The sequence below is a fragment of the Bordetella ansorpii genome (assembly GCF_900078705.1).
GTDB classification, from domain to species: domain Bacteria; phylum Pseudomonadota; class Gammaproteobacteria; order Burkholderiales; family Burkholderiaceae_B; genus Bordetella; species Bordetella ansorpii_A.
In genome coordinates this window covers 110092-222383 of sequence record NZ_FKIF01000009.1, presented here as the reverse complement: position 1 = coordinate 222383, position 112292 = coordinate 110092, and the positions used below count along the sequence as shown (strand labels likewise).

Annotated in this window: 106 protein-coding genes and 1 pseudogene (2 of these 107 only partly in view); 71 read left to right on the top strand and 36 right to left on the bottom strand. The window is 67.5% G+C overall.

From position 1 onward, the window contains the following. A protein-coding gene (locus A6745_RS23760) for a TetR/AcrR family transcriptional regulator (protein WP_066132784.1) crosses the window boundary here: on the bottom strand, positions 1-128 show its beginning. It extends 481 nt beyond the left edge of the window; 128 of the gene's 609 nt are visible here — the first part of the coding sequence; its start codon is at positions 126-128; the stop codon falls past the left edge of the window. Between the two features lie 334 nt (positions 129-462). On the opposite strand from A6745_RS23760, the gene A6745_RS23755 reads away from it, so the two are divergent. The 24 genes from A6745_RS23755 (at position 463) to adhP (ending at position 25936) form a co-directional block, all read left to right on the top strand. Continuing rightward, positions 463-1569: a porin gene (locus tag A6745_RS23755; RefSeq protein WP_066132781.1), complete on the top strand. Its 1107-nt coding sequence runs from the start codon at positions 463-465 to the stop codon at positions 1567-1569. 189 nt (positions 1570-1758) lie between these two features. Beyond that, positions 1759-2118: an NADH-quinone oxidoreductase subunit A gene (locus A6745_RS23750; RefSeq protein ID WP_066132778.1), complete on the top strand. Its 360-nt coding sequence runs from the start codon at positions 1759-1761 to the stop codon at positions 2116-2118. Positions 2119-2166: 48 nt separating this feature from the next. Continuing rightward, on the top strand, positions 2167-2643 hold the full coding sequence (locus A6745_RS23745; RefSeq protein WP_066132774.1) for a NuoB/complex I 20 kDa subunit family protein: 477 nt from the start codon (positions 2167-2169) through the stop codon (positions 2641-2643). A gap of 83 nt (positions 2644-2726) precedes the next feature. Beyond that, positions 2727-3356 carry an NADH-quinone oxidoreductase subunit C gene (locus A6745_RS23740; protein ID WP_156513519.1) on the top strand — a complete coding sequence of 210 codons (630 nt, stop codon included), beginning with the start codon at positions 2727-2729 and terminating at the stop codon, positions 3354-3356. 2 nt (positions 3357-3358) lie between these two features. Continuing rightward, positions 3359-4615, top strand: coding sequence for an NADH-quinone oxidoreductase subunit D (locus A6745_RS23735; protein ID WP_066132768.1), 1257 nt, complete (start codon positions 3359-3361; stop codon positions 4613-4615). A 48-nt stretch (positions 4616-4663) separates the two neighbouring features. Continuing rightward, complete coding sequence (gene nuoE / locus A6745_RS23730) at positions 4664-5152, top strand: NADH-quinone oxidoreductase subunit NuoE (protein WP_066132764.1); 489 nt, start codon at positions 4664-4666, stop codon at positions 5150-5152. Then, a complete protein-coding gene (nuoF, locus tag A6745_RS23725; RefSeq protein ID WP_066132761.1) occupies positions 5149-6516 on the top strand; it encodes an NADH-quinone oxidoreductase subunit NuoF in 1368 nt (455 codons plus the stop codon). Before nuoE ends, nuoF begins: the two co-directional genes overlap by 4 nt. Positions 6517-6531: 15 nt before the next feature. Then, positions 6532-8859: an NADH-quinone oxidoreductase subunit NuoG gene (nuoG, locus tag A6745_RS23720; protein ID WP_066132758.1), complete on the top strand. Its 2328-nt coding sequence runs from the start codon at positions 6532-6534 to the stop codon at positions 8857-8859. Further along, on the top strand, positions 8859-9932 hold the full coding sequence (nuoH, locus tag A6745_RS23715; RefSeq protein ID WP_066132755.1) for an NADH-quinone oxidoreductase subunit NuoH: 1074 nt from the start codon (positions 8859-8861) through the stop codon (positions 9930-9932). The genes nuoG and nuoH overlap by 1 nt, the downstream gene beginning before the upstream one ends. A gap of 22 nt (positions 9933-9954) precedes the next feature. Next, on the top strand, positions 9955-10443 hold the full coding sequence (gene nuoI, locus A6745_RS23710; RefSeq protein WP_066132752.1) for an NADH-quinone oxidoreductase subunit NuoI: 489 nt from the start codon (positions 9955-9957) through the stop codon (positions 10441-10443). Between the two features lie 18 nt (positions 10444-10461). Further along, entirely contained in the window at positions 10462-11121 is a 660-nt protein-coding gene (locus tag A6745_RS23705) for an NADH-quinone oxidoreductase subunit J (RefSeq protein ID WP_066132749.1), read from the top strand. Then, positions 11118-11426, top strand: a complete 309-nt coding sequence (gene nuoK, locus A6745_RS23700; protein WP_066132746.1) for an NADH-quinone oxidoreductase subunit NuoK — start codon at positions 11118-11120, stop codon at positions 11424-11426. Before A6745_RS23705 ends, nuoK begins: the two co-directional genes overlap by 4 nt. A gap of 17 nt (positions 11427-11443) precedes the next feature. After that, positions 11444-13519, top strand: coding sequence for an NADH-quinone oxidoreductase subunit L (gene nuoL, locus A6745_RS23695; RefSeq protein ID WP_066132742.1), 2076 nt, complete (start codon positions 11444-11446; stop codon positions 13517-13519). Continuing rightward, positions 13516-15018, top strand: coding sequence for an NADH-quinone oxidoreductase subunit M (locus tag A6745_RS23690; RefSeq protein WP_066132737.1), 1503 nt, complete (start codon positions 13516-13518; stop codon positions 15016-15018). Before nuoL ends, A6745_RS23690 begins: the two co-directional genes overlap by 4 nt. A gap of 10 nt (positions 15019-15028) precedes the next feature. Beyond that, positions 15029-16513 (top strand): NADH-quinone oxidoreductase subunit NuoN, encoded by a 1485-nt coding sequence (gene nuoN, locus A6745_RS23685; RefSeq protein WP_066132734.1) that lies wholly within the window; start codon positions 15029-15031, stop codon positions 16511-16513. Positions 16514-16526: 13 nt separating this feature from the next. After that, entirely contained in the window at positions 16527-16856 is a 330-nt protein-coding gene (locus tag A6745_RS23680; RefSeq protein ID WP_066132731.1) for a DUF2818 family protein, read from the top strand. 214 nt (positions 16857-17070) lie between these two features. Beyond that, positions 17071-17700, top strand: a complete 630-nt coding sequence (locus A6745_RS23675) for a GntR family transcriptional regulator (RefSeq protein ID WP_082853255.1) — start codon at positions 17071-17073, stop codon at positions 17698-17700. A gap of 55 nt (positions 17701-17755) precedes the next feature. After that, complete coding sequence (locus A6745_RS23670) at positions 17756-18736, top strand: tripartite tricarboxylate transporter substrate binding protein (RefSeq protein ID WP_231886081.1); 981 nt, start codon at positions 17756-17758, stop codon at positions 18734-18736. A 26-nt stretch (positions 18737-18762) separates the two neighbouring features. Next, positions 18763-19773, top strand: a complete 1011-nt coding sequence (locus A6745_RS23665; RefSeq protein WP_066132725.1) for a Bug family tripartite tricarboxylate transporter substrate binding protein — start codon at positions 18763-18765, stop codon at positions 19771-19773. A gap of 40 nt (positions 19774-19813) precedes the next feature. Next, the gene (locus A6745_RS23660; protein WP_066132723.1) at positions 19814-20875 is read left to right on the top strand and encodes an isocitrate/isopropylmalate dehydrogenase family protein; all 1062 of its coding nucleotides are present in this window, start codon (positions 19814-19816) and stop codon (positions 20873-20875) included. Further along, positions 20875-21831 (top strand): amidohydrolase family protein, encoded by a 957-nt coding sequence (locus A6745_RS23655; RefSeq protein WP_231886080.1) that lies wholly within the window; start codon positions 20875-20877, stop codon positions 21829-21831. Before A6745_RS23660 ends, A6745_RS23655 begins: the two co-directional genes overlap by 1 nt. A gap of 144 nt (positions 21832-21975) precedes the next feature. Further along, entirely contained in the window at positions 21976-24552 is a 2577-nt protein-coding gene (locus A6745_RS23650) for a penicillin acylase family protein (protein WP_082853254.1), read from the top strand. A 165-nt stretch (positions 24553-24717) separates the two neighbouring features. Next, on the top strand, positions 24718-24942 hold the full coding sequence (locus tag A6745_RS29125) for a hypothetical protein (protein WP_197488222.1): 225 nt from the start codon (positions 24718-24720) through the stop codon (positions 24940-24942). After that, the gene (gene adhP, locus A6745_RS23645; RefSeq protein WP_066133186.1) at positions 24908-25936 is read left to right on the top strand and encodes an alcohol dehydrogenase AdhP; all 1029 of its coding nucleotides are present in this window, start codon (positions 24908-24910) and stop codon (positions 25934-25936) included. The genes A6745_RS29125 and adhP overlap by 35 nt, the downstream gene beginning before the upstream one ends. Positions 25937-25996: 60 nt before the next feature. Here adhP and serB read toward each other — a convergent pair whose 3' ends face one another. Both serB and mfd read right to left on the bottom strand, forming a co-directional pair. Then, positions 25997-26857 carry a phosphoserine phosphatase SerB gene (gene serB, locus A6745_RS23640; RefSeq protein ID WP_066132713.1) on the bottom strand — a complete coding sequence of 287 codons (861 nt, stop codon included), beginning with the start codon at positions 26855-26857 and terminating at the stop codon, positions 25997-25999. A gap of 393 nt (positions 26858-27250) precedes the next feature. After that, the gene (mfd, locus tag A6745_RS23635) at positions 27251-30712 is read right to left on the bottom strand and encodes a transcription-repair coupling factor (protein WP_066132710.1); all 3462 of its coding nucleotides are present in this window, start codon (positions 30710-30712) and stop codon (positions 27251-27253) included. A 29-nt stretch (positions 30713-30741) separates the two neighbouring features. Here mfd and ispD point away from each other — a divergent pair, with 29 nt between their 5' ends. Together ispD and ispF are read left to right on the top strand one after the other, a co-directional pair. Further along, positions 30742-31440 (top strand): 2-C-methyl-D-erythritol 4-phosphate cytidylyltransferase, encoded by a 699-nt coding sequence (ispD, locus tag A6745_RS23630; protein ID WP_066132707.1) that lies wholly within the window; start codon positions 30742-30744, stop codon positions 31438-31440. 154 nt (positions 31441-31594) lie between these two features. Then, positions 31595-32089: a 2-C-methyl-D-erythritol 2,4-cyclodiphosphate synthase gene (ispF, locus tag A6745_RS23625; RefSeq protein WP_066132698.1), complete on the top strand. Its 495-nt coding sequence runs from the start codon at positions 31595-31597 to the stop codon at positions 32087-32089. A 152-nt stretch (positions 32090-32241) separates the two neighbouring features. Here ispF and murI read toward each other — a convergent pair whose 3' ends face one another. Further along, the gene (murI, locus tag A6745_RS23620; protein WP_066132690.1) at positions 32242-33063 is read right to left on the bottom strand and encodes a glutamate racemase; all 822 of its coding nucleotides are present in this window, start codon (positions 33061-33063) and stop codon (positions 32242-32244) included. A gap of 106 nt (positions 33064-33169) precedes the next feature. Between murI and A6745_RS23615 the strand changes: the two genes are divergently transcribed. From A6745_RS23615 to A6745_RS28825, 3 genes are all read left to right on the top strand, one after another. Next, positions 33170-33523, top strand: coding sequence for a VOC family protein (locus A6745_RS23615; protein ID WP_066132684.1), 354 nt, complete (start codon positions 33170-33172; stop codon positions 33521-33523). A gap of 192 nt (positions 33524-33715) precedes the next feature. Then, a complete protein-coding gene (locus A6745_RS23610) occupies positions 33716-34945 on the top strand; it encodes an MFS transporter (protein ID WP_066132681.1) in 1230 nt (409 codons plus the stop codon). Then, positions 34942-35085: a hypothetical protein gene (locus tag A6745_RS28825; RefSeq protein WP_156513517.1), complete on the top strand. Its 144-nt coding sequence runs from the start codon at positions 34942-34944 to the stop codon at positions 35083-35085. The genes A6745_RS23610 and A6745_RS28825 overlap by 4 nt, the downstream gene beginning before the upstream one ends. 220 nt (positions 35086-35305) lie before the next feature. Here A6745_RS28825 and A6745_RS23605 read toward each other — a convergent pair whose 3' ends face one another. The 4 genes from A6745_RS23605 to risA all read right to left on the bottom strand — a co-directional run bounded on the left by A6745_RS23605 (position 35306) and on the right by risA (position 38662). Further along, positions 35306-35824 (bottom strand): carboxymuconolactone decarboxylase family protein, encoded by a 519-nt coding sequence (locus A6745_RS23605; RefSeq protein WP_066132680.1) that lies wholly within the window; start codon positions 35822-35824, stop codon positions 35306-35308. A gap of 58 nt (positions 35825-35882) precedes the next feature. After that, a complete protein-coding gene (locus A6745_RS23600) occupies positions 35883-36431 on the bottom strand; it encodes a peroxiredoxin (protein ID WP_066132678.1) in 549 nt (182 codons plus the stop codon). 64 nt (positions 36432-36495) lie between these two features. Further along, the gene (gene risS, locus A6745_RS23595; RefSeq protein WP_066132675.1) at positions 36496-37890 is read right to left on the bottom strand and encodes a sensor histidine kinase RisS; all 1395 of its coding nucleotides are present in this window, start codon (positions 37888-37890) and stop codon (positions 36496-36498) included. A gap of 37 nt (positions 37891-37927) precedes the next feature. Beyond that, positions 37928-38662 carry a response regulator transcription factor RisA gene (gene risA, locus A6745_RS23590; RefSeq protein ID WP_066132672.1) on the bottom strand — a complete coding sequence of 245 codons (735 nt, stop codon included), beginning with the start codon at positions 38660-38662 and terminating at the stop codon, positions 37928-37930. A gap of 131 nt (positions 38663-38793) precedes the next feature. Between risA and tsaB the strand changes: the two genes are divergently transcribed. Together tsaB and A6745_RS23580 are read left to right on the top strand one after the other, a co-directional pair. Further along, a complete protein-coding gene (tsaB, locus tag A6745_RS23585) occupies positions 38794-40068 on the top strand; it encodes a tRNA (adenosine(37)-N6)-threonylcarbamoyltransferase complex dimerization subunit type 1 TsaB (RefSeq protein ID WP_066132667.1) in 1275 nt (424 codons plus the stop codon). Continuing rightward, positions 40065-41030: a uracil-DNA glycosylase gene (locus A6745_RS23580; RefSeq protein WP_066132666.1), complete on the top strand. Its 966-nt coding sequence runs from the start codon at positions 40065-40067 to the stop codon at positions 41028-41030. The genes tsaB and A6745_RS23580 overlap by 4 nt, the downstream gene beginning before the upstream one ends. 66 nt (positions 41031-41096) lie before the next feature. Here the strand turns inward: A6745_RS23580 and lplT are convergent, their stop codons facing one another. After that, the gene (lplT, locus tag A6745_RS23575) at positions 41097-42410 is read right to left on the bottom strand and encodes a lysophospholipid transporter LplT (RefSeq protein ID WP_066132665.1); all 1314 of its coding nucleotides are present in this window, start codon (positions 42408-42410) and stop codon (positions 41097-41099) included. A gap of 288 nt (positions 42411-42698) precedes the next feature. On the opposite strand from lplT, the gene smc reads away from it, so the two are divergent. The 3 genes from smc to ligA are packed head-to-tail and all read left to right on the top strand — an operon-like array spanning position 42699 to position 49492. Beyond that, positions 42699-46223, top strand: a complete 3525-nt coding sequence (gene smc, locus A6745_RS23570) for a chromosome segregation protein SMC (protein WP_066132662.1) — start codon at positions 42699-42701, stop codon at positions 46221-46223. Between the two features lie 45 nt (positions 46224-46268). Continuing rightward, on the top strand, positions 46269-47327 hold the full coding sequence (locus A6745_RS23565) for a cell division protein ZipA C-terminal FtsZ-binding domain-containing protein (protein WP_066132659.1): 1059 nt from the start codon (positions 46269-46271) through the stop codon (positions 47325-47327). Positions 47328-47386: 59 nt separating this feature from the next. Further along, a complete protein-coding gene (ligA, locus tag A6745_RS23560) occupies positions 47387-49492 on the top strand; it encodes an NAD-dependent DNA ligase LigA (protein ID WP_066132657.1) in 2106 nt (701 codons plus the stop codon). Between the two features lie 89 nt (positions 49493-49581). On the opposite strand, the gene A6745_RS23555 is transcribed toward ligA, so the two are convergent. From A6745_RS23555 to msrB, 4 genes are read right to left on the bottom strand one after another with little or no spacing between them, the layout of a single operon-like run. After that, entirely contained in the window at positions 49582-50358 is a 777-nt protein-coding gene (locus A6745_RS23555) for a peptidylprolyl isomerase (RefSeq protein WP_066132655.1), read from the bottom strand. An 18-nt stretch (positions 50359-50376) separates the two neighbouring features. Next, on the bottom strand, positions 50377-50652 hold the full coding sequence (locus A6745_RS23550) for a BolA family protein (RefSeq protein ID WP_066132652.1): 276 nt from the start codon (positions 50650-50652) through the stop codon (positions 50377-50379). Positions 50653-50665: 13 nt separating this feature from the next. After that, entirely contained in the window at positions 50666-51235 is a 570-nt protein-coding gene (locus A6745_RS23545) for a septation protein A (RefSeq protein WP_066132649.1), read from the bottom strand. Positions 51236-51250: 15 nt separating this feature from the next. Further along, positions 51251-51649, bottom strand: a complete 399-nt coding sequence (msrB, locus tag A6745_RS23540; RefSeq protein WP_066132646.1) for a peptide-methionine (R)-S-oxide reductase MsrB — start codon at positions 51647-51649, stop codon at positions 51251-51253. Between the two features lie 328 nt (positions 51650-51977). On the opposite strand from msrB, the gene A6745_RS23535 reads away from it, so the two are divergent. The 4 genes from A6745_RS23535 (at position 51978) to A6745_RS23520 (ending at position 56987) form a co-directional block, all read left to right on the top strand. Next, complete coding sequence (locus A6745_RS23535) at positions 51978-53141, top strand: ABC transporter substrate-binding protein (protein ID WP_066132643.1); 1164 nt, start codon at positions 51978-51980, stop codon at positions 53139-53141. A 221-nt stretch (positions 53142-53362) separates the two neighbouring features. Beyond that, complete coding sequence (locus tag A6745_RS23530) at positions 53363-54400, top strand: branched-chain amino acid ABC transporter permease (protein WP_066132636.1); 1038 nt, start codon at positions 53363-53365, stop codon at positions 54398-54400. Between the two features lie 5 nt (positions 54401-54405). Next, positions 54406-56238: a branched-chain amino acid ABC transporter ATP-binding protein/permease gene (locus A6745_RS23525; protein WP_066132632.1), complete on the top strand. Its 1833-nt coding sequence runs from the start codon at positions 54406-54408 to the stop codon at positions 56236-56238. Next, positions 56235-56987 carry an ABC transporter ATP-binding protein gene (locus A6745_RS23520; RefSeq protein ID WP_066132629.1) on the top strand — a complete coding sequence of 251 codons (753 nt, stop codon included), beginning with the start codon at positions 56235-56237 and terminating at the stop codon, positions 56985-56987. Before A6745_RS23525 ends, A6745_RS23520 begins: the two co-directional genes overlap by 4 nt. Positions 56988-57073: 86 nt before the next feature. Here A6745_RS23520 and A6745_RS23515 read toward each other — a convergent pair whose 3' ends face one another. The 12 genes from A6745_RS23515 to fdxA form a co-directional block, all read right to left on the bottom strand. Continuing rightward, positions 57074-58114 (bottom strand): sensor histidine kinase, encoded by a 1041-nt coding sequence (locus tag A6745_RS23515; protein ID WP_066132627.1) that lies wholly within the window; start codon positions 58112-58114, stop codon positions 57074-57076. Positions 58115-58273: 159 nt separating this feature from the next. Next, positions 58274-59287: an ABC transporter substrate-binding protein gene (locus A6745_RS23510; protein ID WP_066132624.1), complete on the bottom strand. Its 1014-nt coding sequence runs from the start codon at positions 59285-59287 to the stop codon at positions 58274-58276. 210 nt (positions 59288-59497) lie between these two features. Continuing rightward, positions 59498-60493 (bottom strand): branched-chain amino acid ABC transporter permease, encoded by a 996-nt coding sequence (locus A6745_RS23505; RefSeq protein WP_066132621.1) that lies wholly within the window; start codon positions 60491-60493, stop codon positions 59498-59500. Then, entirely contained in the window at positions 60490-61377 is an 888-nt protein-coding gene (locus tag A6745_RS23500) for a branched-chain amino acid ABC transporter permease (RefSeq protein WP_066132619.1), read from the bottom strand. Before A6745_RS23500 ends, A6745_RS23505 begins: the two co-directional genes overlap by 4 nt. A 98-nt stretch (positions 61378-61475) precedes the next feature. Next, the gene (locus tag A6745_RS23495; RefSeq protein ID WP_066132616.1) at positions 61476-62690 is read right to left on the bottom strand and encodes an ABC transporter substrate-binding protein; all 1215 of its coding nucleotides are present in this window, start codon (positions 62688-62690) and stop codon (positions 61476-61478) included. Positions 62691-62771: 81 nt separating this feature from the next. Then, positions 62772-63530, bottom strand: coding sequence for an ABC transporter ATP-binding protein (locus tag A6745_RS23490; RefSeq protein ID WP_156513530.1), 759 nt, complete (start codon positions 63528-63530; stop codon positions 62772-62774). Between the two features lie 166 nt (positions 63531-63696). Further along, positions 63697-64470: an ABC transporter ATP-binding protein gene (locus A6745_RS23485; protein ID WP_066132610.1), complete on the bottom strand. Its 774-nt coding sequence runs from the start codon at positions 64468-64470 to the stop codon at positions 63697-63699. A 205-nt stretch (positions 64471-64675) separates the two neighbouring features. Further along, the gene (gene nth / locus A6745_RS23480) at positions 64676-65311 is read right to left on the bottom strand and encodes an endonuclease III (protein WP_066132607.1); all 636 of its coding nucleotides are present in this window, start codon (positions 65309-65311) and stop codon (positions 64676-64678) included. Between the two features lie 2 nt (positions 65312-65313). Continuing rightward, positions 65314-66006, bottom strand: a complete 693-nt coding sequence (rsxB, locus tag A6745_RS23475; protein WP_066132604.1) for an electron transport complex subunit RsxB — start codon at positions 66004-66006, stop codon at positions 65314-65316. Positions 66007-66094: 88 nt separating this feature from the next. Continuing rightward, a complete protein-coding gene (locus A6745_RS23470) occupies positions 66095-67330 on the bottom strand; it encodes a polyhydroxyalkanoate depolymerase (protein ID WP_066132601.1) in 1236 nt (411 codons plus the stop codon). Positions 67331-67514: 184 nt separating this feature from the next. Further along, the gene (locus A6745_RS23465; RefSeq protein WP_066132597.1) at positions 67515-68288 is read right to left on the bottom strand and encodes a ferredoxin--NADP reductase; all 774 of its coding nucleotides are present in this window, start codon (positions 68286-68288) and stop codon (positions 67515-67517) included. A 44-nt stretch (positions 68289-68332) separates the two neighbouring features. Next, complete coding sequence (fdxA, locus tag A6745_RS23460; RefSeq protein ID WP_066132594.1) at positions 68333-68656, bottom strand: ferredoxin FdxA; 324 nt, start codon at positions 68654-68656, stop codon at positions 68333-68335. Positions 68657-69245: 589 nt separating this feature from the next. On the opposite strand from fdxA, the gene pncB reads away from it, so the two are divergent. Both pncB and A6745_RS23450 read left to right on the top strand, forming a co-directional pair. Continuing rightward, complete coding sequence (gene pncB / locus A6745_RS23455) at positions 69246-70424, top strand: nicotinate phosphoribosyltransferase (protein ID WP_066133183.1); 1179 nt, start codon at positions 69246-69248, stop codon at positions 70422-70424. A 52-nt stretch (positions 70425-70476) separates the two neighbouring features. Beyond that, positions 70477-70830: a RidA family protein gene (locus A6745_RS23450; protein WP_066132588.1), complete on the top strand. Its 354-nt coding sequence runs from the start codon at positions 70477-70479 to the stop codon at positions 70828-70830. Positions 70831-70967: 137 nt separating this feature from the next. On the opposite strand, the gene A6745_RS23445 is transcribed toward A6745_RS23450, so the two are convergent. Both A6745_RS23445 and A6745_RS23440 read right to left on the bottom strand, forming a co-directional pair. Next, positions 70968-71477: an NAD(P)H-dependent oxidoreductase gene (locus A6745_RS23445; protein WP_066132585.1), complete on the bottom strand. Its 510-nt coding sequence runs from the start codon at positions 71475-71477 to the stop codon at positions 70968-70970. Then, on the bottom strand, positions 71474-72307 hold the full coding sequence (locus A6745_RS23440) for a M90 family metallopeptidase (RefSeq protein ID WP_066132582.1): 834 nt from the start codon (positions 72305-72307) through the stop codon (positions 71474-71476). The genes A6745_RS23445 and A6745_RS23440 overlap by 4 nt, the downstream gene beginning before the upstream one ends. Positions 72308-72385: 78 nt before the next feature. Between A6745_RS23440 and A6745_RS23435 the strand changes: the two genes are divergently transcribed. From A6745_RS23435 to A6745_RS23410, 6 genes are all read left to right on the top strand, one after another. After that, positions 72386-74623, top strand: coding sequence for a RelA/SpoT family protein (locus tag A6745_RS23435; RefSeq protein ID WP_066132579.1), 2238 nt, complete (start codon positions 72386-72388; stop codon positions 74621-74623). Positions 74624-75166: 543 nt separating this feature from the next. Further along, a complete protein-coding gene (gene argE / locus A6745_RS23430; RefSeq protein WP_066132576.1) occupies positions 75167-76318 on the top strand; it encodes an acetylornithine deacetylase in 1152 nt (383 codons plus the stop codon). Between the two features lie 227 nt (positions 76319-76545). After that, complete coding sequence (gene trpB, locus A6745_RS23425; RefSeq protein ID WP_066132572.1) at positions 76546-77745, top strand: tryptophan synthase subunit beta; 1200 nt, start codon at positions 76546-76548, stop codon at positions 77743-77745. Between the two features lie 6 nt (positions 77746-77751). Then, a complete protein-coding gene (gene trpA, locus A6745_RS23420; RefSeq protein WP_066132569.1) occupies positions 77752-78609 on the top strand; it encodes a tryptophan synthase subunit alpha in 858 nt (285 codons plus the stop codon). 42 nt (positions 78610-78651) lie between these two features. Continuing rightward, the gene (gene accD / locus A6745_RS23415; RefSeq protein ID WP_066132566.1) at positions 78652-79530 is read left to right on the top strand and encodes an acetyl-CoA carboxylase, carboxyltransferase subunit beta; all 879 of its coding nucleotides are present in this window, start codon (positions 78652-78654) and stop codon (positions 79528-79530) included. A 184-nt stretch (positions 79531-79714) separates the two neighbouring features. Then, complete coding sequence (locus A6745_RS23410; protein WP_066132563.1) at positions 79715-80269, top strand: acyloxyacyl hydrolase; 555 nt, start codon at positions 79715-79717, stop codon at positions 80267-80269. Between the two features lie 85 nt (positions 80270-80354). Here A6745_RS23410 and A6745_RS23405 read toward each other — a convergent pair whose 3' ends face one another. Both A6745_RS23405 and A6745_RS29725 read right to left on the bottom strand, forming a co-directional pair. Next, positions 80355-81527, bottom strand: coding sequence for an MFS transporter (locus A6745_RS23405; protein WP_066132560.1), 1173 nt, complete (start codon positions 81525-81527; stop codon positions 80355-80357). Continuing rightward, positions 81524-81919 (bottom strand): annotated as a pseudogene (locus tag A6745_RS29725) (hypothetical protein); the annotation flags it as partial. The pseudogene A6745_RS29725 and the gene A6745_RS23405, both read right to left, overlap by 4 nt. Positions 81920-82139: 220 nt before the next feature. On the opposite strand from A6745_RS29725, the gene A6745_RS23395 reads away from it, so the two are divergent. Further along, positions 82140-83087: a LysR family transcriptional regulator gene (locus A6745_RS23395; RefSeq protein WP_066132550.1), complete on the top strand. Its 948-nt coding sequence runs from the start codon at positions 82140-82142 to the stop codon at positions 83085-83087. Here A6745_RS23395 and A6745_RS23390 read toward each other — a convergent pair. Then, positions 83078-83989: an EamA family transporter gene (locus A6745_RS23390; protein ID WP_082853253.1), complete on the bottom strand. Its 912-nt coding sequence runs from the start codon at positions 83987-83989 to the stop codon at positions 83078-83080. The genes A6745_RS23395 and A6745_RS23390 overlap by 10 nt on opposite strands. Further along, positions 83973-84464, bottom strand: coding sequence for a PaaI family thioesterase (locus A6745_RS23385; protein WP_066132544.1), 492 nt, complete (start codon positions 84462-84464; stop codon positions 83973-83975). The genes A6745_RS23390 and A6745_RS23385 overlap by 17 nt, the downstream gene beginning before the upstream one ends. 95 nt (positions 84465-84559) lie before the next feature. Between A6745_RS23385 and A6745_RS23380 the strand changes: the two genes are divergently transcribed. Beyond that, positions 84560-85900 (top strand): aminotransferase-like domain-containing protein, encoded by a 1341-nt coding sequence (locus A6745_RS23380; protein WP_066132541.1) that lies wholly within the window; start codon positions 84560-84562, stop codon positions 85898-85900. A 33-nt stretch (positions 85901-85933) separates the two neighbouring features. Here the strand turns inward: A6745_RS23380 and A6745_RS29465 are convergent, their stop codons facing one another. Next, the gene (locus A6745_RS29465; protein WP_066132540.1) at positions 85934-86149 is read right to left on the bottom strand and encodes a hypothetical protein; all 216 of its coding nucleotides are present in this window, start codon (positions 86147-86149) and stop codon (positions 85934-85936) included. Between A6745_RS29465 and A6745_RS23370 the strand changes: the two genes are divergently transcribed. After that, positions 86148-86483 carry a hypothetical protein gene (locus A6745_RS23370; RefSeq protein WP_066132538.1) on the top strand — a complete coding sequence of 112 codons (336 nt, stop codon included), beginning with the start codon at positions 86148-86150 and terminating at the stop codon, positions 86481-86483. The genes A6745_RS29465 and A6745_RS23370 overlap by 2 nt on opposite strands. A 70-nt stretch (positions 86484-86553) precedes the next feature. Here the strand turns inward: A6745_RS23370 and A6745_RS23365 are convergent, their stop codons facing one another. Continuing rightward, positions 86554-89811: an Rne/Rng family ribonuclease gene (locus A6745_RS23365; RefSeq protein WP_066132535.1), complete on the bottom strand. Its 3258-nt coding sequence runs from the start codon at positions 89809-89811 to the stop codon at positions 86554-86556. Between the two features lie 648 nt (positions 89812-90459). On the opposite strand from A6745_RS23365, the gene A6745_RS23360 reads away from it, so the two are divergent. From A6745_RS23360 to msrQ, 4 genes are all read left to right on the top strand, one after another. After that, positions 90460-91431, top strand: coding sequence for an RluA family pseudouridine synthase (locus A6745_RS23360; RefSeq protein WP_156513515.1), 972 nt, complete (start codon positions 90460-90462; stop codon positions 91429-91431). Between the two features lie 56 nt (positions 91432-91487). After that, entirely contained in the window at positions 91488-92156 is a 669-nt protein-coding gene (locus A6745_RS23355; protein ID WP_066133182.1) for an HAD-IA family hydrolase, read from the top strand. Positions 92157-92352: 196 nt separating this feature from the next. Further along, positions 92353-93330 carry a protein-methionine-sulfoxide reductase catalytic subunit MsrP gene (msrP, locus tag A6745_RS23350; RefSeq protein WP_066132531.1) on the top strand — a complete coding sequence of 326 codons (978 nt, stop codon included), beginning with the start codon at positions 92353-92355 and terminating at the stop codon, positions 93328-93330. 8 nt (positions 93331-93338) lie between these two features. Then, the gene (msrQ, locus tag A6745_RS23345; RefSeq protein WP_066133181.1) at positions 93339-93983 is read left to right on the top strand and encodes a protein-methionine-sulfoxide reductase heme-binding subunit MsrQ; all 645 of its coding nucleotides are present in this window, start codon (positions 93339-93341) and stop codon (positions 93981-93983) included. Between the two features lie 99 nt (positions 93984-94082). On the opposite strand, the gene A6745_RS23340 is transcribed toward msrQ, so the two are convergent. From A6745_RS23340 to A6745_RS23330, 3 genes are read right to left on the bottom strand one after another with little or no spacing between them, the layout of a single operon-like run. Beyond that, on the bottom strand, positions 94083-94892 hold the full coding sequence (locus tag A6745_RS23340) for an N-acetylmuramoyl-L-alanine amidase (protein WP_066132530.1): 810 nt from the start codon (positions 94890-94892) through the stop codon (positions 94083-94085). A 3-nt stretch (positions 94893-94895) separates the two neighbouring features. Continuing rightward, entirely contained in the window at positions 94896-95669 is a 774-nt protein-coding gene (locus A6745_RS23335; protein ID WP_082853252.1) for an SAM-dependent methyltransferase, read from the bottom strand. After that, positions 95666-96262 carry a Maf family nucleotide pyrophosphatase gene (locus A6745_RS23330; RefSeq protein WP_066132529.1) on the bottom strand — a complete coding sequence of 199 codons (597 nt, stop codon included), beginning with the start codon at positions 96260-96262 and terminating at the stop codon, positions 95666-95668. The genes A6745_RS23335 and A6745_RS23330 overlap by 4 nt, the downstream gene beginning before the upstream one ends. A 236-nt stretch (positions 96263-96498) precedes the next feature. Here A6745_RS23330 and A6745_RS23325 point away from each other — a divergent pair, with 236 nt between their 5' ends. From A6745_RS23325 to recO, 18 genes are all read left to right on the top strand, one after another. Beyond that, positions 96499-97080, top strand: coding sequence for a YceD family protein (locus tag A6745_RS23325; protein WP_066132528.1), 582 nt, complete (start codon positions 96499-96501; stop codon positions 97078-97080). A 57-nt stretch (positions 97081-97137) separates the two neighbouring features. After that, on the top strand, positions 97138-97320 hold the full coding sequence (gene rpmF / locus A6745_RS23320; RefSeq protein WP_025517921.1) for a 50S ribosomal protein L32: 183 nt from the start codon (positions 97138-97140) through the stop codon (positions 97318-97320). 52 nt (positions 97321-97372) lie between these two features. Continuing rightward, positions 97373-98428 (top strand): phosphate acyltransferase PlsX, encoded by a 1056-nt coding sequence (plsX, locus tag A6745_RS23315; RefSeq protein WP_066132525.1) that lies wholly within the window; start codon positions 97373-97375, stop codon positions 98426-98428. Then, positions 98428-99414, top strand: coding sequence for a beta-ketoacyl-ACP synthase III (locus A6745_RS23310; RefSeq protein ID WP_066132524.1), 987 nt, complete (start codon positions 98428-98430; stop codon positions 99412-99414). Before plsX ends, A6745_RS23310 begins: the two co-directional genes overlap by 1 nt. 77 nt (positions 99415-99491) lie before the next feature. Next, on the top strand, positions 99492-100427 hold the full coding sequence (fabD, locus tag A6745_RS23305) for an ACP S-malonyltransferase (RefSeq protein ID WP_066132521.1): 936 nt from the start codon (positions 99492-99494) through the stop codon (positions 100425-100427). Between the two features lies 1 nt (position 100428). Next, positions 100429-101181: a 3-oxoacyl-ACP reductase FabG gene (gene fabG / locus A6745_RS23300; protein WP_066132518.1), complete on the top strand. Its 753-nt coding sequence runs from the start codon at positions 100429-100431 to the stop codon at positions 101179-101181. A 176-nt stretch (positions 101182-101357) separates the two neighbouring features. Beyond that, positions 101358-101597 carry an acyl carrier protein gene (gene acpP / locus A6745_RS23295; protein WP_003813816.1) on the top strand — a complete coding sequence of 80 codons (240 nt, stop codon included), beginning with the start codon at positions 101358-101360 and terminating at the stop codon, positions 101595-101597. A gap of 213 nt (positions 101598-101810) precedes the next feature. Further along, positions 101811-103040, top strand: coding sequence for a beta-ketoacyl-ACP synthase II (gene fabF, locus A6745_RS23290; protein ID WP_066132515.1), 1230 nt, complete (start codon positions 101811-101813; stop codon positions 103038-103040). Positions 103041-103110: 70 nt separating this feature from the next. Next, on the top strand, positions 103111-103521 hold the full coding sequence (locus A6745_RS23285; RefSeq protein ID WP_156513513.1) for a hypothetical protein: 411 nt from the start codon (positions 103111-103113) through the stop codon (positions 103519-103521). Beyond that, positions 103518-104117 (top strand): RNA polymerase sigma factor RpoE, encoded by a 600-nt coding sequence (gene rpoE, locus A6745_RS23280; protein WP_066132508.1) that lies wholly within the window; start codon positions 103518-103520, stop codon positions 104115-104117. The genes A6745_RS23285 and rpoE overlap by 4 nt, the downstream gene beginning before the upstream one ends. Before the next feature lie 12 nt (positions 104118-104129). Next, positions 104130-104654, top strand: coding sequence for a sigma-E factor negative regulatory protein (locus A6745_RS23275; protein WP_066132507.1), 525 nt, complete (start codon positions 104130-104132; stop codon positions 104652-104654). Then, entirely contained in the window at positions 104654-105724 is a 1071-nt protein-coding gene (locus A6745_RS23270; RefSeq protein WP_082853251.1) for a MucB/RseB C-terminal domain-containing protein, read from the top strand. Before A6745_RS23275 ends, A6745_RS23270 begins: the two co-directional genes overlap by 1 nt. A 36-nt stretch (positions 105725-105760) precedes the next feature. After that, positions 105761-107281: a DegQ family serine endoprotease gene (locus A6745_RS23265; protein ID WP_066132501.1), complete on the top strand. Its 1521-nt coding sequence runs from the start codon at positions 105761-105763 to the stop codon at positions 107279-107281. Between the two features lie 358 nt (positions 107282-107639). Continuing rightward, positions 107640-109433, top strand: coding sequence for a translation elongation factor 4 (lepA, locus tag A6745_RS23260; RefSeq protein WP_066132498.1), 1794 nt, complete (start codon positions 107640-107642; stop codon positions 109431-109433). 21 nt (positions 109434-109454) lie between these two features. Continuing rightward, entirely contained in the window at positions 109455-110339 is an 885-nt protein-coding gene (gene lepB / locus A6745_RS23255) for a signal peptidase I (protein WP_066132495.1), read from the top strand. 12 nt (positions 110340-110351) lie between these two features. Beyond that, entirely contained in the window at positions 110352-111113 is a 762-nt protein-coding gene (gene rnc, locus A6745_RS23250; protein WP_066133175.1) for a ribonuclease III, read from the top strand. Next, entirely contained in the window at positions 111110-112066 is a 957-nt protein-coding gene (gene era / locus A6745_RS23245; RefSeq protein ID WP_407922751.1) for a GTPase Era, read from the top strand. Before rnc ends, era begins: the two co-directional genes overlap by 4 nt. Continuing rightward, a protein-coding gene (gene recO / locus A6745_RS23240; RefSeq protein WP_066132492.1) for a DNA repair protein RecO crosses the window boundary here: on the top strand, positions 112059-112292 show its beginning. 354 nt of this gene lie beyond the right edge of the window; 234 of the gene's 588 nt are visible here — the first part of the coding sequence; it begins with the start codon at positions 112059-112061; its stop codon lies beyond the right edge, outside the window. The genes era and recO overlap by 8 nt, the downstream gene beginning before the upstream one ends.

The window sequence follows — 112292 nt, the reverse complement described above, 5'->3', positions numbered from 1 at the left end:
GCGATGGCCCGCATGGTGGCCGCGGGCAGTCCGTCGCGGGCGAACACCCGTTGGGCGGCGTCCAGAATGGCCTGCCGGCGTGGGGGGATCAGGGGGGCGGTTGAAGGGGCGGGGGGCAAATCCGGCATGGACGAGGGGCGAATGTGCGGGCGACTTGATGTGAATAACAATGTTATCTGATCGGGAAGCTTGCAGCAGCCTGTTTGCCGCGCCATGAGCTGATGCGGGTTTTCCCTAGAAAAACAGGCACATGGCGCGGCTTCCTCGGGCAGTATCTGCTCACCTTGGGCGCGTGTGTTGCACGTTTCCAACAGGAGTGCCGGAAAGCACGGTTTTTCGGGCTTGCAACGTAGCCAGTCCTGCCGATTTTTGATGCAATAGCGTCAACTTCCCTTCGCGGAGTTAGGGGGGCGGCAAGTTAGATCGCTGCTCTTGTCACTCAAATCAACGGAGATTTCTTCAATGAAAAAGACTCTGCTCGCAGCCGCCCTGCTCGCCGGCTTCGCTGGCATTGCCCAGGCTGAAACCTCGGTGACGCTGTACGGCATCATCGACACCGGTATCGGCTACAACAAGATCGATACCCCGGCCTACGATCACAGCCGCATCGGCATGATCAACGGCGTGCAAAACGGCTCGCGCTGGGGTCTGCGTGGTACCGAGGATCTGGGTGGCGGCCTGCGTGCTGTCTTCCAACTGGAATCGGGTTTCGACTCCAGCACCGGTAACTCGGCTCAAGGTGGTCGTCTGTTCGGTCGCCAAGCCACGGTCGGCCTGGCCAGCGACAGCTGGGGCCAACTGGACTTCGGTCGCCAGACCAACATCGCGTCGAAGTTCTTCGGCTCGATCGACCCGTTCGGCGCCGGCTTCGCCCAAGCCAACATCGGCCACGCCTTCAGCGCTGCCAACACCAACCGCTACGACAACATGGTCCTGTATCAGACCCCGTCGTTCGGTGGCTTCCAGATCGGCGCCGGCTACTCGTTCAACGTGAACGGTTCGGGCAACTTCGCCACGGCCGAGAACACCCGTGCGATCACCGCTGGCGCTCGTTACGCCAACGGCCCGCTGCAAATCGCTCTGGCCTTCGACCAACTGAATGCCTCGGCCGCTGCCAGCCAAGCCACCCAGGATGCCACGCCGCGTCAGTACACGATCGGCGCTTCGTACGACTTTGAAGTCGTGAAGCTGGCCCTGGCCTACGCTCGCACCGAAGACGGCTGGTTCGCTGGTCAAGGTCCTGGCGCCCCGACCGGTGGCGTTCCCGGCACGACCTCGTACCCGACCTACAGCTTTGCTGATGGCTTCCGCGCCAACTCGTACATGGTCGGCCTGACCGCTCCCCTGGGCGCGGCGACCAGCCTGTTCGGTTCGTGGCAGCGTATCGATCCCAAGAACGACGCCCTGACCGGCGGCGAAGAAACCTCCAACGTCTGGAGCTTGGGCGCCACGTACAACCTGTCGAAGCGCACCAACCTGTACGTGTACGGTTCGTACGCCAAGGACGCGCTGTTCATCGACGACGCCAAGAGCACCGCTGCTGGCGTGGGCATCCGCCACCGCTTCTAATCGAATGCAGGGCGCAAGCCCTGCCTCGATTGGCACGGCATGAGCGGGCTTCGGTCCGTTCGTTGAAAAAGCCACCCTTTGGGTGGCTTTTTCCATGTATGGAATAGTGCCTTGTCGTTACCGGGTTCAGGGCTGAGTAACCAGTTGAATGCTACAATCTGAAGGTTTGAGCATTTGACGGACGCTTCAATGAACCTGCAACAGTACTTCCCCGTCCTGCTGTTTATCGTAGTGGCAACCCTGATCGGGTTTGCCCTGTTGACGGCGGGTTCTCTGCTAGGGCCGCGGCGTCCGTACGCCGAAAAGCTCTCGCCCTATGAGTGCGGCTTCGAGGCTTTCGAAGACGCCCGCATGAAGTTCGATGTGCGCTATTACCTGGTCGCCATCCTCTTCATCCTGTTCGACCTGGAAATCGCGTTCTTGTTCCCATGGGCCATCGCCCAGGGCACGGTCGGCCTCGTCGGATTCTGGACGGTCATGGTCTTCCTGACCGTGCTGACGGTGGGCTTCATCTACGAATGGAAAAAGGGCGCGCTCGACTGGGAATGACCGGGGCCATCCCCGCACTTACCCACCAGCTCGCCATCAGGGACCAAAATGGCTATAGACGGCATTCTCAAGCAAGGTTTCATCACCACCAGCGCCGACAAGTTCATCAACTGGGCAAAAACCGGTTCGATGTGGCCCATGACCTTCGGTCTGGCCTGTTGCGCGGTCGAGATGATGCACGCCGGCGCGGCGCGCTATGACCTTGACCAATTCGGCATCATTTTCCGCCCCAGTCCCCGCCAATCCGATCTGATGATCGTGGCCGGCACGCTGTGCAACAAGATGGCTCCCGCCCTGCGCAAGGTCTACGACCAGATGCCTGAACCGCGCTGGGTCGTTTCCATGGGCTCCTGTGCCAATGGCGGCGGCTACTACCACTACTCGTATTCGGTGGTGCGTGGCTGTGATCGCATCGTGCCGGTCGATGTCTACGTTCCGGGTTGCCCTCCCACGGCCGAGGCGCTGGTCTATGGTCTGCTGCAGATGCAGAACAAGATCCGCCTGACCAACACCATCGCGCGCTAGCCGCGCCCCGTAGTTGCCAGGCGGTTGCCGCCGTTCGCAAGAACCGGCGGCGGCGAACTGTGTATCGGTTTATCTATGCGTACATGATGATGACCAGGCTCGAAACCCTGAAAACCCATTTGCAGGCCGCATTCGGCCAGGAAGCCGCGCTGACTGAGGCGCTGGGCGAACTGACCCTCGAAGTGCCGGCCGAGCAGTGGTTCTCCGCTTGCACCAAGCTGCGCACCGATCCCGGCCTGCGCTTCGAAAGCTGTATCGACCTCTCCGGCGTCGACTATCTCACCTGGGGCAACGGCACCCGTACCCAGCGCGACGCGCAGGCCGGCACGCCGCCGCGCGGCCGCTACGCCGTCGTGATCCACCTGCTGTCCATCGAGCACAACTGGCGTCTGCGCGTGCGCACCTTCGCCACCGACGACGAGTTCCCCGTCGTGGCCTCGCTGGTCGAGTGCTGGCCGGGCGTCAACTGGTACGAGCGCGAGACGTTCGACCTGTACGGCATCATTTTCGAAGGCCACCCCGACCTGCGCCGCATCCTGACGGACTATGGCTTCATCGGCCATCCGTTCCGCAAGGACTTCCCGCTGTCTGGCACGGTCGAGATGCGCTACGACCCCGAGCAGAAGCGCGTCATCTACCAGCCGGTCACGATCGATCCGCGCGAGATCACCCCGCGCGTCGTGCGTGAAGACTCCTACGGCATGGGGCGTTAATCATGGCAGAAATCAAGAACTACACGCTCAACTTCGGTCCGCAGCACCCGGCCGCGCACGGTGTGCTGCGCCTAGTGCTCGAACTGGACGGCGAAGTCATCCAGCGCGCCGACCCGCACATCGGCCTGCTGCACCGTGCCACCGAAAAGCTGGCCGAGCACAAGACCTTCATCCAGGCGCTGCCCTACATGGACCGCCTGGACTACGTCTCGATGATGTGCAACGAGCACGCCTACGTCATGGCCATCGAGAAGCTGCTGGGTGTCGAGCCGCCGCTGCGCGCGCAATACATCCGCGTGATGTTCGATGAAGTCACGCGCATCCTGAACCACCTGATGTCCCTGGGTTCGCACGCGCTGGACGTGGGCGCCATGGCGGTCTTCCTGTATGCCTTCCGCGAGCGCGAAGACCTGATGGACGCCTACGAGGCCGTCTCGGGCGCCCGCATGCACGCGGCCTACTACCGTCCGGGCGGTGTCTACCGCGACCTGCCCGACGCCATGCCGCAGTTCCAGAACACCAACAAGTACCGCAGCGAGAAGGACGTCCGCGCGATCAACGACGCGCGCTCCGGTTCGCTGCTGGACTTCCTGGAAGACTTCACCAACCGCTTCCCCGCCTGCGTCGACGAGTACGAAACCCTGCTCACCGACAACCGCATCTGGAAGCAGCGCCTGGTCGGCATCGGCGTGGTCGATCCCGATCGCGCCAAGGCGCTGGGCTTCACCGGCCCGATGCTGCGTGGTTCGGGCGTGGCCTGGGACCTGCGCAAGACGCAACCCTACGAAGTCTATGACCTGGTCGACTTCGACGTGCCGGTCGGCGTCAATGGCGACTGCTACGATCGCTATCTGGTCCGCGTGGCCGAGCTGCGCGAAAGCAACCGCATCATCCGCCAGTGCATCGAGTGGCTGCGCAACAATCCCGGCCCGGTCATGGTCGAGAACCACAAGGTCGCGCCGCCCAGCCGCACGGCCATGAAGACCAACATGGAAGAGCTGATCCACCACTTCAAGCTCTTCACCGAAGGCTTCCACGTGCCCCCGGGCGAGGCCTATGCCTCGGTCGAGCACCCGAAGGGCGAGTTCGGCATCTATCTGGTGTCCGACGGCGCCAACAAACCGTACCGCCTGAAGATCCGCGCGCCCGGTTTCGCCCACCTGCAATCCCTCGATGAAATGTCGCGCGGCCACATGATCGCCGACGCCGTCACCATCATCGGTACGCAGGACATCGTTTTCGGCGAGATCGACCGCTGACGGCCCGCCGCCAGTACAGAGCGCCCGCATAAGAACCGGATTCCCATCATGCTGCTTTCCGAACAGGCCTACCAGAAGATCGATCGAGAACTCGCGAAGTTCCCGGCCGACCAGCGGCAGTCGGCCATCATGGCCTCGCTTGCCATCGCGCAAGAAGAAAAGGGCTGGCTGCCCACCGAAGTGATCGAAGACGTCGCGAACTACATCGGCGTGCCGCCGATCGCCGTGCAGGAAGTCGCCACGTTCTACAACATGTTCGACGTCGCCCCCGTGGGCCGCCACAAGATCGCCGTCTGCACCAACTTGCCCTGTGCCTTGCGCGACGGCGAGCGTGCTGGCGACTACCTCAAGCGCAAGCTGGGCGTCGAATACCGTGAAACCACGGCCGACGGCAAGTTCACGCTGATCGAGGGCGAGTGCATGGGCGCTTGCGGCGATTCGCCGGTCGTGATCGTCAACAACAAGCATATGTGCGTGCGTATGGACGAGCAGAAGCTTGACGCGCTGATCGATACCCTGAAGGGAGAATCGGCATGAACGCGCCTGATCTCTACAAGAACCTGGCCCAGGGCCTGGTGGCCGATCCGGCCAACGATCCGGCCACCTCGATGTGCTTCCATGGCCGCCACATCCAGCCGCAGATCCTCGACGGCGTCGACGGCGCCAACTGGCGCCTCGAAGAGTACGTCAAGCGCGGCGGCTACGAGGCCCTGCGCAAGATCCTGACCACCGGCATGAAGCCGGAAGACGTGATCGCCGAAGTCAAGGCGTCGGGCCTGCGTGGCCGTGGCGGCGCGGGCTTCCCTACCGGCCTGAAGTGGAGCTTCATGCCGCGCGCCTTCCCGGGCCAGAAGTACCTGGTCTGCAACTCGGACGAAGGCGAACCGGGCACGTTCAAGGATCGCGACATCCTGCGCTTCAACCCGCACATCGTCATCGAAGGCATGGCCATCGCCGCCTTCGCGATGGGCATCAGCGTGGGCTACAACTACATCCACGGCGAAATCTTCGAAGTCTACGAACGCTTCGAGGAAGCCCTGGAAGAGGCGCGCGCCGCGGGCTTCCTGGGCGACAAGCTGTTCGGCTCCGATTTCAGCTTCCAGCTGCACGCGTTCCACGGTTATGGCGCGTACATCTGCGGCGAGGAAACCGCGCTGCTGGAATCGCTGGAAGGCAAGAAGGGCCAGCCGCGCTTCAAGCCGCCGTTCCCGGCCAGCTTCGGCCTGTACGGCAAGCCCACCACGATCAACAACACCGAGACCTTCGCGGCGGTGCCCTGGATCATCCGCAACAGCGGCCAGGCCTACCTCGAAGTCGGCAAGCCGAACAACGGCGGCACCAAGATCTTCTCGATCACGGGTGACGTCGAGCGTCCCGGCAATTACGAAATCCCGATGGGCACGCCGTTCTCCACGCTGCTGGAGCTGGCGGGGGGCATGCGCGGCGGCAGGAAGCTGAAGGCCGTCATTCCCGGCGGCTCCAGCGCCCCGGTGCTGCCGGCCGACCTCATGATGGCCTGCACCATGGACTATGACTCCATCGCCAAGGCCGGCTCGATGCTGGGCTCGGGCGCCGTCATCGTCATGGACGAAACGCGCTGCATGGTGAAGTCGCTGCTGCGCCTGTCGTACTTCTATTTCGAAGAAAGCTGCGGCCAGTGCACGCCGTGCCGTGAAGGCACCGGTTGGCTCTACCGCATGGTGCACCGTATCGAGAACGGCCAGGGTCGCCCCGAAGACCTCGACCTGCTCGACAACGTTGCGCAGAACATCATGGGCCGCACGATTTGCGCCCTGGGCGATGCCGCCGCCATGCCGGTGCGCGGTTTCATCAAGCATTTTCGCGACGAATTCGCGCACCACATCGAGCAGAAGTCGTGTGTGGTCCCGAAATATCTGTAAGCGTCAGGAACAGCAATGGTTGAACTAACCGTCGACGGCAACAAGGTCGAAGTCCCCGAGGGCAGCATGGTGATGCATGCGGCCCAGAAGATCGGGCTCTACGTGCCGCATTTCTGCTACCACAAGAAGCTTTCCATCGCGGCCAACTGCCGCATGTGCCTGGTCGAAGTCGAGAAGGCGCCCAAGACCCTGCCGGCTTGCGCCACGCCCGTGACCAACGGCATGGTGGTGCACACCTGCTCCGAGAAGGCCCGTGCCGCGCAAAAGTCGGTCATGGAATTCCTGCTGATCAATCACCCGCTGGATTGCCCGATCTGTGATCAGGGCGGCGAGTGCCAGCTGCAGGATCTCGCCGTCGGCTACGGTGGCTCCTCTTCCCGCTACCAGGAAGAGAAGCGCGTGGTGTTCCACAAGGACCTGGGCCCGCTGGTGTCTGCCGAGGAGATGTCGCGCTGCATCCACTGCACCCGCTGTGTGCGCTTCGGCCAGGAAATCGCCGGCGTCATGGAACTGGGCATGCTGGGCCGCGGCGAGCACTCCGAGATCACCACCTTCGTGGGCCGCACGATCGAGTCCGAGCTGTCGGGCAACATGATCGACATCTGCCCGGTCGGCGCGCTGACCTCCAAGCCGTTCCGCTACAGCGCCCGTACCTGGGAGCTGGCGCGCCGCCGCTCGGTCAGCCCGCACGACAGCGTGGGCGCCAACCTGGTCGTCCAGGTCAAGGGCGACCGCGTGCTGCGCGTGGTGCCGTTCGAGAACGAAGCCGTCAACGAGTGCTGGATCAGCGACCGCGACCGCTTCTCGTACGAGGGCCTGAACAGCGAAGACCGCCTGGCCGCCCCGATGATCAAGGGCGCCGATGGCAAATGGCAGGAAGCATCCTGGTCGGACGCCCTGCAGGCCGTGGCCCAGGGCCTGTCGCGCGTGCGTGACAGCTTCGGCGCCGGCCAGATCGGCGCGCTGGCGTCCGAGTACGCCACCACCGAAGAATATGCGTTGCTGGGCCGCCTAGTGCGCGCCCTGGGTTCCGAGAACATCGACTTCCGCCTGCGCCAGACCGACCCGGCCTTCGACGCCGCCCTGTCGGGCGCGCCGTGGCTGGGCATGCCGATCGCCGAGATCGACAACCTGGACCGCGTGCTGGTCGTCGGCTCGTTCCTGCGCAAGGATCATCCCCTGATCGCCCAGCGCCTGCGCCAGGCCGCCAAGCGCGGCACGCAGATCTCGCTGATCGACGGTTCCGCCGACAACCAGCTGCTGCCCGTCACCGCCCGCGTCACCGTGGCGCCGTCCGAGATGGCCGCCGCGCTGGCCGAAGTGATCGTCGCCCTGGCGCAGGCCAAGGACCAGCCGGTCGCCGCCGAGTTCGCCTCGGTCGTGCCGGGCGAGAACGCCAAGCTCATCGCCGCCAGCCTCGCGTCCGGCGCCAACACCGCCGTGCTGCTGGGCAACCTGGCCGTTTCGTCGCCCGTGGCCGCCACGCTGGCCGCCAACGGCAACGCGCTGGCCGCGCTGGCCGGCGGCAAGTTCGGCTTCCTGACCGCCGGCGGCAACACGGTCGGCGGCTACCTCGCCGGCGCCGTGCCGGGGCAGGGCGGCAAGACCGCCACCGCCATGCTGGCCGAGCCGCTGAAGGCCTACGTCGTGCTGCACGCCGAACCCCTGCTGGATGCCGACAACGGTCCGCAGGCGCTGGCCGCGCTGCGCGGCGCGCAATTCGCCGTGGCGCTCACGCCTTACCGTTCCTCGGCGCAGGACTGGGCCGACGTCATGCTGCCCGTCTCGCCCTTCACCGAAACCTCGGGCACCTACGTCAACGCACAGGGCGCCGCCCAAAGCTTCAAGGGCACGGTCGCGCCGTTCGGCCAGACCCGTCCGGGCTGGAAGGTGCTGCGCGTGTTGGGCAACGTGCTGCAACTGCCGGGCTTCGACGACGAAACCTCCGAATCGGTGCGCGACACCGTGCTGGCCGGTGGCTTCGAGAACCGCCTGTCCAACGCCGTCAAGGCCGCACCCGGCCTGGGCAGGCGCCTGGCCGGCCTCGAGCGCCTGGCCGACGTGCCGATCTATCGTTCCGACGCCATCGTGCGCCGTTCCGAACCGCTGCAGGCCGCGCCGGCCTCGCGCGCGCCGGGCGCCCGCATGAACGGCCAGACCCTGGCGCAACTGGGCCTGACGGCCGGCGTCAAGGTGCGCGTGTCCACCCCGGCCGGCGCGGTCGAGCTGGAAACGGTGCAGGACGATGCCGTGGCCGACCGCGCGGTGCGCATCGCCGCGGCCTGGGAACAGACCGCCGCCCTGGGCGGCGCCTTCGGTGAAATCAGCGTGGAGCGTGCCTGATGAATTGGCTCAACGTAATCGAAAGCCAGGGCGTGGCGCTGCTGGGCGCGACGCCGTGGCTGGTGATCTGGACCATCATCAAGATCGTCGTGATCGCGGTGCCCATCATCCTGTGCGTGGCGTACCTCACGTACTGGGAACGCAAGATGATCGGCTGGATGCACGTGCGCCTGGGACCGACCCGCGTCGGTTTCAAGGGCCTGCTTCAGCCGTTCGCCGACGTGTTCAAGCTGCTCACCAAGGAAGTGGTGGTTCCGTCCGAGGCCAACAAGGTGCTGTTCGTCGTGGCGCCCGTCGTCACGCTGATGCCGGCCCTGGCCGCCTGGGCGGTGGTGCCGTTCGGCCCCGAAGTGGTGCTGGCCAACGTCAATGCCGGCCTGCTGTACGTCATGGCCATCACGTCGATCGGCGTGTACGGCGTGATCGTGGCCGGTTGGGCGTCGAACTCCAAGTACGCCTTCCTGGGCGCGCTGCGCGCCTCGGCGCAGATGGTGTCGTACGAACTGGCCATCGGCTTCGTGCTGGTCACGGTGCTGCTGGTGTCGGGCAGCCTCAACATGAGCGAGATCGTGCAGGGGCAGGGCCGCGGATGGTTCGCCGACCACGGCATCACCTTCATGTCCTGGAACTGGCTGCCGCTGTTGCCGCTGTTCGTGATCTACGTGATCTCGGCCGTCGCCGAAACCAACCGCCACCCGTTCGACGTGGTGGAAGGCGAATCGGAAATCGTGGCCGGCCACATGGTCGAGTACTCGGGCATGGCCTTCGCGCTGTTCTTCCTGGGCGAATACGCCAACATGATCCTGCTGTCCTGCATGGCGTCGATCATGTTCCTGGGCGGCTGGATGTCCCCGATCGACATCGCGCCGCTGACGTGGATCCCGGGTTGGATCTGGCTGGGCATCAAGACCTTCTTCGTGGTGTCTCTGTTCGTGTGGTTCCGCGCGTCGTTCCCGCGCTACCGCTACGACCAGATCATGCGGCTGGGTTGGAAGATCTTCATCCCGCTGACCGGCGTGTGGCTGGTCGTCGTGGCGGTCTGGATGCAGACGCCCTGGAACATTTGGCGCTGAGGCGCCGGGTCGAGGCTGGATTATGGAAGCGATCAAAGACTTTTTCGGCAGCCTGCTGCTGTCCGAGCTCCTGAAGGGCATGCGCCTGACGGGCAAGTATTTCTTCAAGCGCAAGATCACCTTGCGCTATCCGATGGAAAAGACGCCGACCTCGCCGCGGTTCCGTGGCCTGCACGCCCTGCGCCGCTACCCCAACGGGGAAGAGCGTTGCATCGCCTGCAAGCTGTGCGAAGCGGTGTGCCCGGCGCTGGCCATCACCATCGAGTCGGACGTGCGCGATGACGGCACCCGCCGCACCACGCGCTACGACATCGATCTGACCAAGTGCATTTTCTGCGGCTTCTGCGAGGAAAGCTGTCCCGTGGACTCGATCGTGGAAACCCATATCCACGAGTACCACGGTGAAAAGCGCGGCGACCTGTACTTCACCAAGGACATGCTGCTGGCCGTCGGTGACCGCTACGAATCCGAAATCGCCCAGCGCCGCGCCGAAGACGCGCCTTACCGTTGATCGCCAGGGCCTGATTCCATGACTTTCACTTCTGTCCTGTTCTACATCCTGGCCGCAGTCCTGGTGATCGCCGCGTTCCGCGTCATCACCGCCCGCAGCCCGGTCACCGCCGTGATGCACCTGATCCTGGCCTTCGCCAATGCCGCGATGATCTGGATGCTGCTGGGCGCCGAGTTCCTGGCGCTGCTGCTGGTGCTGGTCTACGTAGGCGCCGTGATGGTGCTGTTCCTGTTCGTGGTGATGATGCTCGACATCCGTGTCGACCACCTGCGCCGGGGCCTGAAGACGTATCTGCCCATGGGCCTGATCGTCGGCGGCATCATGGTGCTGGAAATGGCCTTCGTGCTGGGCACCACCTGGCACGGCGCCGGTCCGCAGGCCGCCACCGCCCCGGATTACAACAACGCCCGCGCGCTGGGCGAGATCATGTACACGCAATATGTGTACGCGGTCGAGGTCGGCGCCGCGTTGCTGCTGGTGGGCATGATCGCCGCGATCGCGCTGACCCTGCGCGGCCGCCGCGACGTCAAGTACAACGATCCCGCCGCCGCGGTCCGAGTGCGCGCCAAGGACCGCTTCCGCATGGTGAAGATGCAGCCCCAGCGCGAACGCGCTGCCGAGGCCACTGCCGCAGCCGACGCTGCTGCCGCCGGCGCTGCACAAGGAGATAAGCAATGACGTTGACGCTGGCCCACTTCCTGATCCTGGGGGCGATCCTGTTCGCCATCGGCATCTTCGGCATCTTCCTGAACCGCCGCAACCTGATCATCCTGCTGATGTCCGTCGAGCTGATGCTGCTGGCCGTCAACATGAACTTCGTGGCGTTCTCCACGTGGTCCGGCGACGCCGCCGGCCAGGTGTTCGTGTTCTTCATCCTGACCGTGGCGGCCGCCGAGGCCGCCATCGGCCTGGCGATCCTGGTGCTGCTGTTCCGCAACCTGAGCACGATCAACGTCGAAGACCTCGATCGCCTGAAGGGCTGATGGGATAACGGAAGAAAATGTCTACCACTGCCTCCCCCAATCTCTACCTGCTGATCGCGCTGGCCCCCCTGGCCGGCGCCATCCTCGCGGGCCTGTTCGGCACCGGCTTCCTGGGTCGGGTTGGCCAACCCCTTATCGGCCGCCGCGGCGCACACATCATCACCATCCTGGGCGTGCTCATCTCGGCCATCGGTTCGGTGGTCGTGCTGGGCGACGTGCTCAACGGCCTGCGCTTCGACGGCAACGTCTACACCTGGAGCCTGATCGGCAAGACGTCGCTGTCCATCGGCTTCCTGATCGATCCGCTGTCGGCCATGATGATGGTCGTGGTCACGTCCGTGTCGCTGATGGTGCACATCTACACCATTGGCTACATGGCCGACGATCCCGGCTACCAGCGTTTCTTCGCGTACATCTCGCTGTTCACGTTCTCGATGCTGATGCTGGTCATGTCCAACAACATGGTCCAGCTGTTCTTCGGCTGGGAAGCGGTCGGCCTGGTGTCCTACCTGCTGATCGGCTTCTGGTACACGCGTCCGACGGCGATCTTCGCCAACATGAAGGCGTTCCTGATCAACCGCGTGGGCGACTTCGGCTTCGTGCTGGGCATCGGCCTGCTGTTCGCGGCGGTCGGCTCCATGCACTACGGCGATGTGTTCGGCCAGGCCACGCGCCTGGCGGGCGAAACGATGCCGGGCACCGACTGGAACCTGGTCACCGTCGCCTGCATCTGCCTGTTCATCGGCGCCATGGGCAAGTCGGCCCAGGTTCCGCTGCACGCCTGGCTGCCCGACTCGATGGAAGGCCCCACGCCGATCTCGGCGCTGATCCACGCCGCCACCATGGTGACGGCCGGCATCTTCATGGTGGCCCGCTTCTCGCCGCTGTTCGAACTGTCGGACACCGCGCTGTCGTTCGTCATCGTGATCGGCGCCATCGGCGCGCTGTTCCTGGGCATCCTGGGCATCATCCAGAACGACATCAAGCGCGTGGTCGCGTACTCCACGCTGTCGCAGCTGGGCTACATGACCGTCGCGCTGGGCGCCTCGGCCTATTCGGTGGCGATCTTCCACCTGATGACCCACGCCTTCTTCAAGGCGCTGCTGTTCCTGGGCGCGGGTTCGGTCATCATGGGCATGCACCACGACCAGGACATCCGCAACATGGGCGGCCTGCGCAAGTACATGCCCATCACCTGGATCACCTTCCTGCTGGGCACGCTGGCGCTGGTCGGCACCCCGTTCTTCTCGGGCTTCTACTCGAAGGAACACATCATCGAAGCGGCGGGCGCGGCCGACGTGTGGGGCGCGGGCTTCGCCTACTACGCCACGCTGATCGGCGTGTTCGTCACCTCGCTGTATTCGTTCCGCCTGTATTTCCTGGTCTTCCACGGCAAGGAGCGCTTCCCGACCGACGGCCACGGCCACGGCCATGACGCGCACGGCCACGACGACCATGCCCACGGCCACGACGCGCACGGCCATGACGACCACGGCCATGGCCATCACGGCGGCAAGCCGCACGAGTCGCCCTGGGTGGTCACGCTGCCGCTGCTGCTGCTGGCGATCCCGTCGGTCATCATCGGCGCCTGGGTGGTCGATCCGATGCTGTTCGGCAAGTTCTTCGACGGCGTCATCACCGTGCTGCCGCAGCATCCCGCGATGCACGAACTGCACGAAGAGTGGCACGGCTGGGTGGCCTTCGGCACGCACGCCTTCGTCACCGTGCCGTTCTGGCTGGTGGTGGCGGGCGCCGTGGTGGCGTGGTACTGCTACCTGATCAACCCGAAGGTGCCGGCCAAGGTCCACGCCAGCCTGTCGGGCGTGATCCGCATCCTCGAGAACAAGTACTTCATCGACTGGATCAACGAGCAGGTCATCGCCCGTGGCGCGCGCTGCCTGGGCCGCGGCCTGTGGCAGACCGGCGATCGCGGCCTGATCGACGGCGTGCTGGTCAACGGCAGCGCCAAGCTGGTCGGCTGGGTGGCCGCCGTCAGCCGCCACCTGCAATCCGGCTTCATCTATCACTACGCGTTCGCGATGATCATCGGCATCATGGCGCTGGTGACTTTCTTTGTGCTGATTCCCCAATGATGGCAAGCGACATGGCATCCAACAACTTTCCCTGGCTTACGCTTGCGATCTTCGTTCCGATCGTATTCGGTCTGCTGGTGCTGGCGCTGGGTCGCGACGAGAATCCTGGTCTGGCGCGCAAGCTGTCGCTGCTTGGCGCCGTGATCGGATTCCTGGTCACCATCCCGCTGTACACCGGTTTCGACACCACCACCCCGGCGATGCAGTTCGTCGAGATGGCTCCCTGGATCTCGACGTTCAACGTCAACTACCACCTGGGCGTGGACGGCATCTCGCTGTGGTTCGTGCTGCTGACCGCCTTCATCACCATCATCGTGGTGGTGGCGGGCTGGGAGGTCATCACGAACCGCGTGGCCCAGTACATGGCCGCGTTCCTGATCCTGTCGGGCCTGATGATCGGCGTGTTCGCCGCGCTGGACGGCCTGCTGTTCTACGTGTTCTTCGAAGCCACGCTGATCCCGATGTACATCATCGTGGGGGTGTGGGGCGGACCCAACCGAGTCTACGCGGCGTTCAAGTTCTTCCTGTACACGCTGATGGGTTCGCTGCTGACCCTGATTGCGTTCATCTACCTGTGGCATGCCTCGGGGGGCTCGTTCGACATCCTGACGTGGCAACAGACCAAGCTGGGCTACACGCCGCAGGTGCTGATCTTCGTGGCGCTGCTGGCGGCATTCGCGGTGAAGGTGCCGATGTGGCCGGTGCACACCTGGCTGCCGGACGCCCACGTCGAGGCGCCCACCGGCGGGTCGGTGGTGCTGGCCGCGATCATGCTGAAGCTGGGCGCCTATGGCTTCCTGCGCTTCTCGCTGCCGATCGCGCCTGACGCCTCGCACAGCCTGGCCGGCCTGATGATCACGCTGTCGCTGATCGCGGTGATCTACATCGGCCTGGTGGCGATCGTCCAGGAAGACATGAAGAAGCTGGTGGCGTATTCGTCCGTGGCGCACATGGGCTTCGTCACCCTGGGCTTCTTCATCTTCAATACGGCCGGCATCGAGGGCGCCATCGTCCAGATGGTCTCGCACGGTTTCGTGTCGGGCGCCATGTTCCTGTGCATCGGCGTGCTGTACGACCGCATGCACTCGCGCCGCATCGCCGACTACGGCGGCGTGGTGAACGTGATGCCGCGCTTCGTCACCTTCTTCGTGCTGTTCTCGATGGCCAACAGCGGCCTGCCGGCCACCAGCGGTTTCGTCGGCGAGTTCATGGTCATCATGGGCGCGGTCGAGCACAACTTCTGGATCGGCCTGCTGGCCGCCACCGCGCTGATCCTGGGCGCGTCGTACTCGCTGTGGATGGTCAAGCGCGTGGCCTTTGGCGACATCGCCAACGACCACGTGCGCGAGCTGACCGACATCAACACCCGCGAGTTCCTGCTTCTCGGCGTCATGGCGATCGCCGTGTTGTACATGGGCATCTATCCCAAGCCCTTCACCGACGTCATGCACGTGTCGGTGGAGGCCCTGCTGCAACACGTGTCCGTCTCGAAACTGTAAGACCTAGACAATGATGCAATCCCACATCGATTTCGCCTTGGCGCTGCCCGAGATCCTGCTGCTGGTCATGGGGCTGGCGATCCTGATCGCCGACGTCTTCAGCAAGCATCCCGAGCGCAAGACCACCTTCGTCCTGACGCTGCTGTCCCTGGGCGTCCTGACCGTGGTGTCGCTGGTCCAGTGGAACAACGGCGTCGCGGGCAAGACCTTCAATGGCCTGTACGTCACCGACGCCCTGTCGCACCTGCTGAAGATCGCCTCGTACCTCGCGGTGGCGGTCACCCTGGTCTATGGCCGGCTGTACGCCCAGGCGCGCGACATGATGCGCGGCGGCGAACTGTACGTGCTGACGCTGTTTGCCCTGCTGGGCCAGATGGTGATGATCTCGTCCGGCAACCTGCTGTCGATCTACCTGGGCCTGGAACTGATGTCGCTGGCCCTGTACGCGCTGATCGCGCTGCGCCGCGACGACGCCACGGCCACCGAGGCCGCCATGAAGTACTTCGTGCTGGGCGCGCTGGCTTCGGGCTTCCTGCTGTACGGCATGTCCATGGTGTACGGCGCCACCGGCCACCTGGACCTGGCCGAGGTCGCCGCCACCATCCAGATGGGCCGCGCCGCGCAGATGCCGCTGGTGTTCGGCATCGTGTTCCTGGTCGCCGGCCTGGCGTTCAAGCTGGGCGCCGCGCCGTTCCACATGTGGGTGCCCGACGTCTACCAGGGTTCGCCCACGGCGGTCACGCTGATCCTGGGCGGCGCGCCCAAGCTGGCGGCCTTCGCCATCACGCTGCGCCTGCTGGTCGACGGCATGCACGGCCTGGCGGCCGACTGGCAGCCCATGCTGGCGATCCTGGCGGTGCTGTCGCTGGCCATCGGCAACCTGACGGCCATCATGCAGACGAACTTCAAGCGCATGCTGGCCTACTCGACGATCTCGCACATGGGCTTCGTGCTGCTGGGCCTGATGTCGGGCGTGGTCGAAGGCAGCCCGGGCGCCGCGGCCGGCGCCTACGGCGCCTCGCTGTTCTACATGCTGACGTATGTGCTGACCACGCTGGCCAGCTTCGGCATCATCCTGCTGATGTCGCGCCAGGGCTTCGAGTGCGAACAGATCGACGACCTGAAGGGCCTGAACCAGCGCAGCCCGTGGCGCGCCTTCATCGTGCTGCTGCTGATGTTCTCGCTGGCGGGCATCCCCCCGCTGGTGGGCTTCCACGCCAAGCTGGCCGTGCTGCAGGCGCTGGTGCAGGCCGGTCACGTCACGCTGGCCGTGGTCGCCGTGATCTTCTCGCTGATCGGCGCCTTCTACTACCTGCGTGTCGTGAAGGTCGTCTACTTCGACGAACCGGCTGCCGAAGCCGCTGCCGTGACGGCCTCGGGCGCGCATCGCGGCCTGATGTCGGTCAACGGCCTGCTGATCCTGGTGCTGGGCATCCTGCCCGGCGGCCTGCTGGCGCTGTGCGTGCAGGCCATCCAGTCGTCGCTGCTGCAGTAGCAAGGGCAGGCGCGTGAATCAGACGCTCGCTGTCTGGCTGTTGATTGCGCTGGCCCTGGTCAGCGCCAATCTGCCGTTCCTGACCGAGCGCGTGTTCGCCGTGCTGCCCTGGAAGCAGGGTGGGGCGGTCGCCGTCAAGCCGTTCTGGCTGCGCCTGCTCGAAGTCCTGGTGTCCTACCTGATCGTGGGCGTCCTGGGTTTCGCGTTCGAGAGCGCGCTGGGCAACCGCTTCGGGCAGACCTGGGAGTTCTACGCCATCACGCTGTGCCTGTATCTGGTGTTGGCGTACCCCGGGTTCGTGTACCGGTATCTTTTCAACCGCAAGCGCCCTGCGGTCGCCTGAACGCAGGATGGACTGATGCCCTGAACGGGGCAGGCTCAACGGCTACTGGCTGGCGTCAGTAGCCGTTTGCTTTTGCCTGGGCGAGTCGCATTGGCCTGCGCGAACCCGGGGGGCTGCAAGCGATTTTTCCTCGACACTTGTGCCTCTTTTTTTTGTATGCAAAAATATACTTAAATACACAACAGCGTTCCAAACGCCCGCGGAGACTGCTTCCATGCCTATCCTGCACGCCAATTCGCAGGCCTTCGTCGCCTATAACGAGATCAAGCGACGCATCCTGGGCGGCGATTTCGCGCCGGGCGCGCGGCTGCGGGAAGTGGAGGTGGCCGAACTGCTCACCCTGGGGCGCACGCCCGTGCGCGAGGCGCTCAAGCGCATCCAGGACGAGGGCCTGCTGCGGCAGGAGCCCGGCCGGGGCCTGGTCGTGGCCGAGATGGACCAGCAGGAAGTGGGCGAGCTGTACGCCATGCGCGAATCGCTGGAATCCACCGCCGCCTCGCTGGCCGCGCATCACGCCACCGAGGCCGAGATCCTCAACATGGAAGCCATCCTGATGGAAGGGGGCGATGATCCCGTCGCACAGAACCTGCGCTTTCACGAGGCCATCTACAGCGCCGCGCACAACCGCTATCTGATGCGCCTGCTGCGCACCCTGACCGACACCACTTATCTGCTGGGCCGCAGCACGCTGGCCTCGCCCGTGCGCGCCGAGGCCGCCCTGCGCGAGCATTCGGCCATCGTCGCCGCCATCCGCAGGCGGGACCCCGAGGGGGCCGCGAAAGCCGCGCGGCATCACATCCATCAGGCATTGATGGAGAGGCTGAAGATGCTGCGACAAGGCTAGGGGTGAACAAAGGCCCCGATCTAAAAAATTCACAAAGCCGTCGAGGAGACAACGAATGACCATGCTGAACATCGCGCGCAGGGGCCTGCTGGCTGCCGCCGCCACGGCCGCGCTGGCACTGCCCGCGCTGGGCTGGGCCCAGTATCCGGATAAGCCCGTCAAGCTGATCGTGCCGTTCGCGGCCGGCGGCGGTACGGACAGCATCGCGCGCGACATGGCGCGAACGCTCAGCGAACGCCTGAAGCAGCCCGTGGTGGTCGAGAACCGCGGCGGTGGCGGCGGCTCGATCGGCGCGGGCATGGTGGCGCACGCGGATCCCGACGGCTACACGCTGCTGTTCGCCACGTCCACCTTCGTGACCAACGCGGCGGCCGAAGTCACCACGCAGTACGACGTGGAGAAATCCTTCGCGCCCATCGCGCTGATCGGACGCGGCCCGCTGCTGGTGGTGACCAACAAGGACCTGGGCGCCAACAGCGTGGACGAACTGCGCAAGCTGGCCGCCAGCAGGCCGGGCGAGATCAATTTCTGCTCGGCGGGCGCCGGCAGCATCAACCACCTGTCCGGCGAGCTTTTCAAGCAGAAGGCCAAGGTCGACATGACCCACGTGCCGTACAAGGGCAGCGGTCCCGCCACGGTGGACCTGCTGGCGGGCCGCGTGCAGGTGTTCTTCGCCACGGTGCCGACCATCCTGGGCCAGGTGAAGGACAAGCGCGTGAAACTGCTGGCCGTGACCAGCAAGGCGCGTTCGCGCCTGTTCCCCGATACGCCGACCATGGCCGAGGCGGGCGTGCCCGGTTTCGACATCAGCACGTGGTGGGGCGTGCTGGCGCCGGCCGGCACGCCGCAGGCCGTCATCGACACGCTCAACACCGCCGTGAACGCCGCGGCGGGCGATGAACTGGTGCGCCGCCGGCTGACGGAAGAGGGCGCCGACCTGTACGCGGGTAAGCCCGCCGATTTCGCCCGCACGCTGTCCAGCGAAATGACGCTGTGGCGTGGCGTGGTCAAGCAGTCGGGTTTCAGCCTGAACTGACACGAAGAACCTACGGAGACGACAGCATGCAAGCATCCCCTTATCCCGATACCGCCCGCCGCCGCCTGCTGCTGGGCGCGGGCGCCGCCGCCGCCGCCGGTACGCTGTTCAGCGGCCTGGCCCGTGCCGAAGACGCCTATCCTTCCCGCGCCGTCACCGTCACGGTGCCTTATGCGCCGGGCGGCCAGGGCGACGTGTTCGCCCGCATCCTGGGCGAACGCCTGGGCAGCAGGCTGAAGCAGACTTTCGTGGTCGAGAACCGGCCGGGCGCCTCGGGCTCGCTGGGTTCCCGCCTGGTGGTGCGCGCCACGCCGGACGGTTATCACCTGTTGATGGGGCAGACCGGCGAGATGGTGGTCAATGCCTTCGTGATGCCCAATCTGGGCTATGACCCGCAGAAGGATTTCATGCCGGTGGCGCTGGTGGGCGATTCGCCGCTGGTGCTGGCGGTGCCGGCCGCCTCTCCCTTCGCCGGTATCGAGGCGCTGATCGAGGCGGCCCGCGCCAAGCCGGACGCCATCAGCTATGCCTCGTCGGGCACGGCCACGCCGGGCCACCTGGCGGCCGCCGCCATGGGGCTGGCGACCAAGACGCGCATGGTGCATGTGCCGTACAAGGGCGCGGGCCAGGCCATGGCCGACCTGCTGGGGTCGCACGTGGATTGCTTCTTTTCCAGCGCGTCGGCCGCCATGCCGCACATCAGCGCGGGCAAGCTGCGCGTGCTGGCGGTGTCCACGCCGCAGCGCGTGCCTGCGTTGCGCGACGTGCCCACGGTGGCCGAGAGCGTGGCGCCGGGCTTCACATTCAGCCTGTGGGGCGGTTTCTTCGCGCCGGCGCGCACGCCGCAGCCGGTGGTGGACCTGCTGAACCGCGAGATCAACGCCATCCTGGCGGACCAGGCGGTCCGCCAGCGTTTCGAGGCCGACGGCACGACGGTGCGGCAGAATAGTCCCGCCGAATTCGCTGCCTTCGTGCGCGCCGAAGCCGAGAAGTACCGGCAATTGGTCAAGGCGACCGGCGTGCGTGCCGAAGGCTGACCCTTTCACTCACTGTCTTTTCATCATTGAAGGTGCTTCCATGAAAATCGTAGTCCTGCCGGGTGACGGCATCGGCCCTGAAACCGTGGCCGTGGCGGTCGATGCACTGCAGGCCGTGTCCGGCCGCTTCAATCTGGGCCTGCGGCTGGAGCACGATGTGGCCGGCCACGACAGCCTGAAGAGGCATGGCGCGACGGTGACGCCGGCGCTGCTGGAAAAGGTGAAGGCCGCCGACGGGCTGCTGCTGGGTCCGATGTCCACCTACGACTTCAAGGACGAGGCGAAAGGCGAGATCAACCCGTCCAAATACTTTCGCAAGAGCCTGGACCTGTACGCCAACATCCGCCCGGCCCGTACCTATCCGGGCATGCGGGCGCGCCTGGGCGAGTTCGACCTGGTGGTGGTGCGCGAGAACACCGAAGGCTTCTATGCCGACCGCAACATCGAGTCGGGCGGCAGCGAGATGCTGATCACGCCCGACGTGGTGGTGTCGCTGCGCCGCATCACGCGCCAGTGCTGCGAGCGCATCGCGCGCTCGGCCTTCGAGCTGGCCATGACGCGCAAGAAGCACGTGACCATCGTGCACAAGGCCAACGTGCTGAAGATCGGCGACGGCATGTTCATCGACATGTGCCACCAGGTCGGCAAGGAGTTTCCGGACGTGCGCGTGGACGACGTGATCGTCGACGCCATGATGGCGCACGTGGTGCGCGCGCCGGACCGTTACGACGTGATCGTCACCACCAACATGTTCGGCGACATCCTGTCCGACCTGACCGCCGAGCTGTCGGGCAGCCTGGGCCTGGGCGGCTCGCTGAACGCCGGCCGCGACCACGCGATGGGCCAGGCCGCGCACGGGTCGGCCCCGGACATCGCGGGCCTGGACATCGCCAACCCGATCTCGCAGCTGCTGTCGGCGGCCATGCTGCTGAACTGGTACGGCCAGCGCCGCGGCCAGCGGAACTTCATGGACGCCTCCGCGGCCATGGAGCGTGCGATCGCCTCGGCCATCGAGTCGGGCGAATGCACGCGTGACGTGGGCGGTTCGCTGGGCACCCGTGCCGCGGGCGAGGCTTATCTGCGCCACCTGCAGGCGGCCTGATGATGGCGGGCGGCACCGGGGAAGGTCTCCGCAACACGGGGCACGGCATTGCGCTGACGGGTTCGGCGCGCGGGCTCGCGCCGCGCGAATCGGCGTTGCCCGCCGGGGCGTGCGACTGCCACGTGCATATCGTGGGTCCGCGGGCGGACTATCCCATGGCGGCGGACCGGCATTACACGCCGGGACCCGCCAGCCTGCCTGCATTGCAGCGGCACATGGCCGACGCCGGCCTGGATCGTGTGGTGATCGTGCAACCCAGCGTGTACGGCACGGACAACCGCTGCATGCTGGACAGCCTCGCTCGCATGGCGGGCGCGGGGCGAGGCATCGCGGTGGTCGATGAAGGTATCGGCGACGACGGGTTGCGAGCCCTGCATGCGGGTTGGGTGCGGGGCCTGCGCGTGAACCTGGAAAGCGTGGGCCGCAGCGATCCGGCGGCGATCCAGCGCAGCCTGGCTGCCTGGGCCGAACGCCTGGCGCCGCTGGGCTGGCACCTGCAGATCTACGCCTCGCTGGACGCCATCGCGGCGGCCGCGCCGGCCTTGCAGGGCCTGCCCGTGCCGGTGGTGCTGGATCATTTCGCGATGATTCCGGCCGATCTCCCGCATGCGGATGCGCGTGTGCAGGCCGTCTTCCGACTGGTGCGCGAGGGCGCGGCGTACGTGAAGCTGTCGGCGTCCTATCGCATCGAATCGGCGCAGGGGTTGACCGAAGGCACGCGTGCGCTGGCGCAGGCCTATGCGGACTGCAATCCGGATCGCGTGCTGTGGGCCAGCGACTGGCCGCACACCAATCGCGAGCCTGGCAAGGGGCCGTTGGAGGTCAGCGCGTATCGCGAGATCGGGCGCGGGCGGCTTCTGCGCGAATTGCACGCCTGGTTTTCCGATCAGGATGGGCTGCGGCGCGCACTGGTGGACAACCCGTCACGGCTTTATGGGTTTGGGGACGGCGCGTAGCGCACGCCAGACAAGGCACGGTGCGCGGCGCCGTCGTCCGGCCTGCTCCGCGTGTGAGAGGCCTTTGGCGGACGCGGCTCGGCCAACGTCCCGTGGTAACGTAGCCGGACCTTCATTACCGGCCGCGCGCAGCCCTCCTTTCCCATGACCAGCACGCCGACCCAGACCAGGCGCCCTCGTGGACGACGCTTCGTCCGATTCAGTGCATGGTCGTTGGCGGGCTTGCTGATCCTGGCCTTGCTGGCCGCGCTGGCGGGCTGGACGTTCATGCGGGCCAGCCTGCCCCAGCTGGATGGGCGGCAGGCCGCGCCTGGCTTGCGGGCCTCGGCCGCCATCGTGCGCGATGCCGACGGCAACGCCACCATCACCGCCGCCCATCGCGACGATGCGGCCTATGCCACGGGTTTCGCCCACGGGCAGGACCGTTTTTTCCAGATGGACATGATGCGCCGCCTGGCGGCCGGCGAGCTGGCCGCGCTCGTAGGACCCAGCGTGCTGCCGCTGGACCGGCGCAACCGCCTGCATCGTTTCCGCGAGCGGGCCGCCGCCGCGTATGGCGTGCTCGACGACACCGACCAGCACCTGCTGCGGCGCTACGCCGATGGCGTGAACGATGCGCTGGCCGCCGCGCGCGCCCGGCCGGTGGAGTACCTGGTGCTGGGCGCCGCGCCCAAGCCCTGGGAGCCGGAAGATTCGCTGCTGGCCATCGACGCCATGTACCTGAACCTGCAGGGCATGCAGATGCTTCGCCTGCTTTCCCGCGGCGCGTTGCGCGAACAGGTGCCCGCCGATCTGCTGGCCTTCCTGACGCCCCGCGCCAGCCATTGGGATGCCACGCTGGACGACGTCGAACCCAACGCCATGATCGTGCTGCCGCCCACGCGCCCCGATTGGCTGGACCCGGGGCCCGGCGACCTCCCGGCCGTTCCGCGCGCCGGGATCGGGAGCGCGGTTCCCCTGGAGGCGTTCATCGCCTCGTCGTCGGGACAGCCCTCGGCCCGCGATGAACTGATTGCCGGCCTGCTGGCCAGTGCCGGGCTGGACCCGGCCAGCGCCACCGGCTGGCGGCAGGATGCGCCCGCCGCGGTGGTAGGCAGCAGCGGCTTCGCCGTCGATGGCAGGCATGGCGCGCAGGGGCTCGCCCGCGTGGGCAACGACATGCACCTGGGCCTGACCCTGCCGAACATCTGGTATCGCCTGACCCTGGAGTTTCCGGATCGGGACGCGCCGGGCCGGCAGCGCCGCGTGTCCGGTGTCAGCCTGCCGGGTACGCCCGCGGTGGTGGCGGGCAGCAACGGCGACGTGGCCTGGGGATTCACCAACAGCTACGGCCAGTTCATGGACCTGGTCGCCGTGGAACGCGATCCCAGCCAGCCCAGGCGCTATCTTGGCCCCGCCAGCGAATGGGAAACCGCGCGCGAGTACACCGAGACCATCGCCGTCAAGGGACAGCCCGACGTGACGCAGACGGTATACGAAACGCGCTGGGGCCCGATCCTGGAGGCCGACGGACGGGCGTACGCCGTGCGTTGGGTCGCGTACCAGGCGGGGGCCACCGACCTGGGATTGTTGGGCCTGGAAGAGGCCCGCGACGTGCCGCGGGCCTTGCGGATCGCGCAAGGCTCGGGTGTGCCGACCCAGAATATCCTGGTGGCCGGGCGCGACGGCCGCATCGGCTGGACGCTGGCCGGGCCGCTGCCCTTGGCCGTGCTCGATCCCAATGGGTTTCCGGTGTCGGCAAGCCAGGTGGATGCGCCCGCCGGCCGCCTGGCGCCGCAGGCTTATCCTGCCATCATCGATCCGCCCGGCGGACGTCTCTGGTCGGGCAACAGCACGCAGTTGGGCGACCCGGCGCGGCAACGCCTGATCGGCGACGGCGGCGCCGACGTGGGGGCGCGCGCCACGCAGATCCGCGACAACCTGCGCGCGCTGCCCGAGGCGGACAATGCCGCGCTGCTGGCGGTGCAACTGGACGACCGGGCGCGCTGGATCGCGCCATGGAGCAAGCTGGTGCTGGATACGCTGGACGAGGACGCCGTGCGCGACCATCCCCAGCGCGCGGCCTACCGCCGCCTGGTGGCCGAGTGGAATGGCCGGGCCGACATCGATGCCGTCGGCTACACCCTGCTGCGTGGCCTGCATGACGCCTTCCAGGAAGCCTGGTTCGGCCGCCTGGACAAGCGCCTGGCCGACAGCGCGCCCAGCCTGTCGCCATCGCCTTCGGTGGCTCGCGCTTCCTCGCGCCTGGAGGCAGTGATGGAAGTGCTGATGCGCGAGCGGGCCTGGATACCGTCCCGCCATGCGGACTGGCGCGATTTCGTGCTGGACCGCATCGATACCGTGATCGCGGCGAACACGGCCAACGGTGCCCGCCTGGAGAATGCCTATTGGGGCAAGCGCAATCGCCTGGCGATGGGGCATCCGTTCGCGCGCCTGCTGCCCGCATCGGTGCGCGGCTGGCTGTCCGCGCCGACCGATGCGATGCCGGGAGACGTGAACAACATGCCGCGTATCCAGCATCCGTCGTTTGGCGCGTCGGAACGGTTCGTCGTGGCGCCGGGACACGAGAACGAGGGCATTCTGCACATGCCGGGCGGCGCGTCGGGGCACTTGTTGTCGCCGTTTTTCCTGGCAGGGCATCAGGCCTGGGTGGAAGGCCGTCCTACGCCGTTCTTGCCCGGGCCGGCGGCGCATCGGCTGGAGCTGGTGCCCGCGCCGTAGTTCTCCGCGCCGCAGTTGCCGGCGCCATGCCCTCGTCCGCGGCCGTGCTGCGCGGGTCGTCGCGATCTTTGATCTGCATCAACAGGCCTGGCGATCAGGGCCTGCACGGGAGCCCCACAGGGACTATCGTTGATTCGCCCGTTCCTCGCCCGGCGGGTGGACCGCATGAGCATCGGTATAGCGGTATTGGAGCGCCGCGTGGCGCGCCTGGCGCATGCGGGCGTGGATGTCGCGTGGGTGTTTCTGGTCAGCGGCGATGCGGCCATGCCACCGGGTGTCCATGTCGATCGATGGCGGAATGGTCCACGGCTGAACCGTGCCGTGGCGACGCAATTCGTGGATAAGGATGAATACCATGCAAAGAACGATGAAAGCCGCGGTCGTGCGTGAGTTCGGCCAGCCCCTGGTGCTGGAGGAAGTCGAGGTGCCGCGCCCCGGGCCAGGCGATTTGCTCGTCAAGATAGAGGCGTGCGGCGTGTGCCATACCGACCTGCATGCAGCCGAGGGCGATTGGCCGGTCAAGCCCAAGCCGCCGTTCATTCCCGGCCATGAAGGCGTGGGCCATGTGGTCGCGGTGGGCGCGGGGGTCCGCCATGTCAAGGAAGGCGACCGGGTCGGCATTCCGTGGCTGTATTCCGCGTGCGGCCATTGCGAGCATTGCCTGGGAGGCTGGGAAACGCTGTGCGAATCGCAGCAGAACTCGGGGTACTCGGTCAACGGGGGCTTCGCCGAATATGCGCTGGCGGATGCCGCTTATGTCGGTCATTTGCCCAAAGGCGTCGGATTCACCGAGATCGCGCCGGTGCTATGCGCTGGCGTGACGGTGTACAAGGGCTTGAAGGTGACCGACACGCGCCCTGGCAACTGGGTCGTGATCTCAGGCGTCGGGGGCTTGGGCCATATGGCGGTGCAATATGCCAGGGCCATGGGCCTGAACGTGGCGGCGGTGGACGTGGATGACGCCAAGCTGGATCTGGCCCGGCGGCTGGGCGCCACCGTGACCGTCAATGCCAGGACCACCGATCCGGTCGCGTACCTGAAGAAGGAGATCGGCGGCGCGCATGGCGCGCTGGTGACGGCGGTTTCTCCCAAGGCGTTCGAGCAGGCGGTGGGCATGGTGCGGCGCGGCGGCACCGTATCGCTCAATGGCCTGCCGCCAGGCCAGTTTCCGCTGGACATCTTCGGCATGGTCCTCAATGGCGTGACGGTCCGCGGCTCGATCGTGGGCACCCGCCTGGACTTGCAGGAGTCGCTGGAGTTCGCCGAAATGGGCAAGGTCAAGGCGACCGTCTCCACCGACAAACTCGAGAACATCAACGATGTTTTCGAACGCATGCGCAACGGCCGGATCGAAGGCCGAGTCGTGTTGGACATGGCCGGCTGATTGACGGTCGGTCGCCGCTTCGGCGGCGCATCGGCCATCCGCGTCGCCGAACTGGTTCGATCAGGCCTCGAACCAGTTCAACACACCATCCAGGCCGCATACATTCAGCGCGTACGGCGCCTGGCGGCGCACGATGGGTTTGGCGTGATACGCCACGGCATAACCCGCCAGCGCCAACATCTTCAGATCATTGGCGCCATCGCCCATCGCGATGATCTGCTCTTGCGACGCACCCTGCTGCGCGGCAAAGGCTCGCAGGTACGTCGCCTTCGCATCGGCATCCAGGATGTCGCCGAGCACGCGGCCCGTCAGCAGCCCGTCCTCGCCGATCTCCAGCGTATTGGCGTGGGCGCTGTCGAGCTGCAGGCGCTCCTTCAGCCGGTCCGTGAAGAACGTGAACCCGCCCGACACCAGCAGCGTCTTGATGCCTGCATCGCGCGCCGAGCCCAGCAGCCGCTCGGCGCCCGGATTCAGCCGCAGCTTGTCCTGGTAGACGCGCTCCAGCGCTTGCGCCGACACGCCTTCCAGCAACGCGACGCGGCGGCGCAGGCTTTCCGGGAAATCCTTGATCTCGCCGCGCATCGCCGCCTCGGTGATCCGCGCGACCTGCTCGCCCCGTCCGGCCCAGGCGGCGATCTCATCGATGCACTCGATATTGATCAGCGTCGAATCCATGTCCATGGCCAGCACGCGGCAATCGGACAGGCGGCGGCCGGCCGGCACGAACGCGGCATCCACGCCGTGCGACTCGCTCCAGTCACGCACTTCTTCACGCGTCTGTGCATCGGCCTGCACGTCCAACAGCCGCGCCGCCGTCGTGGAAATGCGCGCCACGCCTTGCGCCTGGGCCAGCGCGGCCAGTTGCTCGGCGTGCTCGACGGCGAGGGCGGGGGATTGAATGACGAGATGGATCTGGCTCATTGTCTTGTCGGACTGCGGTTCGTTTGGAAAAAAGTGATAAGGCGGTTGAGCGATGCCGCTCGGAGGCGTCCTGCCGGGGTGTCGGCAGGACTCACGTCAATGGCATGCGGACGGCCTCATCATCGTTCGGCATGAGAGACATGCTTTTCAATGGCGCCGCGGCTTGTCTCATCAGAGCCTCTGCGTGGTTTGCCGGGCCGTGCCGGCCAATTGGAGGAGGGGCAGTCCCGCGTAGCGGGACCGAGGGCGCCTGATGGCGCGCCCGAGCCCGACGACTTGGCTGGCGCGGCCCGGCAAACCACGCAGAGGCGTCTAAAGAACTCAAAATCCACAACGCCCCAAAACCCGCCGCAAGATTAACAGCCACCGGCACCCGGCTGGACACAGGAAAATCTACCGCAACGCCCGCAGTATCCCGCGAACCGCATCCACCCGTTCCTTGACCTGGACCGCCTTGATCTCCGCCCGCAGGCGATCCTGCCCCGAGAACCGGATGTGCTTGTGCTTCTGCACCAGTTCCACCATGCGCACCGGTTCCACCGTCGTCTTCGGCCCGAACTGCATCAGGGCCTGCGATTCGCTGACGTCGATCTTGACGATGCCCAGCGGCTGCGCCGCCAGCCGCAGGCGATGCGTCGCCAGCAGCGTCTGCGCGGCCTCGGGCAGCTTGCCGAAACGGTCGATCAGTTCTTCCTGGATCTGGATCAGGTCGTCCTCGTCCTGGGCATGCGACAGGCGCTTGTAGATCGCCAGCCGCCCGTGCACGTCCGCGCAATAGTCGTTGGGCAACAGCGCCGGCGCGTGCAGATTCACCTCGCAGGCCAGGTTGAAGGGGGCATCCAGGTCGGGCTCTTCGCCGTTCTTCAGCGCGCGCACCGCCTCGTTCAGCATCTCGTTGTACATCGAGAAGCCCACCTCCTGGATGTTGCCGGACTGCGAGTCGCCCAGGATCTCGCCCGTGCCGCGGATCTCCAGGTCGTGCATCGCCAGGTAAAAGCCCGAGCCCAGTTCTTCCATCGCCTGGATGGCTTCCAGGCGCTTCTTGGCGTTGGCCGTGATGGCGTCCTCGCCCGGCGTCAGCAGATAGGCATAGGCCTGGTGATGCGAGCGGCCGACGCGGCCCCGCAACTGGTGCAACTGGGCCAGGCCGAAGCGGTCGGCGCGGTGGATGACGATGGTGTTGGCCGAGGGCACGTCGATGCCGGTCTCGATGATGGTCGTGCACAGCAGTACGTTGAAGCGCTGCTGGTAGAACCCCTTCATCACCTGTTCCAGCTCGCGCTCGGGCATCTGGCCGTGCGCCACGCCCACGCGCGCCTCGGGCACCAGCTCTTCGAGGCGGGCGCGGCGGTTGTGGATGGTCTCGACTTCGTTGTGCAGGAAATACGCCTGGCCGCCGCGCTTCAATTCGCGCAGCAGGGCTTCGCGGATGGTGCTGCCGTCCTCGCGCCGCACGAAGGTCTTGATCGCCAGGCGCTTCTGCGGCGCGGTGGCGATGACGGAGAAGTCGCGGATGCCTTCGAGCGACATGCCCAGTGTGCGCGGAATGGGGGTGGCGGTCAGCGTCAGCACGTCGACCTCGGCGCGCAGCGACTTCAATGCCTCTTTCTGGCGCACGCCGAAACGGTGTTCCTCGTCGATGATGACCAGGCCCAGGCGCTTGAACTGCACGTCCTTGGACAGGATCTTGTGCGTGCCGATGACGATGTCGACGCGGCCGTCGTTGATGCCCTCGATGGCCGTGGCCACTTCCTTGGCCGAGCGGAAGCGCGACAGTTCCACCACGCGCACCGGCCAGTCGGCGAAGCGGTCGGCGAAGGTCTGCGCGTGCTGTTCGGCCAGCAGCGTGGTGGGGCACAGCAGGGCGACCTGCTTGCCGTTGGCGATGGCCAGGAAGGCGGCGCGCAGCGCCACCTCGGTCTTGCCGAAGCCCACGTCGCCGCACACCAGGCGGTCCATGGGCCGGCCCGAGGTCATGTCCATGATGACGGCCTGGATGGCGGCCGACTGGTCGGGCGTTTCCTCGAAGCCGAAGCCTTCGGCGAAGGCCTCGTAGTCGCCCAGCGGCAGCTTGAACGAGAAACCCTCGCGCGCGGCGCGCTGCGCGTACAGCGCCAGCAGTTCGGCCGCGGTGTCGCGCACCTGCCTGGCCGCCTTGCGGCGCGCCTTGTCCCATTGGCCCGAGCCCAACTGGTGCAGCGGCGCGGCTTCGGGATCGGCGCCGCTGTAGCGGGCGATCACGTGCAATTGCGAGACCGGCACGTACAGCGTGCTGCCGTTGGCGTACTCGAGATGCAGGAACTCCATCTCGCCTTCGCCCATGTCCATGTTGACCAGGCCGTGATAGCGGCCGATGCCGTGCTGGGCATGCACCACCGGGTCGCCCGCGCGCAGCTCGGCCAGGTCGCGCACCATGGCTTCGACGTTGCTGGTGCGCTCCTGCGCACGGCGGCCGCGGCGCGAGGCGGTATGGCCGGGATAGAGGTCGTTCTCGGTCAGGAAGGCCAGGCCGGCGCCGGGGATGAGAAAGCCCGCTGACAGCGGCGCCACCGCCAGGCCGAAACGGGCATCGGCGTCCAGGAAGGCCTGCACCGAATCGGTCTGCACTGCCGGGGCGATGCCGTGCTCGGCCAGCATCTGCGCCAGCGTCTCGCGGCGGCCGGCCGAGTCGGCGCACAGCAGCACGCGCAGGTCGGCGCGCGCCAGCAGGGCGCGCAGCCGCATCACCGGGTCGTCGGCCCGGCGCGAGATGCTGACATCCGGCGCGGCGGCGAAATCGGGATGGCTGCGTTCGCCGCCCAGCACCAGGCGCGGGAAATCGCGGAAATGCCCGAACAGGCCTTCCTTGTCCAGGAACAGCGCCTCGGGCGGCAGCACGGGCCGCTCGCGGTCGCTCTTCAGGAAGCTGTAGCGGCTGGCCGTGTCCTGGCCGAAGCGCGTGACGGCGTCGTCGATATCGCCCAGCGTGACCGTGATGGTGCCCGGGGCCAGGTAGTCGAACAGCGTGGCCGTCTGGTCGAAGAACAGCGGCAGGTAGTACTCGACCCCGGCGAAGGCGATGCCGTTGCCGATGTCGCGATACGGCATGGCGCGCGAGGGATCGCCCTCGAACACTTCGCGAAAGCGCGCGCGGAAGCGGTTGCGCGATTCCTCGTCCATCGGGAATTCGCGGCCCGGCAGCAGTTGCACGTCGCGCACCGGGTACAGGCTGCGCTGGGTGTCCACGTCGAAGCTGCGGATGGATTCGATCTCGTTGTCGAACAGGTCCAGCCGGTAGGGCAGCACCGACCCCATCGGGAACAGGTCGATCAGGCCGCCGCGCAGGCAGAATTCGCCGGGCGCGGTGACCTGCGTGACGTGGGTGTAATTGGCCAGCGTGAGCTGCGCGCGCAGGGCGGCCTCGTCCAGCGTGTCCTTCTGGCGGAACGAGAACGTGTAGGCCGCCAGGAAGGCCGGCGGCGCCACGCGGTACAGCGCGGTGGTCACCGGCACCGTCAGCACGTCGACTTCCCGCTGCATCAGCGCATGCAGCGTGTGCAGGCGTTGCGAGATCAGGTCCTGGTGCGGCGAGAACGCGTCGTACGGCAGGGTTTCCCAGTCGGGCAACTGGCGCACGCGCAACTGCGGGGCGTACAGCGGGATCTCCTCGGCCAGGCGCTGGGCCTCGAGGGGATCCGCGGTGAAGACCACCAGCGGCCGGCCGGCCTGCCTGGCCAGGTCGGCCAGCAGCCAGCCATCGGCCGAGCCGGGCGGCCGCGGTTGCGCGTACCGGGCGCCGGGTTTGAGGGCGAGAAGCGTGGCGGCGGTGGCGGGCAAGCCCTGGTGCGCCGCGGAGGAGGATGAGGAATCGGACATCAGGTCGAAGATTATAAAATCCCGGCACCATGTCCGACACTCTTATCGCCATCGTGCCCGCCGCGGGCGTGGGCGCCCGCGCCAGTCAGCCCGGCGCCCAGGCCCTTCCCAAGCAATATCGCCTGCTGGACGGCCAGCCCATGCTGCGGCGCGCCGTGCGGGCGTTGCTGGCCGACGACCGCATCGCCCAGGTCCGCGTGGCCGTGTCGGCCGGCGACGGCTGGGTCGAGGAAGCGTTGCAAGGCCTGCCGCGCACCGTATGGCGCCCGTGCGGCGGCGCCACGCGCGCCGGCACCGTGGCCAATGCCCTGGCCGACAGCGGCGCGGGCGAGCACGACTGGGTGCTGGTGCATGATGCGGCCCGCCCCGGCCTGACGCCGGCCGCGCTGGCCCGCCTGATCGACGCCTGCCTGGCCGATCCGGTGGGCGGTCTGTTGGCGCTGCCGGTGGCCGATACGGTGAAGGCGGGCGGTTCGGCGCAAGACCCCTGCCGCGTGGCCCGCACGGTGGACCGGCAGGGCTTGTGGCTGGCGCAGACACCGCAGATGTTCCGGGCCGGTTTGCTGGGCCGGTGCCTGGCCGCCGCCGTGCAGGGCGGCCTGGCCGTCACGGACGAGGCCTCGGCGATCGAGGCCGCCGGTCACGCGCCGTGCCTGGTCACCGGCGAGGCCCGCAATTTCAAGGTCACGTGGCCTGACGATTTCGAATTGATGGAACGATGGTTGTGAGCAGACCCGCTCGCCGCCCGTCCGAAACGGAAGGATGTGGGAAGGAGGCCGCCGGCCGGCGTCCGGGCCTGCGTTTCGGCGTTCCTGCTTGGCTGTCCGAGGCGGGCGCTCGCCTGCCCGGGCTGGATGTCGCGCAGCGACAGGAGAAACATCGATGACCATTCCCTTCCGTGTCGGCCAGGGGTTCGACGTGCACGCCCTGGTGGAGGGCCGCCCGCTGATCCTGGGCGGCGTCGCCATCCCGCACACTCATGGCCTGTTGGGCCATTCCGACGCCGACGCGCTGCTGCACGCCATCACCGACGCGTTGCTGGGCGGCGCGGGCCTGGGCGACATCGGCCGCCACTTCCCCGATACCGATCCGCAATACCGCGGCGCGGACAGCCGCGTGCTGCTGCGCGCGGCCGCCGAAAAGGTCCGGCGGGCCGGCTGGCAGCCCGTCAACGTGGACGCCACGATCCACGCCCAGGCGCCCAAGATCGGCCCGCATGCCACCGCCATGGTGCGCAACATCGCCGCCGACCTGGGCCTGAGCGAGGGCGACGTCAACATCAAGGCCAAGACCAACGAAAGCCTGGGGTTCCTGGGCCGCAAGGAGGGGATCGCGGCGACGACGGTCGTGCTGCTGGGACGTATCGAGCCGGCCTGATCGCCGGTGTCAGCGGCTTGGCGCCGCGCGACGCCGCCGCCGAGCTTTTCAGGCGTGAAGGCGCCTTGGCGCGTGACGGCGGCTGCCGGCGTCGGGGGGGCCTGCCCGGCGCTCGCGCTGTCTTTCAAGGGCGGCGAGGCTTCCCTGGCGAATCAACGCCAGGTGGCCGGCAGTCGTTCAGCAGGCAGGTCCCATTGCAGCAACTGCATCGCCTGCTCGCCCAGGCGGCTGGCGTCGCCGCTGGTCAGCAGTTCGCAGCCGCCGGCGTATCCCGCCGGTGCCACCAGCGCGGGCGCCTCGGTGCGCAGCCGGTACGCCAGTTGCCTGGCCAGCGCCGGGCCAGGCTCGATGATGGGAAAATCGGGTCCGACGCGCTGCCGCAGCATGGGCAGCAGGAAAGGAAAGTGCGTGCAGCCCAGCACCAGCACGTCCGCGCCTGCGTCCAGCAGCGCGGTCGCCGCGCTATCCACGGCGGCGCGCGCGGCATCGTCGTCCAGTTGTCCGTTCTCCACCAGCAGTACCCAGTCGGGGCAGGGCCGCAGCACGACCCGGGCGCCCGAAGCCGCCCGTTGCGCCAGCGCGGCGAAGCGCGGGCTGGCCAGCGTGCCATGGGTGGCGAAGACGCCGATCACGCCTGTGCGGCTGAGTTGCGCCGCTGGCTTGATGGCGGGTTCGATGCCCACGACGACCAGGTCGGGATGGTGCGCGCGTATCGTGCCGATGGCCGCCGCGGTGGCCGTATTGCAGGCGACCGCGATGGCGCGGGCGTGGCGCGAGACGAAGTAGTCCGCGATGGCCAGCGCGCGCCGTTCGAGAAATTCCTGGGATTTTTCCCCGTAGGGCAGATGGGCCGAATCGGCGACGTAGACCAGCGGCTCGTCCGGCAGGGCGTGGCGGATGTCGCGCAGGGTGCTCAGCCCTCCCGCGCCCGAGTCGTAGATGCCGATGGGGCGGACGTCGGAGAGCGGAGGCATCGAGAGGCTGGGCGGGGGAAAAGCGTCATTCTACGCCGCCACGCCCGAGACGCCGCCCTGTGCATGATGTAATCGAAGATCGGATCAATCTCAGCGAGGAGGACGCATGGGTACGCGAGGACAGGACCGCCAGATCGACAACATCGAGTTCAACGTCAGCGACATGGCGCGCAGCAAGACCTTCTACGGGAATGTGTTCGGCTGGACGTTCACCGATCATGGCCCGACCTATACCGAATTCACCGATGGCCGGCTGACCGGCGGCTTCACCACCGGCGAACCCGTCAAACCGGGCGGCCCGCTGGTCATTCTCTATGCCGATGACCTGGCCTCGACCCAGAACAGCCTCGAGGCCATGGGCGCCACCATCAGCCGCCCGGTGTTTTCCTTTCCGGGCGGCCGCCGCTTCCACTTCATCGATCCGGACGGCTACGAACTGGCGGTCTGGTCCAGCGACTGAGCCGGACAGGGCGGCGGCCGTGGCGGACTGCGGCCCATGAACGCTGTTCCTAGGACAATTTCTTGATGGTCCGCCGGCGGGCGGGCAGACTGGCCGTGCACTGCCCGCCGCGCCGCACCTGCCCCGAGGGGACAGGCGGCACGGACGTGGGCGATGCACGTCCCACCACCCTGGCCAGGAACCCGCCCCGCCATGCCGCAGCCCACCGAAGTCCTCCGCCACCGCTGGCTGATCGTCATCGCCGCCGGCGCCATCATGGGCGCCGCGCTGGGCGTGCGGCACGTCCAGGGGCTTTTCCTGCAACCCGTCGTATCCACGCAGGGTTGGCCGCGCGAGGCATTCGGCCTGGCGCTGGCGGTGCAGAACCTGGTGTGGGGCCTGGCCCAGCCTTTCACCGGCATGGTGGCCGACCGCCATGGGTCGGCAAAGGTCCTGGCGCTCGGCTTGCTGGCCTACGCCGGCGGCCTGGTCTTGATGGCCCATGCCGGCACCCCGGGCGCGTTTGCGCTGACCCATGGCGTATTGATAGGGATGGCGCTGTCCGGCACGGCTTTCGGCACGGTGTACGGCGCCCTCAGCCGGATTTTTCCCGAGGGGCAGCGCGCCTGGGCAATGGCGGTGGCAGGCGCGCTGGGCGGGCTGGGCCAGTTCTGCATGGTGCCCGTGGCCCAGGGGCTGCTCGAACGCGCCGATTGGCAACACGCGGCGGTCGTGCTGGGCGTGTGCCTGCTTGCGCTGGCGCCGCTGGCCGTGCTGTTGCGCGACCGCTCGGGGCGCGGCGCCGCCGGCATCGCGGTTGCGCAGCCGTCGATGGCGGCCGCCATCGGCCAGGCCCTGCGCCATCGGGACTTCTGGCTGCTGAACGTCGGATTCACGGCATGCGGGTTCCAACTGGCGTTCATCGCGACCCACATGCCCGCCTATCTGGCCGAACGGGGCCTGAGCGTGGGACAGGCCGGCGCCACGCTGGCCATCATCGCGCTGGCCAACATTTTCGGCAATTACGCCTGCGCGCGCCTGGGCGGCCGATGGCCGCCGCGCCAGGTGCTCAGCGCGCTGTACGTGGCGCGGACCCTCGCCATCGCGGTCTTCGTGGCCGTCCCCGTCACGCCTTTCAGCGCCTACGCCTTTTCGGCGGTCATGGGTTTTCTATGGCTGGGGACCGTTCCGCTGACCAACGGCGTGCTGTCCCGCATCTTCGGGGTGCGCTATATCGGTACGCTCTTCGGCCTGGTGTTTCTGGGGCACCAGATTGGCGGTTTCCTGGGGGTATGGCTGGGCAGCCTCGTGTACGACGCGTACCGGTCCTACGACCTGATATGGATGGCGTCGATCGCCTTGGGCCTGATGGCGGCGTGGGTGCATTGGCCGATCGACGACCGGCCTTCGCCGCAGGCGAGCACGGCCGGGATCGCCTCATGATGGACCGCCGCATCGTGACCTGGGGGACGCGCGGCGCGCTGGCCACGGCGGGGGCGCTGCTGCTGGCCGTGGTGTTTCTTGCCTGGCTCGACCCCGGTCTCGCCCTGGCCCTGGCGGATGGCGCATGGCTGTGCCGCTGAGGCTTGCCTGCCATGCCGGTGGTCATCCTCGCCACGGCCTGCGCCGGATCGGATGCCGTACATGCCGCCGTGGCCGTGCGGTTCGAGGTCGTGCGGCGGCACGCCTTCGCAAGACTTGATCAGCCTGGACATGCGCGGTCCCTTGGACATGCGCCATGTCCAAGGGACCGAAGCCGTGCAATGCGAGGCGGCGGGCCGAACGGGCGTGGCCCGCGGCTTCTTACTTGCCTTGCGCCGCCAGCGCCTGGGCAGCAGCGTTGACCACCGCCGCGATGCGGCCGGCGTCACGCAATTGCTCGGAGCTGAAGCCGTCCTTGCGCAGGTTCTCGAAGTGCGACTGGATGCAGAAGTGGCACTTGCCGATGATCGACGCCACCAGGGCGAACAGTTCGAAGCGCTTCTTGTCCACGCCGCCATGGGTGGCGTAGGCGTTCATGCGCAACTGGGCCGGCAGCGTCTTCAACTGGGCGTCGCCCGACATCTCGACGTACGGATACCAGACGTTGTTCATGCCCATCAGCGTCGCGGCGGTCAGCGCGGCGTTCGCGTCGGTCTCGGACAGCGCGCCCTTGAAGGCGTCGACCAGGAACGGGCTGCGCGCGGCGAAGGCGGCGGCCAGGGCAGCGCCCAGCGCATCCTCCGGCGCCAGCGTGGAGCGGGCGATGACGGAATCCAGATTCAGGCGGATGTCCTTCGCCCAATCCGGCAGTTGTTCCTTGATGGTAGAGAGGAATTCCATAGCTTTTACCTATATTCTGGAGCAAGAAAAGCCCGGACGAACCGGGCCAGCGTATTGCTTACAGCGTGTCGCCGCCGACCGTGCGGTTGCACGGGCACAGCTCGTCGGTTTGCAGGCCGTCCAGCAGACGCAGGACTTCCTCGGGGTTACGGCCGACGTTCAGGTTGTTCACCGAAACGTGCTGGATCGTGTTGTCCGGATCGACGATGAAGGTGGCGCGCAGCGCCACGCCAGCGCCCTTCTCGCGCACGCCCAGTTGGTCGATCAGCGAGCCGGTGGTGTCGCCGAATTGGTAGTGGCCCAGCTTGTTGAGGTCCGGGTGCTCACGGCGCCATGCCAGCTTGACGAATTCGTTGTCCGACGAACCGCCCAGCAGGACGGCGTCGCGGTCTTCGAAATCCTTGGCCAGCTTGTCGAAGCCGACGATTTCGGTCGGGCACACGAAGGTGAAGTCCTTCGGGTAGAAGTAGATGACCTTCCACTTGCCGGGGAACGAGCTTTCGGTGATGTCTTCGAAGGCCGAGACGCCGTTTTCTTCGTGCTGGTTGAAGCCGGGCTTGACGCCGGTGACCTTGAAGGACTCGAGTTTATCGCCAACAGTTTTCATGTGTGCTCCCATTAGGTGTTGGGTGGAAAGGGGCTCGCGTGGAGCCGAGACATCTAATTTTACGCTATTGATTTTCGATGTCTAATTGATAATTTCTAAATTTGGCTTTGGGCAGCTCTATGCGTGCCTTCAGGCCGCCGCCCGGCCGGGGCTGCATTTTCAGCGACCCGCCGACGTGCTTGAGCAGGCGTTCGACGATGGCCAGGCCCAGGCCCGCGCCGCTGACGCCGGTGCGGGCTGCTTCGCCGCGCGAGAAGGGGCGCAGGAGACGTTCGACTTCCTCGGGGGCGATGCCGGGACCGCGGTCGCAGACTTCGATGGCCACCGTACTGCCCTCGGATTGCACGGTCATGACCAGGTGGGCCAGTCCATCGGTGGAGCGGCCATAGCGGCGCGCGTTCTCGATCAGGTTGCCGACGATGCGCTTGAGGTCCAGCGCGGTGATCCGCGCGCGCAGGCCGGGCTCGATGTTGGCCTCGAGCTCGCCGCCCAGCGACGCGGTATGGCTGCGCTCGCGCTCGAACAGCTCGTGCAGCACCAGGGAGATGTCGGTGGCCAACTGGGGCAGGGTGCCCGCCGGGCGGGCGTATTCCATCAACTGGCCGATACTGTGGTCGATCTGGGCCAGGTCGTCGTCGATGGCCTGGCGGGCGTCTTCCGACACGCCGCTCATCTCGATTTCCAGGCGCATGCGCGCCAGCGGCGTGCGCAGGTCGTGCGAGATGCCCGCCAGCATCAATTCCCGGTCGGCCTCGGCCTGGCGCAGGTCTTTCGACATGCGGTTGAACGAGGCATTGAGGTCGCGGATCTCCAGCGGCCCCTGCTCGGGCAGCGATGCAGGGGTTTCGCCGCGCGACAGCACCTGGGCCGCGCGCGCCAGCCGTGACAGCGGCCGGTTGACGAAGCCCACGCTGACCGCGGCGCCCACCAGCGACAGCAGCAGCGCGGTCGCGCCCCAGCCCAGCCACTCTATGCCGCCGGTCAGCCCGATCTGCTCGCGCTCGAACACCAGCCAGTAGAGATCCTGGTCGATCTGGAAGCTGACCCAGAAGCCGGGTACCTGATTGACCCCCCACGCGATCTGGGTATCCGCGCCGAACCGGGCGCGGATCTGCTGCGCCACGCGCTGCCAGTAGTCGTCGTCGGGCAGTCCTTCGGTGAAATCGGTGACTTCGCGCGGATAGACCTGGATACCTTCGTTGGTCGCCAGGTCGAGCAGCAACTTGCTGCGCTCCTCCGCATGCGAATAGACGAGCGCCGTCCGGGTGATGTTCACGGCAGTGATCACCCGCTGGGCCATCTGGTTGGCGCGCGGTCCCAGCTCCATGCTGAAGAAGACCTGCAACCACGCTCCAAGGCTGACCAGCATGAGCGCGGCCAGCAAAAGGAACGTGCGCCCGAAGAGACCCAGGCGCAGACGGGAAGTCAGGTTGCGGAGAAGTCTGCGTAAGCGGGGCACAGGAGCACGCTCCTGCCCGGTGATACGGGCTGTTTTATCAGCTTCCGCCATCCGGCACGAAAACGTAGCCCAGGCCCCAGACGGTCTGGATGAAGACCGGTTTGGACGGGTTCGGCTCGATCAGCTTGCGCAGACGCGAAATCTGCACATCCAGGCTGCGGTCGAAGGCTTCGTACTCGCGGCCGCGCGCAAGTTCCATCAGTTTGTCGCGCGACAGGGGAATCTTGGGGTGACGGGCAAACACCTTCAGCACCGAGAATTCGCCGGTGGTGATCGGCACCTGTTCGCTGTTGCGGGTGAGGGTGCGCGTGGAGAGGTTGAGCACGTACGGGCCGAAGGCGATCGACTCGTTTTCCTGGCTGGGCGCGCCGGGGTGCTCCTCGGTGCCGCGGCGGCGCAGGATCGCGTTGATGCGGGCCAGCAGTTCGCGCGGGTTGAAGGGCTTGGACAGGTAGTCGTCCGCGCCCATTTCCAGGCCGACGATACGGTCGATCTCTTCTGCCTTGGCGGTCAGCATGATGATCGGCGTATTGTCGTGTCCGCCCCGCAGGCGGCGGCAGATCGACAAGCCGTCTTCGCCTGGCAGCATCAGGTCGAGGACGAGCAGGTCGAAGTGCTCGCGCTGCCAGAGCTTGCCCATTTCCTTGGCATCCTCGGCGACGAACACGTTGAACCCTTGTTCAGACAGGTAGCGCCGCAGCAGATCGCGAAGACGGGGGTCATCGTCGACGACGAGGATCTTGCGGATGGGGGTGGTGTTTTGAGTATTCATGGCCGGAAATGTAACAGTGACGAGAACCGCGGGCAATCGGCATTTCACAATGTATTACACATTGCGCATAACGGTTGAAAACTCTCGGTTTTTTCTCGAAGGGTTGCTCCAATTTCGTACAATTCCGCACCATGAACTTGACTCTGCTGGCCTTTGAAACCTCGTCCACGCGCTGCGGCGTGGCGCTTTTGTGCGATGGGGAGGGAACACCTCGCCTCGATCTGCTCGAACACGAAGGCGCCCAGGAACACGCCGAACGCCTGCTGCCCATGGCGCGGGAGTTGCTGACGCGCGCCGGGCGGGTGCCCGCCGACGTGGGAGCCGTGGCGTTCGGCCAGGGCCCCGGGGCCTTTACCGGCCTGCGGGTGGCCTGTGGCGTGGCGCAGGGCATGGCGCTGGGACTGGGCGTGCCGGTGCTGCCCGTGGTGTCCCATCTGGCCGTGGCGGCCGAAAGCGGCGCCGGCCCGCAAGAGGCCGTCCTGGTGGCGCTGGATGCGCGCATGGAAGAGGTCTACCTGGCGGCTTACCTGCCTGATGGCGACGGCTGGCGCGAGCTGCGGGCGCCCATGCTGATCGCGGCGGCCGAGGCCATGCCCTGGGCGCTGCATCACCTGCCGATCTGGTCGGAACAGGCCGGCCGGCCGCTGGCGCTGCTGCGTGCCGGCGACGCCTGGGATGCCTATCCCGTGATGGCCGAGGCCGGCTCCGGCACGCGGCGCTGCGCGGCGACCCGGCCGCGGGCCACCGCCGTGGCGCGCCTGGCATGGCAGGCCTGGCAGCGTGGAGACACCGTGGATCCCGACGCGGCCGCGCCGCTGTACGTGCGGGACAAGGTGGCCTTCACCACCGCCGAGCGTCTGGCCGGGCAGGGGGGCAATCCCCGTGCCGGCACCCAGTTGGCCGAGCCGGCGGTGCCGTCCAGGCCGAATGCCCCGCCGCCCATCGATGACCTCGAACTGCTGCCGATGACGCCAGCCGATCTCGACGACGTGGCCGACCTCGAGGCCCAGGTGCAGGCTTTTCCCTGGACGCGCGGCAATTTCGCCGACGGCCTGGCGGCGGGCTATCCGGGCTGCGTGCTGCGCGCGCAGGGCCGCCTGGTGGGGTTCTGCCTGCTGATGCTGGCGCCAGACGTGGCGCACCTGCTGGTGATCGCTGTGCCGCGCGCGTTGCACCGCCGCGGCCTGGGGCGCAGATTGCTGGCGTGGTGCGAAATGCGCACCCGGCAGGCCGGCGTGCCTGGGCTGTTGCTCGAGGTACGGCCCTCGAACGAAGGGGCCGTCGGTTTCTACGAGCAGTCCGGTTTCCTGCGGGTCGGTGTGCGCAGGGGCTATTATCCGAGCGGTAAAGGTAAACGCGAGGATGCATTGGTCATGCAGAAGACCATCGAGAGCGGCGACGCATGACGGGTGCGCACGTCCGGGCGGGGGCGCCATCGGCGCCGCGCGTCAATCCCTTGCAGCGGCTGTGGTTGCGCGAGCTGGGTATCGAGAAGACCTGGCTGCGCGAGGCGGCGCCGGCGCAGCCCGTTGCCGCGCCCGTTGCCGCGCTGGAGAAGGCACCGCAGGCCGCTGAAACGATGGCGAGGCAGGGGCCGGTGGCCGCGCGCCCCGGCACGCAAGTCGATGCCTCGCCGGCCAAGCCCGCGGGCGGTCCGCCTTCCACGGCCTCCGAACACATCAAGGCGGCGCTGGCCGCGACGGGCCGCAATGCGGCCCCGGCGCCCGCGGCAGCCGCCGCGCCGCGCGGTCCCGCACCCTACGTCGCGGAAACTTCCGAAGCCAAGGAAGCGCGCCTGCGCCAGGTGCGGGGGGCCGACGTCGAGACCCTGCGCGGCATGGTCACCGGCTGCGAGGCCTGCGGCCTTTGCCGGGGACGGCGCAACGCCGTCTTCGGCATGGGCGCAACCGCGCCGCGCTGGATGGTGGTGGGCGAGGCGCCAGGCGAGCAGGAAGACCGGCAGGGCCTGCCGTTCGTGGGACGTTCGGGCCAGTTGCTGGATGCCATGCTGGCGTCGGTCGGCATGAGCCGCGAACAGGATGTCTTCATCGCCAACGTGATCAAGTGCCGCCCGCCGGGCAACCGCAATCCGACGCCCGACGAAATCGCCGCCTGCAGCCCTTACCTGATGCGGCAGATCGCCTTGCTCAAGCCCGAGCGCATCCTGGTGGTGGGCCGCTTCGCGGCGCAGACGCTGCTGGGCACGGACGCCACCATCGGCAGCCTGCGCGGCCGCGTCCATCACCTGGAAAGCGACGGCCGCCGGATTCCCGTGATCGTCAGCTATCACCCGGCCTACCTGCTGCGCAGCCCGGCCGAGAAGGCCCGCAGCTGGCAGGACCTGCGCCTGGCGGCCACGTTGTCATAGGGTTCTCGTATCCGCCATCCAAAAAAAAGGGGCCGTCGAACGGCCCCGTTTTTTTCCGGACGGGAGTCAGTGCCCGTCGCCCAGCGCCTTGCCGTGGCCTTCCTGGCCGATCTGTTCCAGCATGTCGGGATGCGCGCGGCGGTTCAGGCGGCACCAGTACATCACCACGGTCATCAGCGTGAAGACGATCAGGCCGAAGACCACGATGATGGTGTTGATCGACATGTTCAGCCACAGCATCAGCGAGTACATGGCCACCATCAGCAGGATGTTGAGCTGCTCGTTGAAGTTCTGCACGGCGATGGAATGGCCGGCCGACAGCAGCACGTGGCCGCGGTGCTGGAGCAGGGCGTTCATGGGCACGACGAAGAAGCCGGCCAGGCCGCCGATCAGCAGCAGCAGCACGTACACCGCCCAGGGGGAATACACCAGCGGCATCAGCAGCACGACCAGGCCCATCGAGGCGCCCACCGGCAGCACGCACAGCGCCTTGCGCAGCGGGATGCGGCCGGCCAGGATCGATCCCACCACGGTGCCCAGCGCGGCCACGCCCATCAGGATGGAAGCCTGGTCCAGGCGGTAGCCCAGGTGGTCGCGGCCCCATTCGATGACGATCAGTTGCAGCGTGGCGCCGGCGCCCCAGAACAGGGTGGTGACCGCCAGCGAGATCTGGCCCAGCTTGTCGCGCCACAGCACGCGGACGTAGCCCGTGAAGGTGCGCACCAGCTTGAGCGGGTTCTTCTGCTGCGGCGGGTAGCGCACGTGCGTGGGCGGGATCAGCAGGTTGCACAGCGCGGCCAGCAGGTAGACCACGGAGATGACCAGGATGGCGGCCTCGGCGGGGGTGTGGACCAGCGTGCCGATGGTCGGGTGCATCAGCAGCGCCTCGGATACCTTGGGGGAGATGAGCGCGCCGCCCAGCACCGTGCCGATGATGATGGACAGCACCGTCAGGCCCTCGATCCAGCTGTTGCCCACCACCAGCTTGTCGGGCGGCAGCATCTCGGTGACGATGCCGTACTTGGCCGGCGAGTAGGCGGCCGCGCCGATGCCCACCACGGCATAGGCCAGGCAGACCAGGACGGTCTGCAGGTCATGGGACAGGCCGACGCTGGCGTAGGAGAACATCAGCAGACAGCCGCCGACTTTCATGGCGTTGGTGACGAACATGACACGGCCCTTGGGGAAGGTGTCCGCGACGGCGCCCACGAAGGCGGCCAGCACCACGTAGGCCAGCGCGAAGGTCCATTTCATCATCGGCGCCATCCAGTCGGGACCGCGCAATTCCTGGATCAGGGCGATGGCCGCGATGAACAACGCGTTGTCCGCCATGGACGAGAAGGCCTGCGCGGCCATGACCAGATAGAACCCGCGTTTCAAAAGGATGTCCCCGCTGCCCTGGACGATGTCCTTGGGCGGAAAGTTGTGCTGTACGACAAAGTGTCAGCGAGTATAGCGTCCGGCTGCGTTGGCCGGACTCCGGATGCGCCCGTGCATGGCGCGCGCCGGAGGGCGGCGCCGCGTCGGCCCCCGGACGTCCGCGGGAGCGCCTGGGGTATCATACGACCCGTGTCCGCCGGCCCCCAGGGGCCGCTTTCGTATTCGCGGCATGTCGGCCCGCGTCGATGCGTCTCTTTCCTTTTCGAATAACCGCTCCGCCACCGCACCGTGCGTCTTACCCAGCTCAAACTCGCCGGATTCAAGTCGTTCGTCGACCCCACCGTCATTCCCGTCCCCAGCCAACTGGTGGGCGTGGTGGGGCCGAACGGCTGCGGCAAATCCAACATCATCGACGCGGTGCGTTGGGTGCTGGGCGAGGCCAAGGCCTCGGAGCTGCGCGGCGAGTCGATGCAGGACGTGATCTTCAACGGTTCGGGCAACCGCAAGCCGGCGGCTCGCGCCTCGGTCGAGATGGTGTTCGACAACAGCGAGGGCCGCGCTGCGGGGCAATGGAGCACCTACGCCGAGATCGCGGTGCGCCGCGTGCTCACGCGTGACGGCACCAGCAGCTATTACGTCAACAACCAGCAGGTCCGCCGCCGCGACATCCACGACATCTTCCTGGGCACCGGCCTGGGCGCGCGTGGCTACGCCATCATCGGGCAGGGCATGATCAACCGCCTGATCGAGGCCAAGCCCGAAGAGCTGCGGGTGTTCCTCGAAGAGGCCGCGGGCGTGTCGCGCTACAAGGAGCGCCGCCGCGAGACCGAGAACCGCCTGTCCGATACCCGCGAGAACCTGACGCGCGTCGAAGACATCCTGCGCGAGTTGGGCAACCAGCTGGAAAAGCTGGAGGCCCAGGCGGAAGTGGCCCGCCAGTATCGCGAATTGCAGTCCGACGGCGAGCTGAAGCAATACGCCCTGTGGCTGCTGAAGGAAACCGGCGCGCGCGACGAGCGCGTGCGCAAGAACCAGGAGATGGCCCAGGCGCAGAACGCGCTGGAGGCCGCCACGGCCAGTCTGCGGGCGGGCGAGGCCGCGCTCGAGGCGCATCGCCAGGCCCACTATGCCGCCGGCGACGCGGTGCACGCCGCGCAAGGGCAACTGTACGAGGCCAATGGCCAGGTCAGCCGGCTCGAGGCCGAGATCCGCCACGTAGTCGATTCGCGCAATCGCCTGCAGGCCCGCCGCCAGCAGTTGGCGTCGCAGATCGCCGAATGGGGCGCCCAGCAGGAACACTGCATCGAGCAGATCGCCCAGGCCGAGGAAGACCTGGCCACGGGCGCCGCGCGCACCGAAGAGGCGCGCGCGCGTGCCGAGGACGCCCAGGCGTCGCTGCCCAACGTCGAGGCCCGCGTGCGTGAAGCCGCCGCCGCGCGCGACGGCATGCGCGGCGACCTGGCGCGCGTCGAGCAGAACCTGGCCCTGGCCGCGCAAAGCCAGCGCGACGCCGACCGCCAGTTGCAGACCCTCGAGCAGCGCCGCGAGCGCCTGCAGCAGGAACTGCGCGAACTGCACGCCCCGGATCCCGCCCGGCTGGAGCAACTGGCGGGCGATCGCGCCGCCGGCGAGGACCAGCTCGAAGCGGCCCAGGCCGAACTGGCCGAACTCGAAGGCCGCGTGCCCGAGGCCGATGCCCAGCGCACCCGCGCCCAGGGCGCGGCCCAGCAGGAAGTGCAGAGCCTGGCCCGCCTGGAGGCGCGCCTGTCCGCGCTGGTCAAGCTGCAGGAAGACGTGCAGAAGCAGGGGGCGCTGGAGCCCTGGCTGGCGCGCCACGAACTGGCCGGCCTGTCCCGCCTGTGGCAGAAGTTGCACGTCGAGCCTGGCTGGGAAACCGCCCTGGAGTCCGTGCTGCGCGAACGCATGGCCGCCTTGGAAGTGCGCAGCCTGGATTGGGCGCGCGCCTTCGCCGAGGATGCGCCGCCCGCCCGCCTGGCTTTCTACCAGTTGCCCACGCCCGCGCCGGCTCCCGCCGCGCCCGCGGGCCTCGTGCCGCTGGCCAGCCTGCTGCGCGTCACCGAGCCCAGCCTGAAGGCGCTGCTGAACGACTGGCTGCGCAACGTCTACACCGCACCCGATCTGGCGCAGGCCCTGGCCGGCCGGGCCTCGCTGCCCGAGGGCGCCATCTGCGTGGTCCAGGCCGGCCATGTGGTCGACGGCCACAGCGTGCGTTTCTACGCGCCCGACTCCGAGCAGGCCGGCATGCTGGGCCGCCAGCAGGAAATCGAGAACCTGCAGCGCGAGATCAAGGCGCAGCAACTGATCACCGACCAGGCCCGCAGCGCAGTGGCGCGCGCCGAAGCGGACTGGCAGCAGGTCTCGCAGGCCGTCGCGCCGGCGCGCCAGCGCGTGGCCGAAGTCACGCGCCGCGTGCATGACATCCAACTCGAACACTCGCGCCTGCAACAGCAGGCCGAGCAATCGGGCGAGCGGGCCTCGCGCCTGCGCCAGGACCTGGACGAACTGGCCGCGCACGAGGAAGACCTGCGCGCCACCCGCGAGGAAGCCGAGGCCCGCTTCGAGACCCTCGACGCCGAGCTGGGCGAGCATCAGTCGCGGTTTGCCGATGCCGAAATCGCCGGCGAAGACCTGGCCGCCGAGGCGGAGTCCGCCCGTGTCAAGCTGCGCGAGCTCGAACGCGCCGCGCAGGAGTCCGAGTTCGCCGAACGCAGCGTGCAGGCCCGCATCGCCGACCTGCAACGCAACCGGCAACTGGCGGCGGACCAGAGCCACCGGGGCCGCACCGAGATGGAACAGCTCGACGCCGATCTGTCCGAACTGGACGCCTCGGCGTCGCAGGCGGGCCTGCAGGACGCGCTGGAGCATCGCGCCGAATGCGAGGAAGCCCTGCTGCGCGCGCGCCAGGAGCTGGACAACCTGTCCGCCGGGTTGCGCGCCGCCGACGAGGAACGCATGCAGCAAGAGCGTGGCCTGGAACCGCTGCGCAACCGCATCACGCAATTGCAGCTGGACGAGCAGGCCGCCCGCCTGGCCGAAGCGCAGTTCACCGAGCAGCTCAATGCGCGCGAAGTCGACCGCGAGGCGCTGGCCCGCGAACTGGCCGAGAAGCCCGACGAATGGCGCCGGGCCAGTTGGCTGCAGTCCGAGGTGGGCCGCATCTCGCGCCAGATCGATGCCCTGGGCTCGGTCAACCTGGCTGCCCTGGACGAACTGACCTCCTCGCGCGAGCGCAAGACCTTCCTGGATTCACAGCAGCAGGACCTGATGACCGCGATGGAGACCCTCGAGGACGCCATCCGCAAGATCGACCGCGAGACCCGCGAACTGCTGCAAGAGACCTTCAATACCGTCAACGGCCATTTCGGCGAGCTGTTCCCGCGCCTGTTCGGCGGTGGCGAAGCCAGGCTCACCATGACCGGCGACGAGATCCTCGATGCCGGCGTGCAGGTCATGGCGCAGCCGCCCGGCAAGCGCAACAGCACCATTCATTTGCTGTCAGGCGGTGAGAAGGCGCTGACGGCCACCGCGCTGGTGTTCGCGCTGTTCAAGCTCAACCCCGCGCCGTTCTGCCTGCTCGACGAGGTGGACGCGCCGCTGGACGACGCCAATACCGAGCGCTACGCCAACCTTGTCAGCGCCATGAGCCAGCAGACGCAGTTCCTGTTCATATCTCATAACAAGATCGCCATGCAGATGGCCAAGCAATTGGTCGGCGTGACCATGCAGGAACAGGGCGTTTCGCGTATCGTTGCCGTAGACATAGATTCGGCCGTGCAGATGGCGACCGAATAACCCCCTAGAGTGATAAACGCGCCCTGCGCGGTGCGGAACTGATAAATGAGCGATTTGCAGATGGGGCTGATTGCCCTGGGTGTGCTGTTCATCCTGTTGGTGCTGGGATTCAACTGGTGGCAAGACCGCCGGGTACGCCGCAAGATGCAGGCGCAGTTTCCCGGTTCCGAACAGGATCCGCTGCTGGGAGCCGGCGACATGCGCGCGGGCGCCGCGCCGGTGGGCCCCTCGCGCCGTGAGCCCGGCATCGGCCACAGCAACGCCGCCGTGTCTGCCGAGGCTCCGTCGCACGAGGCCGATGATCCCCAGGAGCCGGATCCCGCCTGCGAGGTTGTCATCGAGGTGCGGTTCAGCGAGCCGGTGCGCGGCGCCGACCTGGCGCCATATCTGCAAGGCCTGCGCAGCGTGGGCCGCAAGCCCCTGCGCCTCTTCGCCCAGACCGATGGGCATCGCCACCGCGCCCGCGTGCATCTGCAGGAAGCCTATGTATCGCTGCAACTGGCCGTACTGCTGGCCAACCGCAGCGGTGCGCTGACCGCCATCGAATGGTCGCAGGCCTGGGCGCGCGCGCAGGACCTGGCCGACCGTTTCGACGGCAACATCGAAAGTCCCGACCAGCAGGCCGCGCTCGAACAGGCCGCCCGCCTGGACGACACCTGCGCGGCCCTGGACACGCAGGTGGGCCTGACGCTGGTGATGCAGGCGCCGCTGCCGGCCTCCGACGTGCTGTCCGCCGCCCTGGCGCAGGGCTTCTCGATCGACGGGCCGCGCCTGGCCTGGCTGGCCGACACCGGCGTGACGCGATTCACGCTGTCGCGCGCCGACGGCGCGCCGCTGGAAGCGGGCGGCGCGCCCGCCGACCGCCTGTACCTGCTGCTGGACGTGCCGTGCACGCCGGCCGACACGCGCGCCTTCGGCCGCATGGTCGACGTGGGCCGGGATCTGGCCGAACGCCTGGGCGCCGATCTGGTCGATGACCAGGGCAAGCCGCTGGGGCAGGGCGCCGACGCTGTCATCGACGAGCGCCTGCAGGTCCTGTTCCAGCAGCTCGAGCAGGCCGGGCTGCCGGCCGGCGGCGAGCGCGCGCTGCGGGTCTTTTCTTGATTTTTTATCCGGCGGCCTGGCGGCGCGGTTGAGGTCGCCCGCGCCGGACTGGACATGCCATGACGGATAGCAAGCCCACCTTGCCGACGCCGGCCGAACGCGCCGCCGTCCTGCGTACCGAGATCGAGCAGCACAACGTCCGCTATTACACGCAGGACGCGCCCACGGTATCGGATGCCGATTACGACGCGCTGATGCGCGAGCTGCAGGCCATCGAGGCCGAGCATCCCGAACTGGTCACGGCGGAATCGCCCACGCAACGCGTCGGCGCCGCGCCCCAGGCCGAGTTCGGCAGCGTGCGCCACGCGGTGCCCATGCTGTCGCTGGGCAATGCCTTCGAGGAAGACGACGTCACCGCTTTCGACAAGCGTGTGTCCGACACGCTGCGCAACGCCGGCTTGCTGGCGGCCGACGCGCAGGTCACCTATTTCTGCGAATTGAAGCTGGATGGCCTGGCCATCAGCCTGCGCTACGAAGACGGCCTGCTGGTGCAGGCCGCCACGCGCGGCGACGGGCAGACCGGGGAAGACGTCACCGCCAACATCCGCACCATCAAAGAGATCCCCGGGCGCCTGAAAGGCCCCGCGCCCAAGGTGCTGGAGGTGCGTGGCGAAGTGCTGATGACGCGCGCCGATTTCGAGCGGCTGAACCAGGCCCAGGCCGAACGCGGCGAGAAGATCTTCGTGAATCCGCGCAACGCGGCGGCGGGCAGCCTGCGGCAGCTCGATTCGCGCATCACCGGACAGCGGCGCCTGACGTTCTTCGCCTACAGCTGGGGCGAGGTGCAGGGCTTGCCGCGCGGCGAGTCGGACGTCTACGACGAACCCGCGCCGGGCGTGCGCGAGGCCTCCACGCTGCCGCGCGACAGCCATGGCGACATGCTGGCCTGGCTGGCCGAGATCGGCCTGCCCGTGAACGTGGCGCACAACCATCGCGCCCAGGGCGCCGCCGGGCTGATGGCCTTCTACAGGCAGGTCGGCGAGATCCGCGCGGACCTGCCCTACGACATCGACGGCGTGGTCTACAAGGTCGATGCCTTGCCGGCCCAGCGCGTGCTGGGCTTCGTGGCCCGGGCGCCGCGTTTTGCCGTGGCGCACAAGTTTCCCGCCGAAGAGGCCACGACCGAGCTGCTGGGCATCGAGGTGCAGGTGGGCCGCACCGGCGCCATCACGCCGGTGGCGCGCCTTGCGCCGGTGTTCGTGGGCGGCGTCACCGTCACCAACGCCACGCTGCACAACGAGGACGAGATCCGCCGCAAGGACGTGCGCGTGGGCGACACGGTGATCGTACGGCGCGCGGGCGATGTGATTCCCGAGGTGGTCGGTCCGGTGCTGCAGAAGCGCGAGGGCGATCCGCCGCTGTTCGTCATGCCCACGGCCTGCCCGGTATGCGGCTCGGCCATCGAGCGCCTGGAAGACGAGGCCATCGCGCGCTGCACCGGCGGCCTGTTCTGCGCCGCGCAGCGCAAGCAGACCCTGTTGCACGCCGCCGGCCGCAAGGCGCTGGACATCGAAGGCCTGGGCGAGAAGCTGGTCGACCAACTGGTGGAAAGCGGCCGGGTGAAGTCGCTGGCCGACCTCTACAGCCTGAAGGGCGCCGAGTTGGCCGCGCTGGACCGCATGGGCGAGAAATCCGCCGAGAACCTGGTGCAGGCCATCGACAAGGCTCGCCAGCCCACCCTGGGCCGGCTGCTGTTCGCGCTGGGCATCCGCCACGTGGGCGAGACCACGGCGCGCGATACGGCGCGCCATTTCGGCTCGATCGACGCAGTGATGAATGCCGACGAGGAAGCCTTGCTGGCCGTGCCCGACGTGGGGCCGGTGGTGGCGGGCTCCATCCACCGTTTCTTCGCGGAGCCGCACAACCGCGAGATCGTCGACCTGCTGCGCCAGCAGGGCGTGGAACCGGTGGCCGAGGCGCAACCGCAGGGCACCACGCTGGCCGGCAAGACCTTCGTGCTGACGGGCACCATGCCGAACTGGACGCGCGAGGAAGCCACGATGCACATCCAGGCCGCGGGCGGCAAGGTCAGCGGCTCGGTGTCGAAGAAGACGGCCTACGTGGTGTCGGGCGAGGATGCCGGCAGCAAACTGAAAAAAGCGCAGGAACTGGGCGTGACCATCCTGGACGAGGACGGGTTGAAGGCGTTGCTGGGGCAGGGGTAAGGACGTCTCGCCGTATCCGATCCAGGCTGCCCGAACGAAAAAGCCTGCTTGAAGAAGCAGGCTTTTTAACTGAGGCCGGAAGACCCGTCTTACTGGATCTTGGCCTTGTCGCGCAGGTCCTTCTGGAAGGCGCTGAGCGTTTGCTGGCGCAGCATTTCTTCCAGTTGCGGACGGACCTGGTCCAGCGGCGGGAATTCCACCGGGCGGGTGTCGTCGACCTGGATGATGTGCCAGCCGAACTGGGTCTGCACCGGCTTGTCGGCCAGTTCGCCCTTCTTCAGCTTCTGCACGGCCTCGGCGAACGGGGGCACGTAGTTGGTGGGGGGCGCCCAGCCCAGGTCGCCGCCGCGCTCGGCGCTGCCGGGGTCTTGCGAGTTTTTCTTGGCCAGTTCGTCGAACTTGGTCTTGTCCGACTTGATCTGGGCCAGCAGGTCGTTGGCGGTCTTCTCATCCTTGACCAGGATGTGGCGGACCTTGAATTCCTGCTTGCCAGCCTGTTCCTTCTTCAGCTTGTCGTACTGGGCCTGGATCTGGGCGTCGGTGACGGGGTGCTTTTCCAGGTAGCCGGCCATCAGCGAGCGCACCAGGATGCCCTGGCGAGCCAGTTCCAGCTCGGTCTGCACGTCGGACTGCTTGGCGATGCCTTGCTTCTCGGCGGCCTGCACGAACACCTGGCGGTTGATCATTTCTTGCTTGACCTGCTCGCGCAGCTGCGGCGAGTCGGTGGCGCCCTGCGAAACCAGCAGCTTGACGAACTCGTCCAGGCTCTTCTGCGTGATGGCCTTGCCGTTGACGGTAGCCACGTTCTGCGCGAAGGCAGGCGCGGCGATAGCGCATGCCGCAGCCAGCATGATGATGCGTTTCATGGTTGTCCTTTGTGGGATTTACTGGGAAGAAGGCGGCTGTGCGTCGAGCGCAAGCGCATGGATGGGATGGGGGATGAGGTCTTGCAAATGATGATACACCAGCCTGTGGCGGGCCACGTGCGACAGGCCGGTGAAGCAGGCCGCCACGATGCGCACGTGGTAATGGCCCGCGCCGCCCTGTGCGCCGGCGTGTCCGGCATGCAGGTGCGAGTCGTCGCGGATGTCCAGTTCAAGCGGCTGCAGGGCGGCCAGGCGGCCACGGATCAGGCCGATGCGGTCGGTCTCGTCGGTCATGATGAAAGCCGGGTCAGTCCTTGGCCTTGTCGTCGCCGGCCGCTTCCGCGGGGCGGATGTGCCGGCCCAGCCAGATCGACTGCGCGATGACGAAGACGATCATCAGGCCGGTCTGGCCGAAGGCCTTGAAGCTGACCCATTGCTCTTCGGTGAACTGCCCGGAGAAGGCCACGTACAGGTTGAGGACGCCGCACGCCAGGAAGAACAGGATCCAGGTGATGTTGAGCTTGTCCCAGATGGCCCCGGGCAGGTCGATCTGGCGGCCCATGAGGCTGCGCATCAGGTTGCGGCCCATCAGCAGGCGCGCGCCCAGCAGCACGACGGCGAAGAGCCAGTACAGCACGGTGGGCTTCCACTTGATGAACACGTCGCTGTGCAGCCACAGCGTGGCGCCGCCGAAGACCATGATGACGGCCAGGCCGATCCAGTGGGTGGCCTCGATGGCCTTGCCGCGGATGCGCAGCCAGGCGACCTGCGCCAGCGAGGCCGCCATGGCGACGCCCGTGGCCACGTACAGGTCGGCGAACTTGTAGGCCGCGAAGAACAGGATCAGCGGGAACAGGTCGAACAGGAACTTCTTCATCGCGGCGGTGGCCCTTTATTTTGCTTCGGGCTCGAACTTGAGCGACAGCGAGTTGATGCAGTAGCGCAGCCCGGTGGGCTCGGGACCGTCGGGGAAGACGTGGCCCAGGTGCGCGTCGCAGATGTTGCACAGCACTTCGGTGCGGACCATGCCGTGCGTGGTGTCGCGCTCTTCGCGCACGCGTTCGGGATCGATGGGCTCGAAGTAGCTGGGCCAGCCGCAGCCGGCGTCGAACTTGGTGTCCGACGCGAACAGCGGGGTGCCACAGGCCACGCAGCGGTAGATGCCGTGCTGGAAGGTGTCCCAGTAACGGCCGGTGAAGGCGCGCTCGGTGCCTTTTTCACGGACGACCGAGAACTCTTGCGGAGTGAGGATGGCGCGCCATTCGGTGTCGCTCTTGCGTACTTTTTCCATGGAATCTTCGACCTCCGATCGGACGAAAGGTTCGGAGTAACCCGCGATGTTAAACGACTTTGACGCGGCCCATGTGACCGGTTTGCCTGAACAATGCGGGTATCCCCTAGCTGACGGTGCGAACCCCGCTCAAGTAGGGTTCGCCATTATCAAATGCGTTTGCTGAAAGGGCGGATCGGCGCATTTCACCCCAGGTGTCTAAGGGTTGATACGCCCCTTGCGTGCGTCGCATTTGATACGGATTTAATCCTATAATCCGTTTTTCTGTATAACTTTAAACCAGCCCGCGACCCGCTCCAGGGATTGCCGGGCACACAGGAGACAAAAAATGCCCAAGCATTTTGGCTTGTCCGCGCTCGCCGCCGCCGTGGCGCTCAGCCTGCCCATGGTGGCCGGCGCCCAGGTCAAGGTCGGCGTCACGCTGGCCGCCACCGGCCCCGCCGCCTCGCTGGGCATCCCCGAGCGCAATACCGCCACGCTGCTGCCCAAGGAAGTGGCCGGCCAGAAGATCGAATGGATCGTGCTGGACGACGCCACCGACACCACCGCCGCGGTGCGCAACTCGCGCAAGCTGGTCACCGAGGACAAGGTCGACGTGCTGGTCGGCACGTCCATCACCCCGGGGTCGCTGGCCATGGTCGACGTGGCCGCCGAAGCCAAGGTGCCCATGATCAGCGTGGCCGCCAGCGCCAAGATCGTCGAGCCCGTGGACGAAAAGCGCCGCTGGGTCTTCAAGACTCCGCAGAACGACGCCCTGATGGCCAGTGCGCTGGCCGACGCCATGGTCAAGGCCAAGGTCAAGAACCTGGGCTTCATCGGCTTTGCCGACGCCTACGGCGACGGCTGGCTGGACGTGATGCAGGCGGCCGCCAAGGCCAAGGGCATCAGCGTCACCGCCATCGAGAAGTACAGCCGCACCGACACCAGCGTCACGGGCCAGGTGCTCAAGCTGGTGGCCGCCAAGCCGGATGCGATCCTGATCGCCGGCGCCGGCACGCCCTCGGCCCTGCCGCAGAAGGAACTGAAGGCGCGCGGTTTCGGCGGCCTGATCTATCAGACCCACGGCGCCGCCAACAACGACGTGCTGCGTGTCTGCGGCAAGGATTGCGAAGGCATGCTGCTGCCCGCCGGCCCGCTGCTGGTGGCCGCGCAACTGCCCGACGACAATCCCGTCAAGAAGTCGGCCCTGAACTACGTGCAGACCTACGAGAAGGCCTACGGCGAGGGGTCGGTCAACACCTTCGGTGGCCACATGTGGGATGCCGGCCAACTGATCGTGGCCGCCTTGCCCGAGGCCCTGAAGACGGGCGCCAAGCCCGGCACGCCCGAGTTCCGCGCCGCCATGCGCGACGCCATCGAAGGCGTGAAGAACCTGGCGGTGTCGCAAGGCGTGTTCAACATGAGCCCCACCGACCACGCGGGTTTCGACCAGCGTTCGCGCGTCATGGTCAAGGTCGAGAACGGCAAGTGGACGTACCAGCCCGGCCTCTGATCTGATCCAGCCAGGTCTGGCATCATCCGGGAGGCGCGTCGCGCGGCGGCGCCGCAAAGGCGCAGCGACGGGCTTCCCCGCAGCACCTCGCACCGGCCCCCAGAGCCTGTCGACGTCAAAAGGAGGCTCCTTTTGGTGTCCAGCAGGCCCTAGGCCGGTGTGTCGTATTCGCAGTGCTCCGGTCGGGGTCGGAGCGCCAGGAAAATCAACAGGTCGTATAGATGGATTCCACAATTGCGCTGATCCTGCTGCAGGACGGCATCGTCAATGGCGCGATCTATGCCCTTCTGGGCATGGCGCTGGTGCTGGTGTTCGCCGTCACGCGCGTCATCTTCATTCCCCAGGGCGAGTTCGTCGCGTTCGGCGCGCTGACGCTGGCCATGCTGGTCGACGGCAAGATGCCCGGTACCGTGTACCTGCTGCCCCTGCTGGGCGGCGTGGTCACCCTGCTCGAACTGGTCCGCGCCGCGCGCACGGGCAGCTGGGCGGGCCTGCCCAAGGTGCTGCTGGGCTGTGTGGCGCTGCCGCTGGCCTTGCTGGCGCTGACCTCGGCCTACGTCGGCCCCGGCACCTCGCTGTGGCTGAACATGCTGCTGACGCTGGCGCTGGTCGTTCCCATGGGGCCCATGGTCTACCGCATCGTCTACCAGCCGCTGGCCGAGGCCACGGTGCTGGTGCTGCTGATCGTCTCGGTGGCGCTGCACTTCGCGCTGATGGGCCTGGCGCTGGTGTTCTTCGGCGCCGAGGGCTGGCGCACCCCGGCCTTCGTGTCGGGCCAGGTCGACCTGGGCCTGGGCACCTGGTCGGCGCAGAGCCTGTTCGTGGTGGCGACCTGCGCGCTGCTGATCGTCGCGCTGTGGCTGTTCTTCGGCAAGACGCTGTACGGCCGCGCGCTGCGCGCCACCGCGGTCAACCGCCGCGGCGCCCGCCTGGTGGGCATCAGCACGTCGATGTCGGGCAGCCTGACCTTCACCCTGGCCGTGGCCATCGGCGCCATGTCCGGCATGCTGATCGCGCCCATCACCACGGTGTACTACGACACCGGCTTCCTGATCGGCCTGAAAGGCTTCGTCGGCGCCATCATCGGCGGCCTGGCCAGCTATCCGGTGGCCGCCGCCGGTTCGGTGCTGGTGGGCCTGCTCGAATCCTATTCATCTTTCTGGGCCAGCGCCTACAAGGAAGTCATCGTCTTCACGCTGATCATCCCGGTGCTGATCTGGCGCTCGTTCGGCAGCCATCACGTGGACGACGAGGAATAAGCATCATGAACCGTATCCTGACGACCGTCTTTCTCGTCGTGCTGGCGGCGCTGCCGCTGCTGCCCTTCACCCCCGAGTTCTGGATCACGCAGCTCAACTACATCGGGCTGGCCAGCCTGGTGGCGCTGGGCCTGGTGCTGCTGACGGGCGTGGGCGGCCTGACCTCGTTCGGCCAGGCGGCCTTCGTGGGCCTGGGCGCCTACACGACCGCGCTGCTGTCCACGCACTACGGCGTGTCGCCGTGGCTGGCGCTGCCGATCGGCCTGGTGCTGACGGCGCTGGTGGCCTTCCTGCTGGGCCAGATCACGCTGCGCCTGTCGGGCCACTTCCTGCCGCTGGGCACCATTGCCTGGGCGCTGTCGCTGTATTACCTGTTCGGCAACCTGGACGCGCTGGGCAAGCATGACGGCATCGCGGGCATCCAGCCGCTGGAGTTCTTCGGCATCTCTTTGGCCAGCGGCCGCAACATCTACTTCCTGATCTGGGTCTGCGTGCTGCTGGCCCTGTGGGGCACGCGCAACCTGCTGGACTCGCGGCCCGGCCGCGCCATCCGTGCGCTGAAAGGCGGCGCCGGCATGGCCGAGTCGATGGGCGTGAACACGGCCTCGTACAAGATCGTCATCTTCGTGTGGGCCGCGCTGCTGGCGTGCGTGTCGGGCTGGCTGTACGCGCACATGCAGCGCGCCGTCAGCCCCAGCCCGTTCGGCCTGAACTACGGCATCGAGTATCTGTTCATGGCGGTGGTGGGCGGCGCGGGCCACGTGTGGGGCGCGCTGCTGGGCTCGGCGCTGATCCTGTCGCTGAAAGACCAGTTGCAGAATTGGCTGCCCTCGCTGCTGGGCAGCGACGCCAACTTCGAGCTGATCGTGTTCGGCGTGCTGATGATCCTGGTACTGCAGTACGCCAGCAACGGCCTGTGGCCCATCCTGTCGGGCTGGTGGGAGCGCGTCGGCGGCGTTTCGCGCCGCAGCCGTCCCGCGCCGCCCGAGGCGCCGGTGCTGCCGCAGCGCGAGCGTCCGCAGGGCGGGGCGCTGGTGCTCGAGGTCGACAACATCCGCAAGCAGTTCGGCGGCCTGGTCGCGGTGAACAACATCTCGTTCAAGGTGCGCGCGGGCGAGATCATGGGGCTGATCGGCCCGAACGGCGCGGGCAAGAGCACCACCTTCAACCTGATCAGCGGCGTGCTGCCGGCCACCAGCGGCCAGGTGCGCTTCCTGGGCGCACGCATCGACGGCAAGTCGGCGCGCGTCATCTCGCAATCCGGCGTGGGCCGCACCTTCCAGCACGTGCAACTGCTGCCGGCCATGTCGGTGCTGGAGAACGTGGCGCTGGGCGCGCACCTGCGTTCCGACGTGGGCGTGATGGCCGGCGCCCTGCACACCGACCGGGCGCGCGAGGCGCGCCTGCTGCACGAGGCCGCGCGCCAGTTGCAGCGCGTGGGCCTGGGCGACTACCTGTACGAACAGGCCGGCAACCTGGCCCTGGGCCAGCAACGCATCCTGGAGATCGCCCGTGCGCTGGCCGGCGATCCCTTGCTGCTGCTGCTGGATGAGCCGGCGGCGGGCCTGCGCTACAAGGAGAAGCAGGAACTGGCCCAGGTGCTGGAGCAACTCCGCGCCGAGGGCATGAGCATCCTGCTGGTGGAACACGATATGGATTTCGTCATGCGCCTGACCAATCACCTGGTGGTGATGGATTTCGGCACCAAGCTGGCCGAAGGCGTGCCGGCCGAGGTGCAGCAGAATCCCGCCGTTCTCGAGGCCTACCTGGGCGGTATCGACGACGACCTGCCCGAGTCGGTGCAGGCGGCTCCCGCCGTGGCAGGAGGCACGCGATGAGCGATCAACAGCAATCCATCCTGGAAGTGCGCGACCTGTCGGCCCGCTACGGCAAGGTCGGCGCGCTGTCCAATGCCGTGATCAGCGTGCCCGCCGGCAGCATCGTCACCGTGATCGGCGCCAACGGCGCCGGCAAGTCGACCATGCTGAACGCCGTGATGGGCGCCTTGCCGCAGACCGGCCACGCCACGGGCCAGGTGCAGTACGCCGGCGCCGACGTGTCGGGCTGGCAGGTCGAGCGCCGCGTGTCGGCCGGCATGTCGCTGGTGCCCGAGCGCCGCGAACTGTTCGGCAGCATGTCGGTGGAAGACAACCTGCTGCTGGGCGGCTTCCGCCGCTATCGTGCGCGGGAGCGCGGCTGGCAGGACACGCTGGAAGAGGTGTTCATGCTGTTCCCGCGCCTGCGTGAACGGCGCGGCCAGCAGGCCGGCACGCTGTCCGGCGGCGAACGCCAGATGCTGGCCGTGGGCCGCGCGCTGATGGCCAAGCCGCGGCTGCTGATGCTGGACGAGCCCAGTCTCGGCCTGGCGCCGCGCATCGTGCGCGAGATCTTCCACATCATCGCGCGCCTGCGCGAGACGGGCGTGGCGATCCTGCTGGTCGAGCAGAACGCGCGTGCCGCGTTGCAGGTGGCCGACTATGGCTATGTGCTGGAAACCGGCGAGATCGTGCTGCACGGCCCCGCTCGCGAACTGGCGGGCAATCCGCGCGTGATCGAGAGCTATCTGGGGCTGGGCAAGAAAGAGTAGGGCGGCTGCCGGCATCCCGCTGGATGCCGGCGTGTCCACTTCCGGCATCGGGATATCGCGCCTTCTCGGCGGGTTGCCGTGGGCGCTCAGGCGAAACTCGGCTCGCCGTGCACCGACAGCCGAATCACGCTGCGGTCGGCCTGCTGGTCCATCGTCAGGCTGTAGCGTTCCGGATAGCACTGCGCCAGCCGCTGATTCAGATTGTCCAGCACCGGCCCGGCCCGCGACGGGTCGAACGTGCCCGACAGATGGCCCGGGTTGTCCACTTCGATCTCCAGCACCGAGTCCCGCATCCATACCTGGACCTGCACGCGGAATGGCGCGCCGCCCGCGCGCTGGCCTTGCCGTACGGCATGTTCGACCAGGGCGGGCAAGGTCATGTGGGGCAGGCGCTTGCCCAGCGTGGCGCCGTCGACGGCAAAGTGGCATGAGAATCGCTCGCCCAGGCGCTGCGTCTGGATGCCGACCAGATCCCGCACCGCCGCCACTTCCTCCTGCACGCTGCGCAGCGTATTGCCGTTCCTGTCCAGCGCGTACTCCAGGTAATCGGCCAGTTGCCGCGCCAGTTCCTGTGCATGCGCGGGCCGTGTGGCGATCTCGGCCTGGATGGCGTGCAGCGTGTTCAGGACCAGATGCGGCTCGACCTGGCGTTGCAGGTGTTCGAGTTCCTTCTGCCGCGCCTGGGCCTCGGACAGGCGTTCGGTGCGCACCTCCAGTTCGGCGCTGAAGCCGTAATAGGCCAGTGCCCAGATGCACAGCACGCCCAGGTAGTAGACGAACCCCAGCGAGAAAGTGCCGCGCGGCATGACGGCGGAGGCGCCCATCGGAAACAGCTCTCGTATCGCGGTGCCCAGCAACCCCAGCAGGAAGGCACCCACTATGCAGGCCGTGATGGCGGCGGCCAGGACGTGCAGGCGGCGGGCCTGGCCGGCATGGCGCACGTGCAGCACGGCCGCCGCGCTGGTGCCGATGAAGCCCAGCGTGTCGAGCGTGGTGGTCAACGCCAGCGCCAGCGTCGGGTTGCCGAAGGCCGCGCTGCGGATCCAGAAGCCGAGGGCGCCCAGTGCCAGCCAGCCGATGGGCTGCACGCGCCAGAAGAAGGGGGAAAGGCCAGCGCCGGTCAGCATTGTTACAAAAAGTGTTTGGAAGGCAGCAAGGATAGCCTGACAACCCGCCGCCAACAAGGCACGCAAGCGCCCATCAGGGGGCCGTGCCTGTCAACGCTGAAAAGCGCCTCGCCGCCGGCGAACCGGCGGGCAGCCGGCCTGGCGCGGGCGGTGGCCGCGCTAAAGCGCGGCTTGCACCCGCTGCGCGACCTCGGCGGGCACCCACGTCTTCCATTCGTCGCCGTGGGTCTTCAGGAAATACCTGGCGGCGTCCTCGGGCTCGGCGCCTTCGTTCTCCAGCCAGCCCAGCGTGCCGTCGATCGCCTTGCTGGAGATCTTGATGGACGAGAAGAAGGCCTGCAACTGCGGCGCCTGCCGGGCGAAATCCGCGTTCAGGCCGGTGACGACCGGCTGGGCCTTGAACTCGGTGGCCACGGGATTCCCGCACTTGGGATCGGTGATGCAGCGGTAGGCCTGCGGGTCGAACGGCGGCAGTTCCAGCTTCACGAGGTCCAGCGCGCCCACCAGCGCCGTCGGCGTCCAGTAGTAGAAGACGATGTCCCGCTTGCGCTTGTAGGCGGAGACGATGGCGGCCTTCTGCGCGGCGCCCGAGCCGGGTGCGAACATGGTGTAGCTCTGGTCCAGCTTCAGCGCGCGGATCAGGTTGTCGTTCAGCGTGCCGCAGGCCCAGCCGGCGGGGCAGCCGTAGATGCGGCCCTTGCCGGGTTCCTCGGGATCGGCGAAGGTGTCCTTGAAGCGCGCCAGGTCGGCGGCGCGCTTCAGGTCGGGATGGCGCTCGGCGGTGTAGCGCGGGATGTACCAGCCTTCGCCGGCCTCGTAGACCTGGCCCACGCCGATCACCTTCTTCGAGGCAAGGGCCTTGTTCCAGGCCCCTTCGATCTGGCCGGGCCACACCTCGGGCGTGACGTCCACGTCGCCGCGCTGCAGCGCGGTCAGCATGGCCAGGGTCTCGCCGGGTTCGACCTGGGTCTTGCAGCCGTAGCCCTTCTCCAGGATGAAGCGCTCGATGCCTGCCAGCACCAGGTTGGATTCCCAGTTCAGGCCGGTGAAGCGCACGGGGCGCTGCACCTCGCACTGCGGACCCGCGGAGGCGGCCGAGGCCGCGGCGGGCAGCGCCGCCGCCAGGGTGAGGCAGGCGGCCAGCGCCAGTTTGGAAAGGGGGGAGAGGCGCATCGGCAGGGCTCCTGGGCAGGCGCCGCCGCAAGCTGCGGGCGGCTGTGGGGTGGTCGGCCGCTCATTCTACGAGCCGTGGGCAGGGGCCGCGCCCCCGCCGCGCGGCGCTTGGTAAGCAGCTGTGAGCGAGGGGCAGGCGCCAGGCCATGCGCGCATGGCTCATGCGGCATCGGGATCCGCGGCGGGATGACGATTCCGCCGCCGGGCGCCTCAGGCCTTCGCCGCCGCCGACGCCGACCGTCGCCGGGCGTACAGCGCGGCCGCTTCTCCGACCAGGCCGCGCCGGAACGCCATCACGCACACCACGAAGATCAGGCCGATGACGATGGTGACCGATTCGCCCAGCTGATTGAACCAGTCGATGCCGGTCAGGCCGGCCAGGCCGCGGCCGAAGTCGCCGACCTTGTTCTCCAGCATGACCACGATGAAGGCGCCGACGACCGGGCCGGTCAGCGTGCCCAGGCCGCCGATCAGCGTCATCAGGATCACCAGGCCGGACATCTGCCAGGTGGCGTCGGACAGCGTGGCCGACACGAACACCAGCGACTTGGTGGCGCCCGCCAGGCCAGCCAGCGCGGCCGACAGCACGAAGGCCAGCAGCTTGAAGCGGTCCACGTCGTAACCCAGCGAGAGCGTGCGCGGTTCGTTCTCGCGCAGCGCCTTGAGCACCTGCCCGAAGGGCGAGTGCACGGTGCGCCAGATGATGAAGTAGCCGATGGCGAACACGGCCATCACCACGTAGTACAGGTTCAGGTCGTGCGACAGGTCGATCATGCCCAGCAGCGTGCCGCGCGGGATGCTCTGCAAGCCATCCTCGCCGCCCGTGAAGCCCGCCTGCAGGAAGAAGAAGAACACCATCTGCGCCAGCGCCAGCGTGATCATGGCGAAGTAGATGCCGCTGCGGCGGATGGCGATCAGGCCCATCACCAGCCCCAGCAAGGCCGCCACGGCCACGCCGAACAGCACGCCCAGCTCGGTGGGCAGGCCCCAGATCTTGATGGCGTGGCCGGCCGCGTAGGCCGCGCTGCCCAGGAAGGCCGCGTGGCCGAAGGACAAGAGGCCGGTGTAGCCCAGCAGCAGGTTGAAGGCGCAGGCGAACAGCGCATAGCACAGGACCTTCATGACGAAGATCGGATAGACGCCCATGAAGGGCAGCGCCGCCACGATGACGGCCGCCAAGACGTAGCCCAGCAGTTGACGGTTCATTTTTCCCTTCCGAACAGCCCGGCGGGGCGCAGCAGCAGCACGACGGCCATGATGATGAAGACGACGGTGCTCGACGCCTCGGGCCAGAACACCTTGGTCAGGCCTTCGATGACGCCCAGGCCCAGGCCGGTGACGATGGCGCCCATGATGGACCCCATGCCGCCGATCACGACCACGGCGAACACCACGATGATCAGGTTGGTTCCCATCAGCGGGGACACCTGCAGCACGGGCGCCGCCAGCACGCCGGCGAAGCCCGCCAGCGCCACGCCGAAGCCGTAGGTGAGCATGATCATGCGGGGCACGTTCACGCCGAAGGCCTCGACCAGGCGCGGGTTCTCGGTGCCTGCCCGCAGCAGCGCGCCCAGCCGGGTGCGCTCGATCACGAACCAGGTCGTCAGGCACACCGCGATGGAGGCCACCACGACCCAGGCGCGGTAGTTGGGCAGCACCATGAAGCCCAGGTTGGTGGCGCCGCGCAGCGCCTCGGGCGTGGGGTAGGGCTGGCCCGACACGCCGTAGATGCTGCGGAACAGGCCTTCGATCAGCAGTGTCAGTCCGAAGGTCAGCAGCAGCCCGTACAAGTGATCCAGCTTGTAGAGGTGCCGCAGCAGCAGGCGTTCGACCACGATGCCGAACAGGCCCACCACGATCGGCGCCAGGATCAGCATGGCCCAGTAGTTCAGGCCCAGATAGGTCAGGCCCATCCAGGCGACGAAGGCGCCCAGCATGTACAGGGCGCCATGGGCGAAGTTGATGACGTTGAGCAGGCCGAAAATGACCGCGAGCCCCAGCGACAACATGGCGTAGAACGAGCCGTTCACCAGGCCCAGCAGCAGTTGTCCCAGCAGCGCCTGTATGGGTATGCCGAATACTGAAATCATCTTGTGGATATTCCTGCGCGCGTGCGGATTACAGCGTATTCAGTTCGCGGCGCGGCCTGGCGGATGATGCGAGGCCGCGCCGGTACGGCGCCGAAGAATTACTTCTTGACCAGCTTGCAGGTCGATTCCGACAGCTTGGTGTAGACGTCATCGCCCGGCAGGGTGGCGACGACCTTGTAGTAGTCCCACGGGCCCTTGGATTCCTTGGGCGTCTTCACCTGCATCAGGTACATGTCGTGCACCATGCGGCCGTCCTCCCGGACCACGCCGTTCTTGGCGTAGAAGTCGTTGACCTTGTTCGACTTCATCCATTTCATCAGCGCGTCGGCATCGTCGGTGCCGGTGGCCTTGACGCCGCTCAGGTAGAACGCCACCGAAGAGTAATCGGCCGCCTGCAGCGACGAGGGCTTGCGCTTGACCTTTTCCTCGAACCTCTTGGTCCAGGCGCGCGAGGCGTCGTCCTGGTCCCAGTACCAGCTGTCGGTCAGGTACATGTTCTGGGTGGCTTTCAGGCCCAGCGAGTGGATGTCGTTGATGAACACCAGCAGGCCGGCCATTTTCATGGTCGAGGTGACGCCGAACTCGTTGGCGGCCTTGATCGAGTTCACCGTGTCGCCGCCGGCGTTGGCCAGTCCCAGGATCTGCGCGCCCGAGGACTGGGCCTGCAGCAGGAAGGACGAGAAGTCGGTGGTGGCCAGCGGCGCGCGGACGCTGCCCTTGATCTCGCCGCCGTTGGCCTTGATGACGGCCGTGGTGTCGCGTTCCAGCGCGTGGCCGAAGGCGTAGTCGGCGGTCAGGAAGAACCAGCTCTTGCCGCCATTCTTCACCACGGCGGAGCCCGTGCCACGCGCCAGCGCCACGGTGTCGTACGCATAGTGCACGGTGTAGGGGGTGCACTGCGCGTTGGTCAGGTCGGAGGCGCCCGCGCCGATGGAGATGAAGGGGCGCTTCTTCTCGGCGGCCACGGCGGCCATGGCCAGGTTGGTGGCGGAGTTGGTGCCGCCGATCAGCAGGTCGACCTTCTGCTGGTCGAACCATTCGCGCGCGCGGGCCGAGGCGACGTCGGCCTTGTTCTGGTGGTCGGCGGACAGCACCTCGATCTTCTTGCCGTTGATCGAACCGCCCGCGTCCTCGATCGCCATCTGGATGGCCGTCAGGCCGGCCTTGCCGTCGATGTCGGAATACACGCCCGACATGTCGGTGATGAAGCCGATGCGGATCACATCGTCCGAAATGCCCTGGGCCTGGGCGGGTAGCCCGGCGAATCCCAGGCCGGCCAAGGCCAGTGCGGCAGTGATGGTGTGCAACTTCATGGGATGACTCCTCTCGTTCCTGTGTTTTGGGGTGCCGGCACTGCGCCGGCGGGTGACAGGCTTTCTTGTTGTAGACAGGCCCTAGACGCCCAACAGTTCGTTGAGCGTGTCCTGCTTCTGCGCGAGCTGCGAGGCGGCGAAGTGCTCGACGATCTGGCCGTGCTCCATGACGTAGAAGCGGTCGGCCAGCGGCGCGGCGAAACGGAAGTTCTGCTCCACCATGACGATGGTGTAGCCGCGCGCCTTCAGCGTGGTGATCATGCGGGCCAGCGCCTGCACGATGACGGGAGCCAGGCCCTCCGAGATCTCGTCGAGCAGCAGCAGGTTGGCGCCGGTGCGCAGGATGCGCGCCACCGCCAGCATCTGCTGCTCGCCGCCCGACAGGCGCGTACCCGGCGAGTTGCGGCGTTCGTGCAGGTTGGGGAACATCTCGTAGATTTCGGCCAGCGACATGCCGCCGCCCAGCGCGCCCACGGGGGGCGGCAGCAGCAGGTTCTCCTCGCAGGACAGGCTGGCGAAGATGCCGCGCTCTTCGGGGCAGTAGCCCACGCCCAGGTGGGCGACACGATAGGTGGGCAGGTCGATCGACTCGGTGCCGTTGAGGCGCACAGAGCCCTTGCGCGAACCGGTCAGGCCCAGGATGGCGCGCAGCGTGGTGGTGCGGCCGGCGCCGTTGCGGCCCAGCAGCGTGACGACCTCGCCGCGCGCGACCTCGATGTCCACGCCGTGCAGGATGTGCGATTCGCCGTACCAGGCGTGCAGGCCGGAGATCTGCAGGGCAGGGGTGCCGGCAGCGGCGCGAGGCTGGATTTTTTCCGCCGCGCGTTCTTCATGCGGCATGGCGTACGTAGTCGTGCTCATAGGGTGCCCCCTTGGCGCTGCGCGCCGTCCCCCCAAGGGGGAGTTTCGCCTTTCGGGCGGCCGTGCAGGCTAAGGATGTTGCCCCCTTGGCGCTGCGCGCCGTCCCCCCAAGGGGGAATTTCGCCTTTCGGGCGGCCGTGCAGGCTCATGCATGCGCTCCTTGAAGTTCACCATCGGTGGTGCCCATGTACGCCTGCATCACCGCCGGATGCTTGGATACGACGCCGTAGGGGCCCTCGGCCAGCACCGCGCCGCGCGCCAGCACGGTGATGGTGTCGGCAATCGAGGACACGACGTTCATGTTGTGCTCGACCATGAGAATGGTGCGGCCTTCGCTGACGCGCTTGATCAGGTGCGTGACGCGGTCGACGTCTTCGTGGCCCATGCCCTGCGTGGGCTCGTCCAGCAGCATCAGTTCGGGTTCCATCGCCAGCGTGGTGGCGATTTCGAGCGCGCGCTTGCGGCCGTAGGGCAGATTGGCGGTGGTCTCGTCGGCGAAGGCGCCCAGGTCGACCTGCTCCAGCAATTGCAGCGCGGTGCGGTCCAGGCTGTGCAGCCGCGATTCGCTTTTCCAGAAGTGGAACGACATGCCGGTCTTGCGCTGCAGGCCGATGCGCACGTTCTCCAGCACGGTCAGGTGCGGGAACACCGCCGAGATCTGGAACGAGCGGATGACGCCGCGGCGCGCGATCTGCGCGGGACGTTCACGCGTGATGTCCACCCCGTTGAAGACGATGCTGCCCGAGGTGGGCGACAGGAACTTGGTGAGCAGGTTGAAGCAGGTGGTCTTGCCTGCCCCGTTGGGACCGATCAAGGCATGGATCTGGCCGCGCTTGACGCGCAGGTCGACCTCGTTCACGGCCACGAAGCCGCGAAACTCCTTGGTCAGTTTTCTTGTCTCCAGGATGGCATCGTCCATATCGGCATACCAACATCGTTTTATGTAGTTGCGGCGAGTATGCGGACCCCCATGGCAAATATCCATGAGGGTTTTTCATAGTATGTTGCCGTGCAGCGTGGCCCGGCCGATATGGAAGATTTATGACAGGACGCCGGGCTGCCTCGGGGCCGGGGCGCCGCCCCGGGGGCGCGAGCCGGTGGGCAAGCGGCCCCGCCGCCCACTGTCACGCGGCAGATTTCTGTTTGAATTCGCAGAGGTCGGAAATGCCGCATTGCGGGCATTTCGGCTTGCGCGCCACGCAGACGTAGCGGCCGTGCAGGATCAGCCAGTGGTGCGCGTCCAGCCGGTATTCCGGCGGAATCACCTTCTCCAGCTTCAACTCCACGTCGAGCACGTTCTTGCCCGGCGCGATGCCGGTGCGGTTGGACACGCGGAAGATGTGCGTGTCCACGGCGATGGTGGGCTCGCCGAATGCCGTGTTCAGCACCACGTTGGCGGTCTTGCGGCCGACGCCGGGCAGGGCTTCCAGCGCCTCGCGGCTGCGCGGCACCTCGCCGCCATGCCGCTCCAGCAGCATCCTGCAGGTGGCGATCGTGTTCTTGGCCTTGGTGCGGAACAGGCCGATGGTCTTGATGTAGTCGGCCAGGCCTTCCTCGCCCAGGTCCAGCAGGGCCTGCGGCGTGCCGTAGGTGGGGAAGAACTTGCGCGTGGCCAGGTTCACCGATTTGTCGGTGGCCTGCGCGGACAGCAGCACCGCGATCAGCAACTGGAACGGAGTCTCGTATTCCAGTTCGGTGGTGGGCGTGGGATTGGCGGCTTGCAGGCGAGCGAAGATCTCGCGGCGTTTGGCGGCGTTCATGGTCAGCGGGCCTGTCGCCGGGCGCGGGCGCGCGCCAGGGCGGATTCGATGGCGGTGCGACGGCGCTCGGCCTCGGGCGCGGCGTGCGGCGCGGCGTCCAGTCCGGCCGTCGCGGCGTCCGCGGAAACGGCCTGAGCAACGGAAGTGTCCGCTTGCGGCGCGAGCGCTTCCGGCGTTTCGGCCATCAGGCGCTGCTGCTCGGCCGGCGCGCGCGCAAGCCGTTCGCGGCGCGCGACGTGGCGCGAGCGCGCCGCCTGCGCATCGGCTGGCGTCCACGCTCGGCCGGCGGGCAGCATGGCGATGCAATCGACCGGACAGGGAGGCAGGCACAGGTCGCACCCGGTACAGAGTTCGGGCAGCACGGTATGCATGCGCTTGGCCGCGCCCACGATGGCGTCCACCGGACAGGCCTGGATGCACAGCGTACAGCCGATGCAGTGGGCCTCGTCGATGACGGCGGCCGTCAACGGGCCGGGCTGGCCGCGTCCCGTGTCCAGCGGCAGCTCGGGGGTGTCCAGCAATCGGGCCAGCGCGGCGATGCCCGCGTCGCCGCCCGGGGGGCAGCGGTTGATGGCGGCGTCGCCGGCGGCGATGGCCTCGGCGTACGGACGGCAGCCGTCATAGCCGCACTTGGTGCATTGCGTTTGCGGCAGCAGGCCGTCGATGCGCTCGGCGAGCGTCGGAAGGAAAGGCATGGGCGGTGAGAAAGAGCGGGGCGCATGGCCTGGGGCGTGGGGCCTGTACGCGCGATGCGGCGTGGCAGGCCCCGATGCGCTGGCCCGCTCAGGATTGGCGTATGAATGCCGCGATTTTAGGGCAGATCGTCTCGCGCCACCGGCGGCCGGCGAAGATGCCGTAGTGGCCCGCGCCCTGCGCCAGGTAATGCTGCTTGCGGGCGGCCGGGATGCCGCGGCACAGGTCGATGGCCGCGCGGGTCTGGCCCTGGCCCGAGATGTCGTCCAGTTCGCCCTCGATGGTCAGCAGGGCCGTCTTGCGGATGTCGGCGGGCCGCACCGGCTGGCCGTCCACGACCCAGGTGCCGCTGGGCAGGCGGAACTCCTGGAAAACCGTGCGGATCGTGTCCAGGTAGAACTCGGCCGGCATGTCCAGCACGGCGTTGTACTCGTCATAGAAGCGCACGTGCGCCTCGGCGTCGCCGTCGTCGCCGCGCAGCAGGTCGAGGTAGAAGTCGTAGTGCGACTTCAGATGGCGGTCGGGGTTCATCGCGATGAAGCCGGCGTGCTGCAGGAAGCCCGGATAGACGCGCCGGCCGGCGCCGCGGTAGTTGCCCGGCACCAGGTGGATCAGCTGCGTCTCGAACCACTCGTACGGCTTGGTGGTGGCCAGGCCGTTGACCTGCGTGGGCGACTGGCGCGGATCGATGGGGCCGCCCATCATCGTCATGGTGCGGGCCTGGACGGGCTCATCGGCGCTGGCCATCAGCGAGATGGCGGCCAGCACCGGCACCGTGGGCTGGCATACCGAGATGACGTGCACGTCGGTGTCCGCGCCCAGCATGCGGATGAACGCCTGCACGTAGCGCACGTAGTCGTCGAGGTGGAACGGGCCGGCGGCCAGCGGCACCATGCGCGCGTCGACCCAATCGGTGACGTACACGTCGTGCGCGGGCAGGAGCGCGCGCACCGTGTCGCGCAGCAGCGTGGCGTGGTGGCCCGACAGCGGCGCCACCAGCAGCACGCGCGGGTCCTTGCGCGCGGCGGCGTTGCGCGGCAGTTCACGCTCGAAATGGATCAGGCGGCAGAAGGGCTTGTCCAGCGCACAGGTCTCGCGCACCGCCACGGTCTTGCCGTTGATCTCGGTGCTGTGCAGTTGCCATTCGGGCTTGTGGTAGTCCTTGCCGATGCGATGCACCAGCGCCAGGCTGGCCGCCATCTGGCGCGCGATGGGCGTGTAGGACAAAGGGTTATACGGACTGGAGAACCACTGGGAGCCGGCGTCGGTGAACTCGGCCAGCGGGCGCAGGAAAGCCCGCTGCATTTCGTGCAATTGATACAGCATGGAGAGGTTGTTCCTTGCTTGCCTACGTGCTGGGGAAATAAGGATATTTCCAAACAGTCTGTTACGGGTGGCCGAAAACCCTTGTTGCGTTGCGAAAAAACGACTCGGAAGGCGTCATTCGGCGTCGCAGGCAAGGGCGTCGGGACCGGATGAAGGGCGGTGGGCAGGGCCGCCGGACGGCGGCCTACCAATAGTTTTCGGCCGCCAGGGTGCCGGGAATGCCGCGCCGGCCGGGCGCGAAACCGCGTTCGCCCAGCAGCTTGCGGGCATCGGCCAGCATGTCGGGATTGCCGCACAGCATGACGCGCGCAGGGGCCGGATCCAGCGGCAGGCCGGCCAGTTCTTCGAGGCGGCCGTCGGCGATCAGCGTGGTCAGGCGTTCCTGCGGCATGCCGGGCAGGGGTTCACGCGTGGCGATGGGCAGATAGACGAGCTTGCCGGGCGCCGCGGCCTGCCAGGCGGCGATCTCGTCGCGGTAGGCCAGTTCGTCGGCCGTGCGCACGCCGTGCGCCAGCACGATGCGGTCGAAGCGTTGCCAGACGGCCGGATCGTCCAGCATGGACAGATAGGCCGACAGGCCGGTGCCCGTGGCCAGCAGCCACAGGTGGTCGCCGGTGGGAAAGCGGTCGAGCGTGAGGAAGCCGAAGGGCGTCTTGTCCACGTACAGCGCGTCGCCGGGCCGCAGTTGCGCCATGCGCGGGCTGAACTCGCCGCCGGGCACCACGATGGAATAGAACTCGAGCCAGTCTTCCGAGGGCGCGGACACCATCGAGTACGCGCGCCACACGGTGGGTTCGGCGTGGGGGTCGGTGGGGTCGGCGGGCAGGCCGACGCGTGCGAACTGGCCGGGCTGGAACGCATAGGCCGGGTCGCGCGTGACGCGTACCGAGAAGAGTTTGCCGGGCACCCAGGTGTGTACCTGGGTGACGGTCTGGCGGGTGTACTTGCTGTCTGTCATCGGCAATTCGGGCGGTCGCGCAAAGGTCGTTCCGCCGGCGCGCTTCAGCGTTCGAGGTACTGCAGCTTGTCTTCCTTGCCGTTCCACGCGTCGGCGTCGGCCAGCGGCTTCTTGGCGCGGCTGATGCTGGGGAAATCGGCGGACAGTTCGGCGTTCAGGGCGATGAACTTCATCTGGTCCTGCGGCACGTCTTCTTCGGCATAGATGGCGTTGGCCGGGCACTCCGGGATGCAGACGGCGCAGTCGATGCACTCGTCGGGGTCGATCACCAGGAAGTTCGGCCCCTCGCGAAAACAGTCAACCGGGCAAACGTCCACACAATCCGTGTATTTGCACTTGATACAGTTTTCGGTGACTACGTGGGTCATTCAGGAACTCCGGACAGGCGGCGCGTAATTGAAAGATTTTACCTAATGCGCCAAGGCGGCACGATCATAACCCCGCCCCAACAATGGGTGTGTCGATGTCGTGGGATGCATTGTTGCGAACTTGACAACGATATAGGGGTTTCTTTTGTGCCTCGATTCGAGTTCTTGCGCACCGGGAGCACAACTGCGAAGTCTCGTCCTCGCGCTGCGAGCGCAGCATTCGCGCTCCGGGCGTGACTTCTCCGCAATGCTCCCGGCTCAAGCCGTCTAAATTCCAGGCGCCGCACAAACACATTTCTTTGGCCACAGTTCGTACCCATGGAGATATGCATCACGAACCTTGGAGGTCGTGAAAAGCAGCGCGACACCGTACTCCGTCGGGAGCAGCAAGCGCTCCGGAGTAGTCGCGCCCGCAGCGCGAAAGCGCGAGGACGTGACTACGCAGGGGCGATTGCTGCGGCAGAAGAACGATTACGCCGCCGCATCACCACGCAAACCACGGCAAGAAACAATACCCCAGGGGAGCGCGAGGGCCCCGCCCTCGCAAGCCCCCTCCTGTGATATGGTTGCCGAAACGAATCGCGCGATCATGATAATCACTTCGCTGCTCGACACCGACCTGTACAAATTCAGCATGATGCAGGTCGTGCTGCACCATTTCCCCGCTGCCCAGGTCCAGTACCGCTACAAGTGCCGCACGCCCGGCATCGATCTGCGTCCGTACCTGGAAGAGATCCGCGCGGAAATCCGGCATCTGTGCCAACTGCGGTTCACCGAGGCCGAGCTCGAGTACCTGCGCAACCTGCGGTTCATCAAGAGCGACTTCGTCGATTTCCTGGGGCTGTTCCACCTGCCCGAACGCTGCATCACCGTCAGTCCCGACCCCGATCATCCGGGCGAGATCTTCATCTCGGTCGAGGGGCCCTGGCTGCACACGATCCTGTTCGAGATCCCGGTGCTGGCCATCGTCAACGAGGTCTACTTCCGCAACACCAGCAAGGATGCGGACTGGGAAGAAGGGCGCAGCCGGCTGCAGTCCAAGATGCACCTGGTGCTGGACGATCCGGAGCTGGCCGACTTCCGCGTGGCCGACTACGGCACGCGCAGGCGCTATTCCAGGATGTGGCACGAGGAAGTCGTGACCACCATGAAGACGCAGATGGGCAGGCATTTCGCCGGCACCAGCAACGTGCTGCTGGCCATGCGCCACGGCGTGCTGCCGCTGGGCACCATGGGCCACGAGTACTTGCAGGCCTGCCAGGCGCTGGGGCCACGGCTGCGCGATTCGCAGGTGTTCGCGTTCGAGGTGTGGGCCAAGGAATACCGCGGCGACCTGGGCATCGCGCTGTCCGATGTCTACGGCATGGATGCGTTCCTGCGCGACTTCGACATGTATTTCTGCAAGCTGTTCGACGGCGCGCGCCACGATTCGGGCGATCCCTTCACGTGGGGCGAGCGCATGCTCGAACACTACCGCGCCAACCGCACCGATCCGCGCGCCAAGACCCTGGTGTTCTCCGACGGCCTGACCTTCCCGCGCGCCATCGAACTGGCGCGCCGCTTCGCCGGGCGCTGCAAGGTATCGTTCGGCATCGGCACCAACCTGACCAACGACCTGGGCCACGAGCCGCTGCAGATCGTCATGAAGATGGTCCGCTGCAATGGCCAGCCGGTGGCCAAGGTGTCCGATGCGCCCGAAAAGACCATGTGCGACGATCCGGCCTATCTGGCCTATCTGCGCCAGGTCTTCCAGTTGGCGCCCGCGTAAGGCGGCGCGCAGTCCTTTTTCCGCAAACTCTCTTCCGCAAGGGGAAGTCTTCATGAGCAGCATCAAGCGTTTCAACGTCGCCAAGCGCCTGTCCGACATGGCCGTGTACAACGGCGTGGCCTATCTGGCCGGCCAGGTGCCGGACGACGCGACGCTGGACATCACCGGCCAGACGGCCCAGGTACTGGCCACCATCGACCGCCTGCTGGCCGAAGCCGGTACCGACAAGACCAAGATCCTGATGGCCCAGATCTTCGTGACCAACATGAAGGAGTTCGACGGCATGAACAAGGCCTGGGACGCCTGGGTGGCCGACGGCAACTCGCCCCCGCGCGCCACCGTCGAGGCGCGCCTGGCCAATCCCGACTACAAGGTCGAGATCGTCGTCACGGCGGCCATCGCCTGAGCAGGAAATACGAGGCGCTCCTCGGGGCGCCTGGGCTGGCTGCGCCGCAGGGCCGGGTGTCGGCGATACCGCCCGGACGCCACGGGATCCCCGGCGGCGGCATGGCGAAAACCGGCCGGCGCCCGCACGCAGCCGCGTCAGAGGCCCGCCAGCAGGGTGGCGGCCAGCAGGCCGCCCAGCTCCTCGCATTGCGCGAGGACGGCCGCCGGCACTGTCTTGGCGGCCATGATCGCTTCGGGTGTCTGCGCGCCATTGCGCGCCACCAGCGCCGGCGCCACTGCGCGCAGGCGCCAGCCGGTGCAGATGCGCTCGGCCTGGCGCGCCGCGCCCGAGCCGTCGGTGCCCGCGCTGATCGCCAGGCCATACGGCCGGCCCGCGATGCGGTCCAGCGCCGGGTAATAAGCGCGGTCGAAGAATTCCTTCATCTCGCCGCTGAGCGTGCCCAGGTTCTCGGGCGCGCAGAACAGGTAGCCATCGGCTTTCAGCACGTCGCCGGGCTGGGCTCGGCCCGCGCGCCGGCGCACCACCGCCAGGTGCGGCGCGGCGTCCAGTTCACGGGCGGCATGGCGGGCGCCGCGCTCCAGCGCGGCGGCCATGGCGCGCGCCGCGCCGGTGCGCGAATGCCAGACGATCAGCAGCGTCTTCACGCCAGCCGCGCCAGGGTGTCCTGCCGGTAGTAGGCCCGCAGCAGGGCATGCCAGTCGGGCAGCGCCTGCGCCAGCGGCAGCGGATCGATGAAGAAATGCTCGGAGCTGACCGCGAAGAACTCGGCCTCGTCCGTGGCGGCGTACGGGTCCAGCGGCAGGCTGGCGTACCAGGCGTCGGCGTCTTCGCTTTCGGGGTCGACGTCGGGCGCAATGGCGGCTTCCACCGCCTCCAGCGCGGCCACGTAGCGGTCGTAGCTGTCCGCCAGCACCTGCCGCCACACGCGCGGCTTGATGTCGGGATGGGCCGCCAGCGACGGCATGCCGTCGGCCTGGCCCGCGTGCAGGTCGAGCTTGTGGGCGAATTCGTGGATGACCGCGTTGAAGGCGCCGGCCTCGGGATCGGGGTCGCTCCAGGACAGCACGACCGGCCCGCCGTCCCAGGCCTCGCCGGCCGCCTCTTCCACGTATTCGTGCACCACGCCGTCCTCGTCCATCTGGCGGCGCGGGATGGAGAAGCCTTCGGGGTAGAGGATGATCTCGTCCCAGCCCTCGTACAGCGACGGCGACAGGTGCAGGATGGGCAGGGCGGCCTGCGCGGCGATCGCCAGGCGCATGAAATCCGTGGGATCCAGGCCGCGCGCGCCGTTCAGGTTCTTGCTGGCCAGCAGCCAGGCGCAGCGCGCCCGCAACTGCTCGCGCTCGGGCGCCGCGAGCGGGGCCAGGAACGGATAGGCCGACAGCACCCGCTGCCAGAGGTCGTCGGGAATGCGGGCCTGCATCTCGGCCACGTCGGGGGCGGCGGCTCCTCGGCCGCGCAGCCATCGGAACATGATGGGATTCCTGGGGTTGCTTCGGACCTCTAGTGTAGAGTTAGAAAATTGTCCCTCAGTCCGTCTACGCCGCGCGCAATGTCCGCCTCCACCGATCCCGTTCTGCCCGGTCCGTTCGACGCCGCCTGGCGCCAGGCCGCCGTGCAGGGGCTCGACGAAGACGGCGCGCGCCTGGTCGAACGGGCCGCCGCCTGGGCCGAGCCGCGCTTCGACGGCCAGGTGGCGCTGACGGGCGAGCCCCTGCGCACGCATGCCGTGGGCGTGACGCGCCTCTTGGCTCGCCTGCAGACCGACGCCGCGACGCGCGCCGCCGCCTTGCTGGTCTCGCTGCCGCACGACCCGATGGCGCCCGTGCCGCCGCCGCGCAATGATCCCATCGCGGCCGAGTTCGGGCCCGAAGTGGCGCGCCTGGTGCATGGCGCCCGCGCGCTGCTGCGCCTGGGCGCGGTGGCGCGGCAGGCCAGCGATGCCTCGGCCGATACCGGCAGCCAGAAAGAGATGCAGCGCAAGATGCTGCTGGCCATGGCGGCCGACCTGCGCATCGTGCTGATGCGCCTGGCCTCGCGCCTGCAGACCCTGCGCTGGCATGCCGAGACCAAGGCGCCGTGCGATCCGGCCTTCGCCCGCGAGACCCTCGACCTGTACACGCCGCTGGCCAACCGGCTGGGCATCTGGCAACTGAAATGGGAGATGGAAGACCTGGCGTTTCGTTTCCTCGAACCCATGCGCTACAAGGAAATCGCCAGGCTGCTGGAAGAGAAGCGCGCCGAGCGCGAGGCCTTCATCGCGGCCGCCATCGACCGCCTGCGCGCCGCCCTGGAGGGCGCGGGCATCACCGCCGAGGTCAGCGGGCGGCCCAAGCACATCTACAGCATCTGGAACAAGATGCGCGTGAAGACGCTGGATTTCTCGAAACTGTTCGATCTGCGCGCGCTGCGCGTCATCGTCGAGGACGTGCGCGATTGCTACGCCGTGCTGGGCCTGGTGCACGAAATGTGGGCGCCCATTCCCGAGGCCTTCGACGACTACATCTCGCGGCCCAAGCCCAATGGCTACCGCTCGCTGCACACGGTGGTCAGCGATGACGACGGCCGGCCGTTCGAGGTGCAGATCCGCACGCGCGAGATGCACCAGTTCGCCGAGTACGGCATGGCCGCGCACTGGCGCTACAAGGAAGCCGGCGCGCGCGGCGGCCAGGTGGCGGCCTCCAGCGACTACGACCGCCAACTGGCGTGGATGCGGCAACTGCTGGCCTGGGGCGCCGACGTCGGGGCCGCGGAAGGCCACGATGCGCCCGATGCCGCCACGCACACCGGCGATGGCCGCATCTACGTGATGACGCCGCAGGCGCGCGTGATCGAGCTGCCCGAGGGCGCCACGGCGGTCGACTTCGCCTATCACCTGCATACCGACCTGGGCCACCGTTGCCGCGGCGCGCGGGTCGATGGCCAGATGGTGCCGTTGCATACGCGGCTGGCCACGGGCCAGACGGTCGAGATCATTTCCGCCAAGGCGGGCGGCCCGTCGCGCGACTGGCTCAACCCGCAACTGGGCTACCTGGCCGCGCCGCGCTCGCGCGCCAAGGTGCGCGCCTGGTTCAATGCCATCGAGCTGCAGCAGCGCATCACGCAAGGCCAGGCGCTGGTCGAAAAGGAACTGCAGCGGCTGGGCAAGACCGCGGTCAACCTGGAACAGCTTGCGCAGACGCTGGGCTTCGCCCGCGCCGACGACCTGTATGTGGCCGCCGCCAAGGAAGAGTTCAGCCTGCGCCAGATCGACGCCGTGTTCCAGCAGCCGGCGCCGGTCGTGGAACCCCAGCCGCACGCGCTGCGCCATGCCAACGCGCCGGGCGCGGGCAGCGTCACGGCGGGCGGCAAGAGCGGGGTGCTGGTGGTGGGCGTGGGCTCGCTGATGACCCAGTTGGCCCGCTGCTGCCGCCCCGCGCCGCCGGACGCGATCGCCGGCTTCGTCACGCGTGGCCGCGGCGTTTCCATCCACCGCGCCGACTGCCCGAGCTACCTCGCCCTGGCCGCCCGCGAGGCCGAGCGGGTGATCGACGTGGCCTGGGGCCAGACGGCCGACACGGTCTATCCGGTGGACATCAGCGTGCGCGCCCACGACCGCCCCGGCCTGCTGCGCGACCTCTCCGAAGTCTTTGCGCGGCTGCGCCTGAACGTGGTCGGCGTCAATACCCAGAGCCGGCAGTCGTTGGCGCACATGGTCTTCACGGTCGAGGTGCGGGACGGCGAGGCGCTCGGCCGTGCGCTGGATGCGCTGCGGGCCGTTCCCGGCGTGTCGGGGGCGGACCGGCGCTGAACTGGGTTTTTTAGTGACGGTGTCGGCAAGCGGGTTTTCTTTCCGATGGGGTAAAGACGGCTGGGGTATGGCGGGGGTATCTTGTTCTTTATGGCGCCGCGGGCGTGCCTGCGAAGTCCCGTCCTCGCGCTTTCGCGCTCCGGGCGTGACTTCTCCGGCACGCCCGCGGCTCACATCCGAGCAATGCGGCCGACTTGCAAAACACGTTCTTTTTAGTGCGTCAGGGCGGGTGAAAGCAGTGATCCATCCGGGGGCTGGCGGTCATGGGCAGTGTCTGTCGTCAGCGCCTTGGGGGATCGGAAAACATGCGATGGCGTGTCGCCGTGCTTCGTTGGGTGCAATCGTAGTCGGGGCTAAGGCTGGGCTGATTCCCGCGTGGCCCGCCGTGCTTCGCAGCGATGCCCCCGGCGCTCAAGAACTCAAACCTTTCACGCATGGAAAATCCACGCCTGACCTGGGCACATAGGACAAACCCGGCCAACCCCCCAGATGCCAGCATCCTTCCCATAAACTGCCACTTTGCCTCTATCCACGCCCAGCATCATGAACACCCGTACCTGGCTTGAAGAGCTGGTTGCTTTCGACACCACCAGCCGCAATTCGAATCTGGCCCTGATCGAGACCGCGCGTGACTATCTCAAGGGGCAGGGCGCGGCCGCCTGGCTGGCGCACAATCCCGAGAAGACCAAGGCCAATCTGTTCGCCACCTTGCCGGCGGCCGATGGCAATACCGATGGCGGTGTCGTGCTGTCCGGCCACACCGACGTGGTGCCGGTCGATGGACAGGACTGGTCGTCCGATCCCTTCAAGCTGGTCGAGAAGAACGGCGCTCTGCAGGGGCGCGGGGCGTGCGACATGAAGGGGTTCATCGCTTCTTCGCTGGCGCTGGTGCCCGAATTCCTGGCCATGCCGCGCAAGAAACCCATCCATCTGGCCTTTTCGTACGACGAGGAAGTCGGCTGCGCCGGCGCGCCCCTCATGCTGGCCGAGCTGAAGGATCGCGGCATCCGCCCCGAGGGGTGCGTGGTGGGCGAGCCCACCAGCATGAAGGTGGTGGTGGCGCACAAGGGCATCAATCTGTTCCGCTGCCGCGTGCATGGCAAGGCCGCGCACTCGTCGCTGACGCCGCGCGGCTGCAACGCCATCGAGTACGCCGCCCTGCTGATCTGCCGCATACGCGAACTGGCCGATGCCATGAAGGCCAAGGGTCCGTACGACGAATTCTTCGACGTGCCGTTCTCCACCATGACCACCAACCAGATCCGCGGCGGCATCGCGGTCAACACCATCCCCGAGCTGTGCGAGTTCATGTACGAATTCCGCAACCTGCCGGGCGTGTCGTCCGACAGCATCCAGGTGGACGTCGAGCGCTATGTGCGCGAGGAACTGCTGCCGCGCATGCAGGCCGAATACGCGGACGCGCGCATCGAGATCGAGACCGGCGCCGCGGCGCCGGCGCTGGAGGCCTCGGAACTGGCCGCCATCACCGAGCTGGTGCGCGGCCTGACCCAGGACCGCGCCACCCGCAAGGTGGCCTACGGCACCGAGGCGGGCCTGTTCCAGGGCGTGGGCATTCCCGCCGTGGTTTGCGGCCCCGGCTCCATCGAGCAGGCGCACAAGCCCGACGAGTTCGTGGCCCTGGATCAACTGGACGCCTGCGACCGTTTCCTGCGCCAACTGGGCCATTCGCTGTAGCCCGTCCCCTGCCGGCCGGGGCCGTTGCGGCGGGCACTGGATCGTGGCTGGCAAGCCACCGGCGGTAAGCCTCGTCACCGTCCGTGACGCGTGACAGAAGGCGGGCGGCAAGCCTTGGCCGCAGGGCGTCGAGGCGGGCGCCCGCCAGCTTCGCCCGGCTACGCTAAAATGTCCGGTTGCAAAACCGGTGCTGCCTCCCTTTTGGGCAGCCACCCCGGAGAACCCTGGTGAAACCTTACGACCTACCGGATGCCAAGGGCCATTTTGGCCCGTACGGCGGCGTGTTCGTGGCGGAAACGCTGATGCACGCACTGGACGAACTGCGTACCGCCTATGATCAAAGCCGCGTCGACCCGGCCTTCATCGAAGCGTTCAACTACGAACTCAAGCATTTCGTCGGCCGGCCCAGCCCGGTCTACCACGCCCGCCGATGGTCGCGGGAACTGGGCGGCGCCCAGATCTGGTTCAAGCGCGAAGACCTGAACCACACCGGCGCCCACAAGGTGAACAACTGCATCGGCCAGGCCCTGCTGGCCAAGCGGATGGGCAAGCCGCGCGTCATCGCCGAGACCGGCGCGGGCCAGCACGGCGTGGCGACCGCCACGGTGGCGGCCCGCTACGGCATGGAATGCGTGGTCTACATGGGCAGCGAGGACGTGCGCCGCCAGGCGTCGAACGTCTACCGGATGAAGCTTCTCGGCGCCACGGTGGTGCCGGTCGAGTCCGGCTCGCGCACCCTGAAGGACGCGCTGAACGAAGCCATGCGCGACTGGGTCACCCACATCGAGAACACGTTCTACATCATCGGCACGGTGGCCGGTCCCGATCCGTACCCCCGCATGGTGCGCGACTTCCAGACCGTCATCGGCAACGAATGCCTGGTGCAGATGCCCGAAGAGGCCGGCCGCCAGCCCGACTTCATCGTGGCGGCGGTGGGCGGCGGTTCCAACGCCATCGGCATCTTCCATCCCTATATCCCGCACGAGTCCGTCCGCCTGATCGGCGTCGAGGCCGCGGGCGAGGGCATGGACAGTGGCCGCCACGCCGCGTCGCTGGCGGCGGGCCAGATCGGCGTGCTGCACGGCAACCGTACCTACGTCATGCAGAATGCCGACGGCCAGGTGCAGGAGACGCATTCGGTCTCGGCCGGCCTGGACTACCCCGGCGTGGGGCCCGAGCATGCCTGGCTGAAGGACAGCGGCCGCGCGCAGTACGTCGGCATCACCGATGACGAGGCCTTGAAGGCCTTCCACGATTGCTGCCGCATCGAGGGCATCATGCCGGCGCTGGAGTCCTCGCACGCCATCGCGCAGGCCGCCAAGATGGCCCCCACGCTGTCCAAGGACCAGATCATCCTGGTCAACCTGTCGGGCCGCGGCGACAAAGACATGCACACCGTCGCCGAGGCGGCGGGCATCACGTTCTGACCTGACATGACCAACACTTCCAACCGCATCGACGCCGCGTTCGCCCGCCGAGCCCAGGCCGGCGGCGCCGCGCTCGTGCCGTACATCGCCGCGGGCGATCCGTCGCCCGCCGCCACCGTGCCGCTGATGCACGAACTGGTGCGCGCCGGCGCCGACATCATCGAGCTGGGCGTTCCGTTCTCCGATCCCATGGCGGACGGTCCGGTGATCCAGCGCGCCGCCGAGCGCGCCATCGCCCAGGGCGTGGGCCTGGTCCGCGTGCTCGAACTGGTGGCCGAGTTCCGCCGCGACGACGCCGTCACTCCCGTGGTGCTGATGGGCTACGCCAACCCCATCGAGCGCATGGGCCAGCAGGCCTTCGCGCAGCGCGCGGCGCAAGCCGGCGTCGACGGCGTGCTGGTGGTCGACTATCCGCCGGAAGAGGTCGACGCCTTCGCGGCCGATCTCGGCCAGGCCGGCATCTGCCCGATCTTCCTGCTGGCGCCCACCTCCACCGAGGCGCGCATCCGGTCGGTGGCGCGCGTGGCGCGCGGCTACGTCTACTACGTGTCGCTCAAGGGCGTCACCGGCGCGGCCAGCCTGAACACCGACGACGTGGCCCGGCGCCTGGAACTGATCCGCCGCCACGTCGGCATTCCGGTGGGCGTGGGCTTCGGCATCCGCGATGCCGACAGCGCGGCGCGCGTGGCGCGCCATGCCGATGCCGTGGTCATCGGCACCAAGCTCATCCAGACCATCGAAGAGGCCGTGGCCGATGCCGCGCCCGATCAGCAGACCCAGGCCGCGGTGGCCGCCGCCGGACAATGGCTGCGCACCATCCGCGCCGCCCTGGACCAGACCCAACGACACGACGCGGCCGCCTGAGCGGCGCCGCGCCCGATTTGCCCTACGGGACCTCGACACAATATGAGCTGGATCGAAAAACTCCTGCCGCCTCGCATCAACAAACCCACCGCCGACAGCGTCAAGAGCCGCGTGCCCGAAGGGCTGTGGGTCAAGTGCCCCTCGTGCGAATCGGTGCTGTACAACGAAGACCTGGCGGCCAACCTGCACGTGTGCCCCAAGTGCGACCATCACATGCGCATCGGTTCGCGCACGCGCATCGACTCGCTGCTCGACCTGGAAGGCCGCGTCGAGATCGGCGGCAACACGCGCTCGATGGACCCGCTGAAGTTCAAGGATTCGCGCAAGTATCCCGACCGCCTGTCCGAAGCCGTCAAGCAGACCGGTGAAACCGACGCGCTGGTCGTGGTCAGCGGTTCGGTGCGCGGTATTCCCACCGTGCTGGCCTGCTTCGAATTCGAATTCATGGGCGGCTCGATGGGTTCCGTGGTGGGCGAGCGTTTTGCCCGCGGCGTGCAGGCCGCCATCGACAACCGCACGCCCTTCATCTGCGTGGCCGCCTCGGGTGGCGCGCGCATGCAGGAAAGCCTGCTGTCGCTGATGCAGATGGCCAAGACCAACGCCATGCTGACGCGCCTGTCGGCGGCGGGCCTGCCGTTCATCAGCGTGCTGACCGATCCCACCATGGGCGGCGTGTCGGCCAGCTTCGCCTTCATGGGCGACGTGGTCATCGCCGAACCGAAGGCGCTGATCGGCTTCGCCGGTCCCCGCGTCATCGAGCAGACCGTGCGCGAGAAGCTGCCCGAAGGATTCCAGCGTTCCGAGTTCCTGCTGCAGAAGGGCGCCATCGACATGGTGGTGGACCGCCGTCAGCTGCGTGAGGAAATCGCCCGTCTCCTGGCCCTGTTGACCCGCCAGCCGGCGGACGCCGTCACCGCCTGATCCCGGCGCGCTCGCGGCCCCTGGCCCGGCCATTTTCCCACTCATGGGTTAATGGCCGGCTATTGACCCGGGGCAGGTCGATTTTGAATACACATGTTGCCGATTGAAGACAATCGACCCTCATTACAGGGGCGGTTTTCTGATATGTTAGCCGCTGTCGTTACAAATCGATTTTGGAGCTTCCATGCACAGCATCAACAAGAAAAGAACCCTCACGGGGCTGGTCGCCGGATTGGCTCTGGCGTTCGGCGCGTCGGTGGCGCATGCGCAGTCCCAGGAGGGCACGAATGGCGGCCTCGGCATCCACTACGGCGTGGGCGACCATTACCAGCGCGTCACGCTGCAATACGAAACCCCTTCCATCTGGACGGTCAACTTCGGTGGCAACTGGGGCCGTCTGGACCTGACGCCCGAGTTCGGCGTGTCCTACTGGTGGGCCCAGGGCGACCGTTCCCCCGACCACGTCTGGCAGGCCAACGCCATCCCGATGTTCCGCTGGTGGACCAGCGACCGCTTCTTCCTCGAAGCCGGCGTGGGCGCCACGGTGTTCAGCCACACCACCTTCGCCGACAAGACCATCAGCACCGCCTTCCAGTTCGGCGATCACGTCGGCGCGGGCTTCCTGCTGAACGACAACAGCCGTATCGGCGTGCGCTACTCGCACTTCTCCAACGCCAGCATCAAGCGCCCCAATCCCGGCCTGAACGTGCTGCAGCTGACGTACCTGTACCAGTTCTGATGATGGCCGCCCCAGGGCGGCAACGGCATTGCATCGAACCCGCCTGTTTCCAGGCGGGTTTTTTACGCCCGCGGATGGCCGTTTTTCAGCGGTCTGGCCGGCAAAGCGGAAATCCCTGCCGCCTCGATGTCCAGACCACGATAAGCGCGGCGGCCAGCAGCGCCAGCAAGGCGGGCGCGAAGGCATGGGCGCCCAGCCGTTGCAGCAGCACGCCGCCCAGCAGGCCGCCGCCCGCGATGGCCAGGTTCCAGGCCGTGACCAGCATGGATTGCGCCACGTCGGCCGCGGGGCCGGCCGTCTTGGCCAGCGCGGTCTGGAACAAGGTGGCCGAGCCGCCGAAGGCCAGGCCCCAGACGGCCACGGCGGCGTAGACCAGCGCCTGCGAATGGCCGGCCGCGCCCAGCATCAGCACGCCCGTGGCGAACAACACCGTGCTGGCCAGGGTCAGGCTGCGCAGATGCCCGTCCACCAGCAGGCCGACGATCCATATGCTGGCCAGGGAGGCGATGCCGAACACCAGCAATATCAGGTCGGTCCGCCCGGCCATGCCGAGCGTGGCCAGGAAGGGGGCGATATAGGTGTAGAGCAGGTTGTGCGCCAGCACGAACGTCAGCACCGTGAACAGCACGGATTGCACGCCGGCCAGGGCGAAGACCTGCGCCAGCGGGATGCGTCCGCCTTGTGCCTGGCCAGGGAAGTCGGGTACCCGCAGGCGTACCCAGACCATCAATGCCAGCGCCATCACGCTCATGCCGGCGAAGCAGGCGCGCCACCCCACCAGCGTGCCGAGGTAGGTGCCGGCCGGGATGCCCAGCGACAAGGCCAATGGCGTGCCGACCATCGCGATCGCGATGGCGCGTCCTTTCAGGTGCTCGGGCGCCATGCGGGCCGCGTAGCCGGCCAGCAGCGCCCAGACCAGCCCCGCCGACACGCCGGCCACGAAACGCGCGGCAAGCGTCAGCGTGAAATCGCTGGACAGCGTGGTGACCGTGTTGGCCAGCGCGAAGCCGGCCAGGCCCGCCAGCAGCAGCGGGCGGCGGCGCACGCCCTGCGTGGCGGCGGTCAGGGGAATGGCGGTCAGCAGCGAGCCCAGCGCGTAGGCCGTGATCGTCTGGCCGGCCCAGGCCTCGGAGACATCCAGGCTGTGCGCCATCTGCGGCAGCAGGCCGGCGGGCAGGGCCTCGGTCAGGATCGTGATGAAAGCCGCCGTGGCCAGCGCCAGCAGCGAGGCCAGTGGCAAGCGGTTCGAGGCCGTCATTGCGCGTCCTCCCGTTCGGCGTAGACGGCGTCCCGCAGGTCCGTGACGAGTCCTCCCGACATGCCTTCGCACAGGGTGTTGGTGAAGGCGACGACGCTCAGGCCGCGCGCGCGGTCGACGAACCAGGAATGGCCATGGGCGCCGCCCCAGCGCCATGCGCCGGCCGATTCCGGAGAGGCGGCCTGGGCCGGATCGCGCACTACGGAAAAGCCCAGGCCGAAGCCCGCGGTGTTGTCCAGCGCGGGCACGGTCTGGCCTTCGGCCAGCGAATATCCCCACGATGAACCCGGTGCGTAAAGCGGCGGTGCGCCAGCCAGGCGCCGCAGGTTTTCCTGCAAGGAGATGCCGCTGGCAGCCATGCCGTCCGAGATTCCGGCCAGTACGACGGCGCCGACCAGGCGGCGGTCGTCCAGGGCTTGCTGGACGGCGGCGTGGCGGCGGGGGGAAATGATCGAGGGCGCGGGGGCGCCATGAGAGCGCAGAGCAGCGGCGGACAAGACGAAAATCCTTTCTACGACAAGGTTCCATCAAGATAGGTACCCGGAGATTAAAGAAAAAGTAGGCTACATTTCCTGGCTAAGCGGATTTTTCTGTCCGTAATCAGGAGTGGCGATGGACAGTCTCAGCAGCTTTACGGTCTTCGTGCAGGTCGCCGAAACGCGCAGTTTCGTGGCGGCCGGCAGGTTGCTGGGCGTGTCGGCCTCGGCGGTGGGCAAGAGCGTGGCCCGGCTGGAAGAGAAGCTGGGCGTGCGGCTGTTCCATCGCAGCACGCGCAGCATCGCGCTTACGTCCGAGGGCGAGCTGTTCCTGGAGCGCAGCCGCCGTATCCTCGCCGAGATCGAGGCGGCCGAACTCGAACTGTCCCAGGCCGCGCGGGCGCCGCGCGGACGCCTGCGCGTCAGCCTGCCGCTGGTCAGTTCGCTGGTGCTGCCGGTACTGGCCGATTTCATGGGCCAGTATCCCGAGGTCGAGCTGGACCTGGATTTCACCGACCGCCTGGTCGATGTGATCGACGAGGGTTTCGATGTGGTGGTCCGTACCGGGGCGCCGGTGGATTCCTGCCTGCATGCGCGCAAGCTGGGCACGTTCGAGTTGCTGCTGGTGGCCTCGCCCGATTATCTGAAGCGGCGCGGCACGCCCAGGACGCCGGCCGATCTTCTGCGGCACACCTGCATGCACTACCGGTACTCCACCACGGGCAAGCTCGAGGCCTGGCCGCTGGACCAGGCCACGGGGGGACCGGAGCTGGAGTTGCCCGTATCGATGATCTGCAACAACATCGAGACCCGCGTGTGTTTTGCCCTGCAGGGGCGCGGCATTGCCTGCCTGCCGGATTTCTCCATCCGCAAACAGCTGGCGGACGGCAGCCTGCGCCGCGTGCTGCCTGGGCAGGCCCGCCGCTCGGGCGTGTTCAATGTGCTGTGGCCCGCCAGCAAGCATCCATCGCCGAAGGTGCGGGCGCTGGTGGATTTCCTGTGCGCGCGGGTCTTCCCCGATGAGGGCGCGCGGCGGGGGGCGCGCAAGCGTGTGAGGACGCTTGCGGACCGGGATCAGGATTGAGGGCGCGCCGCGTTCAACGCAACCGCCATCCCCGCCGTGACCACGGCCACCCCCGCCCAGGCCGCCGCCGACGGCATCTCTCCCAGCAGCGCGAGCGCCCCGAGGGTGGTCATGCACGGCACCGCGGCGGTGAAAAGCGCCGTGGTCTGCGCCCCCAGCACGGCTACGGCGCGCGTATAGACCAGCAGCGCCACCACGCCCACCAGCACGCCCTGGAACAGCGCCTGGAACACGATGTCGGGCCAGGCGGCCTGCGCCATCTGCGTGCCGGGCAGCATCAGGTACAGCGGCAGGAAGCAGGCCAGCGAGCCGGGCGCCACGATGGCGGCGGCGCGCAGCGGGGGGATGCAAAAGCGCTGCGCCAGCAGGCCGTAGGCGGCCCAGCACAGGGCGGCCAGCAGCAAGGCGACGTCGCCCAGGTACTGGCGCGGCTCGGCGCCGGTGAAGCTGTCCCAACTGATGGCGACGATGCCGGCCACGATCAGCGCCAGGCCGGCAAGACGCTGGCGGCCGGCGCGCAGCCCCATGGCCGCGCGCAGCAGCAGGAAGGTGAACAGCGGAATCGTGCCGTGCAGCAGTACACCGCCGTGGCTGGCCGGCGCCAGCCGGAAACCCAGGTAGGCGAACAGCGCGAATCCCAGCCCGCCGCTGAATGCCAGCAACGCGGCCTGCCGCAGGCCCAGGCCGCTCAAGCGATAGCGCATCAGCAAGGGCAGCAGCAACAGGCCCGCCACGGCGAAGCGCAGGATCGCAAGGTCGGGCAGCGTCAGCGCCGTCGTGGTCAGCCCCATCCGCGAGACCAGCGTGAATCCCGAGAACAGCAGGACCGCGGCCATCGCGCAGAGCATGCCACGCGCGCGGTCCCGTGACGGCAACGCCATCGGCTCAACGGCCCTGTGCATGATCGCCCCGCAGGGTCATCACGGCGCTGGTCACGCTGGCGACCTGCTTCCCATCGTCGCGCGATATCTCGCACAGATAGTGGCTGATGGTGCGGCCCCGATGCGTGGCCCAGGCCCGTGCAAGCAGCCGCGATTGCCACACGGGCCGCAGGAACGTGGCGCGCAGGTCGATGCTGGTGAAGCTCTCGCCCCTGTCCATCAAGGTGGAGTGCGCCGTGCCGATGGCCGCGTCGGCCAGTTCGCACAGCAGGCCGCCGTGCACCGTGCCTTGCTGGTTGCCATGCCGCAGGGCGTCGGCATCGAGTTCGATCACCGCCATCGCCTCGCCGATCTCGACGATGCGAAAACCCAGCAATTGCGAGATCGCCGTGGGATAGCGCATGTGGGTGGTATCTTCGGGCCGCAGCGTGCCGTCCAACTGGCGGCGCAGGTAGTCGAGTACGGGCAGGGCGTTGGGGGACAGCGACGTCGTCATGGCATGGCCTTTGGCGGTAGGGACGATCCGGGCTTACGTGCGCCAGCGTAATTCCATACACTAGGACAATCAAAAAATTGTCCTAGATACATGCCATGACGATTTCTCCCGTGCACGCGCTGGCCGATGCCTTGGCGGCCGACATCCACGCCGGCAGGCTCGCGCCTGGCGCCATGCTGCCCACGCACCGCGAACTCGCGGCCCGGCACGGCGTGGCCCTGGCTTCGGCCACCAAGGTCTACGCGCGCCTGAAGGCGCAGGGCCTGGTGGTGGGAGAAACCGGCCGGGGAACCTTCGTGCGCGACCGGCCGCCGCAACCGCATTGGGACGGCGCCGACGAGGCCCGGCTGAACGCCAGCACGATCGACCTGTCCTTCAACCATCCCACGCTGCCCGGCCAGGCGGAACTGCTGCGCGCCATGCTGCGCAAGCTGGCCGCGTCGGGCGACCTGTCCGCGCTGATGCAGCAGCAGCCGCCCGGAGGGCGGGCGCATGAACGCCGCATCGTGGCCGGCTTCCTGGCGCGCACGCGCGGCATCACGGCGCCGGCCGAGCAGGTGTTCCTGGTGAATGGCGCGCAGCAGGGCCTGGACGTCGCCGCGCGCGCCGTGCTGCAACCGGGCGATGCCGTGGCGGTCGATGCGCTGACGTATCCGGGTTTCAAGATGCTGGCCCAGGCGCAGGGCCTGTCCTTGCAAGCCGTGCCCTGCGCGGCCGACGGGCCCGATCTGGATGCGCTGGACGCGCTGTGCCGCCGGGGGCGCATCCGCGCCATCTATGCGATGCCCACGCTGCACAATCCATTGGGATGGGTGCTGGACGGTTCGCGGCGCCAGCGCCTGGTCGACATCGCGCGGCGGCACGACTGCTTCCTGATCGAGGATGCCGCCTATGCGTTCCTGGCGGCCAAGGCGCCGCCCGCGCTGGCGGCCATGGCGCCCGAGCGCACCCTGTACGTGTCCAGTCTTTCCAAGAGCCTGGCGACCGGCCTGCGCTTCGGTTTCATCGCCGTGCCCGAGGCTTGCGCCATGAAGGTGAAGGCGCACATCCGCGCCAGCCACTGGAGCCTGCCCAGCGTGGTCACCGCGATGGCCACGCGCTGGATCGAGGACGGCACGGTGGCGCGCCTGGAGGCCGCGCACCGGCGCGACGCCAGGCGCAGGCAGGCGATCGCGCGCGACGTGTTCGGCGGGATGGAGATGGCGGCGAATCCGGCCGCGCTGTTCGTCTGGCTGACGCTGCCCGCCGAGCTGCGCATGGATCGCATCGCCGCGGCGCTGGCGGCACGCAACATCGCGGTCTCCAAGGCCGAGGCCTACGCGGCGACACGGCATGCGCCGCATGCCTTGCGGCTGGGCCTCAGTTCGGTGCCGTTGGCGGAACTGCAGCCGGTGCTGCAACAGGTGCGCGAGACGATCGAGCGGTTTCCGGTCTAGTGCGCCGCTTCCGGAAACCGCGGGTGCGGCGGCTCAGGCAGCCTGCGCCTGCCTGGGCTGGCGATGTTCGCGGAAGGCGGCCGCCAAGGTGCGCAGGGCATCGCGCGAACGCGAGTCGGTCAGCGTCGAATGCATCATGATGCGCGAGGCCGGCAGTTCGGGCAGTCCAAGCTGCCGGCTGACCGCCCGGATGATTTCCCTGGCGTTCAACATCGCGTTGATGGGCCACGTGCTGGTGGAGGGCGTCATGGCTTATCTGCGCGGCAGGCATGGCGTGGCCGATGGCCTGTCCTTGCGTCTGTACGCCGAGCGCATCGCGGCGCGCAGCGCGCCGGCGCAGGCGCCGGGCCACGATCTGCTGGCGCATGTCGCCGATCCTGCCCAGGCCGCCCACGCCGCGCTGGTGTCCGGCTTCGGCTGGGTGATGGCGTACGGGGCGGTCAGCGCCTTCCTGCTGGCGGGGGCAAGCTATCTGGTGTTTTCGCCCGCGCGCCGTGCGCGAGCGGCGGGCAAGGTGTGCCCGGGGGACATCGGCCTGAGCGCCCCCAGGCGCCCATCCGCAGCGGCAAGGACCAGTGCATAAAAAAGCCCGTCGAAGTGATTTCGACGGGCTCTTGGCGGGCATGTCCCTTTTCAGGGACGCCGTTCACGCATCAGCGCAGCGTTTCGACCTGCTGCAGCGGGGCGGTGGACACCGGTTGCACGGGCTTGCGCTCGCGGCCGAGGCGCACGGGCGTGGCCGTGGCGGCGATGCGCGCTTGCGTCTGTGCGTGGCGGGACGGGTCGGTCTCGACCCAGGTCAGGCCAGCGGCGTTGACGATGGCGTGCAGGCCTTGCTTGCTGACCACGTCCGGTGCCGCAGGGGCAGGCGTCACGGCGATGGGCGCGGCGGCAACCGGCGGCTGCGGCGCGGCGGCCGGGACGGTCTCGACCGGGGCGGCCACGGGCAGCGGGGCCGGTTCCGCGGCCACGGGGGCCACGACAGGCGCCACGACCGGAGCCGGTTCGGCGGCCGGAGCCGGGGCCTCGGCGGCGGCGGTCTCCACCGCGGCCGTCTCGACTGCCGGAGCCGTTTCCACGGACGGGGCCGGCGACACTTGGACCGGTTCGGTTGCGGCAGTTTCCGCAGCCTCCGTTTGCACGGCGCCCGTCTGCACGGCGGCCGGGGCGGGGGTCTGCTCCGTCACGGACACGGCGGGCGTCGACTCGGAAGCTTCGACCACGGGCGAGGCGACCGGCTCGGCCGGAACGGCCGCGGCGACGGGTTGCTGGACGGGTTCGGCAACGGCCTGGACCGGCGCCGACTCAGCATCGGCAACCTGGACCGGGGCCTGCCCGGCAGCCACGGGTTCGACGGCAACCTGGACCGCAGCGACCGGCGCGGCAGCTTGGGCCGGCACCGGAGCGGCCGGGGCCGTTTCGCTGGCGACGTCGCGCAGGGCTTCCTGGGCATCCCGCGCCAGGCTGTCGGCCTCTTGACCTTCGCCTTCCTGGCCTTCGACGACGGGCGTGCCGTCCTCGTTGACACGGCGGCCACGGCGGCTGCGGCGGCGGCGGCGCTTGCGCTCGGGATCGGCGCCGGCTTCGGCGCCTTCCGCGCCTTCGGCGGTCAGGCCGTCGGCTTGCGTATCGTCCAGGTCCTCGGCATCGGCCAGCCTGCGGGCTTCGGCAGGCGCGGCTTCAGCGGCGGGACGGTGCTCGGGCAGGGCGGAGGCCACGGTCTCGGCCAATGCGGCGACCATGGTTTCCTGCTCGCTCATCGCGCCTTGCGGGCCGTCTTCACGGCGGCCGCGGCCGCGGCGGCCACGGCCACGGCGACCGCCACTGCCGGCATCCTCGCCTTCGGCCAAGGGGGCCGGGGCGCGTTCGGGACGGGCCGAGGCGGTTGCCGCACCGGCGGCGTCGCGATCACGTTCGCCGCGCTCGGGGCGCTGCGGGCGGTCGGCGCGCTGCTGCTCTTCAGGACGGCGGCCACCCCGGCGGTTGCCGGCGTTCACGTCGGCGTCGGCGGCGTCGCCGCGGCCCTGACCGTCGTTGCGGCGGCCGCGGTTGCGGTCGGAGCCGTGGCGTTCGCCGCGGCGTTCCTGGCCATCATGCGAGCGGCGGCCACGACCGGAGCCACTGTTGTTGCGGCGGGCTTCTTCCTGCTGCTCGGTCACGGGCGCGGGAGCGGCGGCCGGCGTGCTTGCGCCACCCAGCCAATTGGCCAGGCGCTTGAACAGGCCACCCAGGCCGCCGATGGCGGCCGGAGCGGCCTGCGGAGCCGGCGCGGGGGCCGCGGCCGGAGCCGGCGTCGAGATCGGGGCGGGCTGCGAGGGCGTGATGCCCTTGACCAGCGCCTCGGGCTTGGCCTTGGTTTCCTGTTCGCGCGGCGACCAGACCACGTCGGTGGCCGGGGCCTCGGCCAGCTCGAAGCTGGTCCTGGGCTCTTCCAGGCGCGGATCGTCGTGGCGCAGGCGCTCGATGTGGTGATGCGGGGTTTCCAGGTGCTTGTTGGGGATCAGCACCAGGTTGACCTTCAGGCGGGCTTCCATCTTGGCGATGTCGGCGCGCTTTTCGTTCAGCAGGAAGGTGGCCACTTCGACCGGCACCTGGGCGTGGACCGCCGCGGTGTTTTCCTTCATGGCCTCTTCCTGCAGCAGGCGCAGGACATGCAGGGCGCTGGATTCCGCATCGCGGATCACGCCGGTGCCCATGCAGCGCGGGCAGGTGATGTGCGAGCCCTCGTTCAGGGCCGGACGCAGGCGCTGGCGCGACAGTTCCATCAGCCCGAAGCGGGAGATCTTGCCCATTTGCACGCGGGCACGGTCGAAATGGAGGGCGTCGCGCAGGCGCTGTTCGACGGCGCGCTGGTTCTTGCCCTCTTCCATGTCGATGAAGTCGATCACGATCAGACCGCCCAGGTCGCGCAGGCGCAACTGGCGGGCCACTTCGTCGGCGGCTTCCAGGTTGGTGCGCAGCGCGGTTTCCTCGATGTCGGCGCCGCGCGTCGAGCGCGCGGAGTTGACGTCGACGGCCACCAGCGCTTCGGTGTGGTCGATGACCACGGCGCCGCCCGAGGGCAACTGCACGGTGCGCGAGTAGGCGGTTTCGATCTGGTGTTCGATCTGGAAGCGCGAGAACAGCGGGATATCGTCGCGGTAGCGCTTGACGCGCTGCACGTTGTCCGGCATCACCACGCTCATGAAGGCGGTGGCCTGGTCGGCGATCTCGTCGGTATCGATCAGGATCTCGCCGATTTCAGGCGAGAAGTAGTCGCGGATGGCCCGGATGACCAGGCTGGACTCGAGGTAGATCAGGATGGGAGCGGCGTTGTCGCGGGCGGCGCCGTCGATGGCCGTCCACAACTGCATCAGGTACGCCATGTCCCATTGCAGTTCTTCCACGCTGCGGCCGATGCCGGCCGTGCGCGCGATGATGCTCATGCCCTGGGGCACGTCGAGCTGTTCCATCGTGTCGCGCAGTTCCTGGCGGTCCTCGCCCTCGACGCGGCGCGAAACGCCACCGCCACGGGGGTTGTTGGGCATCAGGACCAGGTAGCGGCCAGCCAGCGAGATGAACGTGGTCAGGGCGGCGCCCTTGTTGCCGCGTTCTTCCTTTTCGACCTGGACGATGAGTTCCTGGCCTTCCTTCAGCGCGTCCTGGATGCGCGCGCTGCGCACGTCGACGCCTTCCTTGAAGTAGCTGCGGGCGACTTCCTTGAACGGCAGGAAGCCGTGGCGCTCTTCGCCGTAATTGACGAAGCAGGCTTCCAGGCCGGGTTCGATGCGGGTGATGACGCCCTTGTAGATGTTGCCTTTGCGCTGCTCGCGGCCGGCAATTTCAATGTCGAGATCGATGAGTTTTTGCCCATCGACGATGGCAACGCGCAGTTCTTCCTGGTGCGTTGCGTTGAACAACATACGCTTCATGAGTGCGATTCTCCTAGGCATGACACGCCGATATCGGCGCGTGACCTCGGATCGCTCGGGCTGCGGACTGAAGCTTGCAAGAGGGCGGACCGTACCCGGGCTGTGGCCCGGGCGTATCCGCGGCGGGTCAGGCGGGCACGACGCGCCGAACGGCGCGGGGTTCTATCAGCAGGGGGGTCAGGTTCACTGAGCGTGGTTGACGGAAGAGTTGCTGGGAACGTCAGATGCGGCAAGGTTTGTGACGCTCGCGCGCATCTGGTGCTTTATTGATATTGACGATTCTTGCTGTGCTTCAGAGCCGCTTGCGGCTGCAGCGCTTCCTGCCAGGAAGGCGGGCATTGCGTGCCACACCACCATCCGGCAAGGCGCGCTTGCGCCGGCGACCGAGAGACCCCAGAGCTGAGCGAGCGCGAGTACGTAACGTACGGCAGGCAGTACAAAGTACAATGATGGCCTGCGTGCTCGACGGAGACGCGCAACTAGTCTTATCTTGGTGTCTTACATCCACTTCAGTGGGTTTTACACCTCAGCAGTGGTTTACTTGCCGGTAGTGGTCCATTCAAATATCGACCCCTAGCGGACACACCCCTAGTCACAGCATCTCTACGCCAAGCGGCTGGTTCAGCCCCTTAAGGCTGTCCCGATTATATGTCGCTTTCCGCAATGCGCAAAGAAACTTCCACCGCCGCTCAACAACCGGCCGTCCGCATGGTCGAGGTAGGACCCGAGCACGATGGCCAGCGCATCGATAACTTCCTGCTTCGCCTGTGCAAAGGCGTTCCCAAGAGCCACATCTACAAGGCCATTCGCGATGGCCAGGTGCGCGTCAACAAGGGACGCATCGGCGCCGACTATCGCCTGGCGATCAGCGATGTGGTGCGCGTGCCTCCGCTGCGCCTGCCTGATCCTGGCGCGCCGCGTCCCGTGCCGGCCGCCGAATTCCCCGTGGTCTATGAAGACGATGCCATGCTGGTCATCGACAAGCCGGCTGGCGTGGCCGTGCACGGCGGCAGCGGCGTGTCGTTCGGCGTCATCGAGCAACTGCGCGCCGCGCGGCCCGAGGCGCGCTTCCTAGAACTGGTGCATCGCCTCGACCGCGACACCTCCGGCCTGCTCATGGTGGGCAAGAAGCGCAATGCGCTGCTGGCGCTGCATGCCATGCTGCGCGACGGCGGCGCCCAGAAGCATTACTACGCGCTGGTGCAGGGCGACTGGGTCAACGACCGCCAGCACATCCGCCTGCCCCTGACCAAGTGGACCACCGCCAGCGGCGAGCGCCGGGTGAAAGTCGATGCCCAGAATGGGCAGACGGCCCATACCATCGTCACAATGAAACAGCGGTTCGGCCAGTACAGTCTGGTCGACGCCGAGTTGCGCACCGGCCGGACGCACCAGATCCGCGTGCACCTGGCGTCCAGCGGGTTTCCCATCGTCGGGGATGACAAATACGGGACGGATGAGGTGCGCGCCGAGTTCGCCCGGCGCGGGTTCGGCCGCATGTTCCTGCATGCGCACAGCCTGACCCTGCCGCATCCGCTCACGGGGGAAACCCTGGAACTGAGCGCGCCGCTGCCCAAGGCATGCGTGCAGATATTGCAGCAACTGGAGACGAAGGCATGAACTCGCCGAGCCGCTTCAATGGCGAATACAGGAGTGCGGAGCACGACGGTTCTCCGATGCGCGACCCTTATAGGCTGGTGGTGTTCGATTGGGACGGCACGCTGATGGATTCCACCCACAGCATCGTGGCGGCCATCCAGGGGGCCTGCCGTGATCTCGATCTGCCCGTGCCGTCGGCCTCCGAGGCCAGTTGGGTGATCGGCCTGTCGCTGGAAAGCGCGCTGCGCCGCGCGGTGCCCGCTCTGACCCAGTCCATGGTGCCGCGCTTCCTGGAGCGCTACCGCACGCATTACCTGTTGCGCGACCCCGAGTTGCGCCTGTTTGACGGCGTGTCCGATCTGCTGGCTGCCCTGGCGCGGCAGCAGGCGCTGATGGCCGTGGCCACCGGCAAGAGCCGGGTGGGGCTGGATCGCGCCCTGGCCGCGTCGGCCACCCGCGGCGTGTTCGCCGCCACCCGTACCGCCGATGAAACCTTCAGCAAGCCGCACCCGGCCATGCTGAACGAGTTGATGGAAGAGCTCGACGTGGCGCCCGAGCATGTCGTCATGATCGGGGACACCTCGCACGACCTGCGCATGGCCGCCAACGCCGGCGTGCACAGCGTGGGCGTCACCTATGGGGCCCACACGCTGGCCGAGTTGCAGGATTGCGGGCCGCAGGCCATCGTCGGCAACGTGGCCGAGCTGCGGCAGTGGCTGCTGCCTCGCACGGGCTTGCCGGCCTGACCGCGGGGCGGGGAACGCGGCAGCGGCTGCGCGGTCAGACCCCAGGTCGGCTTTGGCCTGGCGCCGGGGCCTTGCATTGCATCCGGCTGGCGCCCCGGAACGTATATATAGGTTGTCCGGCCGGGAATAGATCCCGGCCCGCCGGCGTCTCATCCATATCGGCGCCTTGTCGCCACCTCGTCTTTCGGGATCCGCCATGCTGATACGCAAACCTGCCGATATCGTTCCCTCCGAGATCACCTCCGAAACCGTATACCGGTCGCGCCGCCAGTGGATGGCGCGGGCGGGCGCGATGGCCGCCGCGGCCGGCATGGGCGTGGCCGGGCTGTCCTCCCGCGAGGCCTGGGCCGCCGATGATGCGCAGGGCGCGCCGCTGCCCGGCCGCGCCAATCCCGATTACGCGGTCATGGACAAGCAGACCTCGTTCAAGGACATCACCACCTACAACAATTACTACGAGTTCGGCCTGGACAAGTCTGATCCGGCCGAATACGCCCACAAGCTGGTCACCCGGCCCTGGACCGTCAGCGTCGAGGGCGCCGTGGCCCGTCCGCGCACCTTCGGCATCGACGAACTGCTCAAGCTCGCGCCCATGGAAGAGCGCATCTATCGCCTGCGCTGCGTCGAGGCCTGGTCCATGGTGATCCCGTGGGTGGGATATTCGCTGTCCAGCCTGCTCAAGCAGGTCGAACCCACCGGCAATGCCAAGTTCGTCGAGTTCGTCACGGTCGTGCAGCGCGACAACATGCCGGGCGTGCGCTCCCGCGTGCTGGACTGGCCCTATGTCGAGGCCTTGCGGCTGGACGAGGCCATGCATCCGCTGACCATGCTGGTGTTCGGCCTGTATGGCCGCGTGCTGCCCAACCAGAACGGCGCGCCGCTGCGCCTGGCCGTGCCGTGGAAATACGGTTTCAAGTCGGCGAAGTCGCTGGTGGCCATCCGCCTAGTCGAGAAGCGGCCGACCAGTTCCTGGATGAACTCGGCGCCGCAGGAGTACGGCTTCTACGCCAACGTGAACCCCGAGGTCTCGCATCCGCGCTGGAGCCAGGCCACCGAACGCCGCATCGGCGAAGGCGGGTTCTTCGCCCCCAAGCGCAAGACCGAGATGTTCAACGGCTACGGCAGCCAGGTCGCGTCCCTGTACACGGGGCTGGATCTGCGCGCCAATTACTGATGCCCTCCATGCGCGATTCCGCCAAGCCGGCCCCGGCCGCGGGCGCCCGATGGGACGCCCGCGCGGTGGGCCGTTTCAAGCCGGTGCTGTTCGTCCTGGGCTTGCTGCCGTTCGCGCGCTGGTTCTGGCTGGGCCTGAGCGACGGCCTGACCGCCAATCCCCTCGAATTCCTGACCCGTTCCTCCGGCACCTGGACGTTGGTTTGCCTGCTGGTCACCCTGGCCATCACGCCGTTGCGGCGGCTGTTGAACCAGCCCGCGCTGGTACGGCTGCGCCGCATGTGCGGGCTGTTCGCGTTCTTCTATGGCTTCCTGCACTTCCTGGCCTGGGTGTGGTGGGATCGCGGACTGGATCCGGCCTACATGCTGCAGGACGTGGTCGAGCGGCCCTTCATCACCGTGGGGTTCGCGGCCTTCGTGCTGATGGCGGCGCTGGCCGCCACGTCCACCCAGTGGGCCATGCGCAAGCTCGGCCGCCGCTGGCAACTGCTGCACCGCGCGGTCTACCTGATCGGCCTGCTGGCCATCCTGCACTATTGGTGGCACAAGGCCGGCAAGAACGATTTCGAGCAGCCGCTGATCTACGGCGCGGTCCTGGCCGTGCTGCTGGGATGGCGCGTGGTGGCGCGGCTGCGGCGGGGCGGGGCGGGTTGATGATCCTCGGCCTGCGTGGCGCCGTCGGGTGGCCGCGCATGGCCCGGGGCGCGGTTCGTGCGGGGCGCGGAGGACCGTCCGCGCCGGATCGCGAGAACGCTACAGCATCGCCAGCATGATCGCCGCTGTCTCGGTGTCCGGCGTGCCGTCGTGCACGGCCGGCCGGTAGTGCATCTGGAAGGCGGCCAGCACGTTGCGCGTGGGCTGCTCCAGGCGGCCATCCTGCGGGCAATCGTAGCCCAGCCGTTTCAATTGCTGCTGGAACCACAGCACGTCGGGCAGGGGTTGCGTCTGCAGGCGCGCCAGGTGCGCGGCCTTGCCGCCGTCGTCATACCAGCGCCCGATGCCTGCCTGCGCCAGTTCGCGCCACGGGAACAGCGGGCCCGGGTCCACCTTGCGCTGCGGCGTCACGTCGCTGTGGCCCACCACGTTCCGGGGCTCGATGCCGTGGCGTTTCACGATGTCCTGCAGCAGCGTGATCAGCGACCGCACCTGCGCCGGAGCATAGGGCTGCCACTGGCGCCCGCCCGGGCCATCGGTCCAGCCGGCGTTGACGATCTCGATGCCGATCGAGGTGGCATTGATCGAGGGCTGGCCATACCACCCGCTGGGGCCGGCATGCCAAGCGCTGCGGTCCTCCGGCACCAGGCGGTAGATGTGCGGCTTGCTGTCGTCGGTGATCAGGTAGTGCGAGCTGACGCCGCCCCGGGACAGCAGTTGCAGCGAGTGCTCGCGCGTGGTCGAGGTGTAATGCAGCACCACGTGCCGCACGCGGCTGCCGTGGCTGACGGCCTGGATCGACGTGTCGATGTCCAGGCCGGGCGGCGACGGGGCTTGCGTGGCGCAGCCGGCCAGCAGCAGCAACGTCGGGCAGCACGACAGCAGGGGGTGAAGGCGCGGGGGGGCCATCGATCAGTGCGCCAGGAACAGGAACAGCGTCGGCTTCCTGTCCAGGTCGGGGGCGGGCTGGCGCTGCCATTGCGCGATGGTGAGCGTGCGGACCCATTCGTCGTCGGTGGTCAGCGATTTCGCCACGCACAGGCGCGTGTCGGGACGCAACGCGCCCAGCAGCGCCTTGAACATCGCGGCATTGCGGTAGGGCGTCTCGATCAGCATCTGCGTCTGGTTCTGCTTGGCGGAGTGCTGCTCCCAGCCCTTCAACTGGCGGATGCGCTCGGCCGGATCGACGGACGCATAACCGTGGAATGCAAAACGCTGGCCATCCAGGCCGCTGGCCATCAGGCCCAGCAGCAGCGACGACGGTCCCACCCATGGGCGCACGGCCAGGCCCTGGCGATGCGCCTCGGCCACCACCTTGGCGCCGGGGTCGGCCACGGCGGGGCAGCCGGCCTCCGAGACCAGGCCGATGTCCTGGCCGTCGCGCAGCGGGGCCAGCCATTGCTTGATCTGTTCGATCTTGGTGTCGGGCGACAGCGCGTGGATGGTGATTTCCTGCAAGGGCCGCGCGGTGCCCATCAGCTTGAGAAAGGCGCGTGCGGTCTTGGCGTTCTCGGCGATGTAGCGATCCAGCCGGCCGGCCAGCGCGCGCACCTCGGCGGGCAGCCAGCGCTCGGGCGGGGCGTCGCCCAGGCCAACGGGAATCAGGTGCAGGGCGGGCGGGTGCTGGCGCGGCGTGCGTTCGTCCTGATCCTGGTCCTGGGCGTCGTCGAAGGGGGTGGCGCTCATGCTTTGTCTCCTTCCAGCAACGGATCGATGCCGAACGCCAGCAGCATCCGGGTCAGGGCGATCAGAGGCAGGCCGATGATGGCGGTGGGGTCATCGCTTTCGATCGCTTCCATCAGGGCGATGCCCAGGCTCTCGGCCTTGGCGCTGCCGGCGGTATCGTACGGCTGTTCGGCGCGCAGGTAGGCGTCGATCGCCGCCGGCGACAGCGTGCGGAAACGGCAGCGGGTGACGACGTCCTGGCGCAGGACGCGGCTGCCATCGGTCAGCGCCAGCGCGCTGTGGAACTCGACGGCGCGGCCCGACAGGCTTTCCAGCTGGGCGCGGGCGCGCTCGAAATCGCCGGGCTTGCCGATCGGCGTGCCGTCCATGGTGGCGACCTGATCCGAGCCGATCACCAGCGCGCCGGGATGGCGCGCCGCCACGGCCTGGGCCTTTTCCACGGACAGCCGCAGCGCCAGGTCGGTCGGCGTCTCGCCCGGGCGGGGCGTCTCGTCGATGTCGGGCGAAATGGCCGAGAAGGGCAGGCGCAGGCGCGACAGCAGTTCGCGGCGGTACGGCGAACTGGACGCCAGGATCAGGCTGGGAATAGGCATGCGGTGATAATTGACGTTGATGCGTAAGTCACAGTATTATCTAACGTTTTGCGACGTTTTCGCTTTGTGTCTTTGCGCGGCGCTGGATGAAGCGTGAGGCGGGCTCGTGAGGCGGGCTCGTGATACGGGCTCGTGATGCGGGCGTGATGCGTTCGGGCATGTTGTTGCGCAAGGCGGCTGTGTGGCGTTGTGCGTCCGTGGGCGGTAGTGATCTGAATAGGACAGGGAGAGCGGGAATGAAAGACGATTTCGATCCCCGTCGTGTCGATGTCTACGCCCTGGTCAGCCAAGGTAAAGCATTGCAGGGTAGCATTGCGCTGGTGCGCCTGTCGCGCCTGGTGGATGGCCTGCCAGAACAGGCGACGGGTGAAGCCGGCCTGGCGCACTGGGAAGTGCGGGGCGCGACCGGCCTGGGCACCGCCAAGACGGGCGTCGTTTCCGGCCAGCCGCTGCTGCATGTGCACGTGCGTGCCGGCCTGGTGCTGGAATGCCAGCGCTGTGGCGCGCCGTTCACGCATCCCGTCGATGCGCAATGCACGCTGCAGCTGGTCGAATCCGAGGATGACCTGGACGACGAGCTGGGCGCCCCGCAAGAAGACGATGAGAATTTTGCCGAGGACTATCCCGACAAGGTGGTGGGTTCGCGGCATTTCGACCTGTTGGCCCAGGTCGAGGACGAGCTGATTTTGAACGTCCCCTATGTGCCCAGGCATGATGTGTGCCCGGGCCAGGCCGGAGCCGGCGACGCTTCGCAAGAGCCCGCCATCGAGCGCCCTTCACCGTTCGCGGTGCTCGAGCAGCTCAAGCGCAAACCGTAGCGTTAGATCAACATCGGGCCGCATCGCGTACAATGCGCCCCGTTTCTAGGAGTCATCATGGCTGTTCAACAAAACAAGAAGTCCCCGTCCAAGCGCGGCATGCACCGCTCGCACGATTTCCTGGTCAATCCCCCGACCGCCATCGAGCCGAACACGGGCGAAACGCACCTGCGTCACCACATCAGCCCCAACGGCTTCTACCGCGGCCGCAAGGTTCTGAAGACCAAGGCTGACGAATAAAGTCCTGGACGCGTTCGCCCTGCGCCCGCTGACGAGTGCTGACCCCTCACCCGTGATACGCATCGCCATAGACTGCATGGGCGGCGACGCCGGCTTGCCCGTCACCATCCCGGCCGCGGTCGAATTCGCTCAGCAGTTTCCGGATACCCGGTTGCTGCTGGTGGGCTTGCCCGATGCCATCGAGGCTGCGCTGGCGCAGCATCGCAACGCCCCGCGCGAACGCCTGGAAATCGTGCCTGCTTCCGAGGTCGTCGAAATGGACGACCCGGTCGAGGTCGCCTTGCGCCGCAAGCGCGATTCGTCCATGCGCCTGGCCGCCCAGGCGGTCAAGGACGGGCGGGCCGACGCCTGCATCTCCGCGGGCAACACCGGCGCATGGATGGCGATATCGCGCTATGTGCTCAAGACGCTGGACGGCATCGATCGTCCGGCGATCGCCACGTCGATCCCCAACCAGACGGGCCGTGCCACCACGATGCTCGACCTGGGGGCCAACGTCGACTGTACCGCCGAGCACCTGCTGCAGTTCGCCATCATGGGGACCGCGCTGGCGCAGACGCTGGATCACCGCGAGAGTCCTTCGGTGGGCCTGCTGAACATCGGCGAGGAAGTCATCAAGGGCAACGAGGTCGTCAAAGAGGCGGCCGAGCTGCTGCGCGCCAGTCCGTTGAACTTCTACGGCAACGTCGAAGGCAACGACATCTTCAAGGGCAGCGTCGACGTCGTGGTCTGCGACGGCTTCGTCGGCAACGTGGTCCTGAAGTCGGTCGAAGGTCTCGCGAAGATGCTGTCCAGCGTCATCCGCGAAGAATTCAAGCGCAATGTCATCACGCTGCTGGCCGGCGTCTTCGCCACGCCGGTGCTCAACCGGCTGCGCCAGCGCGTCGATAACCGGCGCTACAACGGCGCCGCGCTGCTTGGCCTGCGCGGCGTCGTCATCAAGAGCCATGGTTCCGCGGACGTGTATGCATACGGCTTTGCCCTGCAGCGCGCGCGCGAGGCCGTGGCAAGTAAACTGCTGGAACGCACGGCACGCGCCGTGGCTCAGATAACCATGCGCGTTCAATCGGGCGAGGCTGCGCCCGGCGCGGCAGGGGGCACCGCCTGATGAGTATTCCCATGACGTATTCCACCATCGCCGGCTCGGGCGGCTACCTGCCCGAGCGCGTGGTGTCCAACGACGAGTTGGCGGCCGAGCTGGCCACGCGCGACATCGCCACTTCCGATCAGTGGATCGTCGAGCGCACCGGCATCCGGCAACGCCATCTGGCCGAGCGCGGCGTCACCACCAGCGTGCTGGCCACCGAGGCCGCGCGCCGCGCCCTGCGGGACGCCGGCGTCGAGGCATCCGAGGTCGACCTGATCATCGTCGCCACCTCGACGCCCGATTTCGTCTTCCCCAGCACGGCCTGCCTGGTGCAGGCCAACCTGGGCGCCGCCGGGTCCGCCGCGTTCGACGTCCAGGCGGTGTGCAGCGGCTTCGTGTATGCCCTGACTACGGCCGACAGCTTCATCCGCGCCGGGCGCGCGCGTTGCGCGTTGGTCATCGGCGCCGAAGTCTTCTCGCGCATCCTCGACTGGAACGACCGCAGCACCTGCGTGCTGTTCGGCGACGGCGCCGGCGCCGTGGTGCTGAAGGCTTCAGCCGAGCCCGGCATCCTGTCCGCGCAACTGCATGCCGACGGCAGCCTGACCAAGATCCTGTGCGCCGCGGGCAATGTGGCCTATGGCGACGTCACCGGCGATCCTTTCCTGCGCATGGACGGCCAGGCCGTCTTCAAGCAGGCCGTCACGGTGCTCGACCGCTCGGCGCGCGCCGTCTGCGCCGAGGCCGGCGTCGACGTGCGGGACATCGATTGGCTGGTGCCGCACCAGGCCAACGTGCGCATCCTCAATTTCCTGGCGCGCAAGCTCGACATGCCCGCCGACAGGGTGGTCGTCACGGTCGACCGCCATGCCAACACTTCCGCCGCCAGCGTGCCGCTGGCCCTGGATGCCGCGCGTCGCGACGGCCGCGTCCAGCCCGGCCAACTCGTGCTGATGCAAGGCGTGGGCGGCGGCTTCACCTGGGGATCGGTGCTGGCGCGCATGTAGCGCGCCCGCCGTGTGGTGACGGCCCGCATGGACCGTATCGCCCCGCCAGTACCAGAACGCAATCGTTATAGATCCATATGAAAATCGCGTTTGTTTTTCCCGGACAGGGTTCCCAATCGGTCGGCATGCTCGATGCCTGGGCCGGCAATGCCGCGGTGGCCGACGTGGTCGCCCGCGCGGGCGCCGCGCTCGGCCAGGACCTGGCCGCGCTGATCGCGCAGGGGCCCGCCGAACAGCTCAACCTCACCACCAACACGCAGCCCGCCATGCTGGCCGCGGGCGTGGCGTGTTTCGAGGCCTGGCGCGCCGCCGGCGGCCGCATGCCCGACATCGTGGCGGGCCACAGCCTGGGCGAGTACGCCGCGCTGACCGCCGCCGGCGCGCTGGCGCTGGAAGACGCCGTGCGCCTGGTGCGCATCCGCGCCGACGCCATGCAGACCGCCGTGCCCGTGGGCACCGGCGCCATGGCGGCCATCCTGGGCCTGGATGACGACGCCGTGCGCGCCGCCTGCGCCCAATCGGCGCAAGGCGAGGTCGTCGAGGCCGTCAATTTCAACGCGCCCGCGCAGGTCGTCATCGCCGGCCACAAGGCCGCGGTCGAGCGCGCCTGCGAGGCTGCGAAGGCTGCCGGCGCCAAGCGCGCGCTGCTGCTGCAGGTCTCCGCGCCATTCCACTCCAGCCTGCTCAAGCCGGCTGCCGACGTGCTGGCCGGCGCCCTGGCCAACAGCGCCCTGCAGGCGCCCGCCGTGCCCGTCCTGAACAACGTCGACGTGGCGCAGCCCGCCGAGCCGGACGCCATCCGCGATGCGCTGGTGCGCCAGGCGTGGAATCCTGTACGCTGGGTCGAAACGCTGCAGGCCATGAAGCGGCAGGGCGTCACGCACGTCATCGAATGCGGTCCCGGCAAGGTGCTGGCGGGCCTGACCAAGCGCATCGATTCCGACCTGGTCGGCATGTCGATCACCGATCCCGCCTCCCTCGACGCCGCCCTCGCCGCGGTCCATGGAAACTGATATGAGCTCCACCTCCACCGAACTGCAAGGCAAGATCGCGCTGGTCACCGGCGCCACCCGCGGCATCGGCCGCGCCATCGCCCACGAACTGGCGGCGCGCGGCGCCATGGTGGTGGGCACGGCAACCTCCGAATCCGGCGCCCAGGCCATCACCGAGGCCCTGGCTGCCCACGGCGGCCGCGGCGTGGTGCTGGACGTGACCGACGCGCAGGCCTGCGAAGCCCTGATCGACGCATTGGGCAAGGAAGGCGGCGGTCCGCACATCCTGGTCAACAACGCGGGCATCACGCGCGATACGCTGGCCATGCGCATGAAGGACGACGACTGGTCGGCCGTCATCGACACCAACCTGGCCGCCGTGTTCCGTCTGTCGCGCGCGGTGCTGCGCGGCATGATGAAGGCGCGTTCGGGCCGTATCATCAACGTCACGTCGGTCGTGGGCGCCAGCGGCAACGCGGGGCAGGCCAACTACGCGGCCGCCAAGGCCGGCGTGGCCGGCATGGCGCGCGCCCTGGCGCGCGAGCTGGGCAGCCGCAACATCACCGTGAACTGCGTGGCCCCCGGCTTCATCGATACCGACATGACGCGCAGCCTGGGCGAGAACCAGACGGCCGCGCTGCTGCAGCAGATTCCCCTGGGCCGCCTCGGCGCGCCCGAAGACATCGCGCATGCGGTGGCCTTCCTGGCCAGTCCGCAGGCGGGTTACATTACCGGTACGACCCTGCACGTTAACGGCGGGATGTACATGCAATAACGCACGAACGCGCGTGTAGCCATCCGGTTCGCGCGCGTTTCATTGAGGCGCCGCGCACGGGGCCGTGTCGACATCATGGTCTGCTTTCGAAAGTGCGCGGTTTTTGTCACGGCCAACGCTTGCATTGCTCAACGCTTGGCTATAATTCGCGGGATTTTTCCCATTTGGAGATCTGCATGGAAAGCATCGAACAGCGCGTCAAGAAGATCGTCGCTGAACAACTTGGCGTGAACGAAGCCGAGATCAAGAACGAGTCCTCCTTCCTTGACGACCTCGGTGCCGATTCGCTCGACATGGTCGAACTGGTCATGGCGCTCGAGGACGAATTCGAGACCGAGATCCCCGACGAAGAGGCCGAGAAGATCACGACCGTGCAACAGGCGATTGACTACATCAACTCGCACGGCAAGCAGTAAGCCCGGTAAGCCTTCGGGGCTTGCTCGCATTTGGCTTGCATCTATTTTTCCCGCGCGCGGGGCGCAGTCCCCGCGCAGCAGGGAATCGGGGCGGTTTCAGGAGTCGCCACGCGGCGCGAACACGCAAGGGCTTTTCCGCCTTTGCGCAACGCTTCCCGCGTGTGTGGCGCATCCCGAAAACCGCCTTTGTTTTGTCTGTAATAGGAGTCATCCGTGAAGCGACGAGTCGTCATCACCGGCCTCGGTATCATCAGCCCCGTGGGCAATGACCTCACCACGGCCTGGGACAATATCGTCAACGGACGTTCGGGCATCACCCGCATCACGCGCTTCGATCCCTCCGCGCTGACCACGCACATCGCGGGTGAGGTCAAGGGCTTCGACGTCACGCAGTACATGGCCGCCAAAGAGGCGCGCCAGATGGATACCTTCATCCATTACGGCGTGGCGGCCGGCATGCAGGCATGGCGCGACAGCGGCCTCGAGGTCACCGAAGAGAACGCCGAGCGCATCGGCGTGATCGTCGGCTCCGGCATCGGCGGCCTGCCGCGCATCGAAGAAACGCAGACCGAGCTGCTGGCCAAGGGCCCGCGCCGCATCTCGCCGTTCTTCGTCCCCGCGTCGCTGATCAACCTCATCTCCGGCCAGCTCAGCATCGCCTACGGCATGAAGGGCCCCAGCTATGCCGTCGTGTCGGCCTGCACCACCGGCCTGCACAGCATCGGCGACGCCGCCCGCCTGATCGAGTACGGCGATGCCGACGTCATGCTGGCCGGCGGCGCCGAGTCCACGGTCTCGCCGCTGGGCATCGGCGGCTTTGCCGCCATGCGCGCGCTGTCCACGCGCAACGACGATCCCGCCACCGCATCGCGTCCCTGGGATGTCGACCGTGACGGTTTCGTGCTGGGCGAGGGCGCCGGCGTCCTGGTGCTCGAAGAGTACGAACACGCCAAGCGCCGCGGCGCTCGCATCTATGGCGAGTTCGTCGGCTACGGCATGAGCTCCGACGCGCATCACATCACGGCGCCGGATCGTGACGGTCCCCGCCGCGGCGTGGTCAATGCGCTGCGCAGCGGCGGCCTGAACCCGGAAGACGTGCAGTACGTGAATGCGCACGGCACCTCGACGCCGCTGGGCGACAAGAACGAGTCCGAAGCCCTGAAACTGGCGTTCGGCGATCACGCCCGCAAGCTGGTGGTCAACTCGACCAAGTCGATGACCGGCCACCTGTTGGGCGCGGCGGGCGGTATCGAAGCCGTGTTCACCACGTTGGCGCTGTACAACCAGGTCTCGCCTCCGACGATCAACATCTTCAATCAAGATCCCGAGTGCGATCTGGATTACTGCGCCAACGAGGCGCGGCAGATGAAGATCGACGTGGCCCTGTCCAACTCGTTCGGCTTCGGCGGCACCAACGGCTCCATGGCCGTGCGTCGTATCTGAGTTGATCGACAGCGCCCAGTCCCCCTCCTGGCAGCTGCGGCTGCCGGTAGCGCCTGCTTCCCTGCCGGGGATGCTGCGCACTGCCGGCATGCTGGCAGCGGCGGGCTGCGCCGCCTGGTCGGCGCATCTGCTGGGCGTACCCGCCTGGCTGGCGGCCGCCGGCACCGCTTCAGCGGCGATGGCGGCCCGGGCGCGGATTCACCGCCGTCCCGGCGTGCGGGTAGGGGGGCTGCGCGCCTCGCCCGATCCCGCCGCCTGGAGCCTGCTGTCGGAGTCCGGCTGGCGCGGCGCGCGCCTGGTCGAATGCCGCCGGGGCCTCTTCTGGTTGTCGTTGTCGCTGTGCCCGGACGACACGCGCACCTTGCCGCGCCGTCTCTGCGTCACCGTCTGGCGGCCGACGTTGTCGCCGTCCGCCTGGCGGCGTCTATGCATCGTTTCCGGCCGCGCCATGGCCGAGCGTGCGCCGATGAGGTCCGCATGAGCGAACGCGACGTCGACGCCGAACTTGTTGCACGCGTACAACGTGGCGACAAAAAAGCCTTCGATCTGCTGGTATTGAAGTATCAGCGCAAGATCTTGCGTCTTCTTGCCCGCATGATCCGCGATCCTGCAGAGATCGAAGACGTGGCCCAAGAGGCCTTCATCAAGGCTTATCGTGCATTGCCGCAATTTCGCGGCGAAAGTGCCTTCTACACTTGGCTCTACCGCATTGCCATCAACACGGCCCGCAACTGGCTGGCCTCGTCCGGCCGGCGTCCCAGCGCACCCAATGCGATAGAAACCGAGGATGGTGAAACTTTTAACGAAACCGATAACCTAACCGACTTGAGCACGCCGGAATCCGTCCTGGCCAGCCGCGAAATCGCCGAAACGGTGAACGCCGCCATCCAGGACCTGCCCGAGGAATTGCGGACAGCCATCGTCCTGCGTGAAATCGAAGGTATGAGTTACGAAGACATCGCCCAAAGCATGGACTGCCCGATCGGTACGGTGCGCTCCCGCATTTTTCGTGCGCGTGAAGCCATCTCCAATCGGTTGCGCCCCTTGCTGGACACCGATGCCGAGCGTCGTTGGTAAGGAGTGGCAGTCATGCAGACCGCAGCCCAGTCGTCAGTCGAATCCCCCGAATCCCTCCAGGACGATGTCCTGGAGGCCGCCATTTCCGCCTGGCTGGATGGCGAGGGGTCCGACGATTTCCCATCCCACCTCGCCACCCCGCAGGGCCGGCGGACCTGGGATACGTATCACCTGATCGGCGATGCGCTGCGCAGCACGGAACTTTCCGCGCAGCCCAGCGCCGATTTCCATGCCCGCCTGTCGCGCGCGCTCGAGGCCGAGATGCCCATCGTGGCCGCGCCGCGCCGCCGCACGCCGATCCGCCTGGGCCTTTCCGGCCTGGCGGTGGCCGCCGCGGTCGCCACCGTGGCCTGGGTGTCGCAGCCGTATCTCGGCGGCGTGTCCAAGCCCGCCGACAGCGCCGTGCTGGCCGATGCCGGCACCAGCGGCGCCAATATCGAAGACGCGGGCCTGCGCGACTACCTCGAGGCCCATCGCCAGATGGCGGGCCCCAGCGCCGTGCGCCAGGTGTCGTTCGATCCCGGGATGGGCCGTTGATGACGGTTTGGCAGTCAATGTCCCGCACGGCACGCGCACGCGCTTCCTGGTCTCCCCTGTGGACGTCGCGCCACGCCGCCGGGTTTGCCCTGGCCATGTTCGCGGGCCTGATGGCCCTGCATGTCGAGGCGCGCGCCGAGCAGGCCGCCTCGCGCGATCCCGTACAGCTTCTGTCCGACATCCAGCAGGCCGCCCGCAAGCAGGATTATGCCGGGGTGTTCATCTACCAGCAGGGCGAGACGATGCAGTCCTCGCGCGTGGTGCACCTGATCGACGGCACCGGCGAGCGCGAGCGCCTCGAGATCCTCGATGGCCAGCCGCGCGAGTACCTGCGCCACAACGAAGACGTGCAGTGCCTGCTGCCCGAAAGCAAGACCGTGCTGGTCGAGCCGCGCCGCGGCGACCGGTTCCCGGGCCTGCTGCTGGGCCACCCGGCCGCCCTGGCCGAGCACTACGACATCCACGCCAGCGACAAGCTGCATCGCGTGGCCGATCGCCAGTGCCGCATCATCACCATTTCCCCGCGCGATGCCCTGCGCTACGGCTACCGCCTGTGCGCCGACGTCAACACGAACCTGCTGCTGAAGGCGCAGACGCTCGACTCGTCGCGCAAGATCGTCGAGCAGGTCGCATTCACCTCGCTGCGGCTGGGCAGCGACGTCGATCCTTCCTGGTTGAATTCCCGCTGGAACACCCGCGACTGGAAGGTCATCGAGGCCTCGATGAAGCCGGTGGACCTTTCCACGCAGGGTTGGCGCATTCCGCAGCCCGAGGGCTTCGCCATCGTCATGCAGGTGGCGCGCGCCATGGGGCAGGCCAATGTCAGCCAACTGGTGCTGTCGGATGGCCTGGCCGCCATCTCGGTGTTCATCGAGCCCTACGACAGCCAGCGCCACAGCCACCCGCCCGCAGGCCTGGCACGGCGGGGCGCCATCAACATCTACGGGACGCGCGTGGCCGATTTCTGGCTGACCGCGCTGGGTGAAGTGCCGGCGGCCACGCTGCAGCAACTGGCCGGTTCCATCGAATACGTCCCCCAGGCCGCCGCCGCGCCGCAGCAAAACCAGTAAAGTACTGCTTCGCACGAAGTTTCCCCGGAGTCGTCCATGGCTTTTCACCCCGTGTCGAACGTGATGTTGCGACGCTGTCTCTCCTTCATGGCCGCGGGCGCGATGCTGGCCGGCGCCGCCGTGCCCGCCCAGGCGCAGCCGGTGCAGACGCAGAACCCGTCCGCGCCGCCCGCCATCGTGTTGCCCGATTTCACCGGCATCGTCGAGAAAGCCGACCCCGCCGTGGTCAACATCCGCACCACGGCCACCGTGCCGGTGCGGGGCATGGGCCCTGGCGGCGGCAACGATCCCTACGAACTGTTCCGCTGGTTCTTCGGCCCCGATTTCCAGCCGCCCGGTCCGGGCGGCCAGCGTCGCCAGCAGCCGCAGCCCCCGCAGCCCCAGCAGCCGCAAGAGCGCACCGTGCCCCGTGGCGTGGGCTCCGGCTTCTTCATTTCCGATGACGGCTACGTGCTGACCAATACGCACGTCATCAGCGAAGCCACCGACATCTACGTCACCCTGACCGACGGGCGCGAGTTCAAGGCCAAGGTCATCGGTTCGGACGAGCGCACGGACGTGGCCCTGATCAAGATCGAGGGCAAGGACTTCACGCCGATGCCCATCGGCGATCCCAAGCAGTTGAAGAAGGGCCAGTGGGTGCTGGCGATCGGTTCGCCGTTCGGCCTGGACTCCACCGTGACCTCGGGCATCGTCAGCGCCATCGGCCGCGATACCGGCGAGTACCTGCCGTTCATCCAGACCGACGTGGCCGTGAATCCCGGCAACTCGGGCGGACCCCTGATCAACCTGCGGGGCGAAGTGATCGGCATCAACTCGCAGATCATCTCGCGCAGCGGCGGCTTCATGGGCATTTCGCTGGCCATCCCCATCGACGAGGCCATGCGCGTGGTCGAGCAACTGCGCACCACCGGCAAGGTCACGCGCGGCCGCATCGGCGTGCAGATCGGCGAGGTGGTGAAGGACGTGGCGGACGCCATCGGCCTGCCCAGGGCCGAAGGCGCGCTGGTCAGCAGCGTCGAGAGCGGTGGTCCGGCGGAAGACTCCGGCGTGCAGCCTGGCGACGTGATCATCTCGTTCAATGGCGAGGCCATCAAGCGCTGGTCCGACCTGCCGCGCCTCGTGGGTGAAACCAAGCCCGGCACCTCCGCGCCCATGGAAGTGTGGCGCAAGGGCAAGACGGTCAAGCTCACCGTCAAGGTCGGCGAGATCCCGAACGACAAGACGGCGGCCGCCGCCAAGGAGGGCGGCGACGCGCCCGCCAAGACCCCGTCGGCCGACAACGTGCTGGGCCTGGGCGTGACGGACGTGCCCGCCGACGTGCAGCGCAAGCTGCGCATCAAGGGCGGCGTGCAGGTCAAGGCGGTGAAGGGTCCGGCCTCGGCGGCCGGCCTGCAGGAGAACGACGTGATCCTGGCGGTCAACGACAGCGACGTCACCGGCGCCGAGCAATTCGCCAGGCTGGTGTCCAAGCTGGACAAGGGCCGCGCGGTGGGCCTGCTGGTGCGCCGTGGCGACCAGACCCAGTGGGTGGCCGTGCAGTTGAACAACAAATAAGAAGCCGGCGCGGTCGCCGGCCGCCCCAGGCTTCGCGACGGGTTCTGCCGCGCACCTCCGGCAAGGTAATCGAAGACCGGCTAGAATGTCTGGTTGCCGCAAGAGGGGGCGCATGGCGCCCCCTCGCTTTTGCCCGCTGGCCGGCAGGTGAACATGCCGATATCCGCGGACATCCTGCCCCTGGCTCTCTGGCGAACCCGCCGGCACCTTCCCGATTCGGCCATGCCGGGCGGCCCGCGACGGCCATGCCCACGCGGAACCCGAAACGGCCCAACCCCGAAGTCCCTGGGGCCCGTAAGCCCCCGGACGGATCCGGGTCGAAAGCCGGCGCAAGCCCTGCCCCTGACAATTTCTCGCCATGCAGCATATTCGCAATTTCTCCATCATCGCCCACATCGACCACGGTAAGTCCACGCTGGCGGATCGCCTGATCCACCGGTGCGGCGGCCTGGCCGACCGCGAGATGTCCGCCCAGGTGCTGGACTCGATGGACATCGAGCGCGAGCGTGGCATCACCATCAAGGCCCAGACCGCCGCGCTGCACTACACGGCCAAGGACGGCAAGGTCTACAACCTCAACCTGATCGACACCCCGGGACACGTCGACTTCTCGTACGAAGTCAGCCGTTCGCTGTCCGCTTGCGAAGGCGCGCTGCTGGTCGTCGATGCCTCGCAGGGCGTCGAGGCGCAGACGGTGGCCAACTGCTACACCGCCATCGAGCTGGGCGTGGAAGTGCTGCCCGTGCTGAACAAGATGGACCTGCCGCAGGCCGATCCCGAGGGCGCCCGCAAAGAGGTCGAGGACGTCATCGGCATCGACGCCTCGCGCGCGGTGCTGGCCAGCGCCAAGACCGGCATGGGCATCGACGAGATCCTCGAAATGATCGTCGCGCAGGTGCCGCCGCCCAAGGGCGACCCGGCCCAGCCGCTGCAGGCGCTGATCATCGACTCGTGGTTCGACAACTACGTCGGCGTGGTCATGCTGGTGCGCATCGTCAACGGCACGCTCAAGCCCAAGGACAAGCTGCTGTTCATGGCCTCCGGCGCCACCCACCTGTGCGAGCAGACCGGCGTGTTCACGCCCAAGTCGCAACCGCGCCCGAACCTGTCCGCGGGCGAGGTGGGTTTCATCATCGCCGGCATCAAGGAACTGGCCGACGCCAAGGTGGGCGATACCATCACCCTGGCGAACCATCCCGCCAGCGAGCCCGTGCCGGGCTTCAAGGAAGTGAAGCCCCAGGTGTTCGCGGGCCTGTACCCGGTGGAAAGCTCCGAGTACGACCAACTGCGCGACTCGCTGGAAAAGCTCAAGCTCAACGACGCGGCGCTGATGTTCGAGCCCGAAGTCTCGCAGGCGCTGGGTTTCGGCTTCCGCTGCGGCTTCCTGGGCCTCTTGCACATGGAAATCGTGCAGGAACGCCTGGAGCGCGAATTCGACATGGACCTCATCACCACCGCGCCGTCGGTGGTCTACGAGGTCGAGCAGCGCGACGGCACGGTCATCACGGTCGAAAGCCCTTCGCGCATGCCCGAGGTCGGCAAGATCGCCGACATCCGCGAGCCCATCGTCACGGTCACGCTGTTCATGCCGCAGGAGTACGTGGGCGCGGTCATGACGCTGTGCAACGCCAAGCGCGGCGCGCAGATCGACATGAACTATTCCGGCCGCCAGGTGATCCTGAAATACGAGATCCCGCTGGCCGAGATCGTGCTCGACTTCTTCGACAAGCTGAAGTCGGTGTCGCGCGGCTACGCCTCGATGGACTACGAGTTCCTCGAATACCGCTCGTCGGAAGTGGTCAAGGTGGACCTGCTGATCAACAGCGACCGGGTCGACGCCCTGGCCATGATCGTGCACCGCTCCAACTCCCGCTACCGCGCGCGCGAGGTCGTGTCCAAGATGCGTGAACTGATTCCGCGCCAGATGTACGACGTGGCGATCCAGGCCGCCATCGGCGCCGAAGTCATCGCGCGCGAGAACGTCAAGGCGCTGCGCAAGAACGTGCTGGCCAAGTGCTATGGCGGCGACATCTCGCGCAAGAAAAAGCTGCTGGAAAAGCAGAAGGCCGGCAAGAAACGCATGAAGCAGGTGGGCAGCGTCGAAATCCCCCAAGAGGCTTTCCTCGCCATCCTGCAAGTGGAAGACAAGTAACCCGAATAGGCGACATTCGTCATGAGCTGGAACTTTGCCCTGATTCTTTTTGTTCTGCTGGTGGTCACCGGCGTGATCTGGGTGCTGGACCTGGCGGTGCTGCGCCAGCCCCGACGCGCGCGTGCGCAGCAGGCCATGCAGGCGTACGACGCGAATCCCGCCGACGACCCGCAGCAGGCCGAGCGCGAACGCCGCGAGGCTGGCGAGCGTGCCGGCAAGGCACCGTGGTGGGTCGAGTACGCGGTCAGCTTCTTCCCGGTGATCCTGTTCGTGTTCATGCTGCGTTCGTTCGTGGTCGAGCCGTTCCGCATCCCGTCGGGCTCGATGCTGCCCACCCTGCAGTCCGGCGACCTGATCCTGGTGAACAAGTTCAACTACGGCATCCGCCTGCCCATCGTCGACAAGAAGGTCGTCGAGATCGGCAAGCCCGCGCGCGGCGACGTGATCGTGTTCCGCTACCCGGTGGACACCGACGTCGACTACATCAAGCGCGTGGTCGGCCTGCCGGGGGACGAAATCGCCTACCTGGACAAAAAACTGTATGTGAACGGCCAATTGGTGACGCATACCCGCGACGGCGACTACTACGAACCCGACCGGGTGTCCTACGTTGCCCGGTATGACGAGAAGTTGGGCGACGTTACGCACAAGATACTGCTGGAAGAAGACCGTACCCAGGATTTTGGCCCCATCTGGAAGTTTCCCTTCATCGACCAGTGCCAGTACCTGCGCAATGGCGTGCGCTGCAAGGTGCCCGAGGGCCATTACTTCGCCATGGGCGACAACCGTGACAATAGTGCGGACAGCCGCTATTGGGGCTTCGTGCCAGACGGTAATATCGTGGGTAGGGCGTTCTTCGTCTGGATGAATTTCGGCGACCTGAGCCGTATCGGTCGCTTCCACTGATCTCTCATGCTCATGTCCCTGGCCACCCTGGAATCCCGCCTGGATCATCGCTTCGGCGACCAGGCACTGCTCGAACAAGCGCTGACGCATCGCAGTCACGGCGCGCGTCATAACGAGCGGCTGGAATTCCTGGGCGACGCGGTGCTGAACTTCGTGGTCGCCGCCATGCTGTTCGAACGCTATGCCAAGCTGGACGAAGGCGATCTGTCGCGTCTGCGGGCCAACCTGGTCAAGCAGGCGTCGCTGGCCGACATCGCGCAGCGCCTCGAACTGTCGCAGTACCTGCGCCTGGGCGAGGGCGAACTGAAAAGCGGCGGGTTCCGCCGGCCTTCCATCCTGGCCGACGCGGTCGAGGCCATCTTCGGCGCGGTGTTCCTGGATGCCGGCTTCGATGCCGCGCGCAAGGTCATCATCCGCCAATACCAACCCGTCATCGCCAACGTCGATCCCTCGACGCTGGGCAAGGATGCCAAGACGCTGCTGCAGGAATTCCTGCAGGGGCGCAAGCTGCCGCTGCCGGTTTATACGGTGGTGGCCACGCACGGGGCGGCGCACAGCCAGCAGTTCGAAGTCGAATGCGCCATCCCGGCCTTCGAGATCAAGGTCGTGGCGCCCGGCGCCAGCCGCCGCGCGGCCGAACAGTCCGCGGCCAAGCTGGCGCTCGAGGCGGCACAGGCCGTCAGCCCGCCCGCGCGCGCCGCGCGCAAGTCGGGCAAGCCGCGCAAGACCGCGCAATTGTCACTGCCGGTGGCGGTGGCGCAAGAGGTGAAATGAGCAATACCGAAGGGCAAGAGCCTTCTTCCTTGGGCGACGAGTCGCCGCAATCTCCCGCTTCGTCGATCGCATCGGTGGAGCGGGCAGGCTTTGTCGCCGTCGTCGGACGCCCCAACGTGGGCAAGTCCACGCTGACCAACGCGCTGATCGGCAGCAAGATTTCCATCGTCTCGCGCAAGGCGCAGACGACGCGCCATCGCATCCATGGCGTGCTCACGCGTGAGCGCGAGCAGTTCGTGTTCGTGGATACGCCCGGCTTCCAGACCCGCCACGGCGGCGCCATGAACCGCATGATGAACCGCGTGGTCACGCAGGCGCTGGCCGACGTGGACGTGGTGGTGCACGTGGTCGAGGCCGGCAAGTGGAGCGATGGCGACGCGCGCCTGTTGCCGCTGTTGCCCGATCCCGCCCGCACCATCCTGGTCGTGAGCAAGATCGACGCCCTGAAGAACCGCGACGACCTGTTCCCCTTCGTGGCCAGGATCATGGCCCAGCATCCCTACGGCGCCGTGGTGCCCGTCAGCGCGGTGAAGGACCAGCAACTGGATCAACTGCTGGACGAGATCGCCACGCGCCTGCCCGAAGGCGAGGCGATGTTCGAGGAAGATACGCTTACCGACCGGCCCATGCGCTTCATCGCGGCCGAGCTGGTGCGCGAGAAGATCTTCCGCCTGGTCGGCGACGAACTGCCGTATGGCTGCACCGTGGTCATCGAGCAATGGGAAGAGGCCGACACCTTGGCGCGCATCGCCGCCTGCGTGGTGGTCGAGCGCGAGAGCCATCGCCCCATTCTGCTGGGCGCCGGCGGCCAGCACATGAAACGCATCGCCACCGAGGCGCGCCAGGACATCTCCAAGCTGCTGGACAAGACCGTGCACCTGGAGATCTACATCAAGGTGCGCAAGGGCTGGTCCGACCGCGAAAGCGCGCTACGCGACCTGGGCTATGAGTAAACGCGCGCTGCGCGTTCAGGACAGCTTTGCCTACATGCTCCACGCCACCGCGTGGCGCGAAACCTCATTGGTCATCCAGGCCTTCTCGCGCAGCCACGGCTGCCTGGCCCTGGTGGCAAAGGGCGCCAAGCGCCCGTATTCCACCCTGCGTCCCGTGCTGTCGGCTTTCCAGCCGCTGGCCCTGTCCTGGAGCGGCGGCGGCGAGGTCAAGACCCTCACCCGCGCC

Excerpts from the sequence above, each read along its gene's own strand:
- A6745_RS23605 (WP_066132680.1), bottom strand. The coding sequence starts at position 35,824 with ATGGAATTCCTCTCTACCATCAAGGAACAACTGCCGGATTGGGCGAAG.
- A6745_RS23405 (WP_066132560.1), bottom strand. The coding sequence starts at position 81,527 with ATGACGGCCTCGAACCGCTTGCCACTGGCCTCGCTGCTGGCGCTGGCC.
- A6745_RS23440 (WP_066132582.1), bottom strand. The coding sequence starts at position 72,307 with ATGTTCCGATGGCTGCGCGGCCGAGGAGCCGCCGCCCCCGACGTGGCC.
- A6745_RS23370 (WP_066132538.1), top strand. The coding sequence starts at position 86,148 with ATGGCTTATCTGCGCGGCAGGCATGGCGTGGCCGATGGCCTGTCCTTG.
- fabG (WP_066132518.1), top strand. The coding sequence starts at position 100,429 with ATGAGCTCCACCTCCACCGAACTGCAAGGCAAGATCGCGCTGGTCACC.
- A6745_RS23265 (WP_066132501.1), top strand. The coding sequence starts at position 105,761 with ATGGCTTTTCACCCCGTGTCGAACGTGATGTTGCGACGCTGTCTCTCC.
- A6745_RS23340 (WP_066132530.1), bottom strand. The coding sequence starts at position 94,892 with ATGGCCCCCCCGCGCCTTCACCCCCTGCTGTCGTGCTGCCCGACGTTG.
- A6745_RS23390 (WP_082853253.1), bottom strand. The coding sequence starts at position 83,989 with ATGCACAGGGCCGTTGAGCCGATGGCGTTGCCGTCACGGGACCGCGCG.
- A6745_RS23355 (WP_066133182.1), top strand. The coding sequence starts at position 91,488 with ATGCGCGACCCTTATAGGCTGGTGGTGTTCGATTGGGACGGCACGCTG.
- trpA (WP_066132569.1), top strand. The coding sequence starts at position 77,752 with ATGACCAACACTTCCAACCGCATCGACGCCGCGTTCGCCCGCCGAGCC.
- A6745_RS23505 (WP_066132621.1), bottom strand. The coding sequence starts at position 60,493 with ATGAACCGTCAACTGCTGGGCTACGTCTTGGCGGCCGTCATCGTGGCG.
- nuoH (WP_066132755.1), top strand. The coding sequence starts at position 8,859 with ATGAATTGGCTCAACGTAATCGAAAGCCAGGGCGTGGCGCTGCTGGGC.
- A6745_RS23520 (WP_066132629.1), top strand. The coding sequence starts at position 56,235 with ATGAGCGATCAACAGCAATCCATCCTGGAAGTGCGCGACCTGTCGGCC.
- A6745_RS23705 (WP_066132749.1), top strand. The coding sequence starts at position 10,462 with ATGACTTTCACTTCTGTCCTGTTCTACATCCTGGCCGCAGTCCTGGTG.
- A6745_RS23655 (WP_231886080.1), top strand. The coding sequence starts at position 20,875 with ATGATGGCGGGCGGCACCGGGGAAGGTCTCCGCAACACGGGGCACGGC.
- A6745_RS23515 (WP_066132627.1), bottom strand. The coding sequence starts at position 58,114 with ATGCTGACCGGCGCTGGCCTTTCCCCCTTCTTCTGGCGCGTGCAGCCC.
- risA (WP_066132672.1), bottom strand. The coding sequence starts at position 38,662 with ATGAATACTCAAAACACCACCCCCATCCGCAAGATCCTCGTCGTCGAC.
- rpmF (WP_025517921.1), top strand. The coding sequence starts at position 97,138 with ATGGCTGTTCAACAAAACAAGAAGTCCCCGTCCAAGCGCGGCATGCAC.
- nuoG (WP_066132758.1), top strand. The coding sequence starts at position 6,532 with ATGGTTGAACTAACCGTCGACGGCAACAAGGTCGAAGTCCCCGAGGGC.
- lepB (WP_066132495.1), top strand. The coding sequence starts at position 109,455 with ATGAGCTGGAACTTTGCCCTGATTCTTTTTGTTCTGCTGGTGGTCACC.
- nuoE (WP_066132764.1), top strand. The coding sequence starts at position 4,664 with ATGCTGCTTTCCGAACAGGCCTACCAGAAGATCGATCGAGAACTCGCG.
- A6745_RS23535 (WP_066132643.1), top strand. The coding sequence starts at position 51,978 with ATGCCCAAGCATTTTGGCTTGTCCGCGCTCGCCGCCGCCGTGGCGCTC.
- fdxA (WP_066132594.1), bottom strand. The coding sequence starts at position 68,656 with ATGACCCACGTAGTCACCGAAAACTGTATCAAGTGCAAATACACGGAT.
- A6745_RS23385 (WP_066132544.1), bottom strand. The coding sequence starts at position 84,464 with ATGACGACGTCGCTGTCCCCCAACGCCCTGCCCGTACTCGACTACCTG.
- A6745_RS23490 (WP_156513530.1), bottom strand. The coding sequence starts at position 63,530 with ATGCCGCATGAAGAACGCGCGGCGGAAAAAATCCAGCCTCGCGCCGCT.
- A6745_RS23310 (WP_066132524.1), top strand. The coding sequence starts at position 98,428 with ATGAGTATTCCCATGACGTATTCCACCATCGCCGGCTCGGGCGGCTAC.
- A6745_RS23435 (WP_066132579.1), top strand. The coding sequence starts at position 72,386 with ATGTCCGCCTCCACCGATCCCGTTCTGCCCGGTCCGTTCGACGCCGCC.
- A6745_RS23755 (WP_066132781.1), top strand. The coding sequence starts at position 463 with ATGAAAAAGACTCTGCTCGCAGCCGCCCTGCTCGCCGGCTTCGCTGGC.
- A6745_RS23650 (WP_082853254.1), top strand. The coding sequence starts at position 21,976 with ATGACCAGCACGCCGACCCAGACCAGGCGCCCTCGTGGACGACGCTTC.
- A6745_RS23500 (WP_066132619.1), bottom strand. The coding sequence starts at position 61,377 with ATGATTTCAGTATTCGGCATACCCATACAGGCGCTGCTGGGACAACTG.
- mfd (WP_066132710.1), bottom strand. The coding sequence starts at position 30,712 with ATGTCCGATTCCTCATCCTCCTCCGCGGCGCACCAGGGCTTGCCCGCC.
- A6745_RS23270 (WP_082853251.1), top strand. The coding sequence starts at position 104,654 with ATGACGGTTTGGCAGTCAATGTCCCGCACGGCACGCGCACGCGCTTCC.
- A6745_RS23410 (WP_066132563.1), top strand. The coding sequence starts at position 79,715 with ATGCACAGCATCAACAAGAAAAGAACCCTCACGGGGCTGGTCGCCGGA.
- nth (WP_066132607.1), bottom strand. The coding sequence starts at position 65,311 with ATGAACGCCGCCAAACGCCGCGAGATCTTCGCTCGCCTGCAAGCCGCC.
- argE (WP_066132576.1), top strand. The coding sequence starts at position 75,167 with ATGAACACCCGTACCTGGCTTGAAGAGCTGGTTGCTTTCGACACCACC.
- A6745_RS23670 (WP_231886081.1), top strand. The coding sequence starts at position 17,756 with ATGACCATGCTGAACATCGCGCGCAGGGGCCTGCTGGCTGCCGCCGCC.
- A6745_RS23660 (WP_066132723.1), top strand. The coding sequence starts at position 19,814 with ATGAAAATCGTAGTCCTGCCGGGTGACGGCATCGGCCCTGAAACCGTG.
- A6745_RS23465 (WP_066132597.1), bottom strand. The coding sequence starts at position 68,288 with ATGACAGACAGCAAGTACACCCGCCAGACCGTCACCCAGGTACACACC.
- msrP (WP_066132531.1), top strand. The coding sequence starts at position 92,353 with ATGCTGATACGCAAACCTGCCGATATCGTTCCCTCCGAGATCACCTCC.
- A6745_RS23285 (WP_156513513.1), top strand. The coding sequence starts at position 103,111 with ATGCTGCGCACTGCCGGCATGCTGGCAGCGGCGGGCTGCGCCGCCTGG.
- A6745_RS23485 (WP_066132610.1), bottom strand. The coding sequence starts at position 64,470 with ATGGACGATGCCATCCTGGAGACAAGAAAACTGACCAAGGAGTTTCGC.
- A6745_RS23550 (WP_066132652.1), bottom strand. The coding sequence starts at position 50,652 with ATGACCGACGAGACCGACCGCATCGGCCTGATCCGTGGCCGCCTGGCC.
- A6745_RS23735 (WP_066132768.1), top strand. The coding sequence starts at position 3,359 with ATGGCAGAAATCAAGAACTACACGCTCAACTTCGGTCCGCAGCACCCG.
- A6745_RS23740 (WP_156513519.1), top strand. The coding sequence starts at position 2,727 with ATGATGATGACCAGGCTCGAAACCCTGAAAACCCATTTGCAGGCCGCA.
- A6745_RS23325 (WP_066132528.1), top strand. The coding sequence starts at position 96,499 with ATGAAAGACGATTTCGATCCCCGTCGTGTCGATGTCTACGCCCTGGTC.
- A6745_RS23675 (WP_082853255.1), top strand. The coding sequence starts at position 17,071 with ATGCCTATCCTGCACGCCAATTCGCAGGCCTTCGTCGCCTATAACGAG.
- A6745_RS23565 (WP_066132659.1), top strand. The coding sequence starts at position 46,269 with ATGAGCGATTTGCAGATGGGGCTGATTGCCCTGGGTGTGCTGTTCATC.
- A6745_RS23615 (WP_066132684.1), top strand. The coding sequence starts at position 33,170 with ATGGGTACGCGAGGACAGGACCGCCAGATCGACAACATCGAGTTCAAC.
- rnc (WP_066133175.1), top strand. The coding sequence starts at position 110,352 with ATGTCCCTGGCCACCCTGGAATCCCGCCTGGATCATCGCTTCGGCGAC.
- A6745_RS23275 (WP_066132507.1), top strand. The coding sequence starts at position 104,130 with ATGCAGACCGCAGCCCAGTCGTCAGTCGAATCCCCCGAATCCCTCCAG.
- nuoK (WP_066132746.1), top strand. The coding sequence starts at position 11,118 with ATGACGTTGACGCTGGCCCACTTCCTGATCCTGGGGGCGATCCTGTTC.
- accD (WP_066132566.1), top strand. The coding sequence starts at position 78,652 with ATGAGCTGGATCGAAAAACTCCTGCCGCCTCGCATCAACAAACCCACC.
- A6745_RS23450 (WP_066132588.1), top strand. The coding sequence starts at position 70,477 with ATGAGCAGCATCAAGCGTTTCAACGTCGCCAAGCGCCTGTCCGACATG.
- A6745_RS23580 (WP_066132666.1), top strand. The coding sequence starts at position 40,065 with ATGACGGGTGCGCACGTCCGGGCGGGGGCGCCATCGGCGCCGCGCGTC.
- A6745_RS28825 (WP_156513517.1), top strand. The coding sequence starts at position 34,942 with ATGATGGACCGCCGCATCGTGACCTGGGGGACGCGCGGCGCGCTGGCC.
- nuoF (WP_066132761.1), top strand. The coding sequence starts at position 5,149 with ATGAACGCGCCTGATCTCTACAAGAACCTGGCCCAGGGCCTGGTGGCC.
- A6745_RS23330 (WP_066132529.1), bottom strand. The coding sequence starts at position 96,262 with ATGCCTATTCCCAGCCTGATCCTGGCGTCCAGTTCGCCGTACCGCCGC.
- tsaB (WP_066132667.1), top strand. The coding sequence starts at position 38,794 with ATGAACTTGACTCTGCTGGCCTTTGAAACCTCGTCCACGCGCTGCGGC.
- ispF (WP_066132698.1), top strand. The coding sequence starts at position 31,595 with ATGACCATTCCCTTCCGTGTCGGCCAGGGGTTCGACGTGCACGCCCTG.
- ispD (WP_066132707.1), top strand. The coding sequence starts at position 30,742 with ATGTCCGACACTCTTATCGCCATCGTGCCCGCCGCGGGCGTGGGCGCC.
- A6745_RS23495 (WP_066132616.1), bottom strand. The coding sequence starts at position 62,690 with ATGAAGTTGCACACCATCACTGCCGCACTGGCCTTGGCCGGCCTGGGA.
- A6745_RS23360 (WP_156513515.1), top strand. The coding sequence starts at position 90,460 with ATGTCGCTTTCCGCAATGCGCAAAGAAACTTCCACCGCCGCTCAACAA.
- murI (WP_066132690.1), bottom strand. The coding sequence starts at position 33,063 with ATGCCTCCGCTCTCCGACGTCCGCCCCATCGGCATCTACGACTCGGGC.
- A6745_RS23610 (WP_066132681.1), top strand. The coding sequence starts at position 33,716 with ATGCCGCAGCCCACCGAAGTCCTCCGCCACCGCTGGCTGATCGTCATC.
- A6745_RS23690 (WP_066132737.1), top strand. The coding sequence starts at position 13,516 with ATGATGGCAAGCGACATGGCATCCAACAACTTTCCCTGGCTTACGCTT.
- msrB (WP_066132646.1), bottom strand. The coding sequence starts at position 51,649 with ATGGAAAAAGTACGCAAGAGCGACACCGAATGGCGCGCCATCCTCACT.
- nuoL (WP_066132742.1), top strand. The coding sequence starts at position 11,444 with ATGTCTACCACTGCCTCCCCCAATCTCTACCTGCTGATCGCGCTGGCC.
- fabD (WP_066132521.1), top strand. The coding sequence starts at position 99,492 with ATGAAAATCGCGTTTGTTTTTCCCGGACAGGGTTCCCAATCGGTCGGC.
- ligA (WP_066132657.1), top strand. The coding sequence starts at position 47,387 with ATGACGGATAGCAAGCCCACCTTGCCGACGCCGGCCGAACGCGCCGCC.
- A6745_RS23380 (WP_066132541.1), top strand. The coding sequence starts at position 84,560 with ATGACGATTTCTCCCGTGCACGCGCTGGCCGATGCCTTGGCGGCCGAC.
- nuoI (WP_066132752.1), top strand. The coding sequence starts at position 9,955 with ATGGAAGCGATCAAAGACTTTTTCGGCAGCCTGCTGCTGTCCGAGCTC.
- A6745_RS23525 (WP_066132632.1), top strand. The coding sequence starts at position 54,406 with ATGAACCGTATCCTGACGACCGTCTTTCTCGTCGTGCTGGCGGCGCTG.
- adhP (WP_066133186.1), top strand. The coding sequence starts at position 24,908 with ATGCAAAGAACGATGAAAGCCGCGGTCGTGCGTGAGTTCGGCCAGCCC.
- rpoE (WP_066132508.1), top strand. The coding sequence starts at position 103,518 with ATGAGCGAACGCGACGTCGACGCCGAACTTGTTGCACGCGTACAACGT.
- nuoN (WP_066132734.1), top strand. The coding sequence starts at position 15,029 with ATGATGCAATCCCACATCGATTTCGCCTTGGCGCTGCCCGAGATCCTG.
- msrQ (WP_066133181.1), top strand. The coding sequence starts at position 93,339 with ATGCGCGATTCCGCCAAGCCGGCCCCGGCCGCGGGCGCCCGATGGGAC.
- A6745_RS23745 (WP_066132774.1), top strand. The coding sequence starts at position 2,167 with ATGGCTATAGACGGCATTCTCAAGCAAGGTTTCATCACCACCAGCGCC.
- serB (WP_066132713.1), bottom strand. The coding sequence starts at position 26,857 with ATGAGCCAGATCCATCTCGTCATTCAATCCCCCGCCCTCGCCGTCGAG.
- A6745_RS23600 (WP_066132678.1), bottom strand. The coding sequence starts at position 36,431 with ATGAAAACTGTTGGCGATAAACTCGAGTCCTTCAAGGTCACCGGCGTC.
- era (WP_407922751.1), top strand. The coding sequence starts at position 111,110 with ATGAGCAATACCGAAGGGCAAGAGCCTTCTTCCTTGGGCGACGAGTCG.
- A6745_RS23470 (WP_066132601.1), bottom strand. The coding sequence starts at position 67,330 with ATGCTGTATCAATTGCACGAAATGCAGCGGGCTTTCCTGCGCCCGCTG.
- rsxB (WP_066132604.1), bottom strand. The coding sequence starts at position 66,006 with ATGCCTTTCCTTCCGACGCTCGCCGAGCGCATCGACGGCCTGCTGCCG.
- A6745_RS23510 (WP_066132624.1), bottom strand. The coding sequence starts at position 59,287 with ATGCGCCTCTCCCCCCTTTCCAAACTGGCGCTGGCCGCCTGCCTCACC.
- A6745_RS23365 (WP_066132535.1), bottom strand. The coding sequence starts at position 89,811 with ATGAAGCGTATGTTGTTCAACGCAACGCACCAGGAAGAACTGCGCGTT.
- lepA (WP_066132498.1), top strand. The coding sequence starts at position 107,640 with ATGCAGCATATTCGCAATTTCTCCATCATCGCCCACATCGACCACGGT.
- A6745_RS23555 (WP_066132655.1), bottom strand. The coding sequence starts at position 50,358 with ATGAAACGCATCATCATGCTGGCTGCGGCATGCGCTATCGCCGCGCCT.
- A6745_RS29125 (WP_197488222.1), top strand. The coding sequence starts at position 24,718 with ATGAGCATCGGTATAGCGGTATTGGAGCGCCGCGTGGCGCGCCTGGCG.
- A6745_RS23665 (WP_066132725.1), top strand. The coding sequence starts at position 18,763 with ATGCAAGCATCCCCTTATCCCGATACCGCCCGCCGCCGCCTGCTGCTG.
- acpP (WP_003813816.1), top strand. The coding sequence starts at position 101,358 with ATGGAAAGCATCGAACAGCGCGTCAAGAAGATCGTCGCTGAACAACTT.
- pncB (WP_066133183.1), top strand. The coding sequence starts at position 69,246 with ATGATAATCACTTCGCTGCTCGACACCGACCTGTACAAATTCAGCATG.
- A6745_RS23335 (WP_082853252.1), bottom strand. The coding sequence starts at position 95,669 with ATGAGCGCCACCCCCTTCGACGACGCCCAGGACCAGGATCAGGACGAA.
- A6745_RS23530 (WP_066132636.1), top strand. The coding sequence starts at position 53,363 with ATGGATTCCACAATTGCGCTGATCCTGCTGCAGGACGGCATCGTCAAT.
- A6745_RS23750 (WP_066132778.1), top strand. The coding sequence starts at position 1,759 with ATGAACCTGCAACAGTACTTCCCCGTCCTGCTGTTTATCGTAGTGGCA.
- A6745_RS23395 (WP_066132550.1), top strand. The coding sequence starts at position 82,140 with ATGGACAGTCTCAGCAGCTTTACGGTCTTCGTGCAGGTCGCCGAAACG.
- A6745_RS23545 (WP_066132649.1), bottom strand. The coding sequence starts at position 51,235 with ATGAAGAAGTTCCTGTTCGACCTGTTCCCGCTGATCCTGTTCTTCGCG.
- A6745_RS29465 (WP_066132540.1), bottom strand. The coding sequence starts at position 86,149 with ATGACGCCCTCCACCAGCACGTGGCCCATCAACGCGATGTTGAACGCC.